Source organism: Bacillus sp. GW823-FHT06A10 (assembly GCF_058795375.1).
The window spans coordinates 1,246,692-1,362,034 of record NZ_JBXAHT010000001.1; the positions used below are offsets into that span (position 1 = coordinate 1,246,692).

The following is a 115,343-nucleotide window of genomic DNA, read 5'->3' on the forward strand; positions in this document are numbered from 1 at the left end:
TACAGTCGCATCTGAAATTATGGCTGTATTCTGCCTTGCAACAGATATTCAAGACTTAAAAGCGCGTCTATCTCGCATCGTAGTTGCTTATAACTTTGCAAATCAACCTGTAACGGTTAAAGATTTAGGTGTAGAAGGTGCGTTAACGCTATTATTAAAAGACGCATTAAAACCAAACTTAGTACAAACATTAGAAAATACACCAGCTATCATTCATGGCGGACCATTTGCGAATATCGCTCACGGTTGTAACAGTGTTATCGCTACAACAATGGCAGCAAAATTAGGTGATTATGTTATTACAGAAGCTGGATTCGGTGCTGATTTAGGCGCTGAGAAGTTTTTAGATATTAAAGCTCGTGCAGCTGGTATCAAACCAGAAGCAGTTGTTATTGTTGCGACTATTCGTGCACTTAAAATGCATGGCGGCGTAGCAAAAGATCAATTAAAAGAAGAAAATGTAGATGCATTAGCAAAAGGTATGGAAAACTTACAGAAGCATGTTGAAACAATTCAAAGCTTCGGTGTGCCTTTCGTAATTGCAATTAATAAATTCATTACAGATACAGATGCAGAAGTTACATACTTACAAGAGTGGTGTAATGAGCGTGGCTATGCAGTATCCTTAACAGAAGTTTGGGAGAAGGGTGGCCAAGGCGGAGTTGACCTTGCTGAAAAAGTACTAAAAGAAATCGAAAAAGGTGAGAACAACTACGCACCACTTTATGAATTAGAATTACCATTAGAAGAAAAAATTCGTACAATTGCTCAAAAAGTATATGGCGCAAAAGATATTGAATTTGCCCCGAAAGCACGTAAGCAATTAGCTCAATATGAAGGAGAAGGTTGGAGTAACCTACCAGTTTGTATGGCGAAAACACAATACTCTCTTTCTGACGATGCAACGAAATTAGGTCGTCCATCCGACTTTATCGTTACAATTCGTGAGCTAAAACCATCTATCGGTGCAGGTTTTATCGTTGCGTTAACAGGTACAATGTTAACAATGCCAGGTCTTCCAAAACAACCAGCAGCACTTCAAATGGATGTAAATGAAGATGGAAAAGCAGTAGGTTTATTCTAAAAGGTTGTAATTCATCTCGTTTATCTGTAAACTATATATACATCAAGTGGCGCCTTTCCATCGAAAGGCGCCTGTTTTTTGGAGGAAATTATGTTTGATCCAACTGCTTTTGACAATTTAAAAGTAATCGTAGAAGGTGCTGTGTATGATTTTGATCTACATGGAGATATTCTTGTAACAGATCGAAAAGATATGATGGACCTTGCCTCATTAAGTCGTATATATCATATCTCATTTCAATTAACAGAACCGTTCGAACCATTAGTAGAAGCAACATTTTCATTATCTGTGGATGCAAAGAACTTGTCTGGTGAAATACTAGAAGTGCCTCAGTTTACACCAGGTTGTGAAATGAAGCTAGCATTTTCATTCCCGTTAGAACAACCAGAAGTAGGATGCGAAGAAATTGAAACTTTAATGCGTTCTATATGGGGAAAAGAAAGAATGATTATGCAGAAAGTTTCATACGAATATAATAAGCAAGCGATTTCATATCATAATAAGGTAGAGGTTCTATTTCAAAAAGCGATTACAGAAGACCATGTTGATGATTTAATAGCTGTTATTTCACACATGATAGAAACGGTGCGAACAATACAGCATTTTCTTCAAAAATAGAGATAAAGGAGAAAAACAAATGATAAAAGATATGCAACCATTTTTACAACAAGCTTGGGAGAAGGCTGGTTTTAAAGAATTAACTGAAATTCAAAAACAAGCGATTCCAACTATTTTAGAAGGACAAGACGTTATAGCTGAATCTCCAACTGGAACAGGAAAAACGTTAGCGTACTTATTACCCCTTTTACATAAAATTAATCCTGAAGTAAAACAGCCACAAGTTGTTGTTTTAGCGCCAACACGTGAACTTGTAATGCAAATTCATGAAGAGGTTCAAAAGTTTACAGCAGGAACTGAAATTTCAGGTGCATCTTTAATTGGTGGTGCAGATATTAAGCGCCAAGTTGAAAAATTAAAGAAACATCCGAGAGTAATTGTCGGTTCACCAGGACGTATTTTAGAATTAATTCGTATGAAAAAGCTAAAAATGCATGAAGTGAAAACAATTGTATTTGATGAGTTTGATCAAATTGTAAAACAAAAAATGATGGGCGCAGTACAAGATGTAATTAAATCAACGATGCGCGACCGTCAATTAGTATTCTTCTCAGCGACAATTACCAAAGCGGCAGAAGACGCGGCACGTGATTTGGCAGTTGAACCACAAGTGGTACGTGTAACACGTGCAGAGTCAAAAAGCTTAGTTGAGCATACGTACATCATTTGTGAGCGACGCGAAAAAAATGATTATGTAAGAAGAATTATGCATATGGGCGATGTAAAAGCAGTTGCTTTCTTAAACGACCCATTCCGTTTAGATGAAATTACTCAGAAATTGCAGTTCCGTAAAATGAAAGCAGCAGCTCTTCATGCAGAAGCAGGTAAGCAAGAGCGTGAAGCAACGATGCGTGCATTCCGCGGCGGAAAATTAGAAATTCTACTTGCTACTGATATTGCAGCACGCGGTATTGATATTGATGATTTAACACATGTAATTCACTTAGAATTACCGGACACAGTAGACCAATATATTCACCGCTCAGGACGTACAGGACGTATGGGTAAAGAAGGAACTGTCGTATCTCTTGTAACTCCACAAGAAGAGCGCAAATTACTACAATTTGCGAAAAAACTAGGCATCGTATTTACGAAGCAAGAAATGTTCAAAGGAACATTTGTAGAATCGAAGCCACCAGCACCTAAGAAAAAGAAACCAGCATTTACTGGGAAGAAAAAGCCTAGATAAATAATGGGGAAGGCGTAACTATTTATAGTTACGTCTTTTTGTTTGTAATTGAATAACAAAGGGAATTTAAATGTATCTATCTTATAAGAAATATCGATAAGGGTGAATCATTTCTCATTTAGTTTGTACAAGGAAGTAATATAAAAAAGTCGAATATTAAACTGATGCGAAATAATAAAAAGAAGGTACATATATGGATAGGAAATTAGGAATGTTTTTGAATACGAAACATATTGAAGTAAACGAAGGAATACAAAAAGCAAGGGAATGGGATTTAGAATATACTCAATTATATGCTATGAATAAAAACTTCAACTTAGCTAATATTCCAGAGGTAAAATGGACTGCTTTAAAGAAAAGCTTATCTTTTAATGGGATAAAGATTCCATCATTAGCAATTAGTTTTGGAGAAAATGGAATTACAGGAACAGAAGCTGACAGTGCAATAAATCAGATTAAATATATTACTGACAGAGGTTTGGAGCTGGGAGCAAAGATAATAACAGCTCATATTGGGAAAGTTCCAGATGATGAAAAAAGTGAGAGCTATGATAAAATGGTGCGGGTTTGTTATGAGATAGGGGAATTAGCATTCAAATTTGGGGGAGTCTTTGCTATTGAGACAGGATCTGAAAAAGCAATAGTATTAAAACGATTTTTAGAAAATGCAAACTCGAAAGGACTAGCTGTTAACTTTTACCCAGCAAATTTAATAAGTGATGTAAATGAAAATCCGTTAGAAGGTTTATTACTATTAAAAGATTATATAGTACAAACTCATATTAAAGATTGTAAAGAAGTGAAAAGTAATAGTTCAAGTAAGTATATAGAAGTAGGGGTAGGAAATGGTGAAGTGGATTTCGATATATTCTTCAAAGTATTAGATGAAATTGGATTCGACGGATATAACATGATTGAAAGAAACAATTATTTTGACGAACTGGATGGGATGAGTCAGTCGATAAATTTTGCAAAGAAGTACATACCAACTCAAAAGGAATAACGATACCAGCTGTAGAAAGCTACATAGAATGTAAAAAAACAATAGGAGGAATACAAATGATTCATAAAGTAGGACAAATTATGTTATATGTAAATAATCAAGATGAGGCAGTAAATTTTTGGACGGAAAAGGTAGGGTTTCATGTAGTTGCGGAGGAAGATAACAAGCAAGGAATGAGATGGATTGAAATTGCTCCAACTAATGGTGCTGAAACGAGCATTATATTACATAATAAAGAAGTTATTTCGAAAATGAGCCCAGAATTAAATCTTGGTACACCGTCCTTAATGTTCTTCTCAGAAAATCTGGATCAATTATATGCAGGTTTAAAAAATAAAAATGTTACTGTTGGAGAAATGGTAACTATGCCTTCTGGTAAAGTGTTTAACTTTGCTGATAGTGAAGGGAATTATTTTGCGGTTATGGAGAAGAATCAATAATAATATTGCTATGTGAAAATCCCCCTCAAATATATTGAGGGGGATTAAATCTTTGAAGTGGATTTTTCATGAGAGAGTTGTTTAATAAAAAATGCACCTTTTTCAATAGCGGTTTCAATGTAACCGACAATTTGATTAAACGTAAACACCTGTAAGTCTTCATGCAAATGTTGCTCGGGATACAACATATCTTCAAAAAGATACTTTCGAAAAGCTAAAACGTTTTCTTTAGAAACCTCTTCAATATCCACAATGTGAGCCTCTTGATTGAGAAGAGAGAAGAGCTGTTGTTCTTTATCGTAATGATGAAGCAACTTTGCATTTAACAATTTAAAATCGTTATAGTACAGGGGTGCGATAGTTTCGTCATTTTCTATTCTATTTTTTAGCCATGGTAGAAAAAAGCCACTTAGCCAATTATCATCGGCAATGAGGTGGGTGTAATAGCCTAAAATAAAGGGGGAATCTATATGTGCTTCGTATTTATGAAAAAATGAATCATAATCTATTCTTCTCGTATAGTTCTTCGTTGTACCAGCATAAAAATGTGAGGTTCCTTTTTCTTTTTTTGAATGAACAGCATCAGGGGCTACAGCTCCAAGTAAGAAAGAAGTTTTATCTTGAATAGATAGTTTCTCAGCAATACCGTTAGCGATAATAATATGCATAATTCGTGATCCCATGAATGCCACCTCTGTTTCAAGTATTCATTTCAGGAAGAAGACTGAACAGTTAGTATTACTTTCCCTGTACTTTTTCTACTTTCGACCCATTCATGTGCTTTCCCTGCATCTTGAAGGGGAAAAGATTTTGTAGCTTTCATTTGCAAACTTCCGTCACGCAAATAACGGAAAACTTCATTTGCCGTTTCTTGGAGTAGTTCAGGACGTTTTTTCCGTGTAGTGCCAAAGCTAAAGCCTAGTATAGAGCGGCAACTTGCGTGTAAATCTTTCGTTTTGAAATTGCCAATTTTACCGCTTGCATTACCGAAATGAACGAGGCGACCGTAATAAGCTAGGCAGTTTAAACTTCTTTCAGAGACAGTTCCAGAAATAGAGTCCAAAATTATATTCACTCCTTCTCCGTTTGTCAGCTCATTGACTTTCTCTACAAAATCTTCATCTTGATGACAAATAACATAATCAGCTCCAGCATCTAAAGCGATTTCTTTTTTCGTTTCACTTCCGACAGTACCGATAACTGTTCCAGCCCCTAATCGTTTTGCAAGTTGAATCGCGGTAGTACCAATTCCGCCAGCAGCTGCATGAATCAGCACGGATTCATTTTGTTGAAGCCTTGCAACATTCACGAGTAAATTATAGCTTGTGAAAGATACGATCGGACAAGCAGCTGCAGTTTGAAAGTCGACTTCATGGGGTAAAACGAAAGTGAGATTTTCATTTGAAACAACGTACTCTGCGTAAGATCCATTTTGAGGAAAAGCAATGACACGCTGTCCAGGTTGAATATTTTTCACATGAGAACCGACGCGTTCTACAATACCAGTTGCATCTATTCCTGGAATAAAAGGTAGTGCTTTATTTCCTTTTTTGCCATAACGTGATTTAATATCAGCGAAATTTACACTAGTAGCAACAACGCGAATTAAAACTTGATCTTCTGAAATAGCCGGTATATCCAAATCTGTATATTTCATCACTTCAGGACCACCGAACGACGTTACAACGATAGCTTTCATCATATATCCTCCTAAATTTGACTATATAAATCATTTTAAATCTTTATCAGAAATTGGAAAATTATATAATAGTTATGCGTGGTTATAAGTGAAGCTTATGAACTCATCGGATCATAATATTAATTTATATAAAAAATTTTTTCGGAAAAATCGAACGAAATATGAATTACTTGTCAATATATAGTGTAAGGCAAAGGAGGGCTGGAATATGAAGGCTGAAATAGATTACGCACATTTAATTCGATTAACTTTATCAGGAAATAAAGAAGCGTATAGCGAATTGTATGATGTAACGATTCAAGAAGTATATAAAACAGCACATTTTTTAATTGAAGATAAAACGGATGTAGATGATGTCGTTCAAGAAGTATACATACAGCTATATGAATCGCTTCGTAAATATGATAGCGAGAAGCCATTTCGCCCTTGGCTAATTGGGCTTGCGATTAAACAAATTCATTCTTATAGAAGAAAGAGGTGGATGCGACTACGAATTATGAAAAAAGCAGAAGAGCAAAGAAAGCCAGTGCAAATTGATTTTTCTAACGATGTTGTAAGTAAAATATCAAACCAAAAACTAATCAAACTCATTCATAAATTACCGTATAAATTGAAACAAGTTATTATCTTAAGATACTTATACGAATATTCACAAGAAGAAGTAGCACAAATATTACATATTCCAATTGGTACAGTGAAGTCTAGAATTCATGCGGCATTAAAGAAACTACGTCAAAAAGAGCAAGTAGAAGAAATCCTTTTAGGAGAGGTAGGGAATGTGAAATGAGTTTAGATTGTAGAGTTAGAGAATCTATACGAGAAGAAGCGAAGGGGATTGTTGCCCCGCCGGAGTTAAAAGAAAAAGTAATTGTTCAAATCAAAATGAATCGCGGGGGAAGTAAGGTGAAGAAACGTCTTATCGCCGGAGTGCTTGCAGCAGCATTTTTAATCCCTACGACCGGTTTTGCATATCAATCTATTATGGTGGATGGTATATACGGATCTTTTGAGAATTTAAAAAAACACGCCGGAGCGATGACATTAGAGACGTATATGCGTTTTAATGCAAAATTATCAGAAGCGAAAGATGAAATGAGTTCGAAGGAATATGAAGAGTTTACAAAAGAACTGAAAAAATTAACTAATGCAAAGCTTGCGTACGGGGATTCGAACGGTAATATAGATTATGATCAATTATCACCAGCTAAAAAAGAGGAATTGAAAAAGGTAGTAATGGAGCTTCATCCGTATTTTGATAAATTAAATGGCCATAAATCTAGTAAAGAAGTATTAACGCAAGAAGAGTTTGATCATCGCTATATGGAAGCTTTAATGACACATGAAATAGTACGAGTGAAGACAAAATCAACTGGTGCAATAAAAATAGAAGAAGTACCTGAGGCGTACAAAGAAAGATTTATTAAAGCGGAGCAGTTTATGGAGTATGTAGATGAAAAGGTGAGATAAGTAAAAAAGCTCAAAGCTTTAGTTTTGAGCTTTCTTTATTAAAAGAAAATAGAGCATTCAATTATATTTTTTCATCGTTGCATTGTCCTTTTGTATAAAACAATCTAAAAGGGAATAACCAGCTATTAAACTAATAATCGTAACAAAAGTTGTATTTATTAGAATAATATTAACTAAATAAGGTAGGTATTCGGCAAGTGGTGAAAAGAGTAGTGCTGGGGAAAAGGAAATAAATAGTGTAGGCACTGTAATAGCAATAAATTTATCCGGTTGAAAGCTCCAGTTTTGTTTACTCGTTTCGCGATTAATAGATTGAAGGAATCGTAATAAAATGCCAACTATAAGAGGGAAGAGTGTAAAGTAGAATAATCTTGGATAAACGTTAAAGTTCACTTGTGCATCTGTATCTAAATAAAATTGAATTTTTACTCCTACAAATAATAATAAGACGATAAATAATGTGAAGCAGAGGTATAGCATCACTTTTTGCATTATATTCCACCATCCTTTACTCAAAATATATTCGAAAAAAGAAGAGATATACAATAACTACTGTTGTATATCTCTTCTTTTACTGTTAGTTAATAGTGGAGTTTGCTTTTTCTTGCTTCGTGAAATAATCAATAATGCCCATTGCGCTAATTTCTATATCTAGATGTAAAATATTATAAACGGAATGATCTGATGGAACGTTTAACTTTGTAAGATGAGAAGAGATTTTATCCATTAACAAAGTTTGTAAAGCTTTAGTTGCTTCATCGAAATCATTATACTTTTCAAAGACTTCCTTACCAGTATGAATGAAAATAGGTAGCCAATATTCCAGTTGATTATATACTTCTGTAACATGAGAGGATGCACCGTAATGACCGAAATAAATAGTATCTACATTCATACTTTGAATGTGATTTTTAGAAGTAATCATCGCATCTGGTTGGAATTGTGAAGGGGACGTTGATGGTAGATATAACTCTACATCAACGTCTGCGAGTTCTCTATAATAAATTCCAATTGTATCGCCAGTAAAAATCCCGTTTGTTAATGAATCGTGAATGCTAATATGGTGCTTCGCATGTCCTGGTGTATCATAAAATGTAAGGGTACGGTTTTTTGCAATTTTTAACGTATCACTATGTTGTACAATATGAACACGTTCTTCTTCAATTGGAAGAATTGGATCAAAGAGTTTATCGAAATCTTCTTTGTAGACAGCTTTTGCACCCAAAATAAGTTTTGTTGGATCAATCATATGACGAGCACCACGAGAATGCACATATAACGTAGCATTTGGGCACTTTTCCATCATTAAACCAGCTGCGCCAGCGTGATCTAAATGCACATGTGTAACGATAATGTTTTTAACATCGTTTAAATCAATATGTAATTGTTGTAAGCCGTCTAAAATATACGGAAGAGAAGGGGCTGCACAAGTTTCAATTAAAGTAATATCGTCACCTAATAAAACGTACGTACCTGTTCGTTCATTATGCTGTAAATCGAAATCATCAATAAGATATAGGTGAGAAGATAATTGCTCTACTTTTTTCATAGTTATCACTCCTTATATACTGCATGTTTTTATTATACGCTAAAATAGAAAAAAGGCAGAAAACGAAGCTCGTCTTCTGCCTTTTTGTAATATTATTATTTCGTTTGTTGTTTATTAATAGACATAATGAACAGTCCAACAATCCCGCCTGCTAATGGAAGCATAATCTCTCCTGCTAAATTAAAGTAGGAGCTTAAGAATAAACCATTTACATCGATTACCCAGCCAGTAACATACAATAACATCATATATAGTACGAAATAAAACTCGCGATTTGAAATCGTTTCATGTTGTGCAGTTTTCATAATGAACACCATCCTTTTCTTTTATAATGGAATATAAACTGTCACATTTTGTTCACATTTCAATTGTAAAACTTTCCATCATAAAAGTCTAGTAGTTTGTGTCGAATTTTCGAACGGAAATAAAGCGCTATCATTACAACTTATAAGTACGTAATAAGAGCTGTATATTCACGAATGTAGTATAGTATAAACATAGAATGATAGTGAAGAGAGGGGCAAAGACAATGACAGTTTATGATTTTTCAGCTAAAACAATTACAGGTGAAGAAAAATTGTTAAAAGATTACGAAGGAAAAGCACTTCTTATTGTCAATGTAGCTAGCAAATGTGGTTTCACACCACAATATAAAGGATTACAAGAGGTATATGATAAATATAAAGACCAAGGACTCGAAATACTCGGATTTCCTTGTAACCAATTCGGGGGACAAGAACCAGGTACAGAAGCGGACATTACTAGTTTTTGTGAATTAAACTACGGTGTAAACTTCCCGATGTTTGCAAAGGTTGATGTGAAAGGTGATAAGGCTCACCCTCTATATACATACATGACAGAACAAGCACCAGGTTTACTTGGTATGAAAGCAGTGAAATGGAATTTTACGAAGTTTTTAATCGGAAAAGACGGGAAAGTAGTAGGGCGTTTTGCTCCGCAGACGAAGCCGGTAGATTTAGAGGTTGAGATTGAGAAGGTGCTTGGGGAATAAGTAGGAGTTTCACTTTATTAAAAAACGTCTCAAAGAACAATGTAGTTCTTTGAGACGTTTTCTTTAAACTCAAATTTTCAAGATTAAATAACTGTATCAAAGCCATCTGATTTAGGTAGAGAAGCTGCTTTTTTCATAAGCACTTCCCATAAGTGTACGGATTTCTTCCATTCTACCGTAGCCTGCCCCTGTTGATACATAGCGTTCTCATAACTGGCAGTAAGTTGTTGCATATCGGCCGAGTTGTAAAGTGTATCGATATGGAGAGCGTATTCTCGGAATGTTTGACTTTCACCCCGTGGTATGCCAATTCTCGCAAATTGTTTTAAAAGTGCACCGTAAGCTTTTTGATAAACAGCATCATCTTTTCGGTATTTATAGAAATGAATAATAAGAAATGTCATCCATTTCATTCTAGTGGTGAAGAGAATGTATCCTATAATACTAATTAGTATCGTAGAGAGGAATACGTACCACCAAGAAAAACTAGTTTTAGAATTTGTGACCTTTTTAGTAGAAGCTTCTTCTGTATTTTCAATTAAACTTTTAAGTTTTGCTTCATTATTTCGTTGTTGTATTTGCTCGTTATTAGAATTATTTGCTTCGCTATTTTGTGAAATAGGAGCAGGCGTATTATTTATAAAATTATAGGGATTAGTAAATCCTTTTGTCGGTTCGAATGGAATCCATCCGTATTCTGGGAAATATACTTCGACCCAAGAGTGTGCGTTATCGTTCGTGATTGTATAAACATCCTCACCTTCTGCAGAGGCAAGTGTATTGTCAAGAGTTCCTTCTGTATAGCCTTTCACCCAGCGAGCTGGAATCCCGGCAGAACGAAGTAGTACAATCATAGACGTCGAAAAATTATTACAGTAGCCGCTTTTTGTATCGAAAAGGAATTGATCTACATAATCTTGGCTTTTGGCAGGGAATGAGACATTCGTTGATTCGTATGTAAAAGAGTTGTCTGTGAAGTAATTTTCAATAGCTAATACTTTATCATATCGGTTGTCTTTATCATTTGTAAGATTGATAGCCAAGTCTTTTACGCGCTGTGGTAATGACTCGGGAAGTTGTGTGTACTTTGTCATAAAATAAGGATTTGTTTCTTGACCTTCATTTGTTTTTACAGCTTTCAAGTTTTTTATGGAAAACTCAGGGATCTCATATGTTACTTTATACGAATGTAAAGTAGTAGAAGAGTCTCCATTCATTGTATAAATTTTTTCTGAAAACGGGTCAACACTGTATGATACATCAGAAGAAGCTTCAACTGTTACTAATCCTGCTGGATAGGTAAGGTGAGGGTAACTTTTTTGCATGGTAATTGTTGCCTCAGTAGTTTCTGTTTTTGTATTTTGTTCGTACCAGCTTACGACGTCGTTTTTATTTTTAAAAGAAACCTTTTTCGGATTTTCAGAAACCTCCCAGCCTTTTCCGGTATAAAAATCTTTCGTTTCGACTCTCCAATATTGTTTGTTTTGCGTTCGTGCTGTGAAAACAATTGTAGGATCCGCCTTAAAAGGACCACCTAATCGTGAGTCATCTAAACCATACCCAATTGTAGAAACTTTTTTTTCTTTACTTGCTTCAGATGTGTTGAATTTTAAGAAATCCATTGGGTTTGGCCATTGAGGGCCAAATTTTGGAGCAAAGTATGCGATGGTTGCTAATAATACAATAAATATTGTAAGTGGTCTAAGTAATTTTGAGATTTCCCTAGCATAATTTTGTAAGTGTTCACGTTCTTTTATTCGTTCTACTTGAAGAAGACTAAGCATAAAAAAGCCGATGACAACAGTACGAATAATAGCGTAGTTTGCATTGTATAAATGTAAGTTATGAAAAGTTGCGATATAAATAATAGTCAATACAAGAAATAGAAACCCACGTTTTTTATGAATAATCCAAAATGAAGTGAAAGAACTCAAAAACCAAAATGAGAGAAAAAATAAAACCGTCGGAAAAACTGGAGAAATATCTAGTAAATTCCCTTGGAAAAACAGGGAGGAATTTCGAAACATATCAGAAAAGAATGCTGTTAGCCAAGATGGATTTATAAAAGCATTTTTATAATATAGGGAATGAATGATAAATAGGACTGTGACAATTTTTATTGGAATCTGCCACCTCGTTTGAAAAAAAGAGAGAGCGAAGCAAATTCCTATAAATGTTACGAAAATATCTAATCTACCTACATTTGTAATACCTATAAGAGGTCTTAGCCATTCTAGTAAAAGAAGAAATACACATGCATGCATAAAGAATCTGTTCGTATCCCACTTGTATTTTGTTTGTAATGTTATCATTTGCTCACCTCAAAAAACACGTTTGTATAACGGTTTTCATAAACCGTGTTTACAAATATTTGTCGTTTTTTTAGAGTTTCTATTATACTGATTTCTCGGTGTGAAAGTTGATTCGCTTTTTCTTTCACGACAAAAACCATACATTTTCTATTTCTTATAGCAGCACAATCAGCCGCCTTTTGAATATCGGGAGAAAGATTACTGGTCACGAGTATAACCGTGACGGGCTCATAAATTTTTCTTAGTTCCATGTCTACACTCTGGGAGAGCGGGAATACACTGTCTGCTTGCACTTTTGCTAAATGACAAAGGATTTGTTGTAACTGCGTATCTCCATTGTCTAAAGGGAAAATAGTTTGTTCTTTTCCGATAGACACGAATGATGCTGGTGAATTTTGTTTCAAGACAGTCCTTACGATAGAGGCAGTAAATGTGACGACTGATTCGAATAGAGGAGACTCGGTTCTGTCTATGAATATCATGACATTATGGCTGCGCTGTTGTTCAAACTCTTTTGTCATAATAGTGTTTGTTCGTGCAGTTGCTTTCCAATCAATCCATGAAAAGCGATCACCAGGTTTATAGTCTCTGACACCGACAGAGATTGTAGAGTCTTTTGCTGAATTTATATTTGCTGAAAGCGCTCCTTGTTCGAAATGATTTTCCAATTGTCGATATGCTATATCTACATACTGGGGATAGACTAAAAATGTATCTGGAACTGAAAAAGTTACTTCTTTCTCTATCATGCCGAATAAATCGCCAGTTTTTACACGAACGCTTGAAAAAGTGTGCTCGCCTCTAGAGATTGTGTCAATAACATATTGAAACGAAATATTTTGTTTCAATCCTGGGAAGAGTACTACCTTATTCATCTTTGTTTGTTTACAACTTATAAATTGTGGTGGCAGTTCATCTTCTATAACTAAATAAAGTAAGGGAAAAGGAAATTTTCTTTTTATTGTAATCGTGCTTATAAATTGTTCTCCTACTACATATCCATTTTGGTTTGTTATTCGTCTTACTTCAGCGTCCCGAAAAGCGTAAAAGGGGAGTAGTAGTGAATAAAGAGCAATGGGAATTGTGCTGTAAAACAAAAACCAACTTACAAACCCTCCTTGAAACATAGCGTACACAAATGTTAAGACTAGACATAAAGGGAGTAGCAATAACTTCGTAACGTGATATAGCGCTCGCAGTATTCGTTTCATCAAGGGTTCATCGTCCTTTGAGTCGGCACAGTAGTTCGTGCAACGATTTTTGCGATAACTTGTTCTCCAGTTATTCCTTCAAATTTTGCTTCCATTTTTAAAATGAGTCTATGTGCTAAAACGTAAGGAGCTAAAAATTTAACATCGTCTGGAATAACATAATTTCTGCCATGGATAAATGCATAAGCTTGTGAAGCTTTCATTAAAGCAATTGAGCCACGTGGACTTGCACCTAGCTGTATAGAACTGTACGTACGAGTCTGATTAACAAGTTTTACAATGTAATGCTTAATTGCTTTGTCCATACTTACTACCCGTACGCTTTGTTGTAAATAAATTAATTCTTCTATTGTAGTAATGGTCTGTAATTGAGAGAGTGGATTTGTTTTTTCCATCCGGTTTAAAATTTCAAATTCTTCTTCTGGTGTAGGATATCCCATTTTTAGTTTCAATAAGAAACGATCGAGCTGAGCTTCTGGTAGAGAATATGTTCCTTCATATTCGACCGGATTTTGTGTAGCCATGACAAAGAACGGCTTTGGTAAAGGCCTTGTAATGCCATCGATTGTAATATTGCCTTCTTCCATACATTCAAGTAAAGCAGATTGTGTCTTTGGAGATGTACGATTAATTTCATCAGCAAGTACAAAATTCCCCATAATTGGTCCAGGCTTGAACTCAAATTGGAGCTCTTTCGGATTATAAATAGAAACTCCTGTTACATCTGACGGCAATAAATCAGGTGTAAATTGAATTCGCTTATAATCAGCATCAATGGATTTAGAAAGAGCACGTACTAGCATTGTTTTCCCGACACCAGGAACATCTTCTAATAGCACATGACCGTCAGCTAAGAGAGCTGTCAAAGCTAAGATCGTTTCTTTTCGTTTTCCGACCATTATTTTTTCAATATTATTGATTATTTTTTCTACAGTGGGATGTAATGAATCAAGCTGGGGCATCGTAATCCTCCTAATGTTATTATCGTTTTCTAATCTATTTAGTGGACATATTTCTAATTCTATTTGTAGATAGTAAAACTTCTACCTTAAATTCTGAGAATATTCAGATTATTTATTTCGATTACATCTAGTATAATTGTTTCCGTAACTAAGGGCAATACAGTAAATAATGATTTGTAGTTTTATGTAAAATCAGACTCGATATAAAATAATAACATTGGGAAAAATTTTTTTACATACAATTTATACTCTTTTCCTTATGGCAGTTTTGAAATAATATCAAAACTCTTTTTCTTTTGCAAAATAGTCGATACCTCAAAATACCATTCTCCTAATAATTAAGATTAACCATAATCTTCACAACGGAACACAAGATTTTCTCACAAACTTATTTTCTACTGAATTTTTGACAATCTCTTGAACTGTGCGAAATGTCACATCTGTATTTTACAACCTCTCTTATAGTAAGGGTATGTAAGAGAGACGTATTAAAGGAGTGAACAGTATGAAGAAAAAAACTTCAGCACTAATGAGACGTTTAAAATATTTTTCACCAATAGATCGTTATAACGATAATCATACACAAGAAACATATGAAGATCGCGAATGGGAAAATGTGTACAGAAAGCGTTGGCAGCATGATAAAGTAATTCGTTCTACACACGGCGTGAACTGTACTGGTTCATGTAGCTGGAATATATATGTGAAAGATGGAATTGTGACGTGGGAAGGGCAGGAGCTTAACTATCCAACGACAGGTCCTGATATGCCAGATTTTGAACCGCGAGGATGCCCACGTGGAGCAAGTTTTTCTTGGTACATTTATAGTCCACTTCGTGTGAAATATCCGTATGTACGTGGTGTTCTTTGGAGTATGTGGCAAGAGGAACTACAAAATAACGAGTCACCACTAGATGCTTGGAAAAGTATTGTGGAAAACCCTGAAAAAGCACGTAAGTATAAGCAGGCGCGTGGTAAAGGTGGATTTATTCGTGCGAATTGGGATGAAGTATTACAACTCGTTTCAGCTTCTCTACTTTATACAGTAATTAAATACGGGCCAGATCGAAATGTTGGCTTTTCACCAATTCCAGCTATGTCGATGTTAAGTCATGCTGCTGGTAGTCGTTTTATGCAACTTATGGGTGGGCCGATGCTTAGTTTCTATGATTGGTACGCAGATTTACCACCAGCTTCTCCGCAAATTTGGGGCGATCAAACAGATGTACCAGAAAGTAGTGACTGGTATAACTCTGGTTACATTATGACATGGGGTTCAAATGTACCGATGACGAGAACACCAGATGCTCACTTTTTAGCAGAGGTTCGATATAAAGGAACGAAAGTCGTTTCTGTCAGTCCTGACTTCGCTGAATCTACAAAGTTTGCGGATGATTGGATTAGTGTGAAACAAGGTACAGATGGTGCACTTGCGATGGCAATGGGGCATGTGATCTTACAAGAATTTTACGTAGATAATCAAGTGGAATATTTCACAAAGTATGCGAAGCAATATACTGATTTTCCTTTCTTTGTCAAATTGAAACAAAAAGGAGATCAATTCGTTGCTGATCGTTTCTTAAACGCTGCTGATATTGGACGCGAAACGAAGTTAGGAGAATGGAAACCTGTTCTTTGGAACGAGAACACGAATGATTTTGCAACACCTCAAGGCACAATGGGCTCACGTTGGGATAACGAAAAGAAATGGAACTTGCGTTTAGAAGATGAAGAAACAGGTGAAAAGATTGATCCACGTCTTTCTTTACTTGGAATGGAAGAAACGATTGGAACGGTACAAATTCCGTACTTCTCTGATGATGGAAACAAAGTATTAGAACGTACAATTCCAGTGAAAAAGGTTATGACAGAAGAAGGCGAAGTGTTCGTTACAACTGTATACGACTTAACGTTAGCAAATTACGGAGTGAACCGAGGGTTTGGCGGACAAGAGCCGAAAGACTTCAATGATGATGTACCGTTTACACCTGCATGGCAAGAGAAAATGACAGGAGTGAAACGAGAACTAATTATTCAAATCGCTCGTGAGTTCGCACAAAATGCCGCTGATACAAATGGTCGCTCGATGATTATTGTTGGAGCTGGTATTAACCATTGGTTTAATTCTGATACGATTTATCGCGCAGTTTTAAATCTTGTTCTTCTAGTTGGGGCACAAGGAGTAAACGGCGGGGGATGGGCGCATTATGTTGGTCAAGAAAAGTTACGACCTGCAGAAGGATGGCAAACAATCGCGATGGCAAAAGATTGGCAAGGGCCACCAAAATTACAAAATGGTACGTCTTTCTTCTATTTCGTAACAGATCAATGGCGCTATGAAGATACACCTGTTGGACATTTAGCATCACCAATTGAAGGTAACTCACGTTATCAACATCACGGTGATTACAATGTATTAGCAGCACGACTCGGCTGGTTACCTTCTTATCCAACATTCGAGAAAAATGGAATTGAATTATATAAAGAAGCTGTTGCTGCTGGTGCAACAACGCAAGAAGAAATCGGAAAATATGTTGCACAAAAATTAAAAGAAAAAAAACTGAAATTTGCGATTGAAGATCCTGATAATAAAAACAACTTCCCGCGCAACTTATTCGTTTGGCGTGCGAATTTAATTTCAAGTTCTGGTAAAGGGCATGAATATTTCTTAAAACATTTATTAGGTACAACAAACGGATTAATGAATGACGATAGTGATTCATTACGACCAGAAGAAATTAAGTGGCATGAAGAAGCACCAGAAGGGAAGCTTGATTTACTCATTAATTTAGATTTCCGTATGGCTGGAACAGCGCTGTATTCTGATATCGTTTTACCTGCTTCAACTTGGTACGAAAAACATGATTTAAGTAGTACAGATATGCATCCATTTGTGCATCCATTTAATCCAGCAATCGGTTCACCGTGGGAAGCACGCTCTGACTGGGATATTTTCACTTCACTTTCTAAAGCTGTGTCAGATTTAGCGAAGAAAATAGATCTTGAACCAATGAAAGAAGTTGTTGCAACACCACTTCTTCATGATACACCGCAAGAATTAGCGCAACCACTTGGCAAGATTAAAGATTGGAGTAAAGGTGAATGTGAACCAATCCCAGGTAAAACGATGCCACAAATTCATGTTGTTGAAAGGGATTATAAAACGATTTATGACAAAATGACAGCACTTGGACCAAATGCCGGAAAACAACCGATTGGTATGAAAGGGATCTCTTGGTCAGCTGAAAAAGAGTATGAGCAATTAAAGAGCAAATTAGGAGTTGTTCGAACGGATACTATTGCGAAAGGTTGCCCAGACATAAAAGAAGCAATCAATGCTGCTGAAGCGGTATTAACGCTTTCTTCTACAACAAACGGTCATATGGCAGTAAAAGCATGGGAAGCACTTGAAAAACAAACAGATCTAAAATTACGTGATTTAGCAGAAGAACGTGAAGAAGAATGCTTTACATTCGAACAAATTACAGCACAACCGAAAACAGTAATTACTTCTCCGGCCTTTACAGGTTCAGAAAAAGGTGGACGACGTTACTCACCGTTTACAACAAATGTGGAACGTCTTATTCCTTGGAGAACGATAACTGGTCGACAATCTTTCTACTTAGACCATGACATGATGAAAGAATTTGGTGAAACGATGGCAACATTTAAACCAATTCTGCAACATAAACCGTTCCGTAAGTCACGCCCTGAAGTAGAAGGGAAAGAGATTACACTAAACTATTTAACACCGCATAATAAGTGGTCGATTCATAGTATGTATTTCGATTCATTACCGATGTTAACGCTGTTTAGAGGTGGTCCAACTGTTTGGATGAATAAAGAGGACGCTGCAGAAGCTGGCGTTGCTGATAATGATTGGATCGAGTGCTTTAACCGTAACGGTGTTGTCGTAGCGCGTGCTGTTGTAACGCACCGTATACCGAGGGGAATGGCATTTATGCACCATGCGCAAGATCGCCACATTAACGTGCCTGGTACGAAATTAACAAGCACCCGTGGGGGAACGCATAATAGTCCAACCCGTATCCATGTTAAACCAACACATATGATTGGTGGATATGGCCAATTAAGCTATGGATTTAACTATTATGGTCCGACTGGGAACCAGCGTGATTTAAATGTTGTAATCCGTAAACTGAAGGAGGTAGATTGGCTTGAAGATTAAAGCGCAAGTCGGAATGGTAATGAACCTAGATAAATGCATCGGCTGTCATACTTGTAGCGTAACGTGCAAAAACACCTGGACAAATCGTCCAGGTGCGGAATATATGTACTTCAATAACGTAGAAACGAAGCCTGGAATTGGTTATCCGAAACAATGGGAAGATCAGGAGAAATATAAAGGCGGCTGGGAATTGAAAAATGGTGAAATTCAGCTGAAATCTGGTTCGAAAATGAAACGTCTTATGAACATTTTCCACAATCCAGATCAACCAACAATTGATGATTACTTCGAACCTTGGAATTATGATTATGAAACATTAACAAATAGCCCGCAGCGTAAGCATCAACCAGTTGCTCGTCCGAAATCAGCAATTACAGGCGAATTTATCGACAAAATTGAATGGGGTCCGAACTGGGAAGATGATTTAGCTGGTGGACATATAACAGGATTACAAGATCCGAACGTAAAGAAAATGGAAGAAGAAATTAAAACAGATTTTGAAAACGTCTTTATGATGTATTTACCACGCATATGTGAACATTGTATGAATCCGTCTTGCGTATCATCTTGTCCATCTGGTGCGATGTATAAACGTGAAGAAGACGGCATTGTTCTTGTAGATCAAAATGCATGTCGTGCTTGGAGGTTCTGCGTATCATCTTGTCCATATAAAAAAGTGTATTTTAACTGGCAAACGAATAAAGCTGAAAAATGTACAATGTGTTTCCCACGTATTGAGGCTGGTATGCCAACAATTTGTTCAGAAACATGTGTGGGACGTATCAGGTATATTGGGGTAATGCTATATGACGCTGACAAAGTAAAAGAAGCAGCTTCTGTTGAAGACGAAAAAGATTTATATGAATCTCAGCTTACTGTTTTCCTAAATCCAAATGATCCAGAAGTAGCAGCTGAAGCGAAAAAACAAGGCATTCCTGAAGAATGGATTAAAGCAGCACAAGAGTCACCAATCTATAAAATGATTATCGATTGGAAAATTGCTCTGCCTCTTCATCCAGAGTACCGTACAATGCCGATGGTTTGGTATATTCCGCCGCTTAGCCCAATTATGAATATGGTGGAAGGGAAAGGCAGTAACTGGCAAGCAGAAGAGATTTTCCCTGCTATCGATAATATGCGTATTCCAATTCAATATTTAGCGAATTTACTCACTGCAGGAGATGAATCACACATTCGTCTTACATTGAAGAAAATGGCTGTTATGCGAACGCATATGAGAGCGCTGCAAATTAATAAAGAGCCAAATGAAGCTGTATTAAAAGAACTTGGTTTAACGAAACAGGATGTAGAAGATATGTATCGTCTTCTTGCTATTGCGAAATATAAAGATCGCTTCGTCATTCCGGGCACTCACCGTGAACAAGTGGTAGATTTATATAGCGAACAAGGAAGCTGTGGTTTAGCATTCGCAGGTGGTCCAGGCTCTTGTATGACAATTTCTTAAATAAAGGGGGCAGAAAATGATGAAACAAAGTTTACAAACTGCTTTTTCTTGTTCTTCTTTTCTTCTCTCCTATCCTGAACTAGGGTGGAGAGAAGCTGTAACTGAATTGCAAGAAGAGATTGAAACGATAGAAAAGGAAGAAGTTAAAGCATCACTTACAGCCTTTATAAAGCAAGCGCTAGATAAAACGAATGATCAGCTCATTGATAGTTACGTATATACATTCGATTTTGGTAAGAAAACAAATATGTATCTTACTTATATGAACACTGGTGAACAAAGAGAAAGAGGTATTGAATTATTAGAGTTAAAGCAGCATTATAAAAAATCTGGTTTTGAAGTAACGGATAAAGAACTACCTGATTATTTACCACTTTTTCTTGAGTTTTTTGCAAATGCAAATGAGCAAGACAGTGAACCAATTATGAATAAATACAAGGAGAATATACAAGCATTACACGTTCAGTTAAAAGAAGCAGGTAGTATGTATGAACCAATTCTTGCGGCTGTTCTACTCGCTATCGAAGCATGGGATGTACAGACAAATTAGAAAGGAGAGTTGTTAAAATGATGAATCAATTTCTATGGGTATTGTTTCCCTATATCATTTTTGCAATCTTTATCGGTGGACATATTTTTAGATACAACTATGATCAATTTGGATGGACATCAAAATCTAGTGAACTATTAGAAAAGAAAATGCTCCGAATCGGAAGTCTATTATTCCACTTTGGGATTATGTTCGTAATTGGCGGTCATGTTATGGGGATATTAATTCCAGAAGCTGTATACCGTTCGATAGGTATTTCTGAGCATACGTATCACATAATGGCAATTAGTTTCGGGCTTCCGGCAGGTGTTGCTTCTATCATCGGTTTAATTATATTAACGTACCGCCGCGTAACTGTAAAACGTATCATTGCAACGAGCACAAAGGGAGATTATATTGCGCTTATTTTATTACTTATCGTAATGTTAGCAGGACTTTCTTCAACATTTTTAAATATCGATTCAAAAGGATTTGATTATCGTACAACAATTGGCCCTTGGTTCCGAAGTCTCTTTATTTTCCAACCGAAAGTTGAATATATGACGGAAGTACCAGTATGGTTTAAAATTCATATTCTTGCAGGGATGGGTTTATTCGCAGTGTGGCCATTTACAAGACTAGTACATGTATTTAGTGCCCCAATTAAATATGTAAGCCGTAGTTATGTAATTTACAGAAGACGTATTCCTAATGAGTTGAAAAAATAATACTGCTGTAAACGGATAGGAGTTAGCAGCTAAAACGAAACGAGGTCTCATATGGCAGGCCTCGTTTTTGTTTACATAGGAAATAATCGTTAATAAGTAGTTTAAATTGAAAAAAGATTAGCATCTAAATAAGATGCTAATCAATGCTACAAACAGAAGCAGAGCAATCTTCACAAGCAATTTCACATTTTAAAAATTGTAAATCGTGGATTGTAATCTTTCCTTTATGAATCGAAATTGTACCTTGCTTTTTTAATTCATTTAACATTCGATTTACACTTTCACGTGAAGTTGCACAGAAATTAGCAAGTTCTTGATTTGTTAATGGTAAATCGATGAGAATCCCATTTTCTTTTAATACACCGTAACTATTTGTCATTCGTATAAGAGTAGAGTACAGGGCACCTTTTTTGCCGTGTAATACTAAATCTCGGAACTTCGTTTGCATTCTTCTTAAATGTTCACTAATCCATTTCATAAATTCAAATACAAGTGCTGGTTTTTGGAGTAATGCTTTTTCTAACGCTTCACGCTTTATAACTCCTACTTCAACATCTTCAAGGCATTTTGAATTTAATAAGTATTTCGCATTGTCCGTGAATAATGTTAGTTCTCCAATAATGTCATATTCCGAACAAATTCGAAGTGTCAATTCTTGTCCGTCAGCACTTAATTTACTAATTTGTACTTTTCCTGAGTGGATGATATAGAGCTCTGTTGCCTCCATACCTTCTTGAAAAATAAAACTACCTTTTTTAATTTGCATTTTATATTCAACAGATGCAAGTAATTCTTTTAAATCTTGAGATAATGTCATACTGTTTGCCACAGTGATCACCTTTCTTCTTATAAGCAATACATTTCCTATTTTGAGTGTAAGTATGATGAAAATGCAAGAGCTATTTTAAAAATAAATTGAAATTTCAATGACCGTAAGGGGAAGAAATCTTCAGTTTTTAGTTTGAAAAATTCAATAGACAAAGTGGATGAGATTAAAGATGTGAACAAAATTCGAACGGATTTGTGAAGAATTTTTGAATGGGGAAAGTAATGTGAGAAAAGTCACATTGAATATGTAGCTTCTTTTTTATAATGAAGGCAAATAAAAAAATTGAAAGCTTACTAAGGATTGCAGCAGAAAAGAAGGGATATAGATGCATGAGAACATGAAAGATTCTTTAGAACGGCCACTTCAAGATTTACGTATTTCAGTTATTGATCGTTGTAATTTTAGGTGTACATACTGTATGCCTGCTGAAGTGTTCGGACCTGATTACGCTTTTTTAAAGGAAGAGCTTTTATTAACGTTCGATGAAATAGAAAGATTAGCGAGATTATTTATAAGTATGGGAGTCAATAAAATTAGGCTTACTGGCGGTGAACCTTTATTGCGTAAAGACTTACCGACGTTAATTGCAAGACTTGCAAAGCTAGAAGGCTTAAAAGATATTGGACTCACAACAAACGGTATTCATTTAGCAAAACAAGCAAAGGCGTTAAAAGAAGCGGGATTAAAACGTGTAAATATTAGTTTAGATGCGATAGAGGATTATGTCTTCAAAAAAATTAATGGACGAAATGTAAGCACAAAACCTGTATTAAAAGGAATTGAAGAAGCGAAGAACGCAGGGTTAGAAGTAAAGGTAAATATGGTCGTAAAAAAAGGAATGAATGATAGTCAAATTCTTCATATGGCTCGTTACTTTAAAGAACAAGAAATTCAGCTCCGTTTTATAGAGTTTATGGATGTGGGCAGTACAAACGGCTGGAACTTTGAACAAGTTATTACGAAGGAACAATTAATAGGGAAGATTAATCGTGTATATCCGATTGATCCTGTTAAACCTCGTTACTTTGGAGAGGTTGCGAAAATGTATCGATATGTAGGGAGCGATGCAGAAGTTGGATTTATTACTTCTGTTTCTGAGTCATTTTGTTCTTCTTGTACGAGAGCCCGTATTTCGGCAGACGGTAAGTTTTTTACATGTTTATTTGGAACAAAAGGAACGGATTTGCGAAAGCTTCTTCGAGAAAATATTTCTGACGCCTCATTATTAAAAATTTTACAACATACATGGCGATATAGAACAGATCGATATTCAGATGAAAGAACAGTTGAAAGTACAAGTAAACGTCCAAAAGTTGAAATGTCTTACATTGGTGGATAGTGAAAGGCGGAGTTCTTATGCAAGAGCGTTATGCAAGACAAGTATTGTTTTCTAGAATTGGTGAAATGGGACAAAGAAAAATAAGAGAAAAGCATGTGCTCCTAATCGGTGCGGGTGCACTAGGAGCTGCAAATGCAGAAGCTCTTGTTAGAATGGGAATTGGGAAATTGACAATTGCTGACCGTGACTACGTCGAATGGAGTAATTTACAACGGCAACAGTTATATACAGAAGAAGATGCACAGCAGTGCAAACCGAAAGCAATTGCAGCGGCAGAGCATTTAAGAAAGATTAATTCTGAAGTGGAAATTGTATCAGTTGTATCGGATGTCACACTGCAAGAAATAAAAGAGTTAACAAAAGAAGTGGATCTCATATTAGATGCGACTGACAATTTTGATACGCGCCTACTTATAAATGACATTTCACAAAAAGAAAATATACCTTGGATATACGGTGGATGTATTGGAAGTTACGGTGTAACGTATACAATTCTTCCAGGGAAAACACCATGTTTTCGCTGCTTAATGGATCATCCTATGGGCGGTGCAACATGCGATACAGCAGGAATCATTCAACCAGCTGTACAAATGGTCGTTACTCATCAAGTAACAGAGGCGATGAAAATATTGGTGGATGATTTCGAGGCGCTAAGAGGAACAATGTTATCATTTGATATTTGGAACAATCAATATCTCTCATTAAAAGTAAATAGACAGAAGAAAAATACATGTCCATCTTGTGGAAATACACGCACGTACCCAAGTTTAACATTTGAAGCACAGATGAAAATGGAAGTGCTATGCGGACGGAATACGGTTCAAATCCGTTCAGGAGTAAAACGTGTTCTTCATTTAGAGGAAGTTCAAAAACGATTACAAAAAAGTGTACTTGTCCAAAAAACGCCTTACTTACTATCATTTCTAATTGATGAATATCGTTTCGTTTTATTTACAGACGGTAGGGCATTTATTCATGGAACAAATGATGTGAAAATAGCAAAACGATTATACGCAAAATATATAGGATGAACAGAAAGAGAGTTGCCCCTTATTAAAACGAGGTGAAAAAGAATGTTAGAAAAACGTATACCAATTCCAGTGGCAGAAGCAGTTGCACGTGTAATGGAATATGCTTACCAAGGTGAAATAGAAAAGGTTTCTCTTATAGAAAGCTACGGTAGAACACTTGGAGAAGATGTTATTGCAGATCATGATGTCCCGCATTTCAATCGTTCTCCATACGACGGATTTGCGATTCGAGCAGAAGATACAAAAGAAGCAAGTAGCAGTAATCCCATTCTGTTTGAAGTGATTGGTGAAATTGGAGCAGGTTTTGTTTTTACAGAAGATGTGAAAGCATTTCAAGCTGTCCGTATTATGACAGGTGCGGCAATTCCTGCGGGGTATAATGCAGTAGTTATGTTAGAGCTAACGGAAGGATTTGAAGAAAACGAAAAGACTTATATGAAATTGAAACGCTCCTTTGTTGCTGGGGATAACATTTCTTTTAAAGGAGAAGATGTAAAACAAAATAGCATTCTGGTGAAAAAAGGGACTGTTATTAATCCTGGAGTTGCAGCACTTCTTGCTACGTTTGGTTATAGTACGGTATATGTTGTAAAACAGCCAGTCATTGGAATTGTAACGACAGGAAGTGAACTGCTCGAAGTACATGAACAATTAAAGCCAGGGAAGATTCGAAATAGTAACTCTTATATGGTAGCTGCTCAAATTGAACGAGCAGGTGGAATTGTACAGTATTATGGGCAATTCGCTGACAATTTTGAGACGTGTTATAACACTGTAAAAAAAGCGATAAAAGAAGTTGATATATTAATTACAACTGGTGGCGTTTCAGTAGGAGACTATGATTATTTACCGGCTATTTATGAGAGATTACAAGCTAATGTACTTTTTAACAAAATAGCGATGCGACCAGGAAGTGTGACAACTGTAGCTGAGTTAGAGGGAAAACTATTATTTGGTCTATCTGGTAATCCTTCTGCTTGTTATGTCGGATGTGAATTGTATGTTCGACCTGTCATTGGAACATACTTGCATAGGAAAGATCCGCACATATATCGTGCAGAGGCAATTTTACAGAAAGACATTTCGAAAGCAAATCCGTTTACTCGTTTTGTAAGAGGGAGAGTAGAAATTGTAGATGGGCAATTGCAAGTTACACCAGTCGGTTTAGATAAATCTAGCGCAATTTCTTCAATTGCAGAAGCGAATGCATTTATCGTTCTGCCGGGAGGAACAAGAGGATTTGAAACAGGAATAACCGTTTCGGTACTGTTATTAGAATCGAACGTCGGAAGTGAGTGGCCGTGGGAAGAGCCGCTTCGATCATACAAGTAATAGAAAAAGAGATTGCTAACTTATATAAGGATCAGAGGTGCAAGATGACACATACGTATTATGAAGTAATTGATACACCTATTTCAATTGAAGAAGTTACAAACAAAGTAATTCGTCGTGAGTGTGGTGCGGTTACTACTTTTATTGGTACTGTTAGAGAATTTACGAAAGGTCGACGTACACTTTGTTTAGAGTATGTAGCTTATAAGACAATGGCGGAGAAACAACTTGAGAGAATTGGCACTGAAGTAGGAGAGAAGTGGCCGGGGACATATGTCGCTATTACACATCGTATTGGTACATTACAAATTTCTGATCTTGCTGTTGTTGTCGCTGTTTCTACACCACACCGGAAAGCTGCATATGAGGCGAACGAATATATTATGGAGCGTATTAAACAAATTGTTCCAATTTGGAAGAAAGAGTTTTGGGAAGATGGTGAGTCATGGATAGGTGATCAGTTAGAGAAGGTAACATATGCAAATGGTGAGCCTGGAAAGGAGAGGAGTATATGATTGAAGTACTATTATTTGCACATTTACAAGAAGAAGTAAGTAAGCCAGCATTACACATAGATTGTGAAAATATTACAGTTGCGAAGTTGAAGGAAGTTCTGATTAAGGAATATAATGTAGCAATTTCAAACGAGATTATGGTCGCGATAAATGAAGAGTATGCAAATGAGGATGACATCATTCAAGTTGGCGATGTCGTAGCAATGATTCCGCCAGTAAGTGGTGGTTGATTCTTCTCAGCCTAATCATGTTAGGACGTGATTAGGCTGGAGAGAATAAATATAACTATGCATACATAGGAGGGAACAAGATGAAAAGTCCTAATTTTCAATTAATTTTACAAACTTCTAATCTAGTTATCGGTTTTATGGTATGGGTCATTTTATCATCATTAATGCCTTATATTAAAGCGGATATTCCATTAACTGCGGGACAAATTTCTATGGTAACAGCAGTACCGGTTATTTTAGGTTCTGTTCTTCGCATTCCAATTGGTTATTGGACAAATCGTTTCGGAGCAAGAAAATTATTCTTTATTAGTTTTATTTTATTATTATTTCCTGTCTTTTATATTAGTGTTGCCAATTCTATGATGGATTTAATTATTGGTGGATTATTTGTCGGAATCGGTGGTGCTGTATTCTCTGTAGGGGTAACTTCTTTACCAAAATACTTTCCGAAAGAGAGTCACGGTTTTGTAAATGGTATTTACGGTGTAGGTAATGCCGGAACAGCAATTACTTCATTTTTAGCGCCTGTTATCGCAACTTCAGTTGGCTGGAGAGCGACAGTACAATGTTATTTGGTTTTACTTGCAGCATTTGCACTTATGAATTTTTTATTAGGCGATCGTAAAGAGAAAAAGGTGAATACACCATTAATGGAACAAATAAAAGGTGTATATAAAAATGAAAAACTTTGGTTTTTATGTATCTTTTACTTTTTAACATTCGGATCATTTGTCGCATTTACCGTATACTTACCAAACTTTTTAGTATCTCACTTCGGATTAGAGAAAGTAGATGCAGGTATGCGGACAGCTGGATTCATCGTACTCGCAACAATTATGCGCCCAATTGGTGGTTGGCTCGGTGATAAGTTTAATCCATTTAAAATATTAATCTTTGTATTTATCGGTTTAACACTTTCAGGTATTATTTTATCATTTATGCCTAGCATGAACGTGTATACATTTGGTTGCCTACTAGTCGCATTTTGTGCAGGTATAGGTAATGGTACAATCTTTAAACTCGTTCCAATGTATTTCTCAGAACAAGCTGGTATTGTAAATGGTCTCGTATCAGCTTTAGGTGGACTAGGAGGATTCTTCCCACCGCTAATTTTAACGTTACTATTCCAATTAACAGGTCATTATGCAATTGGATTTATGGCGTTATCAGAAGTCGCACTTGCTTGTTTAATCATTACAGTATGGATGTATAGCCAAGAGAAATTGTTAGTGATGTTAAAGAATCATTAATAAGGAAAAAGAACTGTCCCAAAGTATTTTGGGATGGTTCTTTTTGTAATAGGCTTCAACATGTTTTTATTGCTATCTCAACAAACGCTCGTTTTCTAAAAGAATGTGTTTTTAAAATGAAAAACAGAAGGTTTATGGAATTTTATTTTAAAATATAGAAGTCAAAAGTTATTCAATTAAAGGGTAGATTAGTGAAGGAAATCTTAAATCTATTCTAAAGATCGAACTCATTTTTAGAATGCAAATATTTAATTGAATCGGGATGTTTAGATGAAAAAAATATAAGTCTACTCAAGATAAACAAGTATCAGGTATGTTAGGTGTTTTAAGCGACAAGTATGGAATTGATGTAAGTATTCTTCGCATAGTAACTGCAGTATCAGATTTTTCTAGGGCCAGATTTTTTGGTAAGGCTAATGGATATTGTGAAAAAGAATACTTAAAATAAAAAATACCGTTTAGGTTGATAAGATAAAATTATGAATTTGTATAAACAATCCATAATTTTCTTTATGAGTTATATTTGATATGTTAAAGAAAAGAGAGGGGAGGGAAATGAAATAAGAATTTTTGATGAGCATTTTCATATTATTGATTTAAGTTTTCTGGTTATTAAGAACTGAGGGTGTTTTCAGACTAATTAAATGTGGTCCATATTTAGTAAAGAGTTTAATCCAACTATAATATATTTGGAATGAGGTTTTACATGTTTGTTTTTATTATATTAGACGTGATATTACCAATATTAATATTGATGCTAATTGGTGCAATCTTACAAAGAAAGTTTCAATTTAACTTAAAGCAGCTATCTACACTTATTACTTATTGCTTGATGCCAGCGGCTGTATTTGTGAATATATATGATATTCGTATAGAAACAGGTTTGTTGCTCCAGATAATATACTATTTAATGCTTTATAGTCTGAGTCTGATCATAGTAAGTCATTTCATTTCAAAAATATTAAAGTTAGAAAAAGGAGAAAGTGCAGCTCTAAAAAATAGCATTTCGTTAATGAATTCCGGTAATTATGGGTTACCAGTAAGTCAATTGATTTTCAGTCACAATCCAGTGGGGGTTTCCATTCAAATTTTTATTGTTATTTTCCAGAATCTTTTAACTTATTCATATGGGATATATAACTTACTATCAGCAACAAAAACAATCGGAGGTATTATTCAATCATTTCTAAGACTGCCTGTATTTCATGCACTCGTATTAGGGGTTTTCTTTCAATCTTTTACAATTCAAATACCTAATTCTATCTTTATTCCTCTTAATCAGCTTGCGAATGGTTTTGTTGCAATAGCACTCATATTGCTAGGGGCACAATTATCCAACATTAAGCTTAATTTTTTCCATCGAGTCATAACATGGGCTTTAATTGGAAGGTTACTGATGGGACCATTATTAGCACTTGCTATGATATATCTACTAAACATGGATGGTATTGTTGCACAATCATTATTTATTGCAAGTTCTTTTCCTACGTCAAGAAATACATCAACCATTGCTATGGAGTATCAAATAGAACCTGAATTACATGCACAAATCGTTTTATTTTCAACACTTTTCAGCATTATTACAGTAACTGTCGTTATTTATTTGTCATATATTTTGTTTTGAATGTACGTGCAAAAAACGAATAGATTTGAGGTGGTAAATGATGGACGGAAATCCCATCGATATGAGAAGAAAACAGTCTTAAATATATTGAGTGTCGTTTACAATTGTACTATGTCTGATAATCAAGTGGCTTAATTCAAAAAAAGGAAACTCATTAGGGGTTATTTCGTATGTAAATCTTTAAAGCATCTACATATAGATTTGCGAAAAAAGACATAATCTCGCTTATAATTGACGTTACAAGAGCTTAGGTTGATAGTGATGGGGGAGCGTCAAGTAAGAATTTTATCTTTATTGATTCCATGTAGTTTTTCCGTATTATTGTAAATAAGGGGGATGATTCCAGGTTGAGTAAACAGAATATCAGCACAACAGTTTCAGGAGATATAATTGTTACCCATCTAGTTGGTAATATAAAAACAGATGATGTGTATGAATGGTTTAATGGTTTCGAGCAGGTTTGTCAGCAATTCATTTCCGAAGGGCGGAAATACAAATTGTTGGTGGATAGAAAAGGATACACGCCAAATCATTTTTCTGTTCAAAAAGTATGGAAAGAGAAGTTTTTCAATGAAACCATTTTGAATCACAGTAAGGCAATTGCATTTCTCCTTGAAGAGGGGGAGATAATGGATTATTTACAACAATCTAATACGAAAGAATCTGTGAGATTTTTTGATGATTATGAACAAGCGCTAATTTGGTTGAATGAATATCCAATATAAAACCTATATTGAAGCAGTTGCTCTCAAGCAACTGTTTTTTATGTCCGTAATTGTTGACGTTGTTTCCAGGCTTCCAACACCGTTATTTTTCTTCACAGATTCTTGTCCAATTGCTTGTCTGAGCCTAAAAAACGAAACTAAAGCAAAAAGAACAAACGCCTCTAAAAACGTTTGTTCAAAGTTAATTACTATTTTAGCTGAGTGATAGATTACAATTTGCGAGTATGAGAAAGTTTTTTTATAAGTTTAGGAAGTATAGATGTTAATTCTTGCTTCATGCGCTTCGTAAACGATGGGTCCTTACCTGAAGTTGAAATAGTGACAACATATTCATCATTTCGAATGACACCAGGTGTGTGAAAAGATGATGCTGTACTACCACTTACAACGTTAACCCACTGGAAATCATGAGCGGCCTGTTTGACCATCATATTTACAGCATGTTGATTTGTAGCTGCATAAATAAGATGAGCATCTTTAATATCATCATTACTAAAAGTTTTTTGCTTCCAAGTAATATAAGAAAGTTCCTTCATTTCCTCGCAAATTTCTGGGCTGACAACAGTGACGAAAGCACCTGTATTTTTTAATCCAGACGCTTTTCGATATGCAATTTTACCTCCACCAATGATAACGACCACTTTATTTTGTAGATTAAACATAAGAGGGTACATGTTATACATATATGCATTCCTCCATTCGTTCTAATAATGTTAACTTCATGTATGTATCAAACTGAAGACAGTTACAAGTCGTAACGTGATCATATTTTTTTGTATGCAATTTAATTTTTTGAAGTAATAATCCGGTAAAGAGAAGATACGGCATGACATATACATGGGACGCAGTCGATGTTATAGCCTTGAGCTCAGCAGCAAAAGAGGGAGTTCCTTTCGTTAAAAAGGAACAGGATACTGGCATACCAAGTTTTCGTTCGACAGCTGCTCTGATTTGTTGTAATTCATGTATCGGTTGTGGATCACTACTGCCTCGTCCTACGAGTAAAATACTACTATTTTGCATTGACATAGCTTCACGTATTCTTTTCACTACAAGTTCCACCATATGTGGATGTGTACTAAAAGGAGGTACAACTGAAAATGTTATTTGTGGATATTTCTTTTGTAGTTGCTCTATTTCAAAAGGAATATCACGTTTATAGTGAGCTGCTGCAAATAATAAAACAGGTACAATCATTATTTCAGTTACTCCCTCTATTATCGTTTCTGTAACTGCATCCGAAATAGTAGGTGTCGTTAGTTCTAGAAAAGCTATTTTTTGAATTCTTTCGTTTCGCTCTTTCATAACAGATTGAATAAATTGAATGAATTGTTCATTACCTTCTTGTAGCCGGCTCCCATGTCCAACATATACAATTCCTTTCATTGTCTCACCATGTCTTTCTTCATAAGAGTTTCTTGTAATTGATGATCTACGTTATGAAACCCAACTTTATTTGCATAGTGTAAAGTTGGAACGTCGGTATACGAGAATGGGAGAGTAAGAATATTGATAAAGCCAAGGCGTTTTATTTCTGCTAGAAACGTATCAATAGAAGCACGACCTTCAAATACAATGCTATCCCATGAGAATTCAGAAAGAATACGTGAATGAATTTCATCGAAGCGATGATCAATTGTGTACTCATGAGTCATCATATAGGTACCAGCACCAATTTTTTCTTGAATAACAGCAATTCGGTTAATGTTTCGTCCTAAATAAATCGTTGAATTCGAAGAAAATTGCGCAGGTTTACTGAACAATCCATATTGCATGAGCTTTTCTTGAATAGAAAGGTTCATATACTGAAGTTCTGCCTGTAAGGAACGAATATCTTTATGATATTTACTGCATGATTGCATTAAGATGTCTACACTGTCAGCGGAACAAAATACAAGACGATCAACGTTAAAAATCTTATTGATTTGTTCAGAGGTTAATGTATATTCTTTCTTTTTGAAAGTTGGAATTTGATATATTTCTGCACCGGACTCTTGTAACATTTGCTTTATTGCGCTTTTTTTATTTGTTGCAGATACAAATAAAACTTTCTTGCTGTGCAATGGCTTGCGTTCTTTCCAAGAGATTTGATTACGTAAGGAAACGACATCACCAACAATTGTCATAGAAGGATTAGAAATATTTTCGTTTTTGACAATAGAAACAATGGTAGACAGTGTCCCTGTGACAACGCGCTGTTTACCAGTTGTACCCCATTCAATGACTGCTACTGGCGTATCTTCTTTTTTTCCTGCTTGTAGTAAGTTTTCACAAATTGTAGGTAAGTTTTTTATACCCATGTAGTAGGCAATCGTGTCGCTATTGTAAGATGAATTATATTTTCCATGATCGCTTAAAGGACCTTTTGCATGTCCGGTTAATAAAGTGACACTATTACTGTAGTCACGGTGGGTGAGGGGAATACCTGCATAGATACTAGCGGCGATGCTAGATGTAATACCTGGTACAATTTCATATGGAATATTTGCTGATGCTAAAGTTTCTGCTTCTTCACCAACACGGCCAAAAATAGATGGATCTCCGCCTTTTAAGCGGACTACGATTTTTCCTTCTTTCGCAAATTGAAGGAGGTGTGAGTTAATCATTTCTTGACGCATAGTATGATTCTGTGGCATTTTTCCGCAATAAATAAGTTCACATGTTTCTTTTGTATAATTAAGAAAGGAAGGGTTTAATAAGCGGTCATATAAGACGATATCTGCACGATTTAAGCACTCTATCGCTTTTTTTGTAATAAGCCCTTCATCACCTGGTCCTGCACCAACTAAATATACATATCCGTTCATATTCGCACCTCGTCTATTTTTATTTAAAAGGAAGCCAGGGGAGGCTTCCTTTTGTAAATTACATGTATATATAAATATCTCCGTCAATAACTTCTACTGCATACGTTTGAATACAACCGTCATCAGGTTTTTGAACTTCACCTGTTAGTAGTGAAATTTTCCAATCATGTAGTGGACAAAAGACGAATTCTCCAGATACAATACCTTCCGCTAATGGCCCGTTTTTATGAGGACAACGATTTTCTACAGCTCGAATATCGCCATTTGAAAGGCGGAATAGGGCGAAAGACATACCTTTCATTTGCACCTCTTTACCGATTTGAATAGGAAGGTCTTCTGCACGCATAACTTTTATTTTTTCTTTCGTTTGTATCATATAGGTCACAGCTCCTTATTTCACAGTTTCTACTTCATACATCGCTTTTAATGATTTCGTTTCTAGTGCTTGTCCCCATGCTTCTTTATATGTGCCACGAGCTTTTTGGAAACGTTCATTTAACGTAGTAACCATATTTGCATCTTGCAGTATTTCTTTTATGTGATCGAAGCCTAAACGTTCTGTCCAGTAGGCAGTACGCTCTCCGTAAATACCAGTTTCACGATAATATTGCATGTAAGCTGTAGCGATACGAAGGACATCATCTTCAGTAGGGACAATCATTACAAAATCAGCTTCACGTACTTCTGTACCACCATTTCCGCCAATATAAAGTTGATATCCATTTTCGACACAAACAACGCCAAAATCTTTCGTCAGTACTTCCGCACAGTTACGCGGACAACCAGTTACACCCATTTTCATTTTATGAGGTGTATCTACCATTTCTAATGATTGTTCAAGCAACATACCAAGTCCTAATGAATCTTTCGTACCGAAACGGCAAAAACGAGAGCCAACACATGATTTTACATTACGAAGAGATTTTGAATACGCATATCCAGAAGTCATATTTAAGTCAGCCCATACGTTAGGTAAATCTTGTTTCTTGACACCGTATAAGCCAATTCGGCTTGCACCGGTAATTTTCACAAGTGGAACATCATACTTCTTCGCAACTTCAGCAATTTTCATTAAATCGTCTGCTGTTGTAACGCCTCCGTACATACGTGGAATAACAGAGAATGTACCATCGTGCTGGATGTTACCATTCATTCTTTCATTAACGAAACGGGACGATTTATCATCTTCATATTCTTCTGGAATCGCCATACGTAAATAGTAGTTTAAAGCAGGGCGGCATTTCGAGCAGCCGTCTTCATGTGCAAAACCAAGAACATTTCGTACTTCTTTTGGAGATTTTAAGCCTTTCTCGTGAATGGCCGCTACGACTTCATCACGGGATAAAGGTGTACATCCACACATACCGGCAGATTGCGCTGAGGCATCAAAAGCATCTCCAAGTGTATGAGATAAAACTTGTTCCACAAGCGGACGACATTTACCACAAGACCCTGCGGCTTTCGTACAGTCTTTAACTTCTTCAAAAGTCGTTAACTCTTGTTCTAAAATGGCGTGAACGATTGTACCTTTCGTAACACCATTACATCCGCAAATCGTGTCATCAGTACTCATAGTAGCAACGTTAAGTTCACTTTCTTCACCAGCTTTGTGAAGAAGAGAAGCGGCTGTATATTCTTGTATATCTTCTTCTTTCTTTAACATGCTAAAGAGGCGTGTTCCGTCAGCTGTGTCACCATATAAAACGATACCGATGACTTTATTGTCACGAATTAATACTTTTTTATAGGAACGTTTACATTCATCAAAGATTGATATTGCTTTCGTTTGAGCATCTTCATAAATTTGACCAGCAGAGAATAAATCACAACCTGCAACTTTTAATTGCGTACCGACAATACTGCCCGAATATCCATCAGTTTGTAAATTTGTTATATGTTTTGCTAATATCGCACCTTGTTCATAAAGAGGAGCAACAAGTCCATATGCGATACCGTCATGCTCTGCACATTCTCCAACTGCATAAATGGACTCATCATTTGTTAGCATATAGTCATTGACTACAATACCGCGATTTACAATTAAACCAGCATCTTTTGCTATTTGCGTATTTGGGCGTATTCCGACAGCCATTACGACTAAATCACAATCTACAACTTCACCATCTTCAAATTGAATGCCCTCAACATGGTCTGTACCAAGAATTTTTGCAGTTTTCTTTTCCATTAGAAATTTCATGCCTTGCGCTTCCAAATCTTCGCGTAATAGAGAAGCTGCTTTCGTATCTAGTTGCTGCTCCATTAAGTTTGGCATTAAATGAACAACATGTACGTCCATCCCTAAGTCAATAAGACCTCTTGCGGCTTCTAAACCAAGTAACCCACCACCAATAACAACGGCCTTTTTCTTTTCTTTAGCGGTGTCTATCATAAATTGTGTATCTTCAATTGTTCGAAATCCTGTTACACCAGGAAGAGTAGAACCTTCAACAGGTAAAATAAAAGCACTAGAACCTGTTGCGATAATGAGTTTGTCATATGTAAGAGTACGATTTTTTTCTGTGATAATGATTTTTGCTTCTCGGTTAATAATTTGAACTCTTTCGTTTGTATATAAAGTTATTTCGTTTTCTTCATACCAACTGTATTCATTCATAATGATATCTTGCATATTTGTTTTGCCTTGTAAAACGTGAGAGAGCATAATGCGATTGTAGTTTGGATGCGGTTCATCTCCCAAAATAGTAATCTCATATGAATCACTATTATGTTTTAATATTTCTTCCATACAGCGTATTCCAGCCATACCATTTCCGATCATAACTAAACGTTTTTTCATTTTCGTTCCCCCTTTTTCTGTGAAATGTTGAACAAAGGATTATATTTCTATTATAGAAAATCCAAAAAAGGGGAGATGTGATATTTATCACATTTTTATAATGATTCACAAATTGTTAAAATTCGGATTTATTCGAGAGGGATGTGTATATTCTTTACCAAATGAAAAAACAGGACATAAGTATGTATACTCATGTCCTGCACTTGATTTATACTCTCGTAATTGCACGTGGAAATAAAATGTTATTTTCTAAATGAATATGCTCAAATAAATCAGACTCTAGTGCTTCAAGGCGTTGGTAAACAAGTCGATAAGTGCCGCAAGCTCCTTCTGGAGGAGTAAAGTCATTTGTAACTTTACGAAGCTCTTTAATAATGTTGCCTGCGTGGTTATGTTCATTTTCCAACTTATCTACTACTTTACGTAAATTCACATAGTTTTCTTCAATTGGATTTTGTTCAAATTCTAAAATTAATGGAAAATCTTCTGTTTCTTCTTTAATTAAATGTTGTTCTAATTCCATCTTTAATTCGTGAAATAGCTTATGAATTTGAGCTAAGTGAGGCTGACTTGCTCCGTGGACGCGTAATACTTTCGTCACATACGGACTTAACTGTGGTAATTCTTCATTTAAATAGCGATGATGCTTATTTATAACATAATCAATCAATTCACGATAAGAAGCATTTTTCCAATCAATTTCAGATTCATTTAATCGTTTCGTATTATTATAAAGTGTATTTAATTCTGTAAGTACTTCTGTTGCTGATAAATTTCTTTCATGAATTGCATCAATAAGTGGTTTATTGCCACCACAACAAAAGTCTATTCTATATGATTTAAAAAGATCACTAGCTTTCGGGAATTGTGTAACGATCTCACCGACAATAGAAGTTTCAGTAAATGCATGTTTCATATGAACGCCTCCATAAAGTTTGAATGTAATAACTAAATTAAGAATAGCGATAAATGAAAATCAATGTGGTGATTGAAATCACTTATTATGTGTCAGTTTTAAGGATAATAAAATGAATTTTATAAAAGGAAGTGGGAGGGGAATTCGTCGTAATAGTTTTTTATTACTATTTTTCGCATGCAACTCCATCGCCATCACGATCAAGATGTGAGTCATAACCTGGTTGTCCTTTAAGTAAAGGGGCTTTCCCAGCCGCTCTAACTGCAGCACAATTTTTGTAGTATGCACTACTAGTATTTCCTGAAGCGGGTTGTGTTTGAGTTTGCTGTGCTTTTTGCTCTTCTTGTTGTTGTTTACGAGCCTGTTCGTCAGCCTGACGTTTTTGTTCTCCTTGTTGTTTACGAGCTTGTTCATCAGCTTGTCGTTTTTGTTCTTCTTGTTGCTTACGAGCCTGTTCATCAGCTAGACGTTTTTGTTCTTCTTGTTGTTTACGAGCTTGTTCCTCAGCCTGACGTTTTTCATCTTCTTGCTTACGAGCTTGTTCCTCGGCTTGACGCTTCTCATCTTCTTGCTTTTGAGTTTTTTCGTCCGCCTCTTTCTTTTCTAGCTCTTTTTTCTGTTCACTATCTTTTTGTTCTTCATTGTTAGATGCCACTTTTGTACTAGTTGCTGTCGTTTTTTCAGAAGAAGGAGCTGAAATACCTGATAGCGCAACAAAAATGACAAATAATAAGGCTGTAATAATAAATTGTTTTTTCGCTACACCTGTTTTCTTAATTACAGATAAGATTGCTATAACAAGGAAGAATATAAATAGAATGAAACTTAAAGTAGAAAAAAACTCGACGACGGGGTGTTCCGATTTTGTTGTACCGGTCGTTATTAATATAATAGAAATCATAAAAAGAATAACGGTAGGACGTCCATATTGTTTTGCTTTTTCATTTTTCTTAAAGAATGAAATGATACATAAGATTAAAAGAATAAAAGCAATAGAAAATAAAGCTGCACCAATATTACTCAAAATCGCCATTTTCATACCTCCATTTGTAAGATTTTTCTTATTGATTATATAGGAACTTATTGGATATTACACGTTTTATATAAATTTAGAAAATTAATATTTTTACTAGACTTATAAACGATTATTTTATATATAGGGAAAAATAGATATATTTCCTATTACTTTTTGAAAGATATTTCATAAATTATAGTATATCGATTGAAAGGAGGAGATTTGAATGGAATTTCAATTGTTGGTAACTTGTATATTACAAGAAGGTAATGCTTACTTTTTAGTAACGAAGGTAGACGATGTTATTACGTTAAAAGTACCGATTACTGCGGGAGTAGCAGGTTTATTTTTAGCTTTAGGTGTACCAAGATGTTCTTAATTTAAATCTCTATAGTAGAAGGGGAAGGGACATGCCTTCCTTTTCTACTATTACATAATATAATTATGTAAACTTAAATGTCATATTTGTGATAGCACGTTTGAAATAGACATGCATATACTATAATGTTTCATTGGATGTTAGCGGTGAAAGGTAGTTTTAATAAGTACATCCAGTGATATTTTTAAGCTATGAAAATAAAAGAGGTGCTATTATATATGAAAAGAAAAACATTGGATATTCCAGTTACATTGCGAAGAGAGTGGTTTTTAATAGAGTTAGCTCATTTAACGAAAAAATATGGAATTGAAATTGCAACTAGCAAAATGGATGCTGCACCGTTTTTAAGAGATCAAGTTACAGAATCAAAGATAGGGAAAGGGTTACAATACGATAAATATGATGATGAATATATAATTGAAAATTAAAGGGTAACAACAAAATTAAATTAATTTATAACAAAATATAAAATAAAGCAGATTCTAAATATAGAATCTGCTTTATTATGAAATACTTGTAGTCAACTAACCTCTTTCTAGTGTTTTTCCTACATATTTCTCTTGCGTTATTCCAAAAGATTCACGAAGAATGCGAGCATAATCTTTAGATTCTATTGGTCGTTTATTTTTAGTGCCTTTAAAGGTTTCTGTATAATTTTTATTTGTTAATGATATGTGACCATAAGTAGTTAATTTACAAGTGATAGCCCCTTTATTAAAAGGAGATTCTTTATGCTCTACAATCACTTTTTGAATGTTATTCACTTTTTTCTCATCTATTGGATCTACAGTGAAAGCATAGCCTATTTTCCATTCAGTTGAAGGTTCAGATTGTAAGAAACTTGTAGATTCTCCGTTAGCTCCTTTTCTCATTTCTAAAATATGCGTACCTTTTCGAGTATTTCGCTTACGAATTCGATATTCTCCTGTTTGAGAGGATATGACTTCTCCGTTAAAAGGTACTGGATGTAAAGGGAGATGAGATGCAAAACCTGCATCCACAACATAATCTTTATCCTCATGAATTAATATGATAATGACATGACCATCATCGGGTTTCCATTTATTATCGTACAGATCATAAACAGTACCAGCTACTTTGTATACTTGAAACCCACAATCAATTAAGAAATAATACAATAAGGAGTTTAATTCATAACAAAGTCCACCTCGTTTTTGAATAAGTAACTTTTCTATTAAGTTATCTTTTGAGATATTTTTAATAGTACCAGCCATAATATCAAGATTTTCATAGGGGAGAATCATTCCCATTTTTAAGAGAATTTCATCTAAATCATCAAATGTTATTTCTTTTGCAGGAATTTTTAAGCGTTTAAAAAACTCCTTTTGTAATTTGGTCATCATAAAGTATTCTCCTTTCTTTTTACAGAATTTTCTTCTGCTCACCGATAGGTTAGTACTTCTAAAAAGTTAATTCAAGTGTACCGAAATTATCATAATATATGTTTCTGGAAATATAACTATCTATTCGGAAATTTCAGTTTAATTTTTAATCGTAGGAAAGTCTTATAATATAAGCTCCTTTAAAATTAGTTTGTATTTAATGAAAAGAAAGTACATATCTTTATTATATTTTTAAATAACTAACTAGTAATAAAATGTTTTTTTACTAAAATTTTTTCAAGATTTGTATGCTTTATATAAACAATAATGATTAAAAAATATCTGGGTGTACCGAAGTTAACAATTATTGAGAAACTTTTTTGTCGTATTCTATCAAAAGGAAGAGGTAGAAACAAAGAGAATAACGAGAGTTAAGGAAGAGGGTATACAACTAGTAACCTTCTAAAAATAGGGCTAACATCTTTTTAAAATAAAAGATTAGCTATTATTAAGGAAGGGAAAATATAAAATATTATAAAGAACACCTTCTTTCAAAAAAATAGGGGGAGTAATATGCGACTGATGAGAAGATGTGTGGCCTTACTAATTGTATTTTTTATCATGGCTCCAACGATTAGCACAAATGTACAGGCAGAAGTTGTAAAAGAGCTTGGAAAGGGGTTTCCTGATACAGAAGTATTCACACCTGGAGAATGGTTTTTAGGCCAAAAACCTGCTAATTATGATGAGAATAAACCGCCAATTCTCTTTGTACAAGGAAGAAATGGTAATGCTGATAGTTGGTATGGAAAGACAGTATATCATGATATAAATGATATGTATGATTATGCTTTAAAAGCAGGCTATCAAACAGTGTTTATACAATTGTATGATGCTGCGGGGAAAGGTTCCGCTAGTCAGTGGGATAACGGAAAATTGTTAGCACAAAAACTGGAAGAAATATATAATCATTTCGGTAAAAAAGTTAATATTGTAGCGCATAGTAAAGGTGGTATTGATACACAAGCCGCATTAGTTGAATATGGTGCGAATCGATTTGTTGGAAATGTTATTACACTTGCTACACCGCATCACGGCTCAAATTTAGCAGATTTGTCATATAGTTGGTGGGCAGGGTGGCTTGCTTCTATATTAGGTCAAAAAGATGATGGTACGTATTCGTTACAAATAGGTGAAATGGCAAAGTTTCGTTCAACAATAGACAACAACCCAGCAGCTAAATTAAACCGTTACTATACGGCTACTGGGACTAGCTGGGGGCCAACATTTTCTGCATTATCTATGGGCGGGTTATATTTATCGTCGTACGGTTCAAATGATGGACTAGTAAATGAATGGAGTGCGAAGCTATTGTACGGTACACATTTATTTACAGATTCCAGATTTGATCATGACAATATAAGAAAAGGATCAGCTGTTTTTGCACGAATTGAACCATATTTACGTACGACAAATGTGGGATTACCAGCTTTAGTAGCATCCAGCACTAGTTCAAATGAAAATCTAGAACAATTAAATACAACTTCAAATCAAAATATTTTAGGAGGCGAATTACCACAAAATCAGTGGATAGAGCAAAGTATTTCTGTTGATAAAAAGGCTGAAGGAATAGTTTCTGTACTAACTGCTTCTTCTGATGTAGAAGTACAAATGGTATCTCCAAAAGGAAAAATCTATGCAAACAAAGATAGCGCTATAACTACTGGTGAAGGCGAATCTTTCTTTAATGGGGCGACAATTAGAACATTCAAGTTTGATAAATTGGAAGTAGGCGAATGGAAAATCAAAATGATGGCGAAGCAGTCGAAAGATGCATATTTAGTTGTAAGCGATTACAAGAATGACGCGCCATTTGTTCTTCAAATGCCTACAAAGGTTAAAGTAAATAAACCTGAGTATAAACTGAAAAAATCACCAGTGGCACCTGAAATGAAAGGGGATCTTTCCATAACAGTAAGAGTCGTTAATAAAGAAGGTAAGTTAGTCTCTGAATTTAATGAATTACAAAATGTTAATACGAATACATTTACAGGTGCTTTGAAAGATATAAAACAACCGGGAGTATATAACGTTACGATGGATATAAAAGGGATGAATAAAGAAGGAAAACCATATAATCGTACGATTGTTAAGTCGGTTTATGTAGAGAAATAAGGAAGAATAAATAAGCATAATATAAAAGTGCAGAAATCTTGTGTTAGAAAGAATTCTGCACTTTTTTTGCGTGATGAGAGATAATAAAAGTCGAAGAAAACTGTTATTCAATAAAAAAAGATGCTGAAATAGCATCTGAATGTGAAGAAATAATATTAACTTAGTTTTGTAACTGTTAATTCAACTGAATTTATACCATTGTCACAAGTTACAATACTTTGACGATTAAAGCCACTATTATTTCTAAGTTGAAGAGTTGAATTAGCTGGCACTGTAACAATCGTTTCGCCAACGAGTTGAAGACATTCGTTATTTGATGAAGTATTCATTTGAATAGCGAAGTCACCTTGACTATTAGCAAGTGGATTGTTATTTAAAAATATAGTTATGACTGGGATATGTGGAAATACAGGATTTAAAGTAGTATTAATACTGGAAATGAACGAAACTCTATAATCACCAGCTTGTCTAAATTGTATAGTAGTAGGGTTTAGTAAGGAAACGCCTCCTGCTAAAGGTCCAACGTGATTAAATGGAAAAGGGTTGCCAAAAGGAACAGTTATAAATTCAGTTTGCCAAAAAGTTCCGTATGCAGGACAGCTTCGTTTATGTGAATGGTCACATGAACATTTTTTATTTGAACTGGAAGAAGATTTGCATGAGCATTTTTTATACGAGTTTGAAGAATGATAGTATGAACCCAATATATTACCTCCTATTCTTAATAAATGTAAAACACATAATAGTTTATGAAAATGAATCACAATTGGCGTGTATGCTTGTACTATAAAAGGAGATAGATTTGGAATATAAAGTGCTCAAATGATGAAATATAGTATTGGGGTATTACCTGTAACACTTTTTGAAGATGATAAGGTTCATAATTTGATAGAAAAATGAATGGGATTTCTAAATGGATTGAAGTAACGAGGAAACGTTTATCCCGCTATTTTCCGGGCAGTAAGACCCCCATCTCAAAGTTTAGCGAAAGCAAAGAAGTTAGGTGGGGATGAACAAAACCCCCACTCATTAAAGTTTCACTTTACTATATTAATTTCGTCTGACAAACAGCAATATTATCTTTTGCTGAATGGATGTTATCGTTTGGTGAAGTTATGATATTTAATCGTATGTATATTAGATTATTTAGTTTATTTTTTTATTTTATTTGTGTAGCTGGGCAGGAAGAAGTCAGAAAATATAGAATAAATGTACATATGAAGCATCGTTTGTTTTTTGTGTGAATAGTAATTAAAGATACGCTAAAATATTTAAAATTGTAACGAAAGAGAGATTAAATAATAGAGGGAGCAACTTACATGGAAAATATATTAAAGGTATCTTCAAAATCAAGCCCAAATTCAGTCGCGGGTGCAATAGCGGGTGTACTAAGAACAAGTGGTAATGTGGAAATTCAAGCGATTGGGGCTGGAGCTATAAATCAAGCGATTAAAGCAATTGCGATTGCAAGAGGGTTCGTCGCTCCAAGTGGTATTGACTTAGCCTTTGTTCCAGCATTTCAAGAGATTTCTATCAATAATGAAGAAAGAACAGCGATTAAATTAATTGTAGGCCCTAGAAAGAAAAGGTCTTAGTAGAAGAGAGTGTTACTATAAGGGGAAAAGACCAATAGACTTCCCATGTTAGATACGTTATTTTATGTAACCGATCCTTGGGTGTGGACATGGCATTATGCCGGACGCATGTCTGTTAAGTTCTCCTTAAACTTAGCGAGTGTTCTAGATACTTAAAAATGCCAAATCCTTTGTGATATAAGGGATTTGGCATTTTTGATGTTTTAAAAATAAACACCCTTAAAACTGCTCATTCTTCTCCCAAGATTCAACGATATAATGTGCAATCGTCGGATTGAAGCCTTTACCAACTAAAAACATAATCGCAGCAACTTCTGTTAATGCGTGTTCGTGTGATGTATGTTTTGCTTCATTTAAACCGTAATCTACCCATGGTTTTACGAAATCTAGTACGGGTTTCTTGAAAGGTAAAAACTGTGTACCGACAACTTGTTGAATTTGTTGTTGTGTTGGTTCAGTAATTGGTCCAGGTGGTAAGATTTGTGGTTGTGTAATGTCTAATGTTGGTCCAGGCGGTAAAATTTGTGGCTGCGTTGGATCTATTGTTGGTGGTTTAGGTGGTGAGACACGTGCGTCGTAGTTTGGTTGATACATTTGTTGTTGGTATTGCGGTTGTTGTGGTTGAGTTGTGTATGGGTTTTGTGGTGCTGCATATGGATTTTGTTGATATGGTTGTTCTTGGTTTTGTGGTGCTACATATGGATTTTGTTGATATGGTTGTTCTTGGTTTTGTGGTGCTGCATATGGATTTTGTTGATATGGTTGTTCTTGGTTTTGTGGTACCGCATATGGATTTTGAGGATATTCATAATTTGGACGTGTTTCATATGGATTTTGTTGAAATTCAGTTTCTTGATTTTGCGTTGTTGCATATGGGTTTTCGTCATATTGTTGTTCTTGCTGTTGTAACTCTTGTTCTTCGTATTGTTCTGTGTATCTTTGTTCTTGTTGTTGAGGGTAAAATGGTTGCCTTGGATAAGGCGGTTGATTATTATAGAACATATTTATTCCTCCTTCATGATGATGCTTACCACTCAGTGTATGGGCGGACAAGAAAATATGTGATGAAAAAATGCGGGCGTGTTACAATAAGTAACTGGGTGAAGATAAAATGACAAAACAAGAAAAGATTCAAAAAACAATTACTTTTGTAAAACATATTTTAGAAAAAGATGCGAGTGGGCATGATTGGTATCATATTGAACGCGTACATAAACTGGCGATTTCTTTATCCGAGCAAGAAGGGGGAAATCGTTTTATAATTGAAATGGCAGCATTACTTCACGATGTGGCAGATGAGAAGTTAAATGAAAGTGAAGAAGAAGGAATGAAAAAAGTTTCTGATTGGTTAGAAGAGTTACATGTGGAAGAAGAGGAAAGTAAACATGTTCTTCATATCATCGCCAATATGTCTTATAAAGGTGGTCATGGCGGTAAAGTGGATTCACTTGAAGGGAAGCTTGTTCAAGATGCGGATCGCTTAGACGCGCTTGGAGCAATTGGAATAGCTCGCACATTTGCGTATGGTGGAGCGAAAGGGAGATTAATGTATGATCCAACTATTCCTCCGCGTGAAGTGATGACGAAAGATGAATATAGAAAAAATAACGATCCATCTTTAAATCATTTTTATGAAAAACTTTTGAAATTAAAAGACTTAATGAACACGAACGCAGCAAAACAAGAGGCGGAAGTTCGTCATCGTTATATGGAACAGTTTATTGAACAATTTATGAAAGAGTGGAATGCACAAATATGAAAATGTTAACTGTGGAAAACTTATCAAAATCATATGGAGAAAAACCGTTATTTGATGGATTATCATTTAGTATTGCAGAAGGACACCGTGCCGGAATTATCGGTGTAAACGGAACTGGTAAATCGACGTTATTAAAAATTATTGCAGGGGCAGAAATTCCTGATACAGGTGATATGACTCATTCTCGTGGGTATACAATTAGTTATTTATCACAGCAACCAGAGTTTGATGAACAACTAACAGTGCTAGAGCAAGTCTTCCATGGTGATACTCCTTTAATTCGTCTTCTTCGTGAGTATGAAAAGGCGCTATTACATATCGAAAAAGATCCAAGTAATGAAAAAGTACAGGAACAATTATTTGCAGTGCAGCAACGTATGGATGCAATGAGTGCATGGGAAGCAAATGCAAATGCGAAATCTCTTTTAACGAAATTAGGAATTACGGACTTCACTGCAACTGTTGGAAATTTATCTGGTGGACAGAAAAAACGTATTGCGATGGCGCAATGTTTTATTGAAACACCGGATCTATTAATTTTAGATGAGCCTACGAACCATCTTGATCATGAGACAGTGGAATGGTTAGAGGAATATTTAGCTCGATATAATGGTGCAGTATTACTTGTAACCCATGATCGTTATTTCTTAGATCGTGTGACGAATCGTATTTTCGAATTAGATAATGGAAAACTGTATAGTTATGAAGGGAATTACAGTACGTTTTTAGAAGCGAAAGCACTTCGTGAAGAACAAGAAATTGCGCAAGAATCAAAACGTCAAAACTTATATCGCCGCGAACTAGCATGGATCCGCCGCGGTGCAAAAGCCCGTTCAACAAAGCAAAAGGCACGTATTCAACGATTTGATGAGCTAAAGGGTCAAGAAGGGCCAGCTGCAAAACAGTCAGTTGATATTGCACTTAGCGGTAGCCGTCTTGGGAAAAAAGTACTTGAGTTAAAAGATGTGACGAAAAAATTTGGTGATAAAACGGTATTAAACAACTTTAATCATATCGTGAAACCAGGCGATCGCATCGGAATTATTGGAGCGAATGGAAGCGGGAAATCTTCGCTATTAAATATGCTTGCAGGTAAGTTATCTCCTGATAGTGGTGAAATTGAAGTTGGGCAAACTGTAAAAGTTGCTTATTATACGCAAGAAAATGAAGAGATGAATTTAAATCAGCGTATGATTGAATACATTAAAGAGATTGCAGAAGTTATTCATACAACAGATGGAAAAGTAATTGGTGCATCTCAAATGTTAGAACGTTTCTTATTCCCGACTCATTCACATGGTACACCGCTTGGTAAACTATCTGGTGGTGAAAGAAGACGTTTATATTTATTACGTATTTTAATGAGAGAACCAAACGTACTTTTACTTGATGAACCTACGAATGATCTAGATACACAAACATTAACAGTACTAGAAGATTATTTAGAAGATTTCCCAGGTGTCGTTTTAACTGTATCGCATGACCGTTACTTCTTAGATAAAGTAGTAGATGAACTGTTCATCTTTACTGGCGGAGGCGAAGTGCGTGAGTTCCTAGGTAGTTATACAGATTATTTAGAAATGGAAAAAACGAGAGAACTTATGGAGAAAGCGGAAGTTCAAAAAGAGAAAAAAGTAGTAGAAGAAGCTCCAAAACAACAACGTAAACGTAAACTTTCATACAATGAGCAGCGTGAATGGGAAACGATTGAAGATACAATTGCCGAACTTGAAGAAAAAATTGAGTCAATTGGAGAAGAACTTGCGAAAGTTGGATCTGACTTCACAAAGGCACAAGAATTATCTGAAGCACAGCAGAAAACAGAAGAAGAGCTAGAAAAAAAGATGGAAAGATGGAGTGAACTATCAGACATCGTTGAAGGATTAAAATAAAAACAAGCTGCATATATTGAAAAGTAAAGAGAAAAACTTTACACTATTGGTAGAACCTATTTTAGGAGGGAAAAAATGAGAACATCTAATCCAATGTTGAAAAAAGAGGCATTCCGTAAAGAGGGAGCAAGCGCTTCTGCGATGACAATTGGCGGAACAGTAGGCAAAACGTTCATTATGCTTATCTTGCTACTTGCAACGTCTGTCTATTCATACATACAGATGATGCAGGGGACGATGAAGATGCCAGTATTAATTGGTGCTTTAATCGTTGCAGCAATCATCGCATTTGCGTCTATGTTCTTCCCGCGTATTTCACCTTTTGGTGCACCAATCTATGCGGCGGTAGAAGGGGTTGTGTTAGGAAGTATTTCAGCAGTTTATACAATGAAATTTGGCGATTCTATCGTTTTAAATGCTGTATTACTAACAATCTCAATTCTATTTGCAATGTTAGTGTTATATGCAACACGCGTAGTAAAAGTAACGGATAAATTCCGTACAGGCGTTATGGCAGCAACACTTGGAATTATGGTTATGTATTTAGTCGTATTCCTACTAAATATGTTTGGTGTAACTGTTCCATACATTCACCAAGGTGGTACAATCGGTATTATTATTAGTGCAGTTGTTATTGTAGTTGCTGCATTAAACTTATTACTAGATTTCGATTTAATCGAAAATGGTGTACGTAGTCAAGCTCCGAAATATATGGAGTGGTACACTGCAATGGGACTAATGCTTACATTAGTTTGGTTATACTTAGAAATTCTTCGTTTCGTTTCTTACTTTACGAAAAATGACTAATAAAAAAAACCTGCATGAAAAATGCAGGTTTTTTTTATTTTCAAAGATATATTGAACGTATGGTATAATGTGGATATTGTCAACTTGAATTTAAGGAGATGGAATATGATGAAAGAGAAGAAGGGGATTATGAAAAAACTATTTTCTAAAAGTTTTTTCATAGAACTAGATGAAGCTTTAACGTATCCATCATCAGAAGTTATTACTTCAGCGATTGAAGGATATGCAACTGAATGCAATGAAAGACTAAAATTTGAGAGTAAAGTTAAACCGATTACTTTTTACTTAGAAAATGTAATGTACCGTGCTGAAATAAAGATGGCTCGCGGAGGATATTACATATCTTGTACTGAAGTGTAATAAATTTTGAAACCATACATGTTTGAACTATGTATGGTTTCTTTTTTTGTTTTGTAAGGTCTAAAATAATACTTTTTACTTACGGATATATCATTTTGTGCTTTTTACTATTCAAATACTTCTCCTTACAATGAAGAAAAATATGTGAGGTGGTATAACTTATGATGAATCGAGTTGTATTAATCGGTAGATTGACAAAGGAGCCAGAATTATACTACACAAAACAAGGCGTTGCTTATGCAAGAATATGTATTGCGGTGAATAGAGGATTTCGAAATAGTTTAGGTGAACAACAAGTCGATTTTATTAATTGTGTCGTTTGGCGAAAATCGGCTGAGAATGTAACTGAATATTGTAAGAAGGGATCACTTATTGGGATTACAGGGCGTATTCAGACGAGTAATTACGATGATGAACAAGGCAAGAGAATATATAGAACTGAAGTTGTGATTGAGAGTATTACCTTTTTGGAGAGAAGGCGGGAGGGGGCATCGTAATAAAAGGTGATTTTAAGTAATAGCTACGGAAAAAATTGTGGAAAGTATTTTAATAAACTTAAAGAAGGAGTACCGCCAGCTTTTTTTTTGGAAAACAAGTAAAGAGTATACAAAATTTTATTACGTTTTTCGGCTAATCCAGTAACAATCGAGAACCGTAAAACCCATCACAGTATAGGAATGTATAAAAAGATGAATCGAGTGATAGAAAATAAAAAAGGGATTCCTTCTGAGAGTAAGGAATCCTCCTTTTTATTGTTTCTTGCAAGTGAATTATTTAAATTCTTGTCTATATAATTTAAATGAATAAATAGCTCCAACGAAGAATACAAAGGCTTCAAATAATATAAAGATTTGACGGAAATTCTCAATATCTTTACCAACTAAAGAAATGAATATGCAATTCATTAGAATTTGAGTAGTAAACATACAAGAAATAATTTTAAAATAAATAGGAGTTGTTCTTTCATCTGGTTTACCAATTTTTTTGTAAATAATAATAAGTGCAATTACTGAGCCCAAAAATAGAAGTGCTGTAAGTCCTACAACGATATTGAAATTTCCTGTACTTTCTAACATCCATTTATTTAATAAATCAATCATTATTATCTTCCTTTCCTACATAAGAGAATATTTCGTTCTTCTTTTTCACTATAATAAAAAAAGAAAAAGGAAAACATCGAACTTTCTTACAAATACTCGTGTATTCTTACAGTTTTGTCATTTTGCAAATGTATTCATCGCCTTTTCTTGCACTATTTTCTTTGGAAAACATAGTGAATTACGAGAAAGAGCGCTACAAGATCAACTTCCGAGAACGAAAAATATGTAAATAAGCTGTCTATATGGACAGCTTATTATATTTTTTTGCTTAGCGTGTTTTTTTCAAAAATAATGGCGATGCCTCAAGAAATGGATAAAAAATAAAAATCATCGGAAACGAAAGCTTTTAAAATCCCATCCCTAATTTGAAATGTAAAAAGAATGAAATAGTATGGTAGCGGGAAGAAAGTAGTAAAATTAAGCACCTGAGTAGGAGTATATAGTGATAACATGTTACAATACAGCTAAGAACACGCAATAAAGGAGAGTTTTTTACGTGAAGATTAAAGCAATTGAACCGACGCCAAGTCCAAATACAATGAAAGTTATTTTGAATGAAGTATTACCATCAGGAGCGCGTAATAATTATACAAATGAAAATAAAGAACAAGCACCAATGCAAGTGCAAGAAATTTTGAAAATTGAAGGCATTAAAGGTGTGTATCATGTAGCTGACTTTTTAGCAGTCGAGCGAAATGCAAAGTATGACTGGAAAGTATTATTACAACAAGTTCGTGCTGTTTTTGGCGAAGAAGTAGTGGAAGAAAGTGAAGAACAACAACTGTCTCATTTTGGAGAAGTGAAAGTGTTTGTTCAAATGTTCTTTACAATTCCAATGCAAGTAAAGTTAACAGATGGAACATCGGAAGAACGCGTTGGCTTACCAGAACGTTTCAAAGAATCAATTATGAAAGTACAAATGTCTGCACCAAACGTTGTAAAAGAGCGTAAATGGGTAGAACAAAGTACACGTTACGGTAGTTTTGAAGAAATCGGGAAAGAAGTAGTAGAAGAGATTGTTGCTGCTTATTCAGAAGAACGTGTAAATGAAACGGTTAAAGAATTATTAAATCAAGCAGGTGCTGTTGAAGTAACGATTCAAAAGCGTGAACCATATAAAGTAACAGAAGAGATGATGAAAGATTCTGACTGGAAAAACCGTTTTGCAGCATTAGAACAAATGGATCCTACTGAAGAAGATATTCCAGTGTTGAAGATGGCGTTAGATGATGAAAAAGTTTCAATACGCCGTTTAGCAACAGCGTATTTAGGTATGGTAAAAGGTGATGAAGTATTACCGTTATTATATAAAGCGTTGTTAGATCGCTCTGTAAGTGTTCGTCGTACTGCAGGAGATTGTTTATCAGATGTAGGTGATCCGGCAGCGATGTTCGTTATGATTAAATCTCTGAAAGATCCAAGTAAATTAGTACGCTGGCGTGCAGCGATGTTCTTATTTGAACTTGGAGATGAAAGTGCGATTCCAGCATTAAAAGCAGCGCAAGATGATTCAGAGTTTGAAGTAGCGATGCAAGCACGTCTAGCATTAGAGCGTATTGAAGGCGGAGAAGAAGCAAAAGGTTCTGTATGGAAACAAATGACGGAGTCTCGTAAAGGGGAATAATGTATGATTGTTTTCTATGATAGTTGGTGTCCGATGTGTACGGCCGTTGCAGAACGTACGAAAAAATTAGATAAAAAGGGTAAGATGAAATTTGTTTCATTTCGAAATGAAGATGTAGTTGAGAAATATAAGCTTTCTCAAGAACTACAAAGTAAAATGGAACAAAGACTGTATATTTTTAAAAATAATAAGTGGTATGACGGCATTCAGAGCATAGATGTATTAGCAAAGGCCGTTCCATCTTATTGGTTTGCAGTTCCTTTTATAAAGCTATCTATCGTACTTGGTTTTGGAAGTAAAGTATACGATTATATCGCTAATAATAGAAAACTTGTTCCAGTGGGACATTGCCGCGGTGGGGTTTGTGAAATCCCTACAAAAAAATGAAATCATCGTTATCTTTCTTTTGCACCTATTAATAGAGCGTGATATGATGAATTTGGAATGAAAGTTGAAGGAGAGATTACAAGATGTCAAATGCTTATGAAGAATACATGCGCCAAATGGTAATCCCAATGCGCCAAGAGTTAGTGCGTTCTGGGTTTGAAGAGTTAACTACAGAAGAAGCTGTAACAGAATTTATGGAAAATAAATCAGGTACAACTTTAGTAGTTGTAAACTCTGTTTGTGGTTGTGCAGCTGGTTTAGCACGTCCATCAGCAGGTCAAGCGGTTGTTCGTGCTGAAAAACAACCTGATCATCTTGTAACTGTATTCGCAGGTCAAGATAAAGATGCTACTGCAAAAATGCGTGAATACTTCGGAGAAATTCCTCCATCTTCACCATCTATGGCATTATTAAAAGGAAAAGAAGTTGTTCACTTCATTCACCGTCATGAAATTGAAGGTGCAACTATGGACGAAATTATTACGAACTTAGAGCAAGCTTTCGAAAAGAATTGCTAAAGAAGGGGGAGAGTAAATCTCCCTCTTTTCTTTATATAGAGGTGAAACAATGATCGTAACAACAGCTGGAAGAACAAACAAAGAAATGACAGATTATGCAAACAAGGTAGCAGCAGAATTAAATGCTTCTTTCGTTAAACGTAATGACATACCAGTACATAAGCTGCATGAGCAGTATGAACAAGATGTGCTTGTCGTAGGGAAGAACCGATTAGCTATTTATCCAAAAGGTACGGAAGAACCGTTTTTCTTTCATCCGAACTCAGCGATGTTTCGTGTGAAAAGGTTAATGCGTGGAGAACACGATCCGTTTGTACAAGCCACGCAATTAGAGAGAGGAATGACAGTGTTAGATTGTACGCTCGGGATGGCATCAGATAGTATTGTAGCTAGTTATGTTGTTGGTGAAAGCGGAAAAGTAACAGGACTTGAAGGCAATGAGTATATGGCTTATATTATGGAAAATGGTTTGAAAACATGGTCTTCATCCGTTTCTGAAATTGATGAAGCAATGCAAAGAATCCAAGTAAAGCAAACGGAGCATTTTTCATTTTTAGCGCAATGTGAAGACAATAGTTATGATGTCGTTTACCTTGATCCGATGTTTGAAGAAACTGTCATAGAATCCGATGGAATTAAAGGATTAAAACACTTCGCTTTGTATCATGATATTACTGACGAAACAATTGCGGAGGCAAAACGAGTGGCGAGAAAACGTGTCGTTTTAAAAGATCATTTCCGTAGTTCTAGATTTGAAAAACACAATTTTTATGTATACAAAAGAAAAAGTGCTAAGTTTCACTTTGGTGTAATTGACCCTTGCTAATTGTTTGAAAAGATGTATAATAAGCAATAATTAATTAAATATACTGTCTGTGATGAAGAGAGTAGTCTTTTTTAGAAGGAAAGCGAGCTAGGGATGGTGTGAGCCTAGTACGGAAGAAAAAGATGAAGCGCACTTCGGAGATGCTTCTTGAACGAATAGTAGAGAAAGCCGAGGCCCCCTGTCCTCGTTATAAACGGGAAAGTGGTTCGTAACGAACAACAAGGGTGGTACCACGGGTTCAAACTCGTCTCTTTTTTAGAGACGAGTTTTTTGTGTTAAAAAAAATAAGGAGGTTGTATCATGGATTATAAAATGCAGTTTGCGGAAAGTTTATCTAATATTTTCACGAATGAATTAACGCAAAAACAAATTTTAGATTTAATCGAAACACCGAAACAAGATGAATTTGGAGATGCAGCGTTCCCATGTTTTTCATTAGCGAAGCAATATAAAAAAGCACCAGCTATTATCGCAAAGGAAGTGGCGGAGAAGTTAAATGATCCGTTCTTTACAAAAGTAGAAGCCGTTGGTCCTTATGTAAATGTATTTTATAATCGTGAAACTGTAAGTGATGAAGTATTAAAGAAAATTTTAGCTGAGAAAGAAGAGTACGGTCAAAATCACTTTGGATGTGAAAAAACAGTAGTTATCGATTATTCTTCTCCTAATATCGCGAAACCTTTTTCAATGGGGCATTTACGTTCTACAATGATTGGAAATTCATTGAAGCATATCGCAGAAAAATGTGGATATGAAGTTGTAGGAATCAATTATATTGGTGATTGGGGAACACAGTTTGGAAAGTTAATTACCGCATATAGAAAATGGGGAAATGAAGAAGTAGTGAAAGAGGATCCAATACGTGAGTTATTTAAGTTATATGTTCAGTTTCATGTAGAAGTAAAAGAGAATGAAGAATTAGAAGAAGAAGGACGTGCTTGGTTTAAAAAGCTAGAAGAAGGCGATGAAGAAGCTGTTGAACTTTGGAATTGGTTCCGTTACGAATCATTAAAAGAATTTTCTCGTATTTATGAACTTCTCGGTGTGGAATTTACTAATTTTCAAGGCGAAGCTTTCTATAATGATAAAATGGAAGACTTTATTGGGATTTTAGAAGAGCACGACTTACTGGAAGAATCAGAAGGCGCATTAGTCGTTAATTTAGAAGAAGAAGGTATGCCGCCATGTTTAATTAGAAAGTCAGATGGTGCGACGATTTATGCAACGCGTGACTTAACGGCTGCTTTATATCGTCAAAATACTTATGGGTTTGATAAAGCGCTATATGTTGTTGGTCCAGAACAAAGCTTACATTTCAATCAATTTTTCACTGTATTAAAAAAACTTGGCTACACTTGGGTTGATGGTATGGAACACGTACCGTTTGGCTTCATTTTAAAAGATGGTAAGAAAATGTCGACACGTAAAGGAAGAGTTATTTTACTTGAAGAAGTACTGGAAGAAGCAATCGAACTTGCAAAACAAAATATTGAAGAGAAAAATCCAAACTTAAAACAGAAAGAAGAAGTAGCAAAGCAAGTCGGTGTTGGTGCAGTCATCTTCCACGATTTAAAAAATGAGCGTATGCATAATATCGAATTCTCATTAGAAAATATGCTGAAATTTGAAGGAGAAACAGGACCTTACGTACAGTACACACATGCACGTGCTTGTTCTATTTTAAGAAAAGAAAGTGTAGAATTTGAAACATGTACATTTGCTTTAAAAGACGATCATAGCTGGAGTGTCGTAAAATTACTTAATAAATTCCCTCAAGTAATTGAAGCAGCTTTCAATAAAAATGAGCCATCGATTATTTCAAAATATGTATTAGATGTAGCACAATCGTTCAATAAATATTACGGTAATGTTCGTATATTAGAAGAGAGTGAAGAAAAAGACAGCAGACTCGCATTGGTTTATGCTGTGACGGTTGTATTAAAAGAAGGATTACGTTTACTTGGGGTGGAGGCTCCTGAGGAGATGTAGCATAGAAGGTGTATGTATCATTACAGATATGTATGCCTTTTTATTTGGTATAGGAGTCATGTAAGCAGTAATCTCACCTTATTAAAACCAATTTCTGGGGGGATTATTAAAAATGTAGGAATGTTTTTGTTAAATGGAGAATTGTAAGGGGTGTATATAAAAGGAGGCGTTAGAGGTTGGAAACATACGATTGGAACAGTAAACTAGCGTATTTAAAAAATACGAGAGATTTATATTACAATAGCGATTATGTAAGTTTTCTAGTGAATTCAGTTTGGAAGATTTCTGAGCCAGTCCATGTTGTTGATTATGGTTGTGGATATGGTTATTTAGGCTTATTATTAATGCCTTTACTTCCAGAAGGATCAAAGTATACAGGCATTGATAGTGGAGAAACATTATTAGCCGAAGCGAGAGAGTTGTTTCGTTTACTTCCGTACGAGTCAGAATTTCTGGAGGGAGATGCTATAGAAATTGAATTGAACGATACATATGATATAGCAATTTGTCATGCCTTCTTATTACATATGAGTTCACCAAAAACGATGCTACAAAAAATGATTCATTCAGTTAAAAGTGGCGGGAAAATAATCTGTGTTGAACCACATTGGATATCAAATATGTCTTCATACACTTTGGATGGAGAGAACCAATCGGAAATTATCCAGCTAGGCATTTTGCAGAATTTATTTGAAAATGATACGCAAAGAAATGGTAAAGATGGCAATATAGGCATGAAAATACCGATATATTTAAGTGAATTAGGTGTGAAAAATATTGAATGTAGAGTAAGCGATAAAGTGAACTTTTTAGATTCAAATATGCATCACAATGATAAAAACGATTTGTATCAATCATTAAAAGAAGAGGGGATTGCAGGTGATCCGGGTGATAAGCAACAATTTGTAGAACGTTTAATGGCTAAAGGATTAACATATGATGATGCGCTAGCTCAATATGAAGCTGAACTACGATTTTTTAAAATATTTCATGTGCATTCTTCTTTAGTATACGCTCCGAATATGAAAATTACATTTGGTGACATAGTATGTTAAAAGTCATGATATATAAGGATTGTCGTTTAATGTCGATATATTTGAATTATCGCTGATATAATTTTATGTACTGATTTCAGCTTCTACAAGATAAAAAACCGCATGTTACGTTATTCCATATAATCAAACAAAATACAGAGAAAAACAATCATTTTTACTATATTTTGTTATAAATTTGAATAATATTAATTAATACCATCCATTATAAGAGATTTTAGTTGAATACATACTATATGGTGTGTAAAATCTAAGCAAGTAGCAGTATAAATATAAATTCGAGGTGAATGCATGCTAGATTTTAAGCAGTTAGAAACTTGTTTAAAAGACAAGAGATTTGTAGATGGATTACAGGAAATAAATAATGAAATTGCATATATAAAAGAAACGAATACTTTATCCTATGTGAAGAATTGGCTTGCCAATATTACTTCGCATAAGGAGTTCGATATATTAATTCGCCTTACTGATGAAGGGCTTATGCACCAATACAGTTCATTCCTCATTCGTTACGCTTATAAAAAATTCCCAAATATGAGAACGCTCTCTTTATATTGTGATGAGTTAATTGATGAGCGGAAAATTCTTGAAGCAGAGCAGTTGTTAAAATCTTCTTTAGAAGAGTTAAGTAAAGAAGAAATAGATGCAGATTTTTTAGCGAAAACATATTTTACATTAGTACGATGTCTTTTAGAAATGAAAAGAAATGAAGAAGCGCTAATGTATATGCAAAAAGCAGAGGAGTACAGTACGCGCGTAGTGTTTGATAAATGGGGCTACGTTTATATGCATACAGGCGAATGGGAGAAAGCGGAAGAACAACTTATTGCTGGCATGCAGCATGAAGATTGTGAAGAGTTATCTACCTATTTATTATCACAATTGTATGCAAATAAAGGAGAACAAAAACGTGCGATACAGTTAATTAATGATGCGATTGTAAAGTTCCCACAAGTACCATATTTTCATTTTGAGAAGGTAAAGTATTTATTAGATTTAGAGCAATATGAAGAGATGTTAGCGGTAATAGATAACATAAATACTCAGCTGCCATATCATGCTTATAACACTTACTTTGTACATTTACGTGCAGAAGCGCTGTACAAAATGAATAAATTTGCAGATTTACAAAAGCTATTAAAAGAAGAAAAGAGTTTAAAAGAATCTTTATATCATAATTTAGAAAAAAATCCGGATGGAAAAAAGGTTCACTTGCCGATAGTTCCTATTGTACAAAAGGATAATTATTGTGTTCCGACAAGTTTAGAGATGATGTTGCGTATATGGGGAGAGACACGTACACAAGATGAAATAGCAGAGTTTATTTTTAATATGACAGGATCGAAGTTTTCAGATACTGTTTCTTATTTAGAAGAATTAGGTTATGAATATCGTTATTTTAAAGGGAATGAAGAGAATTATAAGAGACTAATTGATGAAGGAATTCCTGTTTTATTAAGTATAGATATTGAGCATGCTTCACACGTACAAGTTCTATTTGGATATGATGATACATTGCAAGCTTTCTATGTTCAAGATCCAAACTTTATAGAACCAGTTCTTGTAGAATATAGTAAATTACAAGAAAAATATCGTTATACAGGCTGTTTAGCAATCACGTTTGTTCCGAAAGAAAAGAAGGCGCAACTAGCGTTTCTAAGTGAGGAAGAAAATCGTTATTTTAAATCTATTTTTTCTCTTACGGATCATTTAGATGAACATGACAAAGAGGGAATTAGTAACTTAGTACAATTTTTAAAAGAAACGAGCGATAATCCAAATACGTGGCTATATACGATAAAGCACTTAGATGTTGAAGTAGATAAAGAATTTATTTTATATTGTATCGATAAGTTAATGGAAAAGTTTCCGAACTCGGACTTTGTTAAATTGCATGGTGCACAGTGTTTTATTCGTCTTCAGGAAGTAGAGAAAGCGGAGCAAATGCTGACAAGCGTTGAGAAGAAAAATAATCGTGCATTATATCATTTGATAAATGGAAGATATGCTTTTGAGCAGGAAAGTTATATAGAAGCGATTTCAAGCTTTCGTTCATCGTTACAATTAGACGCAGATCAGCCTATTGCTTGGAGTTTTCTCGCTTTATCCTATATGTATATTGATCAATCTGAAAAAGCATTGCAATACTCTCAAGTTGCGTTAGAGCGCAGTCCTGAAAGGTTCACTTTAACGAATCACGGTTTAATATTAATAGATTTAGAAAGATATGAAGAAGCATATGAAATCTTTAATGACTTGTTAAAAGAGTATAAATATGAAGCACATGTATGGTATGAACGAGCGAGATGTGCACATCAACTAGGAAAATTATATTTAGCAATAAAAGGGCTTAAAGTAGCGATTCTTTTGGATAGTAATGCACCTTACATTTATACGAAACTTTCGGAAATATACGAATCTGATTTGAAGGATGAGGAAAGTACGAAAGAAATTTTATTAAACGGTATTGAGAATTGTGATGATAAAGCACCTCTTTACGTAAAATTAGGTGACTATCATTTTCAAAATGATAGCTTGGAAGAAGCAGAAGTATTGTATAAGCGTGCTTTAGAAGAAAATGATGAGGATGTTTATTCTCACTTCGGACTTACACAAGTGTATATGGCAAGAGAACAATATAAGGAAGCAAAAGAATATATTCTTGGTCTTGAGAAGCAAATTGAAAAGAGCCAAGATTTCCTCATGAATGCAGGAATGGTTTTATGGGATGCTGAAATTGAACTTGGTGGAAATGAAGAAGGATTTAAAGTAGCGCTATCTAAGTTAGAAAATGGTATAAAGAAAAGTGATTATAATGTAGCAAGTGCGTTAGATGAATATGTGAATCGAATTAAAGGAACGGAATTTGTACAACGAGGTATAGCGTTTTTAAGAACGTTACACAAAGAAAGAAATGAAGTAAGTGAGTACGGTTGTTATGCAGGTATTTTATATGAATCTATTGGACAGTATGGCCAAGCGATGAAAAGATATAATAAGGCGATAGAACAAAAGGACACGGCATTACCGTATTACCGAATTGGTGAAACACTTATGGCATTAGGGCAATTGACGGAAGCAAAACAAGCGTATGAAACATGTTTAGAGCTTGATGGGAATTTCGTAGGTGTACATTTACAGCTTGCGGAAATATACGAAAAAGAAGAAAACCGTTCTAAAGAACAAAGTCATATGGTTCAGGCGATGAAGGAAGAGCCATTGCATATTAATATGGAATATTTGGCACAGCTTTCAGTAGATATGAATCTTCAGGAAGAATTGCTGACGGAACTAGAACAATTAGCGGACGAAGTACCTGAAATATGGCGTTTAGATGCGATTGCATATGTGTACGGAGCGATGAATGAAATAGATAAAGAACAAGAACAGATTGAATACGCGCTACAATTAGATGGTGAGCATATAGAAGTTCTATATCATTATGCAAAAGTATTAGTGAAAAAAAGAAATGTAAAAGCAATTGAAGTTGCAATGAAAGTAATACAAAAAGATTTTGATAATGAACGTATATTTGATGTTTATGTAAAAGCAGTAGAGCAACATAAAAAATTGTCTAACATACGAGATTTTCTTCATACGTTAAAGGTGAAAAAAGCAGAAAGAAGTACAGCATTCATGTATGCTGCAGCTGCGGTTACGGAAATATGGATTGAACGGCAGCTGCATGAACAGCCAAAACGATCTATCATTACGAGAGCTTTTTATCGTATGAAAAATCGTGCGAAAGAAATTTCAATGGTTACTATGATAATTGATTTATATGAAATCTCTTTAAAGTTAAATCCGAAAAATAGTATGGCAGCACAGCGATTTGCGCTATTTTATGAGAATGTAGAGATGAATAAAGAAGCAATAGAGATTCTTCACACGTCACTAGAAAATAGATGGGATTATGAAGTAGCGAAGCAACTTGTAAATCTTTTCATTGAGTGCGAGGAAGAAGATATGTTAAGAGATGCTTTGGAATTAACGAAGCAAATGGTTCGAGAACTACCAGATGATTATGATACTCTTCTTCTGCAAGCACAAGTATTCTTTAAAGAAGGGGAAGAAAGAAAAGCAGAAAAGATTACCTTACAATTAACGGAGCAAACACCATTCGTAAGTAGAGCATTTCTTGCTTTAGGAGAAATGTATCAAAGTCAAGAAAGGTTTGAAGAGGCAATTCATGTATTAGAAAATGCTTCTATAAATCATCCAAATGAAACAGCAATTCTCCTTTCTTTAGCGTCTTCATATCATGGTGCCGGCCAAACACTAAAGGCAGAAAAAATAGCAAATGAAGTATTAACAATGGATGCAAATGATTTGTTAGCAAGATATGATCGTGCTTGTTATTTAGCACAGTTAAATAGAAATGAAGAGGCGAAGGAAGAGCTTGAAATTGTCCTTCGTGAGGATGAATCGGGATTCTTTGCTGAACTTATTGAGGATGATGAAAATTTAGCAGCATTGCGAGAATTTGAAAAGTAATTGTATAAGAATAGGGGAAAAGATAAGGATATATTTTGAATTAGTTGACAATTAGTTATCAAATGGCATAAAATAACTTTTAACAAAGTATACAAATCTGAAGACGAGAAAGAGTAAAATAGTGAACTGTTCTCCAGAGAGCCGGTATATTGCTGAAAGCCGGTGGGCAGACGTTATTTGAAAATCATCTCCGAGGAGCCGAGGCTGAAAGTGAGTAAGCCCGGACGGATGTCTACCGTTACAAAGAACACGTATGATAGTACGTTGCTAAGCGCTATTAGTGAAAAAGCTAATAGAATTAGGGTGGTAACGCGGGTAAACCCGTCCCTACTTCATAGGGACGGGTTTTTTGTGTGCTTTTAAAACATTCAAAGGAGTGATTGTAGATGAAGAAAGTAGATGTAAAAGAGTCAGCTGTAGGGAGAGAAACACGTATTCGTAAGCAGTGGAACGAACAAAGCATTTTTGAACAATCAATTCAGAATCGAGAAGGCGCGCAATCGTTTGTGTTTTATGAAGGACCACCAACGGCGAACGGTTTACCACACGTCGGCCATGCACTTGGTCGGGCAATTAAAGATTTAGTAGCAAGATATAAAACGATGGCTGGTTATAAAGTAGTAAGAAAAGCAGGATGGGATACACATGGTTTACCTGTAGAACTAGGTGTTGAGAAGCAACTTGGTATTTCTGGTAAACATGAGATCGAAGAATATGGCATTGAACCATTTATTCAAAAGTGTAAAGAGAGTGTTTTCACATATGAAAAGCAGTGGCGTGAATTCACTGAAAGTATTGGTTATTGGGTAGATATGGATGATCCATATGTAACTTTAAAGAATCCATATATCGAAAGTGTATGGCATATTTTGGGGACAATCCATGAAAAAGGATTGTTATATAAAGGACATAGAGTTTCACCATACTGTCCAAGCTGCCAAACCTCATTGAGCTCACATGAGGTTGCACAAGGGTATAAAACAGTAAAAGATTTAAGTGCAACTGTGAAGTTTAAAGTGAAAGATAGTGAAAATGAGTATTTCTTAGGTTGGACAACAACGCCTTGGACACTTCCAGCAAACGTAGCGCTTGCTGTACATCCAAATATGGAATATGTTAAAGCAAAACAAGAAAGTCATGTATACATTGTTGCGAAAGAACGTGTACAAGAAGTATTAAAAGAAAACTATGAAGTATTATCTGTTCATAAAGGCGAAGAATTATTAAACACATCTTATACAGCGCCATTTCCGATGAAAGAAGTTACAAATGGTTATCGCGTTATCGCAGCAGATTTTGTAACGGCAGATAGTGGTACAGGACTTGTTCATATTGCTCCAGCATATGGAGAGGACGATTATAGAGTTGTTCAAAGTGAAGGATTGTCATTCTTGCACGTTGTAGATGAAAAAGGTGAGTATACAGAAGCGGTACCATTTTTGAAAGGTAAATTTGTAAAAGATTGTGACGTTGACATTGTTCGTTATTTAGCGAAAGAAGGTTTGCTATATCATAAAGAAAAATATGAACATAGCTACCCACATTGCTGGCGTTGTGATTCACCACTACTTTATTATGCAGGAGAAAGTTGGTTAATCCGAACAACTGCAATTAAAGATACATTTTTACAAAATAATGATTCAGTTACTTGGTATCCGGATCATATGAAACATGGACGATTTGGTAAGTTTTTAGAAAATATGGTGGACTGGAATATTAGCCGAAATAGATATTGGGGAACGCCATTAAACGTGTGGGAATGTGAAAGTTGTGATCATCAGTTTGCGCCGAAAAGCATTGCCGAATTAAGAAAGCATAGTACGAAAGAAACACCGGAAGATTTAGAATTGCATAAGCCTTATGTAGATGAAGTTCAAGTCCGCTGCGAAAAATGCGGAGGCACAATGAATCGTACACCAGAAGTGATTGATGTTTGGTTTGATAGTGGTTCTATGCCATTTGCACAATATCATTACCCATTTGAAAATAAAGAGTTATTTGAAGAGCAGTTTCCAGCGGATGTTATTGCAGAAGGAATTGATCAAACACGCGGCTGGTTTTATAGTTTATTAGCAGTATCAGCACTATATACAGGAAAAGTACCGTATAAACGAGTGTTATCACTAGGGCATGTTTTAGATGAAGAAGGGCAGAAAATGTCTAAAAGCAAAGGAAATGCACTAGATCCAGTTGATTTAGTAGATAAGTTTGGTGCAGATGCGCTAAGATGGGCTTTACTTGTTGATAGTGCCCCGTGGAATGCGAAGCGTTTTTCTGAAAGAACAGTACTGGAAGCGAAATCTAAATTTGTAGATACATTAGTCAATGTGTATAGCTTCTACGTTTTATATGCAAATTTAGATGAGTATAACCCGAAAGAAACGTATGATGTAAGGCGTACGAAATTAGACGAATGGGTATTATCAAGATTGCATAGTACAACGAAAAAAGTGAGAACAGCACTTGATGATTATCAATTTACGAATGCAGCTCGTGAAATTGCAGCACTTGTAGATGAAGTGAGTAACTGGTATGTAAGACGCTCACGTAATCGTTTCTGGGAATCTGGTATGAACGCTGAAAAAGCTGCTGCGTATGAGACACTTCATGAAGTACTTGTAACAATTAGTAAATTAATTGCACCATTCACACCGTTTGTCGCGGAAGACATTCATCTTAATTTAGAAGGAAGTAGCGTTCATTTAGCTGATTATCCAGTTGTAAATGAATCACTACTTCAGCCGAAATTAGAAGCGGAAATGGATGCTGTTTTACAAGTTGTTGAACTTGGAAGAAGTAACCGTAATCAGCATTCTTTAAAAGTAAAACAGCCGCTAGCAGAACTTGTATTACTTGAGCATAACGAGAATGATATGGATTGGGAATCTTATCGTGATATCGTTATGGATGAGTTAAATGTAAAAGCGTTCCATGTTGAACTCGATGAAACAAAATACACATCATATCAATTGAAGCTCAATTTTAAAACAGCGGGGCCGAAATTCGGTAAAAATGTGAATGCAGTGAATGGTTGGCTAAAACAATTATCACAAGAAGAAGTACAAAACTTTGTATCAACAGAAAGAGCAGTTTACGAAGCAACACCAGGAGAAGAAGTAGTTGTAACTGCTGAAGATGTGTTAGTTGAGAAAGTTGCAAAATCAGGATTCTCTAACACGACTAACGGACAATATACGGTTATGTTAGATACGAATGTAACAGAAGAATTGTTACAAGAAGGAGTAGCGCGTGAATTCATTCGTGCGGTTCAAGAATATCGTAAACAGTTGAATTTACCAGTTAATTTACGAGTCGATGTTATTCTCGATACAGAAGAAGAACTACAACGAACGTTAACGAACCATAAAGATTTATTGGAAGAAAACTTACTCGTTAAACAATTTACATTTGGTCACTTAACGAACGAAGACGATGAACTTTCTTTAGGTGAAACAAAATTTAGAATTAAATTAAGTGCAGCTAATTAAAGAAAAAAGGAAGTTGGAATGATTCCAACTTCCTTTTTCGTATGGAGGTAAATTAACTAGCTAATTTCCTCATAATCCATTCGATAGGTCCTCTAGAAAATTTCTTTCTCCATAATACGCTAAACAAAATACTGAAAATGAAAAATACAGTAGTAAATAATAAAACGAAAAGTAGTGTTTGATGTTCCATTCTATTGAATAGAATTAATGTCCCGATCCCGATAAATACATGACTTACATAATGAGTTAATGTTAATTGACCTGTTTGTATAATGGAAGTAACAAACCAATTATTTTCATATTTTTCAGTGATATAGAGGCAAAGTATCAATATAGCAATAGCAGATCCTGTTGCAGATAAAATGTACAATACATTTGGTAAAATGGGTCCTGTATTAAACAAAAATGTAGCAGCTGCTTTGCCAATGTGTGGAATGAAGTAGTACGTGAGCCCTTTTGATAAAAGTTCTATCAGTATGGTGAATGTAATACCGAGCAAGAGCAACCTATCTCTAATCTTTTTATTATGAAGATCTAATCTGCCAATTATCATACCGATTAAGAAGAATGAAAACCATGGGAAAAAAGGGTGATAACCATTAAAGAATAAATTGCGAAGAAAACCGTTAACTGTCCAGAAGTCTACATAGTTTATAAATGGAGTAGGGCCTCCCCAACCTTCGAAAGCATTGAAAGTAAGCTGAAGAGATTGTGCCAAGAGTAGGATAATAATAGATAAGAAGAGTAATGCTTTTTTTCGGACTGTAATGAGTAAGGCAGCAACGAAAAGGTAAACACCATAGTAGTGTAATATATCCCCAGTCCACTCCATTACGTATAAAAGTAATCCTAAAATAAATAAGAATAGTGCCCGTTTCCATATGATCTTTCGGCTATTAGAAATTTTTATTTTTTCATTTCTAGCAACAGAGGATCTAGTCATTAAAGATATTCCAATTCCAGCAAGTATAACAAACAAGGCAGAAGCTCTACCTTCAAAAAGTGACATGAAGGTTATTAAAAATGGGGGACCATTTCCTTCTGCACCTGTTATCACCATAAAATTAACAAGCAGCATACCAAACATCGCCAAGGCCCTAGCAAAGTCTAAGCCGATAATTCGTTTTTTAGTATTCAATTCAATCCCTTCTTTCAAAAATACTGTTTACAGCTTCCATCCATATTTGTCTATAATCTATATCCACATGTAACATCATAAAATTCCCGACATTATCAAGCACTAATGCTAACATATGAGCTTTTGAAACTAGATTTTTATTTTCAATTAATTGCAGCTCATTTGCTTTTGTAAGGAGTGATTCAAACCCTTGTAAATATTCTGTTTGCACAGTTAGTAATCGATCTTTGTACATATCATTTCTTGAAGATAGTAATACATATTCTTGCAACACACGATTAAAATAAGGATCGTTCTGCTGTTCATCAATTATTTTGAATCCAATTTCAATGCATTTCTCAATAAAATTTTCTTTCGTAAACTCTTCTGTATGGAAGAAGGAAGAAAACTGCATCGCAGCACATAATTCTGTGAAAATACATTCGATTAATGCATCTTTAGATTTAAAGTAATAATAAATGGACGGTTTAGCAATTCCGACTTCTTCAGCAATCATTGAATAAGTCGTTTTGGTAATACCATGTCCGGCAAACAGTCGATAGCTTGCTTCCATAATTGAAGAGAGTGTTTCTGCACTTTTGCTCATAATAAAGCCTCCTAAAAAAGGTTATATAAATCGTATCATTCATTAATATTTTTTTCAACCTACCGTTAGGTAAAAAAGTGGCCTGTTTTTTACAAAGTCATTTAAAAAGTTTAAGAGTTAAGGAATTGCTTTAGAAATATATTTCTAAAATATTGTGTTCACTTTACACATAAATATTGAGAAAATTTCACTTACCCTAAATGGAAAGGTAATAGAAGTGTCCATAGAGAATTACTCGTAGATTCAATTTTTATCCCCCCATTTTGTGGGGAATGATTGCCGAGTGGTAATGGGATAAGGTTGAGCTACTTTATTAGGGGGAGTGGTTCTATGTTTAATAAAAAAATGGTGGCAATGGCAATGACTGTACCGTTAGTAATGGGGACGATTTCTACGGTTTCGGCATTGGAAAAACAACAGCAAGTAAAGTTAGAAGCTTATTCGCCACAGAAAAAAGCAACTGAATATTTAAAAGAAAATGCTGCGCAGTATGGATTGAAAACAGACCTTTCAGACTTGCAATATATTTCTACAACAGAAACGTCAGTAGCTTCATATGTTAGGTTCCAACAAGTTGTTAATGGTGCACCTGTATTTTCAAAACAAATAACAGTTACGCTTAACGGAGAGGGAAAGGGAGTACTCGCTGTTTCTGATTATCAGCCTGTTACAGGTGTGAAGGAAGTAACGACAAAAATTAGTGAAAAAGATGCAATACAAAAATCAATGGCGTATGTTGGAGAAGCAAGTGAGCAAAATTTATGGGCTCCTACAGATAAAGAGTTCGGATATATTGTTGAAGAAGGAATTGCTCGTCCAGTATATAAAGTTGTAGTCCATTCTAATAGTCCATTTGGTGCATGGGAAACATTTATTGATGCAGAAAATGGAAAGTTAATTAAAAAGGTTGATATAAACCGAAAAGCTGAAGGATCAGGAAAAGTATTTTTACCTAACCCAGTCGTATCTAGCGGTAGTAAAGTAGGCTTAAAAGATAATAACGATGCAGATTCAACAGCTCTAACGAACCAACTGAAAACTGTTACGTTAAAAGGTTTAGATGGAACAGGATTTTTAATTGGAGAATATGTAACGATTTCTTCAAAAGCGAAAACAAAATCTATGAATTTACAATTTAACTATACACGCGCAAATGATAGCTTTGAAGATGTTATGTCGTACTATCATATCGACACATTGCAACGTTACATTCAAAGTCTAGGTTTTAAAAATATTAATAACCGTTCGATAAAAGTGAATGTTAATGGTACAACTGATGATAACTCATTCTATTCTCCATCAACAAAAGCTTTAACTTTCGGTACTGGCGGTGTTGATGATGCAGAAGATGCTGGTATTATCGCACATGAATATGGGCATTCGATTCAAGATAACCAAGTTCCTGGCTTTGGTAGTTCAGCAGAAGGTGGAGCGATGGGAGAAGGATTTGGCGACTTCTTAGGTGCTACATATGAAGATGCAGTATCGACTACTGGATATGGTAAAGCATGTGTTGGAGAATGGGATGCGACAGCTTATTCTAGTTCAGATCCAACATGCTTACGCCGATTAGATACGAATAAAGTATATCCGAAAGATATAACGAATGAAGTGCATGATGATGGTGAAATTTGGGCTCAAGGTCAATACGAAATGGCACAAGCTTTTGGCCGTGATGTAGCAACAAAAATCATTTTACAATCACACTGGTCATTAACACCAAACTCTAAATTCAGTGATGGAGCGAAAGCGATTAAGCAAGCAGATGCTCTTTTATATGGCGGACAACATGCTGCTGATATCGATCGCATTTGGGCAGCGAGAGGCATTAGTACGAATTAATATAAAAAGTCGTGGCATTTATAAGCCACGACTTTTTAATTTGCTTACGAACTGGTACTAGTAAATAAAGCTATATCAATGATAGTGTGAATATATCCGGATCCCATTTACTTTTTAGCTTCTTTAAAAACAAAATGCTCTTTAAATTTTCTAGATTCAACTTTTTGACCATTTCGCATCGATCGGAATGGGTGCTCTTGCCATGTAATAATAACATCAACTTCATCTGCTTTTGTAGCAACAGGTAAATTAGCGTGTTCAAATCCAGTTTTTCCACTTGCTAAACGACTTTCCTTTAGGGAAAAGAGTTCATATTTCGTTTTCTTATTTGGTTCGTTGCGGAATACTTCGACGTTTACGTTATATACCTCACTATTCCCAACATTCTTTACTGAAAAATGATATGTTTGAAATTCATCTTTTTTAGCTTGAAGCATATTCTTGTTTGTTTTTTTCGGTTTATCAATATTCACTTGCCATTGATCAGAGTTTTGAGAGATTGGTAAAGATTTTGGTGAATAGGCGTATGTTTCGTTTACTACAATTAGGCAAAACAATAGGAGAAAGAAACTAATTGCTTTTTGCATATACACACCTCGCTATAAAATTTTTTATTAATATGCGTAAATGAATTGGGTTTTATGTAAAAAATGGAAAAATGTTAGAGGTGTAATTTCGAATTTGATACATAAGAATATGTATTACAAAATTAACTTTTCACACTTTAGAAGAATTTAGGAGTTAGAAAATCAGAATGTTTCAAAAAAGGCTTGCATTTTATAAAGCAAGGAGTTAGAATACTCTGTAAATATAAAAAGTGATGATTAGGAAAAGTACATGGTGCAAAGGTCTACAGAGAGCAGCCGGTTGCTGGGAAGGTTGCGATACCGCATGATGGAAAGACACCTGTGAGTGTTGCTTTGAACGTGATTATTAGTAAAAGCAAACGGTACCTACCGTTATCAGGGCTAAGATGGTCAGTATGACAATTTGGGTGGTACCGCGGAAAAAAATCCGTCCCTATTTATAGGGGCGGATTTTTGTATTCTTTGAAAGGGGGTGAGTGACCGTGGATGATGACGATGACAACAATAACGTAAATAAATATAAAATTACTGGAGGGAAAAATAATGGATTCAATAATGAAGCGTTCACTCACAAAAGAATGTACAAAGCAAAGTGGAAAGGTTGTATTACTTCAAGGATGGGTAAAAAAAATTCGGCACCTTGGAAATGTTAGTTTTTTATTATTACGGGACAGAACAGGAGTAATTCAATGTGTATTAGAAAATGAATTGGCCGGATATAAAGTTGATGTAGAAAGTGTTGTTCATGTAATTGGTGAAATAGTCGAGACGTCGAAAACAGAATTGGGTGTTGAAGTACTTGCTCATGAAGTGAAAGTAATAAACGGTGCAGAACCACTTCCATTTGAAATAAATAAAAAGAAGTTACAAGTTGGCTTAGATCAACTACTTAATGAGCGGGTACTCTCATTAAGACATGAGCGAACCGCAGCGATTTTTAAAGTGAAATCTACACTCGTTCAGAGCTTTAGTGAATTTCTTATAGAGAACGATTTCATACGTATATTTACTCCGAAAATTGTTTCGCAAGGGGCAGAAGGAGGAGCAAATGTTTTTAAGCTTCCATACTTCCAAAAAGAAGCTTATTTAGCACAATCACCACAGTTCTATAAGCAAATGATGGTGGCTGGGGGACTAGAACGTGTTTTTGAAATTGCACCTGTATATAGAGCGGAACATCATAATTCTTCCCGTCATTTGAATGAATATATATCGTTAGACGTAGAACTTGGTTTTATTCATGATTTTTATGAAGTGATGCAACTAGAAACGGATGTTTTACAATATATGTTTCAACAAGTAGCAAAAAAATGTGAACTAGAACTACAACTATTACAAATAGAAGTACCTGTTATTACTGAAATACCTAAAATTACATTGTTAGAAGCACAAGAAATTTTGAAAAGTAAGTATCGTAAAGAATCTCCTGTAGGGGATTTAGATACAGAAGGTGAAAAGTTACTAGGGAAATATGTAAAGGAAACATATAATAGTGAATTTGTTTTCATTACACATTATCCGAAAGAAGCGAGACCGATGTATACGATGCAAAATAAAGAGAATCCAGCTATTACTGATTCATTCGACTTATTATATAAAGGGTTAGAAATAACGTCAGGGGCACAGCGAATTCATAATTATGAAATGTTACTCGCTTCGTTTAAAGAAAAAGGATTACACCCAGAGAAATTTCAATCTTATTTAAATACATTCCGATACGGTTGTCCTCCGCATGGAGGTTTCGGAATTGGGTTAGAAAGGATTGTATATAAACTATTAGAATTAACAAATGTACGAGAGGCGAGTGCTTTTCCGAGAGATTGTACTCGTCTTATACCATAATATTAAAACCCTTCTATGAATATAGAAGGGTTTTGTATATTTAAACATAAGTTAAAGAGAAGAAAAATGTCATTTTGTGTGAAAATATGTAAATTATATCGAGAACATTTTATAATAAATTGAGAAAAAGAAAATTCATAAGTTATAATGAAATGTGAATATAAAAAAAGTTCATATAATAATGTATGGAAGGGTATGAAACATGTTATATCAAACTCAAGCAACACAACAAACACCAGCTTATATAATCTATCTTCTTGATGTAAGCGCATCAATGAATCAAATGATGGATGTAGAGGGAGAAGAAAAAAGGAGAATTGACATTGTAACGGATGCTCTTTCTTTAGCGATTCGCCAAATGGTATTTCGTTCGACAAAAGGTAGTCGATTGCTTCCAAGATATAAGTTATCTATTTTAGCTTATAGCGATCAAGTTTTTGATCTTTTGGGTGGGGTGAAAACAATAGATGAGGTAGCAAGACTACGTCCACTAGAAAAAATTCAAACGCATCGCTTAACTGATACAGCAAAGGCTTTCTCTGTAGTGGAGAAGTTATTGCAAAAGGAATTACCGAATTTACAAGACGGGCCAGCTCCTGTTGTTTGTCATATGACAGATGGTGCTTCAACTGGCGAAGATCCAGAATCAATTGTGCGAAGAATTATGAATATGTCTGTACCTGATGGAAATGTACTAATTGAAAATATCTTTATTTCGGATGAAATTATGCAAGAACAAATTACTAGTATAAAGAAGTGGGAAGGGATTATGCCACATACAGAAATTACGGATGAATATGGTGCAAAGTTGCAACGACTTTCCTCTCCTATCCCTCAAAGTTATCGTGAGATGATGACTGAGTATGGTTTTCATATTGGGGATGGTGCAGTGATGATGTTTCCAGGTACAAATGCAGATTTAGTATCACTTGGATTTCAAATGTCTGCTGCAACGCCGGTTCGATAGGAGGGAGAAAAATAGTGAAGTATATCCTGTCGCAAGAAAAAGAAACAGTATTACAAGAGAAGAAAGGTGAACATTTTACATATCGATATAGTTACGTAAGAGCTAAAGAAACGCAAGACTTAAATGAGAGTGGACAAGATTTTCTTATATTTCAAGATAATGGGACTAGTATTACCTTTGCATTATGTGATGGTGTAGGAATGTCTTTTCATGGTGAAATCGCTGCGAAATTTCTTGGTATGAAATTATTAAATTTATTTGAAACATTGAAGGAAAAGAATATTTCTATTCTATTAAATGAAGAGTTGGAAAAGTGGAAAGAAGAAGCAGCAGAGGAAGTGAGGGTATTTCAATTGCCAGAAGAAACACCATGGTTACTTCTCGATGTTTTGGAAGAAAAGAGGAGAAAAGGTAGTGAAGCTATGTTCATTGCTGGGAAAATAGAGCTCATTCCAAATCAAGACGAAGTAGATGTAACGATAGTTACACATGGCGATTCTTTTGTACAATTGTTCCAAAATCAGAAAAAGTGCTTAAATGAATTGAATTTTGAGAGAAGTGTAGGGAAAAGATGGTCTACACATCATGGTATTATTGGTGGTGAATTGGATGTTTTTTCAAAGAAGTTATCTAGAGAAGAAGTAAATAGAATTGTAATTCATTCAGATGGACTTATGTCGCTTATGCAGTATAACTTTGAGGAAGTCTTACAAAAAATCGAGAGGGCACAGTGCTCACCGACGAGCGATGATATTTCGTTTTTAGATATTTCTTGGTAAGAATACAACGGAAAGGTGAATATACGTGGAAGAGATTATTGTGACGTACATAAAACAATCAAATGAAGAAATAGATATTGCGATCCCAAATGATGTGAAAGTAATACAAATTATTGAAGCAATTTTACATCACGAAAAAATAGATGAAACATTAAGTGAAATTTACGAAATTAGAGTGACAAAGGATAAAGAAGAGTGGCATTCTATTCGAAATGACGAGACTTTGAGAGATAATGATGTTTGGGATGGACAATATGTAATGCTAAATAAAAAAGGGGCGATTATCCCTTCTTTTGAAATGTTACCGGCAGAAGAAGTTAATAATGAACCTGTTAAACAAGGTATATCTTCTAGTGAAGAAGATTATGTATGGGAAATCATTGAGTAATAGTTTTGAATGGGGAAGGAGAAATGCTTTGTGCAAAAATCACCATATTTTCAGCGCTCTCCGCGTGTGAAAGTAGATATACCAACAGGGGATGTTATTATTCATGATCCGCCAAATATACCAGAAGAACCTAAATTTTCTATTGAAACAATGTTATTACCAGCGATGATGACAATTTTAACATTGATATTGTATTTTGTGATGATGAAATTTATGAAGATGAATGCAAGTTATATGCCACTTATGATGGTTTCGAGTATTCCAATGTTAGGATCGTATGCAATTACAACGATGGGGCATTTCCGTAAAAAGAAAGAACATAGGCAAATGGTGGAGCAGTTACAACAAAGATATTTGGAGCAAATTCAAAAGCATCGAGTGGAGTTAGATACGTTAAAGGTTGAACAAGCGAAATATTTAATAACACAAAATCCAAGTCCACTAAAGAGTGTACAAAGAATTGAAAATCGAGAAAGTAATTTATGGGAGCGAACACCTGAAAGCCCAGACTTTTTAGATATCCGTATTGGAACAGGTGAGAGACCATTTTATGTTGAATTGAAAGTGCCTGAACAGCAAGGTTATGAGGAAAATCCATTAATCACAGAAGCACAAAATGTGAAAAGAGATTTTAATACAATCCCTAATGGGCATATTTCAATATCATTGAAAAAAAATGATGTAATTGGTGTGGTTGGCAATAAAGAAGATCGATTGAACTTCACTCGAATTGTAACGACGCAAATTATGACACATCACGCTCCAAATGAAGTGAAAATAGCAGCCTTCTATCATGAGAAGGAGAAGAAAGAATGGGATTGGATGAGGTGGATTCCTCATGTGTGGGATGAGCAGAGAAGCATGCGTTTTTTATCTGAGAATCAACAAGAAGCGCAGAAATTAGCTGAAGCGTTGTTCACACCACTTAATATGCGTAGAATTTATAATTCCTCTGCACAGGTAGATGCGAAAATACCTTTAATCCCAATGTATGTTTTTTTCTTATCCGCGAGAGAATTTTTAGAAGATGATCCTATACTTCCAATGTTACTTAGAGAAGGGGAAAGTGTCGGAGCATCTACATTTATATTTGCAGAACAGAGAGAACGATTGCCGATGGAATGTGATCTTGTTATTAGCTTAAACGGAGAAAATGGTGAGTTAGTAGAAACATTTTCAAGCTCAGCTGAAAATAGCGGGACAACGCGTGCTAGTTTTAAAGTAGATCGACTTTCATTTGAACGATGCGAATCAGGTGCGCGAAGTATTGCTCCTATTCGAATGAAAAGTTCTACAGCGGCTAACATACCGAAAGTATTAACTTTTTTAGATTTGTTCCAAGTGAAAAAAATGGAAGAGTTACAGGTGCTAGAGAGATGGAATAAAAATCGATATCCGACTTCATTGCCGGTTCCAATAGGTGTAAGAGAAGGAAGTAAACCTGTGTTTCTAAATATTCACGATAAAATTGAGAAGAAAGGACATGGTCCGCATGGTTTAATGGCTGGTACAACAGGTTCAGGGAAAAGTGAAGTGATCCAGTCTATTATAGCAGCGTTAGCGGCTACCTATCATCCTCATGAGATGGCATTTATGCTTATCGATTATAAGGGTGGCGGAATGTCAAACACGTTTGCAGGATTACCACATATTATCGCATCTATTACAAACTTAGAAGATCCGAACTTAATCGAGCGTGCAAGAATATCATTAAAGGCGGAATTAGAGAGAAGACAAAAATTGTTTATTCAGGCTGGAAATGTTCAACATTTAGATGAATATTATGAAACAAGCTGGCGTGAAAAAGAACCTTTGCCACATTTATTTATTGTCATTGATGAGTTTGCTCAAATGAAAAAGGAACAACCAGAATTTATGGACGAACTAATTAGTGTTGCTGCAATAGGAAGGACATTAGGAGTTCACTTATTATTAGCTACACAAAAACCTTCAGGGGTTGTAAATGATAAGATTTGGAGTAACTCACGTTTTCGAATTTGTTTACGTGTACAAGATGACGCCGATAGTCGTGAAATGTTAAAAATTCCAGATGCCTCTAAAATTAATGTACCGGGAAGAGGTTATTTACAGGTTGGAAGTAATGAAATATTGGAATTGTTCCAATCTGCATGGAGTGGAGCACCTTATAATCCAGATGAAGAGAAAGTTCTTGCTGTTGTTGATTTTACAGAAGTTAAGCTTTCGGGTGAAAGAATAAAAGTGAAAAAGCGCCCAAAACCAATGACAAATAGTCCAAAGCAATTACAAGCGTTTATTCACTATATACAGAACGTATCGGAGAAAGAAAATATTAAAGCATTGCCAGGGCCGTGGTTGGCACCTTTACCAGAAAAATTATTATTAAAAGAGTTTTATGAAATGGAAAATTGGACTGCTGATGTATGGAATAAGGAGAAAGAAAATTTACAAATTACGGTTGGATTAATTGATGATGTCGGAAATCAAGCGCAGTATCCTTTAAAGCTCGATTTACAAGAAGGCCATTTAAATATATATGGTATGCCAGGAACAGGAAAAACAACGATGTTACAAACGATCATTATGTCCCTAGCAGTATCTCATACACCAGCTGAAGTGAATTTTTATATTATTGATTTTGGACGTATGTTTTTAGATTTTAGAGATTTACCTCATGTAGGCGGGATTGTACAAGAGGACGAATATGAAAAAATGAAACGTTTATTTGGTTTTTTGAAGAAAGAAATTACAGAAAGAAAAGAGAGTTTTTCTAACATCGGCGCAAAGTCATTTTCTATGTATAATCGAATGGTCGGAAAGAAAGTTCCTGCTATTGTTGTAATGGTAGATGGTTATATAAGATTTAAAAATGAATTCGAAAAAGAGAATGAAATATTGGAAATGTTATTACGAGAATCAAGCACATACGGCGTGTACTTTTATTTCTCGCTTAATCAAACAATTGATATGTTTGATCGTGTTCGTAATAATATACCGATGGCAATTACATTTGAATTGCAAGATAGAACTGAATATCATAGTTTAGTTGGTAGACCTAATTTCCCATTAATCGAAGTTCCTGCTGGTCGTGGGTTAATGAAAGGACAACCGCCTGAATTGTTCCAAGCAGCATTGCCGTTTATTGGTGAAAGTGAATTAGAATATTCACAGCAGTTAAAAACGATTATTCAAACAATGAGCAGTGAATGGAATGGTGAAAAAGCAAGAGAGATTCCAATGGTTCCTAAAGAAATATTTGTAGAAGATTTAGTTGAGCGATTAAAACCAGCTCAAATTTCTGCAGGAGTTGAAACAGACGATATTCGTTTACAAAGTTTTTCATTGGACGAAATGAATCATATATTTATCGGTGGAAGAATAGAAGGTGGGAAAACATCATTATTACAAACACTTCTGTTCTCTACTGCTTATCAATATTCTCCGGATGAAGTCGAATTATACTTAGTAGATTTTGGTGAAAGACCTACAGGTATTTTAGCTCTTGGAGATTTGCCTCATGTAGAGAAGAGGTTTACAGATGGTATACAATTAAAAGAAATGTTAGATGATTTGCTAGAAGTAATAAATAATAGAAAAGTAGTTATGCCATCTTTAGATTCAAAAGAAGAAGTGGAAATGCCATATAAGAAAATAATTATTGCAATTGATGATATTGATCAAATGTTAGCGATATTATCTAACGACTTTGATTCGAAAAATAAAATGGAACAAATAGTTCAAAATTGTAAAAATAAAGGGATTCATTTTGTTGTGGCCGCTACAACGTCTAGTGTAAATAGCTATTCTCATGAAAAATGGTTTACAGAAATTAGAAAGAGAAGTTTTGGTTATTTATTAGGTACGACTCAAAATAGTGATGTCTATTTCTTTAATATAAAGCTTCCACATACTGAGATGGATCGAGAATTATCTAGTGGGGATGGATATTGTATACGTAGAAAGCCAATGAAAATAAAATGTGCATATACACCACCACATTTACTTTACAAAATGACAAATAAAATTATTGTGAAATGGTCAGAATTAAAGGTTAAATAATATTAAAAAAGGGTTAAATTACAAGAAAATAGAATTTTTTTGTAATTTACCCCTTTTAAAATTGTTCGAATATAGTTTATAATCTAATTGTTGTATCATTTAAGAATTGAAAGGGGAAATATATACAATGGCAGAAATTAAAATTACACCAGAAGAACTTGAGCGAATTGCTAGTAACTTTACAAACGCAGCTGGGGAAGCTCAAAACCAAATTAATAGACTTGAAGGCGACATTAATAGTTTAGAAGGACAATGGGCTGGGGCAACACAAGCGAAGTTCCGAGGCGAATTTGCTCAATCTAAACAAGCGATGCAACAATACATTCCAATTTTAGAAGGTATTTCATCAGAATTAAAACGTATTTCTGATAAATTCCGTAACACAGATAACGCATATTAATAATAGAACAATTGCAAAAGACCAGGAGCTGTTGTTCCTGGTCTTTTCTTTAAAAATTGTCATATGAGAGTAAGGGGATAAAATGGGATTCCGACCAGAAGTAGGAGAAAAAATTATTTTTAATAAAGATGTTTATCGTTTTGAGAAACATCCAGCAGTTATTGGGATTGAAATGCCATATGGGCAAGAGGGAAGACAAGGAACAGTTTATCAATTACAACATGAAAATGGTGTGGAACGAATTGCGTTAAAAGTTTTTAAAGAGCGCTATCGTGATGAAAAACATCAACTAGCATTTTTAAAGCCACTTTCATCCTTAGCTGGTCTTAAAGTATGCTCACGCTATATCGTTACTACAGAAGAACATACATCTGCTATCGAAAAATCAGAAGATCTTGCTAATAGTATTGTAATGCCTTGGATTGAAGGGCCAACTTGGGCTGATATTTTACAAGAACAACGAGTGTTATCAAAAGAACAATGTTTCTTTATTGCAGAAGCATTTCTTACAACACTTAAAATGATGGAGGAAAATGAGGTTGCTCATAATGATCTATCATCCAGTAATGTACTCATACCTTTTTTAAGTGAAAATCCAATTGAAGGCCAACATTATATTGAACTTGTTGATGTTGAGCAAATGTATGGACCAAAAAGTAAAAGACCTTCATTATTGCCAGCAGGTTCAGCGGGTTATGCACCAGTGTATTTGGAAAATGGGATATGGCAAAAAGAAGCCGACCGTTTTGCTGGCGCCATTTTATTAGGTGAAGTATTAAGTTGGTGTAGTGAGGAAATTCGAAATAACAAATGGACGGATGCCAGTTACTTTAAAACGGAAGAAATGCAGACGGAATGTGAAAGATATACGTTACTTCAGCAAGAATTGCATAATCAATGGAATGGGGAAATCGCACAGTTATTTAATCAAGCATGGAATAGTAACACTTTCGCAGAATGTCCAAGCTTTGCACAATGGTACGATGTATTTCATAGTGCAAGAGAAATAGTAAAAATTGATGCAAAAAGGCAGTCAGAAGAAGAACACTCTCTTTTTGTATCGAAATGTTTGGAAATTGCAAGATTATTAGAAGAGAGAGGATTTAAACAAGCGGCATTATATGAATATAAAACAATTTTTAATTCACTCAATCCATCAACAGCTCTAAAACAAGAACTCGCATATATTATTCAACTACTAGATAATCAAGAATCTGAAATAAATCAAAAAAAAGTGCTGCAAAGTTATGTGGAACTAGCTACTGAATTGGAGCGAGAAAATAATAAAGAATATGCTTGTTTCGTCTATTCACGAATCGTACAATTTCCAAACATTGATCATGCGTTAAAAAAGGAAATTGAAAGCATTATTAAAGAGATAAAAGAAGAAAAAGAGCCACCAATGCCAGAAATAGCAGCTACAATCACAGTTCCAAATAGCATTTTACAGAGCCGTAAACAAACAAAAAAACAAGTTGAATATGATATAGATGATGAAATTTTAAATGCAAAAGCATCGAATCAACCTCTTACATTAACGCATGAACAAAAAGAACCGTCCGCCTTCTCAATATGGTGGAACAAGAATAAAAAACGGGTTTTGATTATTGGCTCAATTGTAGTAGTTGTTATAGGTGGTTCAACACTATTTTACTTTTATACAACAAATGCTAAATACCAAAAATTTATGGGACAAGCACGCCAAGCCTATCATGATAAAAAATATATAAAAGCAGAAGAAGCTGTTGGTCATGCGATCGCAGTGAAAGGAAAAGATGAAGCTCATCTTCAGCTAGCAACGATTTACATTGCTGAAGGGAAAAATAAAATTGCAATCGACTACCTTACAAAATTAATAAAAGATAGAGAAATAGATAAAGAAAATAATGAAGCAGCATATCTATTAGCTTCAGCGAATTTCCGTATAGGAAAATATCAAGAAGCAGTTCCGAATTTCGAACAAGCATTAGCGAATAATGCAAAAGGAATTGAACCATATAAAAAAGATGCGATGCGAGATTTAGCTGTAAGTCATATGAAAATGAAAGAATTTGAAAAAGCAGAAGATGTTATTGTCAAAATGAGTACGAAAACAAATGAAGATAAGGCAATTGTTTCATATTTAAAAGGACAACTAGCAACTGCAATTGTGCAATTAGATAAAGCAGAATCTTTCTTTAAGGAAGCCATTATGGAAGATTCAAAGAATGCTATATATGCAATTGAACTTTCGAATTTATATGTACTTTGGAATAAAACAAATTTAATTGATAGTGCAAAAAAAGAAGTGAATTATCAACAAGCATCGCAAGTATTACAAGCTGCAATTCAAAAAGATACGAAAAATATAGAGTTACTAAATCAATTAGGAATTGTATATTATGAAGCTGGTCAATTTTATGAAACACGAGATGGCGGAAAAAGTAATGCGGCGTATCAACAAGCGTTAGAGGCTTACAATAGAGTTGTTAACAACGGGACTCGTGACACAAATACGCTTGTGAATATAGGGATTTTATACGACAAAGTGGGACAAGGAAATGAAGCAGAGAAATTTTTCACGGAAGCATATTCACAAAATGATGAAGATCCGCATGTGAATTTTGCATTCGGGATGTTTAAAATTAAACAAAAAAAATATGAAGAAGCGAGTCGTTTCTTAAGAAAAACGGTACAAGCAAATGAAAATGAAACTGAAGTAAGAGCAGCACAAGAAAAACTAACAGAGATGAAAACAAACGGCTGGATTCAATAAAGATGTGAAAAGGGGAAGAAACATGGAAGAAAACAACAACAATCTAGGAAAAAAAGTTGCTATATCAGTAATGTCGGTGGCTTTATTTGGAACGTCAGGATATCTTGTTTATGACAAAGGCTTTAGTACAGCAGGAAGAGAAACGGTAAAACTAGCAAGTAATACAGAAGAGAAAAAAGATGACCGTATTACAGGAGGTAATTTACAGTCTATGTTCCCAAATTTAGTTGCTGATCCTGCAAAAAAAGATGACAAACCTGGAGAAAAACCAAACATTAATTTAGCAGACTTAATCGGAAATAATAAATCACCGATTACACCAGTGACGTATAAGCCAGATGATGTGTCGGTGGAAAAGAAAGATCCACAGATTAAATTGTCAGACGCACCAATGCCACAAAAGCCGGAACTGCCAACTAATATGGGTGGTCCTGTGGTGGAGCCGAGTAAAAATTTGCCGGATAGTTTGGTGGATACGGGGAAAACACCGGGCGATGGAAAGACGCCAGGTGGCGATAAAGAACCAGAGAAACCAAAACCGGGTGATGATAAAGAACCAGAGAAGCCAAAACCAGGTGATGATAAAGAACCAGAGAAACCAAAACCGGGTGATGATAAAGAACCAGAGAAACCAAAACCGGGTGATGATAAAGAACCAGAGAAACCAAAACCAGGTGATGATAAAGAACCAGAGAAACCAAAACCAGGTGATGATAAAGAACCAGAGAAGCCAAAACCAGGTGATGATAAAGAACCAGAGAAGCCAAAACCAGGTGATGACAAAGAACCAGAAAAACCAAAACCGCCAGTTCCACACGATCAAATTACTGTATCCCCAATAACTGGAGATATTTTGGTGGAGTGGTATGCTGGGAATGGAGAAAGGTACTCGTCGGTATTTTTCAATGATTATTATGATAAAGGACAAAGTTCTGATACATTGAATAATAGGGCTGAATATTCCAAGGAAAATAAAGAGTTAACACTTATATCTCAATTGAATACATCTTCAAATGCAAAGACAATTGCTGATCATAGATTAACATTGGACAATTTGGGAGAAATTTTAGCTAATAAGGAGAATTATTCGAATCAAAGTGAATTATTTTATTTACGTAACCAAATGAATACACTTAAGAAAAAGGATAAAACACAACAAGAGTTACAAGCATATTTAAATGAAAATAAGAAAGAGTATATTCAATCTGTTGCAAAGTTAGTATACGATAAGGCTGTACAAGAGGAGAATATTTGGTTAAATAACCCAAATGATATAGTTTCTTTAGAACAATCTTTAAGTAAATATTACTTAGTTACTTCGGTGCTTGAAAGTGTGGATCCTAAATTAGTAGAGGCTGCAAATCAACGTGTAGAAAAGATTTTCTACAAACTATTACAAGAAGAATTAAAAAATATTAACATTGAAACACCAGTAGTGACATCTAAAAATGATGCAAAAGAAAACGTAAGTCCAGAAAAAGAAACTGTAACTAGCAGTAATGGAGGACAAGTGGTTGTTAAAGAAGATAATACGAATAAAACTGGGGTGTCAGAAATAGCTAGTGAGAAAGAGCAAAAAGATCAATTAATTGAAGCTAATAAAAACAACAAAGAAAATACGAAAGAAGTAAATCATAAAGAAACAAATAGCAATGATGCAGATGGTCAAATGAAACCAGAAAAACCAGAAAAACCAAATCCGATCAATCAAGCGATTGAGAAAATTGAAACATATTTAACCCCTGAAAGTCTAAACTATGAAAATGCTTTACTATTAGCAAATCAATGGATTGATGTCGCAAAAGACCAGCAAAAAGAAAAATTAAATCAGCAATTTAGTATAGCGGTAGATGGGCTTAGGGGACAGATGAAAGACCCTGAACTTTCAGTGGAAGATGCCTTAAAGAAAGCAAACCTATTAGCAAGTACGGCAAGGGTAGAACAATCTGTTCGAGATGAAGCAAATAAAATGTTAATGCCACTTATGTTTGAAAGAAAAGCAAATGAGGCTGCAAATAAAGGAGAATATTATACAGCTGTATTGAATATTGCCAATGCAATTCGCACAAACCATCCATTGGAGCGCTCCAGAGAAGAAATGGTGAATTATGCAAATAAACTATGGGAAAAAACAGAAGTCGAATGGGAGCAAATCAATGGAACACCAGATTGGCAAGAAAAGGCTGAGAAAACTGTACTTCCATCGTATACATTATTGGCACAGTTGAAAGATATCGATAAAACAATTGAAAAAATCGTTGGTATGAGTGTTATTGACAATGCGTCGAAAAAGATGGAGGGAATCCAACTAATAGAAGTAGCAAATACAAAAGCGAATCAGAACGGAAAGCTTTACGAAGCTTTACACTATTATGGACAAGCTTCCTATCGTGGGGTTAATGATAAAAAAGGATTTTCGGATGTCGCAAATCGCGTATTAAAAGAAGGGGAAAAAATTGAAAAGAGTAATTACCTATCAGCTTTAGAAATCTATCAAATTCTTTATAAAACACCGGGGATTGAAATGACTGGAGTGAAAGATAAAGCAAAAGTTGCCATTGAATATTTAAGTACATTTGATGCTGCTAATAAAAAGGCTACTCGTATAAACACTATTGAAGATTTAGCATCAGTAGTTGAGCTAACTCATCAAGCGATGAACTTAGGATATCAGCAGGCACCTGCAAAAGAATTTATGAAAGTTGTCTCTGAAAAAATGTTACAAACAGGTAAAGGGTATTTAGACAAAAATGACAACAATAATGCATATAAATGTTTTGAGTTTTTAACTCGACCACAATATGCAACAACGATTGATGGAGAATTGCGCCAAAAAGCAATGGAGAATTTAGAAAAAGTAAAAGCTATGGATGCTCAAAAATAAGTAGATAATAAGTTCGCCATCTTATCTCAAGTAAGATGGCGAACTTTATTCCAAATAAGGAGTGAAAGTTAATGAGTTTACTAGAAATTAGTCCATTAGATGAGGCATTAGTGGAAGCGTTGCAAAATGAAGAAAAAAGAGGCTATTTTTATGAAATATTACAGAAATCAAATTTATTCGTTGTTGCTTCTGTCGAAGGGAATACAAGTGTAGATGAAGAAGGAAATTTGATTTCTACTAATAATACACAATTACAAATTCATTATTTTGAAATAGAAGAAGGATTAATGTTACCACTGTATTCGGATTTAAAGCATCTAGAAATGGTTATTCCAGAAGAATGTCCGTATGTCTCTATGAATGCAGTTGAATTATTAAAAACAATAGATTTAGAGGCAAATGTCATATTGAACCCAGGAACAAAATTTCAAAAATTATTTGTAAAGGAAGAAATTGAAGCGATTTGTGATAACAGTATTTTTGATGTTTTCTCTAAAGAGAATAAGTAAAAATTAATGCAGTTCTATTTCTTTTTGGTATAAAATAGAGGAAGGTGGGAGAAGGTTTGGAGATTAAAGTCAAACCTGAACAACTCGAACAAATTGCCAAAAACATATCAGAGATGCAAACACACAGCCAGAATATACAACAAAATCTCAATCAATCCATGTTTAGTATTCAAATGCAATGGCAAGGGTCGACAAGTCAGCGTTTTTACGGGGAATTTATGAGATCGACGAAACTTATGGAAGCATACATACGTAATTTACAAGTTACAGAAAAAGAATTACGGCGCATTGCTCAAAAGTTTCGTCAAGCAGATGAGGAATATCAAAAGAAACAAACCGGAAAATTGAAAGAAACTCCTAAAAAAGAGGAGAAACATGAAAAATCATGGTGGCAAAAGGGATTAGAAGGAGCAGCTGAATTCATAGGAATTAATGATGCAATTCGAGCGGTTACTGGTAAAGACCCTATCACAGGCGAAGAATTATCAACAAAAGAAAGACTCATCGCCGCAGGGTGGACCCTTTTAAACTTTATTCCCGTCGGGAAAGTTGCGAGCCTTGCTGGAAAAGGAATAAAGTATGTCGCTTCTAGCTTCGGGAAGACAATTGTAAAAGCAGGAAAAGGGCTAGGCGAAGGCGTAACAATGGTAGCCGGAAAAGCTGGAAAAGCAGCTGTCGATGGCATAAAAACAGCCAGCCACAAAGTAAAAGAGGGTGTAAACTTTGTAGCCTCCACAGCCAAAGGCTTTGCCGACAAAATCGGAAGCTTATGGAACAAAGGCGCCACAACCGTAAAAACAACCTTCTTGCAGGGGAATGAAAAGATCCAGCACGCAGTAAAAACATTACTGGAGTACAAATGGATCCCAGGTTTGGGAAAAGCCTATGTCATGCCTGGAGTAGGAATGGTCCGAGAGATGGGACAGCATTCTCTGAAAGATGCTTATCAGTATATGGAGAGTAAGGTTGTTAAGGGTACGGGTGAAGGTAGTAAGAAAATCTCTGATGTTCCTCATGTAAAAGAAGCAAGAGATATTATAGCAGAGAGAACAAAAGGATTAGATTTAAATCAGCATCCAACTACGACAAAGCAAATGAGTTCTAAGAAAATGAAAGCATTAAGAGATAAGATTGATAATAGAACTATTACAAAACAAGAGTATGCAGACTACATCTGGAATAAGAAATTTGCTAAAAGACGGGATAAAGGAGTTAAAGAATTTTGGTACCAAGAACAACAAAGAATATTAAATAATGAACCGCTTACTCGAGAGTGGTCTCAAGAACAGTTAAAAGATATTCTTGCTGGTAAAACTCCTAAATTTGATGGTAAACCAATTGTAGGGCATCATAGTTATAGTGCTGCAAAATATCCGCATCTCGCTGATAAGGGAGAAATAATCTATCCAGCAACTTTTCGTGAGCATTTTTACGGATGGCATGGAAGAAAGTGGAGGAATAGTATTCCAGGTGAGCCTATAATACCAATTAAAGACTTTTAAGGAGGTAAGAATTTATGGTGAAGATGAGACTCAAAATTGATGATGATTCAAATAAATTAAAGTATGTATCGATTATCAGACAGAATAATGGAGCAAGTATTCAAGATATTAAAAGAAATATAGAAGATAATAATGTGGTACTAGAATGTGATTATTTTGATACAGATGAATTAAAAGACTTCAAAAAAACAATGGAGGCTTTAATAAGTAAGGGGGCTACTGTACATTTGTTTCAAGATAATCGAGAGGTTCAAATTGATTATATAAGTAACCTTATTAGTTCATATGAACAAATTGCTGAAGACAGAGAAAAGCTAGATGATAGAATTTTAGGTGATGATTAAGATAGATTAGGGTATTGAAATATACATTATCAACTTTATGTATTGAATAGTGAAGAAAATAATAGCAATTATGGTGTTGAAGATAAACATGCATAAACGTATATGTAGATGAATAAAGATAAAGTATATTTGTAGTGGAAAGAAAAAGAATAAGTGGTTTAAAAGTGCATACTCCATGATGGTTGTACCATCATGGAGTACTATGTGCAATTCTAGAATAGAAAGCAAAGTACGAGCTTAGGCGAGATGACATTTTACATGGCTATGAATATAAACACATGGAATGTATATTAAACTAACGAGTTCGTACAAACTCGTTAGTTTTAACGTAGTAGTTGTCATGACATATAAAAAGTGTCATACTGTTACTATAAAACTTACAAATTTATGCTACTTAAAAACATATGAACTTAAAGCACTTGATTGTCAATTAAAGGCAACAAGTGCTTTTTTCGTCTCAGTATAAAAATGATAAATAATAAAGAGAAAGTTCATATTATATTAGATTAAAATTATAAAAACTGAAAAATAGGCACTAAAAAGTATCCGTCGATGGTATAAAAACAGCCAGCCACAAAGTAAAAAAGGTTGTAAACTTTGTAGCCTCGACAGCAAAAGGCTTTGCCGATAAAATCGGAAGTTTATGGAACAAAGGTACCACAACCGTAAAAACAACCTTCTTGCAGGGGAATGAAAAAATCCAGCACGCAGTAAAAACATTACTGGAGTACAAATGGATCCCAGGCGAGGGAAAAGGCTTCGCCATAGCTGGAGTAGGAAAGGTCTCAGGAGGACAGTATTCTCTGAAAGAGGCTTATCAGTATATGGAGAGTAAGGTTGTTAAGGGGAAAGTTGGAAAAGGGAATTCTGATTTACTTGATAATATCGGTAGGTTTAAAGATGCTGAGTTGCAAACGAAGTATGATGTATATTGTGAAAGGAAATATAAGAATGGTGAATCGCCTAAAGAGCCACTGGAGTGGAAAGAAGCAAGTGAAAAATGGGCATCACTTAAAGAGCAGGGGCAAGAATTTTCTGATGAAAGTTTTAATCTATTTTCACAGCAGTATGAAAATGCTCAACGAGAAATAACCATTGTTACGCATGAAGGGACCAAGGTGAGAGTTGACGCAATTGCCTCTGATGAATATGGGAATGTTATTATACAAGAATATAAAAGTTCCGCTACTGCTCCATATACTACTAATCAAGAAAAGGGATTCCCTGAATTGAAGAATTCTGGTGGGGCAGTCGTAGGTGAAGGAAAGGGAGATTTTTCAGGGGGATACGAAGTGCCTAGTGGAACACGACCGCAAATTGTTCGTCCTGAGGGGACAACTTATTTTGATGAATAAATGAGGTGAGAGACAAGTGTCGATATTAGACAAAAATAAGATAGATGGAATTGGCAAGAGTATGGGTGAAAATAAGTTAGCATTAATGATTGCAGATCATTTAGACTGGGAAAATGAACTTCAGCACTTAGCATTGTTACAAGATAAAATTAATGCCTATGTATCTTTTATTGAAAGTGGGCAAATCTATAGTGTATATCCGGATGCTAAGTTAGTAGATGGCTTTATATTTGATTTAAGATTTAAATATAAACCGACTGAAAATTGTAATAAATTATTAGAGGTTTTTAGGAAGAATACTCAAGATTTGAGGATTGAGTTTAAAACATATGAATCTTAGGTAGTTTGAATTGGAGATGTAAAATGAAAGCGAATAAAGCATTTGAGCGCGTATGTAATCTAATATCTGAAAAGTATTTAGATAATGGTTGGAAATATTCTAAGTCGGGTCATTGGATGAGTAAAAAAGATAAAAATTTCATTTATAAGGTATTCTTTTATACAAGTTGGAATAATATATCTGATAAAAATGTAGTATTTTATGGTGAATGCGCAATTCTTCCTTTAAAATCTAAAGATAAAATATTTCATATTAATACACGTCAGTGCAATGTACCAAGCAATCAGTTATATTGGAACATAGCAAATGAGGAAGAGTGGGAGCGGACAGTTAACGAATTCACCAATTGGTTAAATAGTGTATTTATGCCAATTGTAGAAAGGTGCACGAATGATTTGAACAACTTTGTAAAAGAGGTTGTTGAAAGGGGTTTTTATCCTCAAAAGGGTTATATGGTAGATATTAATTTTATATTAAAGCACGGGTCACGTGAATTGGCAGAGGAAGCTATCGAAAGATACTATGACAGTTTGGAAGAGTCAATAAAAAAAGAATTTAAAGATAACTATGAAAGTATGGTGTATGGTAATGAAGCAGTTAGTGCATATGGTAATAACATGATGAGAAATTACACCAATTTTAGAACTATCATAGATAATAAAATACGTGTTACTTTATAGTACATCAAATGGTTTGACTTAGTAAGCGATAATTGGTAATCCAATTATCGCTTTTGGTTTTAAATAAGGGTACGGGAAAAGTGTATCCAACGAGACAAATAGATTCAGTAACAGAAGCGCATATAATTGATAGAGTGAAAGAACTAAGAGGGAATTTAACAAGTAGGTATAAGAAATCTGGTAATTTTGCTGTTGCAGAAGTGGATGTCAGTGGGATAAGTAAATCTGAATTTTATGCTCAAAGTAGCATAAATGAACTCAAAGGAAATCTTGAGCATAAGGTGCCTGATATTTCTTTACAACCTGAAAATCCAATGTTTAAAGCTACAGAAGCAGTTGGTAAAGAGGGAGAGAGTTATTTAAGGAATACAGATACGGAGTATAAAATACTAAATGATATTGCTTCTAGGCTTGGAGAGAATACACAAGCTACTGGGAAAATTAAGTTATTTACAGAATTGGATACTTGCGACAATTGCAGTAAAGTCATAGCAGAGTTTGCTGCTAAATATAAAAATATTGAATTAGAAGTCATACACAACAATGGTAATAGAATTATTCCTTAAACTTAATTTTTTTGGAGGGGAAGACTAATGAAAGACTGGGAGTATAATGAATTATTTGATGCGATTCAGGAGACATACGAAGAGTTGTTAGATGAAGACAGGGGATATAGGTATGCTATAGCAAAACTAGCGGATGAATTTGATAACTTAGGTAAGATAGAAGATGTTATTGTTGATACTGCTATTGGAGAAATTGCAATCGGCCATGAGAAAGTTTTTGTTGGGCGCATTGAAGGTATAACAAAGAGATTAAGCATGTTTAATCCACAAGAAGCAGGAGATGAATTAACATTAGAAGAAATAAAAGACTTATCGAGAAGAATAAATAAAGTAATAGAAGGACTAAAAAATGTAGAGGTTGATTATAATCCTTCAGCAGAATAAAGATTAGTGTTTTAGAAAAAGAAATAAGTGTTTGAAAGTAAGTACTTCATGATGGTTGTACCATCATAGAGTATTATGTGCAATGATAGAATAGGAAAAGAAGTACGAGCTTAGGCGAGATGACATTTTATTGGGCGATGAATATAAACAAATGGAATGTATATTAAACTAACGAACTCGTACAAACTCGTAAGTTTTAATATAGTATTTGTTATGAAGTATAAAAAGTGTCATATTGTTACTACAAAACTTACAAATTTATGCTGCTTAAAAACATATGAACTTAAAGCACTTGATTGTTAATTAAAGGCAACAAGTGCTTTTTTGCGTTTTAGCGTAGAAATTTAAAAGAGCATTATAATTTTATAAGTGCATTAAGTGTTAAATTTTTATTGTTGTTTTATAGGCTGTAGTGGCTATGTACAGTATACGACGATAGTAGAGGGAAAAATAAAAGGTTGTGTTATTTTTTGAAGTCATCGTAAAGTACGTTTTAACGGGTGATGTAAGAATGCATATAATAAAAGGTGAAGTCACGTTAAAATATTATTAAGCAAAAAGAGTCTTCGCAACAACAAGATGACAATAATCAAGAAGATGATACTAATAATCACGGTGATGATAATGATGATGGATAATGAAAAATAAAAAAGCTTTCTTAACAAATTTTAATAGATACCTTGACAGTTACAAATATAACCGATATACTTCATATTAATTTCAAAAGAAAATATATTCTAAATATTAAAATGTGTTGAATAGGAGTAGTAAGGTCATGTATTTGTACAGAGAGCTATGGGTTGGTGCGACATAGTCAAATGACATCCTGAACTCGCCTAGGAGCAGTAAGGTGGAACGGAATCACATTCTTAGTAAATCTTAACGGTTAACCTTCGATATTAGGTTTGTAATCAAACGATTACTACTAAGGTGGATTCATGATGGAATCAATAAGGGTGGTACCGCGTTAAGTAAATGGCTTAGCGTCTCTTTATATAGAGATGCTAGGCCATTTTTTTATTATATGGAAAAAGAAATGGAGGGTTTATTTGGATAGGTTTATAAAATTTATTTATTTATATAAAAAGATTTAATTAGGAGGAAAATGAGATGAAACAGACGGAGCAATGGACTTCGAAATTAGGTTTTATAATGGCAGCAGCCGGATCAGCAATTGGACTTGGTGCGATATGGAAGTTTCCTTATATCGCTGGGAAGAGTGGGGGAGGAGCGTTCTTTTTAATCTTTATATTATTTACTGTTTTAATTGGACTACCGCTACTTATAGCTGAATTTATGATTGGACGCAGTACGCAGAAACAAGCAGTTGGAGCATTTAAAAGCATCGCACCAAATACAGGATGGCACTGGATCGGACGCCTTGGCGTTGGAACGTGTTTTATACTACTTTCGTTTTATAGTGTTGTAGGTGGATGGGTATTAATTTATTTATTCAGAGGAATAACTGGACAACTGATTACTCCAGGACAAAATTACGGTGCGTTATTTACTGAAACAATTGGGAATCCCACTTGGGCTATTATGGGACATTTCGCTTTTATGTTCATTACGATATGGGTTGTATCAAAGGGTGTACAAAACGGAATTGAAAAAGCAAGTAAATATATGTTGCCAGCATTGTTCGTTTTATTTGTCGCTCTTATTATTCGTTCGTTAACACTTGATGATGCAATGAAAGGTGTGAAGTTTTTCTTACAACCAGATTTCTCAAAGATTACTTCGGAAAGTATTTTGTTCGCAATGGGGCAATCATTCTTTGCGATTAGTATCGGGATTTCAATTATGGTTACCTATAGTTCCTATTTAAATAAAAAAGAAAGTTTACCAAAATCAGCAATAACAATTGTTGGATTGAATTTATTTGTTTCTTTATTTGCGGGTCTTGCTATTTTTCCGGCTGTATTTTCATTAGGAATGGAGCCAACAGAAGGACCTGGATTACTATTTATCGTATTACCATCTGTATTTAGTCAAATTCCATTCGGTGGATTTTTCTTAACAGTATTTCTTGCACTATTTACATTTGCGACATTAACATCGGCATTTTCTCTGCTAGAGACAGTTGTTTCAGCATTAGCAAATGGTGAACAAGAAAGAAGAACGAAATTATCATGGATTATCGGTTTCTGTATTTTCTTAGTAGGTATACCATCTGCGTTATCATTTGGAGTATGGAGTGATATTACGATTTTTGGAAAGAATATTTTTGATGCAGTAGACTTTTTATCTAGTAATATATTAATGCCGCTTGGTGCACTATTTATTAGTATTTTCGTTTCATTCAAAATGGAGAAGAAGGTACTAGAAGCAGAGTTTTTTGTAGGTGGAAATTATGGAAAGAAAGTATTTACTTGTTGGGCATTTTTACTTCGATTTGTAGCACCACTTGCAATAATTATCGTCTTCTTAAATGTAATAGGTATTATTTAACATTAAATGTTATAATATTCAGTAAAAAAAGAAGATGGTGATGTTTATGGCGAATTTGATAGAAACAGGAGAGTATATGAATATTAGAGGGAAAAAGCTATACGTTGAAACACATGGAAATCCTAAAAATAAGCCAGTCTTATACTTGCATGGTGGTCCAGGAGAGAGTTGTTATGATTTTTCATTTCACCAAGCGGAACGTTTAAAAGATTCTTTATATGTAATTATGATAGATCAAAGAGGTGTTTGTCGTTCAGAAAAAATTACTGAAGACGAAGCTTTTGGATTAAATGATTTGATTGAAGACTGTGAGGAATTAAAAAAAGTATTACAAATTGAGAAGTGGTCTATAATTGGACATTCTTTCGGTGGATATGTAGCATTGCTTTATGCGTCGATATATCCAAGTTCAATAGAGAAAATAATATTTGAAGGACCAACTTTTGATTTTGCATTAACAAGTAGAGCTTTGTTGCAAAAGACAGGGCATTTATTAAAAAAATATGGAAAAGAAGAAGTAGCAGAAGAGTCTCTTGCTTATTCATCTAGCAATGCTAGTTCAAAAGAGTTGTTAGAAGCTTATATAAGACTAAGCAATGAATTAGAAGAAAAAAGAATGGAGATTTACAATAATAAGGAAGATAGGACAGATGAGAGTTTATACAGTGATGAAGAGTGGGAAATATTTTCAAATCGCTCTCAAATTCATTTTGATAGATTAAAATTAGAGGGCTCATGTCATACGTCATTATTATATAAAATAAAAGAAGTACAGAATCAAATGTTATTAATTGTAGGAAAACATGATGTAGTAACGTGTGAAGAACAAATTAAAACATTTAATAAAGATGCCCGAAACGGCAAGTATATCGTATTTGAAGAGAGCGGTCATTCACCTCATTATGAGGAAGCAGATAGGTTTGCAGAAACAGTCATACATTTTTTGAAATGAAGAAAATGGTGCTTCTATAAATGAGAAGCACTCTTTCTATATTTCTGGATATGTGATTGTGATGTTAGGCCACTTACTTTGCCAATTCTTTTTTATAACTCTGTTTTTGTACATATGTAATCGTTCTTTCGATTCAAGAAAATGAGCTGTTGGTCTCACTTGTAAGGAAAGGACATCTTCAATACCACATGGAGATGTTAATATAATATTGTTTTGGTCATCTAATGTAACTCCTAAAGCCGTTGCTGTTTCAGGAAATTTAGAAATAGCATCAACAGAAGAAGAATATGGCGGCATGTTATTCATTATATGCATACGAGCTTGATTTTTTACTGACCAAGGGATAGTGGCATCCATATTCATTAATTTCGTTTCTAATGATTTTTCATATGTCTCATCTTTATGTAAACGATCATAATAAATAACATCGACATCGGGCGTAGCCGTTCTGACATTATAGTCATGTAAAGTATCCCAAATTTTAGAACGAACAAATCCGGCACAAATCCACCAATCAGGTAGCTCTAGTGATTTTGCCATTTGTAATACATTCATCATCCATTCGTCGTTTTCTATTAAGCGAATTATATCATTCTCTGTTTTGATCTTCATTGATAAATTCACCTTTCTAGTAAATTAATGCATCAGTTCAATAATCCATAAAATCCAGTAAGCACCTGGTACAAATAGTAGTTGTGCTAATAATGTGCCGAGAAGTCTAGAAATCATTAGCCAACCATACATTTTACTCATAGATTCAGCACCGCTTTCTGATTGTAAAGCACGTTCTGTTAAAAGAGCAATGCGTGGATCGAGTAATACAGTTAATAAAATAGTGGCGAAACCATTTACAAGGCCAGAAGCTGTACTTGCATTTGTTGCATAATCTGGATTTAAAAAAGAAGCGTAAAGGGCAGAAAGTACCCCAGCTGTATAAATAGCAGTAGCAAACATGTTAATAAGCATAATACGCTTTGGAATACCACCGATACGCAGTCTATGAATCATTTCTAACTGTGGAAAGCGGACATATTTTTTTGTGTACTTTAATTTTTGAATGTTATTCGTTTTCATCATTCGAATGAAAGAACCGTCTGTTTCAAAGTTTTGAATGACATACCCAAATAATTTTGTCAAAGTTGGATAAAGAATGATCGCGATTAATGTACCAATAGAAGCCGATAATAGTACGAGTCGTATAATATGCTCTAAATTAATAGAAGAATCTAGTTTTGCCTCATCGACAATACCACCGATTAAAAAGGCTTGTAGTAAGTTTGATGTTCTTGAAATAAGTAACACCATTCCTACGACAGACAAGGCAACTGCAATCTTCTTTAAACGTACTCCAGCTAATCGAATACTATAAGAGCTTGTTTCAACTGCGTGTATTACAATTGTGAAAGCCATTATAAAAATTAACGTAATTGACATTTGTTTCACCAGTTTCTATTAAAATAATTGTAACTTTTTTACTTTATCATATCTATCGTATTTTGTAACTGAAAGTATGTGACATATGGAAATTGATTTTTCGAAAAAATAGATAATGATAGTATAATAGGGAGAAGTGTAAGAGATATTAGCAATCATTTATACCGTAAATTAAGTGGAGGAATGAAACATGTATACAACATTTCTATTTGATTTAGATGGAACTTTAACGGATCCGAAAGAAGGAATTGTAAACTCGATTTTATATGCATTAAAAAAAGTAGGAATTGAAGAAGTACATATAAGTGAGTTAGATTCATTTATAGGTCCTCCTATTCAGCAATCATTCATAGAGAGATATAATATGAGTGAAGGAGAGGTTGAACGTGCTGTTTTTTACTTCCGTGAGTATTTAAAGCAGCGTGGATTGTTTGAAAATAATGTATACGAGGGGATTCTGAAGCTCTTGCAACAATTAAAAAGTTCAGGAAATCGCATATTTGTAGCTACTTCAAAGCCCACTGTATTTGCGAAACAAGTTATAGAGCATTTTCAATTAACGAATTATTTCGAAGATATCATTGGAAGTAATTTAGATGGTACGAGAATAAAAAAAGAAGAAATAATTGCTCATATTTTACAAACAAATGAAGAACTAAATAAAGAAGAAATGATAATGATCGGTGATAGAAAGCACGATATAATAGGTGCGAATCAAAATGGAATTGCTTCAATTGGTGTTTTATATGGCTATGGCTGTGAGAAAGAACTGACTGAAGTTAGTGCGACTTACATAGTGAAAGATGTTGAAGAACTGTATCATTTTTGTGTAGAAAAAAGTTTAATAAATTAGTAAATATAGATGCTAGCAATCCCTTTATAACGTATGATGAGGAATTCGTTTCTGTTTAAAGGGATTTTTCATATGTAATCGAATATTTATAATTAGACATTTTTAGCATGAAAAAATTGTATGAATAAGAGGAGGGATGTCAGAATTAAAAGATTAGTAGAAGTTTATCGATAAATTTTAGAATATTCTGTTTAATGGAGGGGTAAAATTGGAGTTAGTTATTATATTATTAGCACTAAGTTTACTTATGTTCGTAGCATACAGAGGCTTTTCTGTTATTTTATTTGCACCGATATTTGCATTATTTGCAGTATTTTTGACAGAACCTAGTTATGTATTACCTTTCTTTTCTAATATCTTTATGGAGAAAATGGTTGGTTTTATAAAGTTATATTTTCCTGTGTTTTTATTAGGAGCAATATTTGGAAAAGTAGTGGAAATGTCAGGAATTGCAGATTCTATCGCAAAAACGATTATAGAGTTAGTTGGTGAAAAACGTACTATATTAGCGATTGTATTAATGGGGGCTATTTTAACGTATAGTGGTGTTAGTGTGTATGTAGTAGTGTTTGCTGTTTATCCGTTCGCAGCTAAGTTGTTTCGACAAGCTAATATTCCAAAACGTTTAATCCCTGGAACGATTGTTCTTGGAGCAGTAACGTTTACAATGGATGCGCTACCTGGATCACCACAAATTCAAAATGTAATACCTACAACATTTTTTAAAACGGATATTTATGCTGCACCGATACTTGGGATTGTAGGAGCAATTTTTGTTCTTACATTAGGTTTACTATATTTAGAGAGTAGACGTAAGAAGGCAAAAGCAGCAGGTGAAGGGTATTTTGGTTTTAATAATGGAAATACTGAAATGGCAGCATCTTTGCAATTAGAACAAAAAAATATGCCATTAATTAATAACATTGAAATCACAAGAGCACAACAACTTATTGCATTTATACCACTTATTTTAGTAGGTGTAATGAATAAAGTGTTTACTATTATGATCCCGAAGTGGTATCCAAGCGGTTTTGATTTTTCTGCAATTGGTATGAAAGCATTTGGAAAAGTAGAATTAAGTGCAGTAGTAGGAATTTGGTCTGTAGAATTGGCACTTATTATAGGGATCTTAACAACGTTATTATTATATTGGAAGCGAGTAGTAACAGGTTTCCAAGCTGGATTGAATACAAGTATTGGTGGAGCGCTACTTGCAACGATGAATACAGGAGCTGAGTTTGGATTCGGTGGTGTCATTGCAGCACTTCCAGGCTTCGCAATTATGAGAGATGGTATCTCTGCTACTTTCACAAATCCGTTAGTGAATGGTGCAGTAACGACGAATATTTTAGCTGGAATTACAGGCTCTGCATCAGGAGGTATGGGAATAGTATTAAGTGCAATGGGAGATAAATTTATTGCAGCGGCCAATCAATTTGATATTCCATTAGAAGTTATGCACCGTATCGTATCAATGGCATCAGGAGGAATGGATACACTACCGCATAACGGGGCTATTATTACTATTCTTACAGTAACAGGATTAACACATAAACAGTCCTATAAAGATATATTTGCTATTACAATTTTGAAAACGGTTGCTGTATTTTTAGTTATCGCGTTCTATACTTTAACAGGACTCTATTAAAAATTCGAATCGTAAAGATTCATCAAATCGATAATTTATATCATAAAATATTAATTAGGATAAGAAGGGGTGGAGTACTTGCAAGAAGTTTCTGAGTTTCGTATGCCAAAGTCGGTATTATATGGAAGGAATTCGCTTGAAAAACTGGGGGAACAATCAAAAAAGTTAGGGAAAAGAGCTTTTATAGTTACTGATACAATTATGGAGAAATTAGGATATGTTGAAAAGTGTATAAAACAACTAAATAAGAAAAGTATTACTGTTAGTACATATAATAAAGTAGATGCTGAGCCTACAAATATACACGTGTTAGAAGCGTTATCTCTTTGTAAAGAGGAAAAGTGTGATTTTATTATCGGTATTGGTGGTGGAAGTTGTATTGATGCTGCGAAAGCAGTAGCGGTTTTATATACAAATGGTGGAGAAGTTGAGGATTATGTCCAAAAGGATATTGAAATAGAAAACAACCCACTACCACTTATTGCAATTCCGACAACTTCTGGTACTGGATCGGAAGTTACAAGTGTAGCAGTAATTACGAATAAAAAAACAGATGTAAAAATGATGATGAAGCATCCTAGTTTTATACCGAAAGTAGCAATTATAGATCCAGTTTTGACAAGTTCATTACCACCACAAATTACGGCAGCAACAGGAATAGATGCGTTATGTCATGCAATTGAAGCGTATATTTCTAAAGTTTCACAACCACTTACAGATGTACTTGCTCTTTCAGCTATTGAAAGTATTATGAAATATTTACGTATAGCATATGAAGATGGACGTAATATGGAGGCAAGAGAAGCGATGATGATTGCTTCCTTACAAGCTGGAATTGCATTTTCTAATGCATCAGTTACATTAGTTCATGGAATGTCAAGGCCAGTGGGAGCATTATTTCATGTACCGCATGGAATATCAAATGCCATACTATTACCTACAGTGTTAGAGTTTACAAAAACAAGTGCAATGAAAAGGTTAGCAAAAATTGGACGTAGTTTAAATAAGGATTTGTATTCGAATTCTGATGAGGAAGTAGCAGATTACACACTTGGTGAAATAAAAAAACTTTGCTTTGATCTTCGTATTCCAAATTTAAAAGAATACGGAATCGATGAAATTGAATTTGAAAATGCTATTTCTAAAATGGCATCAGATGCAATTGAAAGTGGTAGCCCAGCTAATAACCCACGTGTTCCATCATATGATGAAATCAAAGAGCTGTATCGAGAGTGTTTTAATTATAAGTATAAAGAATTCATAAAAAAATCAGATTACTAATTTCAGAATATTCTATAAAAATTTCCTTGGAAATGAAAGTAGAATTATTCTTTATTATTTCCGTATTTCCGTTAAAACAAGACTTTATATTCCAAACTTAAAGTCTTGTTTTATTATGTATAATATACATAATAAAACATTGCTATTAGTTTTATAAAAATAGTTTAGGTAGGTGTTTGTATGAAAACGATAGGTCTTATAGGTGGTATGAGTTGGGAATCAACTTCTGAATATTATCGAATTATTAATGAAGAAATAAAAGAGAGATTAGGAGGGCTACATTCAGCAAAATGTTTGATTAATAGTGTGGACTTTGAAGAGATTGAAAGATTCCAGTCTAGAGGAGATTGGAATGGAGCAGGTGAAGTTTTAGCGAATGCGGCGTATTCATTACAGAAGGGAGGAGCGGACTTTATAATCATTTGTACAAATACAATGCATAAGGTAGTTGGAAAAATAAAGGAGAAAATTGATATTCCAGTCTTACATATTGCCGATGCAACTGCAAAAGAAATTAAAAGAAAAGACATTCAAAAGGTTGGTCTGCTTGGAACTAAATATACAATGGAGCAAGATTTCTATAAGTCACGTATAGAAGAAAATAATATAAAAGTAATAGTACCATCAGAAAAAAATAGAAAAGAAATAAATAAAGTAATATATACAGAATTATGTTTAGGAAAAATAGTATCTCAATCTAGAGAATATTATAAAAGAGTCATGGAAGAGTTAGTGCAAAAAGGAGCACAGGGAATCATATTAGGTTGTACAGAAATAGGGTTATTAATAAAGCAAGAAAACGTATCTGTCCCGATATTTGATACGACTCATATACATGCAATTGAAGCAGTCAAGGTAGCTCTAGATAGATTATAATTATATTATGTAAACTTAATTCATATATCTGGAAAACATTCAGAAAATATTTTATAATGTAAGTGGTTACATTTAAGGGGGAATGCGTATGTTTTCAGTTCAACCAATCGCATTTGTACATAATGAAAGAAAGGAAATAAAAGATGATGAGTGGGGAGAAGTAAGATCCCGTATAACTTTAACTGAAATGTATGCAGAAGAAAGTATACAAGGGATTGAAGATTTTTCCCATATTGAAGTTGTTTTTTATTTTCATAAAGTAACTGACGAGCAAATTCAGTATTTTGCTAGACATCCTAGAAATAATAAAGATTATCCTGAAGTAGGTATTTTTGCACAGCGCGGAAAAAATCGCCCGAATCGCATAGGTGTAACAATTGTAAAGGTGATCAAAAGAGAAGGTAAATCAATTATTGTTGAGGGATTAGATGCTATTAATGGTACTCCTATATTGGATATAAAACCAATAATGAAAGAGTTTATACCGAAAGAAGAAATACACCAGCCTAAATGGGCAACGGATATAATGAGACAGTATTGGAAGGGGAATGGAGTAAAATGAGAATATATGAGGCAACAATTGCAGATTTAGATGGACTAGCATCAGTTTTTAATAACTATCGCATGTTTTATAGGCAGGATTCTGATTTAGAAGGTGCAAAAGTATTTTTACGAAATCGAATTGAGAAAAAAGAGTCCGTTATTTTCGTAGCAGTTGAAGACGGCGAATATATTGGGTTCACACAACTATATCCATCATTTTCTTCCATTTCAATGAAAGAATTATGGATTTTAAATGATTTATTTGTACAAGCGGCGAAGCGTGGAGCCGGAACAGGTAAAAAATTATTAGAAGCTGCTAAAGAATACGCATTAGAGAATGGAGCAAAAGGTGTAAAATTGCAAACAGAGATTGATAATTTATCAGCACAACGATTATATGCTGAAAATGGTTATTTGAGAGATAATCGTTATTTCCATTACGAATTAACGTTTTAAAAAATTAAGTTGAAAGAGACATTTTCAAGAAAAAGAATTTCTTTGTAATGAGAAATTCTTTTTTATTTTTGCCTAAATTAAACATGGTAAAAACGATATTTATTTATTGTTAAACAATAAATGATATGATAAAATTATGTTATCATTAAATAAATGAGGTATTGTAAATGAATCTTAAACGTAGTTCAACAACGTTCTTAAAAGTAATTATTTTTCTTGTTGGAATTGCAGTACTTGCTTTATGCATATTTTTAGTGCCGGAAATGGCGAATTTCGCAGCGAATTTGTATCCTAATATTACTCTGATAAAATATCTTGCTTTCATTGTGATGTATGGAGCAGCTGTGCCTTTTTACGTTGCTCTTTATCAGGCTTTCAATCTTTTACAGTACATTGATGAGAACACAGCGTTTTCGGAATTATCTGTAAAGTCGTTAAAGAATATAAAGCGCTGTGCAGTTACAATCAGTGGTTTGTATGTATTAGGTTTACCACTTTTTCATTTTATAGCGAAAAAAATGGACCCTCCTATTGGGTTAGTGGGACTTATTATCGTTTTTGCTTCGCTCGTTATCGCTGTTTTTGCTGCTATTCTTCAACGCCTTCTACAAGAAGCAATTAACATAAAGTCAGAAAATGATTTGACGGTCTGAGGTGGCGGATATGACAATTATTATTAATATTGACGTCATGTTAGCAAAACGAAAGATGAGTGTAACGGAACTTTCGGAGAAGGTTGGAATTACGATGGCGAATCTTTCTATTTTGAAAAATGGGAAAGCAAAAGCGGTTCGTTTTTCAACATTAGAAGCGATATGTAAAGCTTTGGAGTGTCAGCCAGGGGATATTTTGGAGTATAAAAACGATGAGAATACTCAATAAAAAAAGATAACAAATGTAAATAATAGAAGTCAATAAAGAAGGGATAGCCACTAAGCTATTCCTTCTTTACGTTAATTGCTGTTACTAATAAAAAATAAAATTTGAATTGCAATGTTTGCTTATCAAAAGGGAACTTGCTACCTTTTGAGGTAATCCGTTTTGTGGAAGACAATTATTTGCCAAAAAGGCTATTTTAACTATGTTTTAAATTATTTTGAGTGCATCAAAATCTTCATTTGTATTATAGTTGATTTAAAACCCAGTTTGTTGCATCTTCAAAGTTATCTGCAATGTAGTTTGGTTCAATATGTGCCCATTTGTCTCGGTACGTATGCAAAGCATCATACCCAGCGCCTGTTCGGACTAGAATCGTTGTCGCATTTACTTTTGCTCCTGCAACAATATCAGTCCAGCGATCACCAACTACAGCACATTGTATTAAATCAAGCCCATGTTTTTTTGCTGCTTTAAGCAGCATGCCTGTACTTGGTTTACGGCATTCACAACCATCACCGTGTTTATGAGGACATACATAAATATCATCAAAACCGAAGCCTTCTAATTCTTGTACAAAATCGGCTACAGTTGCTATTCCATCTGCGATACCAGGTTGATTTGTGAAAGAGAAAATTTTTATATTTTTAGCTTTTAGTTTTTGCAAGGATGTTTTTGTGAATGGAAATAATGTAAAAGATCCTGGATAATGTATTGTAGTGTCACCACCAATTGTACCGTCACGATCAATGAAAATTGCTTTAATGTTTGTCATAGTTATAGTCCCTTCAATTATAAGTAGTTTAAAAATGTTTTACAAATCGGTAGCCATTTACTTCATATCCTAATTTTTTGTAAAAAGGATGAGCTTCTACTCTTTTTGTTCCACTAACTAGCCATGTGCCAATGCAATTATGTTTCTTTGCTAATTGCTCTGCATAATCCATCAATACTTGTCCAATGCCTTTCCGTCGTATGTTAGAATCGACGCTAATAATTGAAATCTCTCCATAACGTGTTACATCTTCTAAATTTTCACGTATACGAAATCCAAGTAATCCAAATATGGCTTCTTCTTCCTCGTAAACATATAAAAAATCAAACGGACTCATTTGTACGAATTGTAATCGATTGTTCATATCTTCATAGGAAATAGAGGAACCTTTTAATTCTTTCGTTAAAGAACAAAGTGCGTCTATATCATCTATCGTTGCTTCACGAATTTGAAAAGACATATTATTCACCCCAATAAAATGTAATCAAACATTTAATATTCTGTTAAAAAATGTTTTTTTCCTGCTATGAAAATAAATATTTTATAATGATATACAGATAGTTATATGTTATTCTTTTCCTTGATTGTATTGGAAATGGAAAGAGGGGAAATGCATGTTAGAAGTAAATATCCGCTCAGCCGGATATGAAATAGGCGAAAAAACAATTCATGATATAGCTTTTTCTATCGAAAAAGGTGAACTAGTTGCTCTTATTGGAGCAAATGGTGCTGGGAAGAGTACGACGATAAAAACGATGCTCGGATTACTTGTAAATATGGACGGTGAAATATCATTCGGTGAAAAGAAAAATCCGTATGCATACGTGCCAGAACATCCAACATACTATGATTACTTGACGCTCTGGGAACATATTGAATTATTAATGGCTGCTCGTGGAAGTGAAATGGGAAGCTGGGAAGAACGAGCGGAACAATTATTACATACTTTTCGAATGGATAAGCATAAACATGAGTATTTATCAAAGTTTTCAAAAGGTATGAAACAAAAATCGATGCTAATATTGGCGTTTTTAACTGAGCCAGATTTTTATATCATTGATGAACCCTTTATCGGTTTAGATCCAGTAGCTACGAAAGAGTTTTTAAGTTATTTATATAAAGAAAAAGAGCGCGGAGCAGGAATTTTACTTTGTACGCACGTATTGGATACTGCTGAAAAAATTTGTGAAAGATTTTTACTCATTTCACAAGGTACATTAGTCGCAGATGGACATTTAGAATCTATTCAAATGTTAGCGGAAATGCCGGGTAGCTCATTACTAGACTGCTTTGATGTAATCGTAAGGCGTGAACAACATGATTAAACAACAATTTTATAAAAGATTACGCCATGAGCTTCAGCGGAAGTGGAAGTCTATACGTTCGGTAACAGATTGGACAGTCGCATTATATATTATTATACCAGCACTTATATTTATGGGAATCTATTATAGGTCACTATGGATAAATGAATTATCAACGGAAGAGACGATTTATTTCGGATTAGGATTACTCGCATTTTATCTAGTAACATATCCGAGAGGAGTTCGTTCATTTTTTGAGCAAGCGGATAGTTTATTTTTAATTTCGTATGCAACACATATGCAAAAATTAGTCCAGTATGGCATGATGTACACATTTGTTCGAATAGCGATAACGAATATAATATTAGTCGTTATTATGTTACCGGTGTTGATGAAAAGTATCGGAGTAACAGAGATACAAGTCCTATTATTTTGGGTATTCTTTACTATATTTCGATTTATGATGTCGTTGTTAACGAGATTTATTCATGTACACGCGGAGAAACGATGGGTTTTATGGATTGTAAAAAATGTAGTATTTTCTATGAGCGTGTCCTTTTTTGGAATTAGTTTATTTTTTATTTATAAAAATCCATTTTATTCAATTCTATTTATCGGTTTAGTAATTTTCTTAAGTAGTGTATTAGTAAAAGCGAAAATGAATTATAAAAAGTTCTTTTTTAAAGAAATTGAGAAAGAAAAGGAGGAAAGCATGCGCTGGACGAGCGGAATTATGCAAGTTGGTGGTCATGCGGCTAAACCGAGTAGTTCGAATAAAAAACCGTGGATGTTTCCGTACTCTAAAAGACTTTTAGGAAAAAAAGCTGATTCTCGTATTGTCGAATCTTTTTTGAAAGAATTTTTCCGTACAAGTACTGCACGAATATTTTATATTCAAATTGTATGTATCAGTACTGCAAGTATAATTATGACTCCTAGGTGGATTGCAGCTATTGTTCTCGTATTTGCTGTAGTTGCAATTTCTCGCTATGCACGTGATTATTGGAATGAATTTACGAATAAGATGTTTCTTCATTTATATTGTGATGAAGGGAACTTACTTTTGTTAAGATGGAAGGCAAATCGTTATTTACTACTACCAGCAATACTTTTGTATGGAATAGTTATACTTGCCCAGTTTTATTTATTGCCAGCTGTGATTGGTGGCATTATTTTTATTTTATTAATTGTATGGATTGTATTTTTACCATTAAAAAAGAGCCATTGACGGCTCTTTTTCTAGTCTGTAACACATTGATAAATAAAATATACTAAAACGAGTATGCTTGCGGCGGAATACATGACATCTAAAGTCATCTGATCGCCTCCTTATTATTGTTGTATTTTTATTGTATGAAACCTTACAATTTCATATTCAAGTGAAAAATATGTGAACGTTAACAAAATTGTAAAGTGCAAAAATTACAATCATTTTGTATAATAGAAGAAACCACCGTTATATAAAAAAATAATGAGTGAAAGGGGAGGGAACATAAATGCCAAATTGGTTTAGAAAAACCTTAGTCGCATTAATTACCGTATTTACATTTGGTTTAGTGACGCCTCCTTCCATATTACTTGATAATGCCAAAGCTGCGGACAAGCCTACGAGCACAGCTGGGCAACAAAGTTTGGAGAGCACGTCCTATACATATGAAGAAACGAATGACAGGTTAACCACCGATACTTTTATTACTTATGCAATGCAAGAAGCAGAAAAGCAGTCGATGCAAAAGTTTGGTACTAAAATTGGTCCAGTAATTGAAGATGAGTTTAAAGATGTAATATTACCGAAAATTGAAGAGGCAATTGCTGAGCTTGCTAGTGATGTACCAGAAGATTCACTACAATCATTAGCGATTTCTCAAAAACCAGCTGGTGGAAATAATGAAAAGATTTTTCACGTCTACGATACGAAATCAGGAAATGATTTATTGCGTTTCCATGTAAGAAGAGATCATCCGCCGCAAGATGGTTATTATTTTAATTTCCATTATCACCGTTTTGATGATGGATACTCTGGACATCATGAGTTAGGAAATATTTATTGGAATACGAATGTACCGCCGAAATGGTTGTCTTAAAAAGAACAAGAGAAAATCTTGTTCTTTTTTATTTTTATAGAAGGGACAGACAACTATGTTGTTGAATAACATAGGTTTAGAAAAAAGAAGCAAAAGGAGTATGGAGATGCAAAAATATATTGTTTTTGACTTTGATGGCACATTAGTAGATTCACAAAATATATTTGTACCGATTTATAATCAACTTGCTGAAAAACATGGGTATAAAGCAGTAAAGGAAGACGAAATTGAACATTTACGTAAATTAACGATGACAGAGAGATGTAAACAACTCGATGTACCACTGTATAAATTACCGATATTAGCTTTGGAATTTTATAAATTGTATCAGCCTGCTATAAAAAATCTTGTTTTATTTCATGGGATGAAGGATGTATTAGATGAACTACATAAAACAGGATACGGTATTGCGGTCATATCATCTAACTCAGAAGAGCATATTCGGGCGTTTTTGCACAATAATGGTATCGAAAATATTCAAGAAGTGTATTGTTCTAAAAATTTGTTTGGTAAAGATAAAATGATAAAAAGATTTTTAAAATCGAAAAAGATAACAGAGCAAGATATGTTATACATTGGTGATGAACAGCGAGATGTAGCAGCTTGTAAAAAGGCTGGGGTGAATGTAATTTGGGTATCTTGGGGATATGATGTTATTGAAACAGTGAAAAAAGACGCACCCGATTATATGGTTCATAAGCCGATGGAAATTGTGCAAGTAGTACAAGGAGTGTATTCATCATATTGAATTTTGAGTAGCAAATTTAGAGGAATCCATTTCTTATTATGATAAGTTGTTTCCGATAATTGGATGGAGAAAGTTAAATGAAGTAGCATATAGCACGGGAGAAAGTGAAATATACTTTAAAGAAGTAGATGAGGAAATCGTAAGGACGTTAGGTCCTAGACATATTTGTTATCAAGCTATTCATAGAGAAGTAGTTGATGAAGTAGCAGATTTTCTTTCTAGTACGAAAGTGAAGGTAATACGTGGTCCAATTGAAATGAATCATTATTCAAAAAGGTACTATACGATTGATTTTTACGATTCGAATGGATTTATTGTAGAAGTAGCCTATACACCAAATGCAGAAATGTAAGGGGAATAGATATGAAGATAATTACAGCACGGCAAAACAATATACAAATTGTAAAAGATGCAGCGAATATTGAAGAAATTTCTAAAGGTTTCTCTCCAGATAAGAAATATGTAATTACGAATGCAAATAATGAAAAATATTTATTTCGGACAGGAGATATAAAAGAGTATGAAAGAAAGAAAATAGAGTTTCAAATTTTAAATGAAATGGTAAAACGTAACGTACAGGCACAAAGGCCAATTGAAATAGGTATATTGGAAGAAGAAGGTGTATGCTATAGTATTTTTTCATATTTAGAAGGGGAAGATGCGAAGAAGCTATTGCCTACGTATTCACCAAAAGAACAATATGATATTGGCATAGAGGCAGGAAAAGATTTAGCAAAAATGCATACATATGAAGCTCCTAATGATATACTTCCATGGCATGAAAGAGCAATGAAAAAACATAGTAAATATTTAGAAGCATACAAAACATGCGGAATAAAAATAAAAAATGATGATAAGATTATTAAGTTTATAGATGAAAATGAAATGTATGTAAAGGATCGCCCAAATCGATTTCAACACGATGATTTTCATTTAGAAAATATAATTGTACGGGATGGGAAATATGTAGGTGTAGTTGATTTTAATGGTTATGACTGGGGCGATCCACTGCATGATTTCGTGAAAATTGCACTATTTGCAAGGGACATTAGTATTCCGTATTCAATCGGACAAATAGAAGGATACTTTAATAGGAGAATACCAGAGGAGTTCTGGAAATTATATGCGGTGTACGTTGGCATGACAGTTTTCTCATCAGTTGTCTGGACATTAAGAGCAGCACCACATATGTTGGATGATACGTTAGAGCGTCTTACTATTGTATTGGAAGATCATAAAAACTTTGAGTTATCAAAACCAAGTTGGTTTCAACCAGATAAGATTGATATGAAATAGAAAAGGTAGGTGTGATTTGCACCTACCTTTATTTTTTACCATCAAAATAATTATTTAATTTTCTTAAATGTAAGCGGCTGTGTACTTAACATAGCAGGTACATGTAACTGAAGGGATGGGAATTCACCACGTACATTCATTTCATAAGCGAATAATAAGCTCATTTTCATTTGGAATAAGTCAACTTTTGTAGAGAAGATGTCGTAATGATGATGCCCTAATTGAATATCCATTTCCATAAATTGTACATATAACGAATCATCTCGTTTGTATACTTGTAATGTTCCGTATGCAGGATGTTCAAAAGTACCAGTATAATCCTCTAACTTGTGCGAAGGTGTAGTCCCTTTAATTTGTTCAGGGAGGGATTCAGTTGCTTCTTTCATCATTTCCTTCATTTTTTTAGTATCTTCTACAGCACGTTTATGCCAATCAATGGATTCTAATTCAAGTAGTTCGTCATAAATTTGATTAGCGAGATAAGTAGGAAGTAATGTTCCTCCAGCATTCGTTAAAATGACAAGGCCTATGTTTTCTGTTGGTATAAATGAAACAAGCGCTGAAAATCCATCGATATTACCGCCATGATGAATCACTTTTTTACCACGATAAGCGCTAATAAACCAACCAAGACCGTAACTATTTAATGGAGATTCAGGGAGTGATAAAACCGGTTGGTCTGGAATTGAATTGTGTGGTGTATACATTTGTTGTAATAATTCAGAGGAGATTAATTCATGATCTCCAAATTTTCCTTCATTTAAGTGGAGAAGTACCCAATTTGCCATATCTTCAATTGTGGAATTAATACACCCAGCAGCGCCAACTGTATCGATGTTACGGAATGGAACTGCTTTTATTTCACCGTCATTTTCAATGTAAGGTAAAGCATAATCATCTGTAGTTTGTGAATCGTTAACAGAGAAGTTTGTATGTCTCATATTTAAAGGTTCTAAAATATGTTCTGTAGTGTATTGCTCCCACGTTTGATTTGTAATGTTTTCAACAATGTAGCTAATTGTTGCATACATTAAGTTGTTATATAGAAATGCAGTCCGGAACGGTGCATCAAGTGGTAAATGTTTTATTTTTTCAACGAGATCTTTTCGAGATAAGGAAGAACTATACCAAAGAGCCTCATGACGACTTACTCCAGTTCGATGAGAAGCTAAATCCCGTCCTGTAACTTGTGAGCTAGCAAGTAGTTCAGATAAAGTAAAGTTAGGTATATAAGACTGGATAGGGGTATCCCAATTAAACTTTTTTTGCTGTGCTAACAAGCTTAATGAAAGTGTGCCAAATGCTTTCGTTGAGGAACCGATTGCGAATCGAGTATTCGGTGTAACAGCCTCTTTTGTTTCTATATTACGATAGCCGAAACCTTCTGAAATAATAACTTCACCGTCTTTTATAACAGCGACAGCAGCACCAGGAACATTTAAATCCTTCATCATTTTTTCAACCGCTGTTTGTAAAGAAGTCATAACAGGCGTTTCAATTTTAGACATACTTCTAACCTCCAAATATAAATTTTGTTCTACCGCACTATACTTTCGGTAATAGAAAATGAAAACCTTTTTAAATTTGGAAAGTTAATAATTTTGTAAGAATTAGCGGAAGAAATTTTATTAATTAGGATTATTAAATTTACCATTTTTCATGTTATGATAAATTGCATATACGATTGAAAGAAGGTTTTCCTACATATGAAACATGCTGAAAATGAATACTTAAATTTATGCCGCCATGTAATGGAACATGGTACGAAGAAAGAAGATCGTACAGGGACAGGAACTGTATCTGTATTTGGATATCAAATGCGTTTTGATTTGAGTAAAGGATTTCCTTTATTAACGACAAAAAGAGTACCATTTCGCCTTGTAGCAAGTGAACTACTTTGGTTTATGAAAGGTGATACAAATATTCGCTATTTATTGCAGCATAATAATAATATTTGGAATGAATGGGCGTTTAAGAGCTGGGTAGAAAGTGATGAGTATACTGGTCCTGACATGACGGATTTTGGTCTTCGCTCACAACAAGATGAAGAATTTAAAGTACAGTACGATGAGCAGATGGAATTGTTTAAAAAGAACGTTTTAGAAGATGATGATTTCTCAAATAAATATGGTTATTTAGGAGACGTTTACGGTAAACAGTGGCGAGCTTGGAAAACGACAGCTGGTGAGACACTTGATCAATTAAAAGATGTAATTGAAATGATTAAAAAAACACCAGACTCACGTCGTTTAATCGTTTCTGCTTGGAATCCTGAAGACGTACCAAGTATGGCATTACCCCCTTGTCATACATTATTCCAGTTTTATGTAGCGGACGGAAAGCTTTCTTGTCAGCTATATCAAAGAAGTGGTGACATATTCCTTGGAATACCATTTAACATCGCAAGTTATTCACTACTAACACATTTAATTGCACACGAATGTGGTCTTGAAGTAGGGGAATTTGTTCATACAATTGGTGATGCACACATTTATACAAATCATTTTGAACAAGTAGAAAAGCAATTGGCACGTGAACCACGTCCGTTCCCGAAACTTACATTAAATCCAGATGTGAAATCTGTTTTCGATTTTGAAATGGAAGATTTAACGATTGAAGGATACGATCCGCATCCAGCAATTAAAGCACCGGTTGCAGTATAATTGTAGAGGAGATGAAAAAATGATTGTTTCATTTATGGTCGCAATGGACGAAAATAGAGTAATTGGTAAAGATAATAATTTACCTTGGCGTTTACCGAGTGAATTACAATACGTGAAGAAAACAACGATGGGTCACCCGCTTATTATGGGAAGAAAGAACTATGAAGCGATTGGTAGACCGCTGCCTGGAAGACGTAATATTATTGTAACTCGTAATGAAGGATATCACGTTGAAGGATGTGAAGTTGTTCATTCTGTAGAAGAAGTATTCGAACTATGTAAAAATGAAGAAGAGATTTTTATTTTTGGCGGAGCGCAAATTTACGATCTCTTTTTACCATACGTAGACAAGTTGTATATAACAAAAATTCATTATGCATTTGAAGGAGATACATTCTTCCCAGAAATGGATATGACAAATTGGAAAGAGATTTTTGTAGAAAAAGGTTTAACAGATGAAAAAAACCCGTATACGTATTATTACCACGTATATGAGAAACAACAATAATAAAGAAGATTGATGTGAGAATTCGCATCAATCTTTTTATTTATATTCACCAATATAAGTTTATAGATGAGATTCGATAGTGCTATAATGATAGGTAGCATGTAAAAATGCTAAAATTTTCAAAAGTACTAATATAGAAAGAGGAGGAGAATCGATTGAGAAAGATATGGGGGATTCTTTTTCTTTGCTTAACATTCATGTTAGTTGGATGTGGTAAAGAAGAAAAACCACAAGAAGCGTTTGATACATATGTAAAAGCGTGGAATAAACAAAAATTTGCAGATATGTATGATCAACTATCAAAAAATGCAAAAAAAGATATTTCAAAGAAAGAGTTTACTGAGAAATATGAAAAAATTTATTCTGGTATCGAAGTGAAAGACTTAAAGGTAGAAACAGGGGAAATAAAAGAAGATAAAAAAGATGAAGGCCCTGTTCCTTTTAAAGTAAGCATGGATACAGTTGGTGGTAAAATTACTTTTGGCCATGAAGCAAAAATGGTGAAAGAAAAAGATGGAGATAAAGAATCTTGGAAAATAGATTGGACTCCTGATTTTATTTTCCCTGGCATGACGAAAGATAGTAAAGTACGTATGCAGACAACACAGCCAAAACGTGGTGAAATATACGATCGTAATGGAAAAGGTCTTGCAACGAATGGGAAAGCTTCTGAAATCGGATTGATTCCTGAAAAGTTAGGCGATACTGCTCCGCAAACGAAAGAAACAGTAGCGAAGTTATTAAATATGTCTGTAGAAGAAATTGATCAAAAATTAGCTGCTAAATGGGTAAAACCAGGGTATCTCGTACCAATTGGAATTTTGCCTGAAGGGGCAACGCAAAATACGTACATTGATTTACCAGGTGTTTCAACAAAACCTGTAAATGTTCGTACATATCCGTTAGGGGAAGCGGCAGCTCATCTGACTGGTTATATTGGAAAGGTAAATGCTGAAGATTTAAAAACGCTACAAAAGAAAGGCTATCAAGCTGATGACCCAGTTGGTAAAGCTGGTTTAGAGCAAGTATTAGAGGAAAAGCTACGCGGTAAAAAAGGTGGCCGTGTCTTTGTAGAAGATGCGCAAGGAAAAGAAATTAAAAACTTGGCAAAAACAGATGCTGTTGATGGAGAAAATGTAACTTTAACTATTGATAGTGCTGTTCAAGAAAAAACGTATAATGAAATGAAGGGCGAAGCTGGTTCAAGTGCAGCAATCAATCCGAAAAGTGGAGAAACAATTGCACTAGTAAGTAGTCCAGCATATGATCCTAATTTAATTGCACGAGGAACATCGAAAGCGCAACGCGAAGCTTGGAATAATGATCCGAAAAAACCGATGACGAATCGCTTTACACAATTATCGGTACCGGGTTCTGTATTTAAACCAATTACAGCTGCAATTGGTCTTGAAACGAAAACAATCGATCCAAAAGAAGAGTTGAAAATTGAAGGATTAAAATGGACAAAAGATTCTTCTTGGGGTAATTATTATGTAACGCGTGTGAAAGATGCAAATCCGATTGATTTTGATAAGGCGATGAAATACTCGGATAATATTTACTTCGCACAAGAAGCTTTGAAAATCGGAAAAGACAAGTTTATGAGTGAAGCGAAAAAATTCGGATTCGATGAGAAACTACCAATTGAATATGGATTCCCTGCTTCTAAAATTGCAAATGACGGCATTAAAAATGATATTCAAATGGCTGATACAGGATATGGACAAGGTCAAGTATTAATGACTCCTCTTCATTTAGCTTTAACGTATGCGCCAATTGTAAATGATGGAACGATTCCATCACCGTATATTATTAAAACAGATAAACAACCAAAAGCTTGGAAAGAAAATGTAATTTCTAAAGGAAATCAGGATATATTAAAAACTGCTATGACGAAAGTAATTAATGATCCGGATGGTACAGGGAAAATTGCTAAAATTGATGGAATGACTCTTGCTGGAAAAACAGGTACAGCGGAATTAAAAGTATCAAAAGAGGCCGAAGGAAAAGAACTAGGCTGGTTCGCTGCATTTGATTTGAATGCGCCAGATATGGTCATTACAATGATGATTGAAGATGTAAAAGGTAGAGGTGGAAGTAACATTCCAGCTGAAAAAGTAAAACATGTTTTTCAAAAATAATATGTAATAAAAGGCTATCTCTATAATTTATAGAGGTAGCCTTTTTGTATGAGAAGTCTTAATATCTGTATACTAAATTTTAGAGAAACAAAATAAATCATTAACTTACGAAAAAAAAGTAGCTATTTTTTATTGACATTGAATAAAACTTTTTGTATTATACTTACATAAGGTAAGTTATTAACTTTTAAAAAACAAATCTTGAATTGAAGATAAAGAGAAAAAAGGGAGAGAATACAATGACAAAAGTACTATTTATCACAGCAAATCCAAATTCAGCAGAAGGTTCTTTCGGAATGGCAGTAGGGGAAGCTTTCATCGAGGCTTATAAAAACGAGCATCCACAAGACGAAGTTGTAACAATTGATCTATTCAATACTACTGTGCCAGCAATCGATGCAGATGTATTTGCCGCTTGGGGTAAATTTGCAGCAGGTGAAGGCTTTGAAACTTTAACGGAAGCTCAACAACAAAAAGTAGCAGCAATGAACACAAACTTAGAAACATTTATGCATGCAGATCGTTATGTATTCGTAACTCCAATGTGGAACTTTAGCTATCCACCAGTAGTAAAAGCATACTTAGATAACGTAGCAATCGCAGGTAAAACATTCAAATATACTGAAAATGGTCCAGTCGGCTTATTAGAAGGTAAAAAAGCACTTCACATTCAAGCAACAGGTGGCGTATATTCTGAAGGAGCATACGCAGCTGTAGACTTCGGACGCAATCATTTAAAAACTGTATTAGGATTTGTCGGTGTAAATGATACTGATTATATTGCAGTTGAGGGTATGAATGCAAACCCTGAAAAAGCACAAGAAATTAAAGAAGCGGCAATTGCTAATGCTCGTGAATTAGCAAAACGTTTCTAATATAGAATGCTTAAAAAGTCCAAACACTTGCTGTTTGGACTTTTTTTCTTCTTTTTCCTTCGTTTGTCTAGTATAATGAAGGTCGGAATGATAATAGGTGGGGGTTCTGTATGATTCAAACGTTTTTTAAAATCTTTTATTTAATTTTAATTGTAATTGCGATTACACCGAGAATGTGGCGTCTTAAAAGACAAGTAAATACGATGGCGCCAAAAGAAAAAGATAATGCTGTGTATAAAACGACAAATTGGTTTGGTAAGAAAATGGTACGTGTAGCTGGAGGGACAGTAGAAGTGAAAGGGCTTGAAAATGTTCCGAAAGACAAGCCGGTACTAGTTGTAAGTAATCACCAAAGTAATATGGATATCCCTGTTTTACTAGGTTACTTAAATAAACCAATTGGATTCGTGTCAAAGGCAGAGATTAAAAAGTTCCCAGTTGTACCAACTTGGATGGAACTTATGAATTGTGTATTTATGGATCGTAGCGATCGTCGTCAATCTCTTAAAGCAATTAAAGATGGAATCGAACTATTAAAGAATGGACATTCTATCGTAATTTTCCCAGAAGGAACGAGAAGTAAAGGTGGCGAAGTTGGAGAGTTTAAGGCTGGTAGTTTCCATCTTGCAGTAAAATCAGGTGTAGCAATTTTACCTGTAACGTTAGATGGTACATATAAGATGTTTGAAGCGAATGGAAATCGTATGAAGTCAGCTCATGCAACAGTAACAATTTCTAAGCCGATTACACCTGAAGAGTATGCGAATATGGATATTAAAGAATTAACGAAGCATACACAGGAAGTTATCGCATTACAATTACATAAGTAATAAAAAAGGTTTCAGCTTATAGTAAGCTGAAACCTTTTTTATTATGCTGTAGGTAAGACATAAAAGAGTACACAGAAGAACATCATCGTACTACCACCTAAAACGAACAGGTGCCATATGGCATGGTTGAAAGGTAGCTTTTCCCAAAGGAAGAATATAGCTCCGACAGAATATAAAATTCCACCTGCTAAAAGTAGTGAAAAACCATGTCCAGTTAGATTTTCATAAAGTGGTTTAATGGCAACGATTATGAGCCAGCCCATAATGATGTAACATAAAGTTGATGCCTTTATAAAGCGACGTACAAAGAAGATTTTGAAGACGATACCTCCGATTGCAAGTGTCCAAATTATAGCAAGCAACGTCCATCCTAATGGGCCACGAAGTGTAATAAGTAGAAAAGGAGTATACGTGCCAGCAATCAATAAATAAATGGCTGAATGATCTAAAATAGTAAATATTTTTTCTACTTTAGGATGATGAATGCTATGTAGCAATGTTGAAAACAAGTACAGTAAGAACATGCTTACACCATAAACAGTAAATGCGACTACAGCTGATGCGGTACCGTGCTTAGAAGCATGAATAATCAATATGATTAAGGCAGGGATGCTTAAAATGGCACCGATACCATGTGTAATTGCATTTGCAATTTCTTCTTTTACAAATTGGGTCATTCGTGTCATTTTTTCAGTCATAATGCAAATCCTTTCTACTATCATAAAATAATATGTCATTTTCCTTACCATATCATACACAAGAGCAATAGAAAATGAAATTTGTATAATTGATTATATTTTTGAATTTTTTTGACAAAAGGCAATGGATTTGTTGACGTTTTCAAACTTTTTTGACAAAATAAAATTATGTAATAGTAGGACAAGGAAACTACTAATAAAGGGGATGGGGAAATGTTTTCAAATATTGGCTTTCCAGGGTTAATTTTAATTTTAGTAGCAGTACTCATTTTATTTGGACCTAAAAAATTGCCGGAAATCGGGAAGGCTTTAGGGGAAACGTTAAAAGAGTTTAAAAAATCAACGAAAGAATTGACAGATGACGCATTTCAAGAAAAGGAAAAGAAAGAAAAACTGTAATGTATTTTCCTTGTAATGGATAAATAAAGTGTGGTGAACGAGATGGAAGATCGGGAAATGAGCGTAGTAGAACATATTGTTGAACTTCGAAAAAGAGTAATATATACGGTGTTATCCTTTGTACTATTTTTAATTATTGGATTTACTTTTACAAAGGATATTTATTTTTGGCTTGTAAAAGATTTACCAATGAAATTAACTGTTCTCGGTCCAAGTGATGTATTGTGGATTTTTTTCTCGATTGCTACAGTATTTGCTATCGTTTGTACAATTCCTTTTGCTGCTATACAAATTTGGTTATTTGTAAAACCGGGTTTACATCCAAATGAACAAAAGATGACAATAATGTATATACCGGTATTGTCTATATTATTTATCGCAGGTTTATGTTTTGGATACTTTATTGTAATGCCGTTTCTATTTCACTTTTTAACTACGATAGGTAATGAAATGTTTAATACGATGTTTACGACAGAAAAGTATTTTCATTTTGTACTTAATTTAACAGTTCCATTTGCGGTGATTTTTGAATTGCCAGTTGTTGTAATGTTTTTAACTAGTATTGGAATACTTACGGCGGAATTTTTAATAAAAATAAGAAGGTACGCTTACGTAGCATTGATTATCATTGCATCTTGTATATCACCGCCTGACTTTTTATCTCATAGTTTAGTTGCGGTGCCGCTTATTTGTATTTATGAAGTAAGTATTGCTTTATCAAAGGTTGTAAGTAAGAGGAAAAAGAAAAGAGAAGAAATGCAGTCGAAAAGTGCCTCGTTATAAAGGCACTTTTTTATTTATTTGTTATACTATAGCTATAAACGTATACAATATATAGAAGAAAAAAATTATAGAATCTCCAAAATTTAGACAAACTTTGCGCTTTTATAAGCTTATACTAAATGTATTAAACAATTGATGGGTAATGAGGTTCCCGTCTCAGGGATATTTAGGACGGGAAGATGGATTAGGTGGAGATGAATAGAGTATAAATCTTCTAGCCATAAGGACTACAGAAATCATATAAGTCTGATTTTACTCCACTTTAAACAACGTCTTACAGCGCAAAGTAGAGGAAGTTCAAAAATCCAATGAAAAAGAGGATTGATATTGTGATTACGAAAAGTTTTTATTTCACTCATTCAACAGGGGATTGTATTAAAATATTCGAAATCCCTGTCCTACAGGCACAGCATCCATTATCGTTTCTAATTCAGTCTCGTCTTCAATTATTTATTGCAAAAATTCAAAAACAAAAACATCCAAGATTTTCATATTCTTTCCGTGAATATTTACAAAATTGTTTGAAGTGGAATGATTATTTAAATGTATATAAAACAAATACTCTTGAAAAAAATGCATGATATAGAGTAGAGACAGGGTTAGGAGCTCTGTCTTTTTCATTTTAGATATAAAAATATAATTAATTTGATGAAATTTCGTTCCAAATTGTTGAAAGCAGTGGGAATACTAGTATAATAACAAGGAGAGCGTATTGGAAAGGGAAGAATATAATATGCAAAAAATTAAAATTGTAACAGATTCAACGGCAGATTTATCACAAGAGGTAATCGAGAAGTATGACATTCATGTTCTACCATTATCAATCTCTGTAAATGGACAAACATATTTAGATCGCGTTGATCTACAACCAGATGAATTTATTGAAGAAATGATTAAATCAGAGGAACTACCAAAAACATCACAACCTGCAATGGGTACATTTGTAGAAATGTACGACAAGTTAGGTGAAGATGGAAGTGAAGTACTTTCCATTCATATGACAAGTGGAATGAGTGGTACTGTAGCAACTGCAAATAGTGCTGCATCAATGACTGATACAAAAGTAACAGTTGTTGATTCTCAATTTATTACACATGCTTTAGCATATCAAGTGATTGAAGCTGCAAAAATGGCAAATGAAGGACGCTCACTAGAAGAAATTTTAAAACGTGTAGATGAAGTAAGAAAGAATACTCGTTTATATGTAGTAGTAGATACATTAGAAAACTTAGTGAAGGGTGGACGTATCGGTAAAGGAAAGGCGTTTATCGGTTCGCTGCTTAATATAAAGCCAATTGCTAGTCTTGAAGATGGTGTTTATAATCCTG

Annotated in this window: 107 protein-coding genes, 2 pseudogenes and 4 other annotated features (2 of these 113 cut by a window edge); of the genes and pseudogenes, 80 read left to right on the forward strand and 29 right to left on the reverse strand. The window is 34.6% G+C overall.

Annotated features, from left to right (window positions below; translation table 11 throughout):
- The 5 genes from AC1Q8M_RS06515 to AC1Q8M_RS06535 form a co-directional block, all read left to right on the forward strand.
- Positions 1 to 1,084, forward strand: the 3' portion of a protein-coding gene (locus tag AC1Q8M_RS06515) for a formate--tetrahydrofolate ligase (protein WP_492334159.1). It extends 614 nt beyond the left edge of the window; the window shows 1,084 of its 1,698 coding nt (coding positions 615-1,698); its start codon lies beyond the left edge, outside the window; it ends in the stop codon at positions 1,082 to 1,084.
- A 90-nt stretch (positions 1,085 to 1,174) separates the two neighbouring features.
- Entirely contained in the window at positions 1,175 to 1,702 is a 528-nt protein-coding gene (locus AC1Q8M_RS06520; protein WP_000460216.1) for a hypothetical protein, read from the forward strand.
- A 19-nt stretch (positions 1,703 to 1,721) separates the two neighbouring features.
- Positions 1,722 to 2,891 (forward strand): DEAD/DEAH box helicase, encoded by a 1,170-nt coding sequence (locus AC1Q8M_RS06525; RefSeq protein WP_000588611.1) that lies wholly within the window; start codon positions 1,722 to 1,724, stop codon positions 2,889 to 2,891.
- A 193-nt stretch (positions 2,892 to 3,084) separates the two neighbouring features.
- Positions 3,085 to 3,894, forward strand: coding sequence for a sugar phosphate isomerase/epimerase family protein (locus tag AC1Q8M_RS06530; RefSeq protein WP_492334125.1), 810 nt, complete (start codon positions 3,085 to 3,087; stop codon positions 3,892 to 3,894).
- Between the two features lie 56 nt (positions 3,895 to 3,950).
- Positions 3,951 to 4,334, forward strand: a complete 384-nt coding sequence (locus tag AC1Q8M_RS06535; RefSeq protein WP_000581475.1) for a VOC family protein — start codon at positions 3,951 to 3,953, stop codon at positions 4,332 to 4,334.
- A 44-nt stretch (positions 4,335 to 4,378) separates the two neighbouring features.
- Here AC1Q8M_RS06535 and AC1Q8M_RS06540 read toward each other — a convergent pair whose 3' ends face one another.
- Positions 4,379 to 5,017 (reverse strand): zinc dependent phospholipase C family protein, encoded by a 639-nt coding sequence (locus AC1Q8M_RS06540; protein ID WP_098360815.1) that lies wholly within the window; start codon positions 5,015 to 5,017, stop codon positions 4,379 to 4,381.
- Between the two features lie 29 nt (positions 5,018 to 5,046).
- Positions 5,047 to 6,033: a quinone oxidoreductase family protein gene (locus AC1Q8M_RS06545; protein WP_000644636.1), complete on the reverse strand. Its 987-nt coding sequence runs from the start codon at positions 6,031 to 6,033 to the stop codon at positions 5,047 to 5,049.
- A gap of 208 nt (positions 6,034 to 6,241) precedes the next feature.
- Here AC1Q8M_RS06545 and AC1Q8M_RS06550 point away from each other — a divergent pair, with 208 nt between their 5' ends.
- Entirely contained in the window at positions 6,242 to 6,820 is a 579-nt protein-coding gene (locus AC1Q8M_RS06550; RefSeq protein ID WP_000642665.1) for a sigma-70 family RNA polymerase sigma factor, read from the forward strand.
- Positions 6,817 to 7,500, forward strand: a complete 684-nt coding sequence (locus tag AC1Q8M_RS06555) for a DUF3600 domain-containing protein (RefSeq protein ID WP_098855560.1) — start codon at positions 6,817 to 6,819, stop codon at positions 7,498 to 7,500. The genes AC1Q8M_RS06550 and AC1Q8M_RS06555 overlap by 4 nt, the downstream gene beginning before the upstream one ends.
- Before the next feature lie 57 nt (positions 7,501 to 7,557).
- Here the strand turns inward: AC1Q8M_RS06555 and AC1Q8M_RS06560 are convergent, their stop codons facing one another.
- The 3 genes from AC1Q8M_RS06560 to AC1Q8M_RS06570 all read right to left on the reverse strand — a co-directional run bounded on the left by AC1Q8M_RS06560 (position 7,558) and on the right by AC1Q8M_RS06570 (position 9,354).
- Positions 7,558 to 7,992, reverse strand: a complete 435-nt coding sequence (locus AC1Q8M_RS06560; protein ID WP_001174535.1) for a hypothetical protein — start codon at positions 7,990 to 7,992, stop codon at positions 7,558 to 7,560.
- Between the two features lie 85 nt (positions 7,993 to 8,077).
- Complete coding sequence (locus tag AC1Q8M_RS06565; protein WP_098360816.1) at positions 8,078 to 9,049, reverse strand: MBL fold metallo-hydrolase; 972 nt, start codon at positions 9,047 to 9,049, stop codon at positions 8,078 to 8,080.
- A gap of 95 nt (positions 9,050 to 9,144) precedes the next feature.
- Entirely contained in the window at positions 9,145 to 9,354 is a 210-nt protein-coding gene (locus AC1Q8M_RS06570; protein ID WP_000844983.1) for a DUF3925 domain-containing protein, read from the reverse strand.
- Positions 9,355 to 9,578: 224 nt separating this feature from the next.
- On the opposite strand from AC1Q8M_RS06570, the gene bsaA reads away from it, so the two are divergent.
- The gene (gene bsaA / locus AC1Q8M_RS06575; protein ID WP_098360817.1) at positions 9,579 to 10,061 is read left to right on the forward strand and encodes a glutathione peroxidase; all 483 of its coding nucleotides are present in this window, start codon (positions 9,579 to 9,581) and stop codon (positions 10,059 to 10,061) included.
- A gap of 83 nt (positions 10,062 to 10,144) precedes the next feature.
- Here the strand turns inward: bsaA and AC1Q8M_RS06580 are convergent, their stop codons facing one another.
- From AC1Q8M_RS06580 to AC1Q8M_RS06590, 3 genes are read right to left on the reverse strand one after another with little or no spacing between them, the layout of a single operon-like run.
- Positions 10,145 to 12,373, reverse strand: coding sequence for a transglutaminase TgpA family protein (locus tag AC1Q8M_RS06580; RefSeq protein WP_061661188.1), 2,229 nt, complete (start codon positions 12,371 to 12,373; stop codon positions 10,145 to 10,147).
- Positions 12,370 to 13,584 carry a DUF58 domain-containing protein gene (locus AC1Q8M_RS06585; protein WP_098855559.1) on the reverse strand — a complete coding sequence of 405 codons (1,215 nt, stop codon included), beginning with the start codon at positions 13,582 to 13,584 and terminating at the stop codon, positions 12,370 to 12,372. The genes AC1Q8M_RS06580 and AC1Q8M_RS06585 overlap by 4 nt, the downstream gene beginning before the upstream one ends.
- A complete protein-coding gene (locus tag AC1Q8M_RS06590) occupies positions 13,584 to 14,546 on the reverse strand; it encodes an AAA family ATPase (RefSeq protein WP_001135799.1) in 963 nt (320 codons plus the stop codon). Before AC1Q8M_RS06590 ends, AC1Q8M_RS06585 begins: the two co-directional genes overlap by 1 nt.
- Positions 14,547 to 15,051: 505 nt before the next feature.
- Between AC1Q8M_RS06590 and AC1Q8M_RS06595 the strand changes: the two genes are divergently transcribed.
- From AC1Q8M_RS06595 to narI, 4 genes are read left to right on the forward strand one after another with little or no spacing between them, the layout of a single operon-like run.
- Positions 15,052 to 18,735: a nitrate reductase subunit alpha gene (locus AC1Q8M_RS06595; RefSeq protein ID WP_098360820.1), complete on the forward strand. Its 3,684-nt coding sequence runs from the start codon at positions 15,052 to 15,054 to the stop codon at positions 18,733 to 18,735.
- Complete coding sequence (gene narH, locus AC1Q8M_RS06600; RefSeq protein ID WP_098360821.1) at positions 18,725 to 20,200, forward strand: nitrate reductase subunit beta; 1,476 nt, start codon at positions 18,725 to 18,727, stop codon at positions 20,198 to 20,200. The genes AC1Q8M_RS06595 and narH overlap by 11 nt, the downstream gene beginning before the upstream one ends.
- Positions 20,201 to 20,219: 19 nt before the next feature.
- Entirely contained in the window at positions 20,220 to 20,750 is a 531-nt protein-coding gene (gene narJ, locus AC1Q8M_RS06605) for a nitrate reductase molybdenum cofactor assembly chaperone (protein ID WP_016512951.1), read from the forward strand.
- Between the two features lie 17 nt (positions 20,751 to 20,767).
- The gene (narI, locus tag AC1Q8M_RS06610) at positions 20,768 to 21,457 is read left to right on the forward strand and encodes a respiratory nitrate reductase subunit gamma (protein WP_000981851.1); all 690 of its coding nucleotides are present in this window, start codon (positions 20,768 to 20,770) and stop codon (positions 21,455 to 21,457) included.
- A gap of 136 nt (positions 21,458 to 21,593) precedes the next feature.
- On the opposite strand, the gene AC1Q8M_RS06615 is transcribed toward narI, so the two are convergent.
- On the reverse strand, positions 21,594 to 22,286 hold the full coding sequence (locus tag AC1Q8M_RS06615; RefSeq protein WP_000013866.1) for a Crp/Fnr family transcriptional regulator: 693 nt from the start codon (positions 22,284 to 22,286) through the stop codon (positions 21,594 to 21,596).
- Positions 22,287 to 22,611: 325 nt separating this feature from the next.
- On the opposite strand from AC1Q8M_RS06615, the gene moaA reads away from it, so the two are divergent.
- The 8 genes from moaA (at position 22,612) to AC1Q8M_RS06655 (ending at position 30,332) form a co-directional block, all read left to right on the forward strand.
- Positions 22,612 to 23,625: a GTP 3',8-cyclase MoaA gene (moaA, locus tag AC1Q8M_RS06620; RefSeq protein ID WP_016512950.1), complete on the forward strand. Its 1,014-nt coding sequence runs from the start codon at positions 22,612 to 22,614 to the stop codon at positions 23,623 to 23,625.
- Positions 23,626 to 23,642: 17 nt separating this feature from the next.
- A complete protein-coding gene (locus AC1Q8M_RS06625; RefSeq protein ID WP_001158065.1) occupies positions 23,643 to 24,656 on the forward strand; it encodes a molybdopterin-synthase adenylyltransferase MoeB in 1,014 nt (337 codons plus the stop codon).
- 42 nt (positions 24,657 to 24,698) lie between these two features.
- Entirely contained in the window at positions 24,699 to 25,988 is a 1,290-nt protein-coding gene (locus tag AC1Q8M_RS06630) for a molybdopterin molybdotransferase MoeA (RefSeq protein ID WP_016512949.1), read from the forward strand.
- 44 nt (positions 25,989 to 26,032) lie between these two features.
- Entirely contained in the window at positions 26,033 to 26,503 is a 471-nt protein-coding gene (gene moaE, locus AC1Q8M_RS06635) for a molybdopterin synthase catalytic subunit MoaE (RefSeq protein ID WP_016512948.1), read from the forward strand.
- Positions 26,500 to 26,733, forward strand: coding sequence for a molybdopterin converting factor subunit 1 (moaD, locus tag AC1Q8M_RS06640; protein ID WP_000573676.1), 234 nt, complete (start codon positions 26,500 to 26,502; stop codon positions 26,731 to 26,733). The genes moaE and moaD overlap by 4 nt, the downstream gene beginning before the upstream one ends.
- Before the next feature lie 80 nt (positions 26,734 to 26,813).
- Complete coding sequence (narK, locus tag AC1Q8M_RS06645) at positions 26,814 to 27,983, forward strand: nitrate transporter NarK (RefSeq protein ID WP_000841839.1); 1,170 nt, start codon at positions 26,814 to 26,816, stop codon at positions 27,981 to 27,983.
- 706 nt (positions 27,984 to 28,689) lie between these two features.
- Positions 28,690 to 29,607, forward strand: a complete 918-nt coding sequence (locus AC1Q8M_RS06650; RefSeq protein WP_000497496.1) for an AEC family transporter — start codon at positions 28,690 to 28,692, stop codon at positions 29,605 to 29,607.
- 317 nt (positions 29,608 to 29,924) lie between these two features.
- Positions 29,925 to 30,332 (forward strand): STAS/SEC14 domain-containing protein, encoded by a 408-nt coding sequence (locus tag AC1Q8M_RS06655; RefSeq protein WP_229190111.1) that lies wholly within the window; start codon positions 29,925 to 29,927, stop codon positions 30,330 to 30,332.
- 209 nt (positions 30,333 to 30,541) lie between these two features.
- Here the strand turns inward: AC1Q8M_RS06655 and AC1Q8M_RS06660 are convergent, their stop codons facing one another.
- The 7 genes from AC1Q8M_RS06660 to AC1Q8M_RS06690 all read right to left on the reverse strand — a co-directional run bounded on the left by AC1Q8M_RS06660 (position 30,542) and on the right by AC1Q8M_RS06690 (position 37,885).
- On the reverse strand, positions 30,542 to 31,015 hold the full coding sequence (locus AC1Q8M_RS06660) for a precorrin-2 dehydrogenase (protein WP_000282601.1): 474 nt from the start codon (positions 31,013 to 31,015) through the stop codon (positions 30,542 to 30,544).
- A complete protein-coding gene (locus tag AC1Q8M_RS06665; RefSeq protein ID WP_000676477.1) occupies positions 31,008 to 31,718 on the reverse strand; it encodes a sirohydrochlorin chelatase in 711 nt (236 codons plus the stop codon). Before AC1Q8M_RS06665 ends, AC1Q8M_RS06660 begins: the two co-directional genes overlap by 8 nt.
- Positions 31,715 to 33,139 carry a uroporphyrin-III C-methyltransferase gene (locus AC1Q8M_RS06670; RefSeq protein WP_098855558.1) on the reverse strand — a complete coding sequence of 475 codons (1,425 nt, stop codon included), beginning with the start codon at positions 33,137 to 33,139 and terminating at the stop codon, positions 31,715 to 31,717. Before AC1Q8M_RS06670 ends, AC1Q8M_RS06665 begins: the two co-directional genes overlap by 4 nt.
- Before the next feature lie 58 nt (positions 33,140 to 33,197).
- Positions 33,198 to 33,515, reverse strand: a complete 318-nt coding sequence (gene nirD, locus AC1Q8M_RS06675) for a nitrite reductase small subunit NirD (RefSeq protein ID WP_016512946.1) — start codon at positions 33,513 to 33,515, stop codon at positions 33,198 to 33,200.
- A gap of 15 nt (positions 33,516 to 33,530) precedes the next feature.
- The gene (nirB, locus tag AC1Q8M_RS06680) at positions 33,531 to 35,936 is read right to left on the reverse strand and encodes an NADPH-nitrite reductase large subunit (RefSeq protein WP_016512945.1); all 2,406 of its coding nucleotides are present in this window, start codon (positions 35,934 to 35,936) and stop codon (positions 33,531 to 33,533) included.
- A gap of 208 nt (positions 35,937 to 36,144) precedes the next feature.
- A complete protein-coding gene (gene ric, locus AC1Q8M_RS06685) occupies positions 36,145 to 36,852 on the reverse strand; it encodes an iron-sulfur cluster repair di-iron protein (RefSeq protein WP_000679631.1) in 708 nt (235 codons plus the stop codon).
- Positions 36,853 to 37,018: 166 nt separating this feature from the next.
- Positions 37,019 to 37,885, reverse strand: coding sequence for an excalibur calcium-binding domain-containing protein (locus AC1Q8M_RS06690; protein ID WP_098512053.1), 867 nt, complete (start codon positions 37,883 to 37,885; stop codon positions 37,019 to 37,021).
- Positions 37,886 to 38,093: 208 nt separating this feature from the next.
- On the opposite strand from AC1Q8M_RS06690, the gene exsG reads away from it, so the two are divergent.
- Both exsG and AC1Q8M_RS06700 read left to right on the forward strand, forming a co-directional pair.
- Positions 38,094 to 38,246 (forward strand): exosporium protein ExsG, encoded by a 153-nt coding sequence (exsG, locus tag AC1Q8M_RS06695; protein ID WP_000395679.1) that lies wholly within the window; start codon positions 38,094 to 38,096, stop codon positions 38,244 to 38,246.
- Positions 38,247 to 38,464: 218 nt separating this feature from the next.
- Positions 38,465 to 38,674, forward strand: a complete 210-nt coding sequence (locus tag AC1Q8M_RS06700) for a hypothetical protein (RefSeq protein WP_000824207.1) — start codon at positions 38,465 to 38,467, stop codon at positions 38,672 to 38,674.
- Between the two features lie 96 nt (positions 38,675 to 38,770).
- Here AC1Q8M_RS06700 and AC1Q8M_RS06705 read toward each other — a convergent pair whose 3' ends face one another.
- On the reverse strand, positions 38,771 to 39,610 hold the full coding sequence (locus tag AC1Q8M_RS06705) for an arylamine N-acetyltransferase family protein (RefSeq protein WP_016512942.1): 840 nt from the start codon (positions 39,608 to 39,610) through the stop codon (positions 38,771 to 38,773).
- Positions 39,611 to 40,162: 552 nt separating this feature from the next.
- Here AC1Q8M_RS06705 and AC1Q8M_RS06710 point away from each other — a divergent pair.
- Complete coding sequence (locus AC1Q8M_RS06710) at positions 40,163 to 41,764, forward strand: esterase/lipase family protein (protein WP_098365919.1); 1,602 nt, start codon at positions 40,163 to 40,165, stop codon at positions 41,762 to 41,764.
- Between the two features lie 155 nt (positions 41,765 to 41,919).
- Here the strand turns inward: AC1Q8M_RS06710 and AC1Q8M_RS06715 are convergent, their stop codons facing one another.
- Complete coding sequence (locus AC1Q8M_RS06715; protein WP_000536156.1) at positions 41,920 to 42,468, reverse strand: hypothetical protein; 549 nt, start codon at positions 42,466 to 42,468, stop codon at positions 41,920 to 41,922.
- A gap of 615 nt (positions 42,469 to 43,083) precedes the next feature.
- On the opposite strand from AC1Q8M_RS06715, the gene AC1Q8M_RS06720 reads away from it, so the two are divergent.
- On the forward strand, positions 43,084 to 43,359 hold the full coding sequence (locus tag AC1Q8M_RS06720; protein WP_000427801.1) for a stage V sporulation protein S: 276 nt from the start codon (positions 43,084 to 43,086) through the stop codon (positions 43,357 to 43,359).
- Between the two features lie 219 nt (positions 43,360 to 43,578).
- On the opposite strand, the gene AC1Q8M_RS06725 is transcribed toward AC1Q8M_RS06720, so the two are convergent.
- Positions 43,579 to 44,361 (reverse strand): hypothetical protein, encoded by a 783-nt coding sequence (locus AC1Q8M_RS06725; protein WP_016512889.1) that lies wholly within the window; start codon positions 44,359 to 44,361, stop codon positions 43,579 to 43,581.
- A 109-nt stretch (positions 44,362 to 44,470) separates the two neighbouring features.
- On the opposite strand from AC1Q8M_RS06725, the gene AC1Q8M_RS06730 reads away from it, so the two are divergent.
- From AC1Q8M_RS06730 to AC1Q8M_RS06750, 5 genes are all read left to right on the forward strand, one after another.
- A complete protein-coding gene (locus tag AC1Q8M_RS06730) occupies positions 44,471 to 45,118 on the forward strand; it encodes an HD domain-containing protein (protein WP_000165961.1) in 648 nt (215 codons plus the stop codon).
- On the forward strand, positions 45,115 to 47,010 hold the full coding sequence (locus AC1Q8M_RS06735; protein ID WP_098855557.1) for an ABC-F family ATP-binding cassette domain-containing protein: 1,896 nt from the start codon (positions 45,115 to 45,117) through the stop codon (positions 47,008 to 47,010). The genes AC1Q8M_RS06730 and AC1Q8M_RS06735 overlap by 4 nt, the downstream gene beginning before the upstream one ends.
- Positions 47,011 to 47,085: 75 nt before the next feature.
- On the forward strand, positions 47,086 to 47,817 hold the full coding sequence (locus AC1Q8M_RS06740; RefSeq protein WP_001260655.1) for a Bax inhibitor-1/YccA family protein: 732 nt from the start codon (positions 47,086 to 47,088) through the stop codon (positions 47,815 to 47,817).
- 105 nt (positions 47,818 to 47,922) lie between these two features.
- Complete coding sequence (locus AC1Q8M_RS06745) at positions 47,923 to 48,177, forward strand: DUF4318 domain-containing protein (RefSeq protein ID WP_000975133.1); 255 nt, start codon at positions 47,923 to 47,925, stop codon at positions 48,175 to 48,177.
- 161 nt (positions 48,178 to 48,338) lie between these two features.
- The gene (locus AC1Q8M_RS06750) at positions 48,339 to 48,674 is read left to right on the forward strand and encodes a single-stranded DNA-binding protein (RefSeq protein ID WP_000982012.1); all 336 of its coding nucleotides are present in this window, start codon (positions 48,339 to 48,341) and stop codon (positions 48,672 to 48,674) included.
- A gap of 273 nt (positions 48,675 to 48,947) precedes the next feature.
- Here AC1Q8M_RS06750 and AC1Q8M_RS06755 read toward each other — a convergent pair whose 3' ends face one another.
- The gene (locus AC1Q8M_RS06755) at positions 48,948 to 49,277 is read right to left on the reverse strand and encodes a hypothetical protein (RefSeq protein ID WP_000566285.1); all 330 of its coding nucleotides are present in this window, start codon (positions 49,275 to 49,277) and stop codon (positions 48,948 to 48,950) included.
- Between the two features lie 496 nt (positions 49,278 to 49,773).
- Between AC1Q8M_RS06755 and AC1Q8M_RS06760 the strand changes: the two genes are divergently transcribed.
- From AC1Q8M_RS06760 to ileS, 8 genes are all read left to right on the forward strand, one after another.
- Positions 49,774 to 50,901, forward strand: coding sequence for a conserved virulence factor C family protein (locus AC1Q8M_RS06760; RefSeq protein WP_000692589.1), 1,128 nt, complete (start codon positions 49,774 to 49,776; stop codon positions 50,899 to 50,901).
- Between the two features lie 3 nt (positions 50,902 to 50,904).
- Positions 50,905 to 51,288 (forward strand): thiol-disulfide oxidoreductase DCC family protein, encoded by a 384-nt coding sequence (locus AC1Q8M_RS06765; protein WP_000634891.1) that lies wholly within the window; start codon positions 50,905 to 50,907, stop codon positions 51,286 to 51,288.
- Positions 51,289 to 51,371: 83 nt separating this feature from the next.
- Positions 51,372 to 51,806 (forward strand): BrxA/BrxB family bacilliredoxin, encoded by a 435-nt coding sequence (locus AC1Q8M_RS06770; protein WP_098360827.1) that lies wholly within the window; start codon positions 51,372 to 51,374, stop codon positions 51,804 to 51,806.
- 49 nt (positions 51,807 to 51,855) lie between these two features.
- A complete protein-coding gene (locus tag AC1Q8M_RS06775; protein ID WP_098360828.1) occupies positions 51,856 to 52,632 on the forward strand; it encodes a class I SAM-dependent methyltransferase in 777 nt (258 codons plus the stop codon).
- 40 nt (positions 52,633 to 52,672) lie between these two features.
- Positions 52,673 to 52,887 (forward strand) — a binding site (T-box leader).
- Positions 52,888 to 52,932: 45 nt separating this feature from the next.
- Entirely contained in the window at positions 52,933 to 54,621 is a 1,689-nt protein-coding gene (gene argS / locus AC1Q8M_RS06780; RefSeq protein ID WP_098360829.1) for an arginine--tRNA ligase, read from the forward strand.
- Between the two features lie 176 nt (positions 54,622 to 54,797).
- The gene (locus AC1Q8M_RS06785) at positions 54,798 to 55,676 is read left to right on the forward strand and encodes a class I SAM-dependent methyltransferase (protein WP_098360830.1); all 879 of its coding nucleotides are present in this window, start codon (positions 54,798 to 54,800) and stop codon (positions 55,674 to 55,676) included.
- A 288-nt stretch (positions 55,677 to 55,964) separates the two neighbouring features.
- A complete protein-coding gene (locus tag AC1Q8M_RS06790; protein WP_098365936.1) occupies positions 55,965 to 60,167 on the forward strand; it encodes a bacteriocin-processing peptidase family protein in 4,203 nt (1,400 codons plus the stop codon).
- 91 nt (positions 60,168 to 60,258) lie between these two features.
- Positions 60,259 to 60,499, forward strand: a binding site (T-box leader).
- A 54-nt stretch (positions 60,500 to 60,553) separates the two neighbouring features.
- A complete protein-coding gene (gene ileS, locus AC1Q8M_RS06795) occupies positions 60,554 to 63,655 on the forward strand; it encodes an isoleucine--tRNA ligase (protein WP_098360832.1) in 3,102 nt (1,033 codons plus the stop codon).
- Between the two features lie 52 nt (positions 63,656 to 63,707).
- On the opposite strand, the gene AC1Q8M_RS06800 is transcribed toward ileS, so the two are convergent.
- Both AC1Q8M_RS06800 and AC1Q8M_RS06805 read right to left on the reverse strand, forming a co-directional pair.
- Positions 63,708 to 64,793, reverse strand: a complete 1,086-nt coding sequence (locus AC1Q8M_RS06800; RefSeq protein WP_141505484.1) for a DUF418 domain-containing protein — start codon at positions 64,791 to 64,793, stop codon at positions 63,708 to 63,710.
- Position 64,794: 1 nt separating this feature from the next.
- On the reverse strand, positions 64,795 to 65,379 hold the full coding sequence (locus AC1Q8M_RS06805; protein WP_016512885.1) for a TetR/AcrR family transcriptional regulator: 585 nt from the start codon (positions 65,377 to 65,379) through the stop codon (positions 64,795 to 64,797).
- Positions 65,380 to 65,709: 330 nt separating this feature from the next.
- On the opposite strand from AC1Q8M_RS06805, the gene AC1Q8M_RS06810 reads away from it, so the two are divergent.
- Complete coding sequence (locus tag AC1Q8M_RS06810; protein ID WP_098360833.1) at positions 65,710 to 67,221, forward strand: M36 family metallopeptidase; 1,512 nt, start codon at positions 65,710 to 65,712, stop codon at positions 67,219 to 67,221.
- A gap of 107 nt (positions 67,222 to 67,328) precedes the next feature.
- On the opposite strand, the gene AC1Q8M_RS06815 is transcribed toward AC1Q8M_RS06810, so the two are convergent.
- Positions 67,329 to 67,808, reverse strand: coding sequence for a YozF family protein (locus tag AC1Q8M_RS06815; RefSeq protein WP_001167912.1), 480 nt, complete (start codon positions 67,806 to 67,808; stop codon positions 67,329 to 67,331).
- Positions 67,809 to 68,032: 224 nt separating this feature from the next.
- Positions 68,033 to 68,246, forward strand: a binding site (T-box leader).
- A gap of 105 nt (positions 68,247 to 68,351) precedes the next feature.
- Here AC1Q8M_RS06815 and aspS point away from each other — a divergent pair.
- The 19 genes and pseudogenes from aspS to AC1Q8M_RS06910 all read left to right on the forward strand — a co-directional run bounded on the left by aspS (position 68,352) and on the right by AC1Q8M_RS06910 (position 90,944).
- On the forward strand, positions 68,352 to 69,650 hold the full coding sequence (aspS, locus tag AC1Q8M_RS06820) for an aspartate--tRNA(Asn) ligase (RefSeq protein ID WP_000377348.1): 1,299 nt from the start codon (positions 68,352 to 68,354) through the stop codon (positions 69,648 to 69,650).
- Between the two features lie 202 nt (positions 69,651 to 69,852).
- Positions 69,853 to 70,617, forward strand: a complete 765-nt coding sequence (locus AC1Q8M_RS06825) for a vWA domain-containing protein (RefSeq protein WP_098855555.1) — start codon at positions 69,853 to 69,855, stop codon at positions 70,615 to 70,617.
- 11 nt (positions 70,618 to 70,628) lie between these two features.
- The gene (locus tag AC1Q8M_RS06830) at positions 70,629 to 71,396 is read left to right on the forward strand and encodes a hypothetical protein (RefSeq protein WP_098255407.1); all 768 of its coding nucleotides are present in this window, start codon (positions 70,629 to 70,631) and stop codon (positions 71,394 to 71,396) included.
- 25 nt (positions 71,397 to 71,421) lie between these two features.
- Positions 71,422 to 71,784, forward strand: coding sequence for a ubiquitin family protein (locus tag AC1Q8M_RS06835; RefSeq protein ID WP_098855554.1), 363 nt, complete (start codon positions 71,422 to 71,424; stop codon positions 71,782 to 71,784).
- 30 nt (positions 71,785 to 71,814) lie between these two features.
- Positions 71,815 to 75,822: a type VII secretion protein EssC gene (essC, locus tag AC1Q8M_RS06840; RefSeq protein ID WP_140155656.1), complete on the forward strand. Its 4,008-nt coding sequence runs from the start codon at positions 71,815 to 71,817 to the stop codon at positions 75,820 to 75,822.
- A gap of 127 nt (positions 75,823 to 75,949) precedes the next feature.
- A complete protein-coding gene (locus AC1Q8M_RS06845; RefSeq protein ID WP_053564631.1) occupies positions 75,950 to 76,222 on the forward strand; it encodes a WXG100 family type VII secretion target in 273 nt (90 codons plus the stop codon).
- An 82-nt stretch (positions 76,223 to 76,304) separates the two neighbouring features.
- Positions 76,305 to 78,977 carry a tetratricopeptide repeat protein gene (locus AC1Q8M_RS06850; protein WP_098855553.1) on the forward strand — a complete coding sequence of 891 codons (2,673 nt, stop codon included), beginning with the start codon at positions 76,305 to 76,307 and terminating at the stop codon, positions 78,975 to 78,977.
- Positions 78,978 to 78,999: 22 nt separating this feature from the next.
- Positions 79,000 to 81,861, forward strand: coding sequence for a hypothetical protein (locus AC1Q8M_RS06855; protein ID WP_492334126.1), 2,862 nt, complete (start codon positions 79,000 to 79,002; stop codon positions 81,859 to 81,861).
- Between the two features lie 71 nt (positions 81,862 to 81,932).
- Positions 81,933 to 82,370, forward strand: a complete 438-nt coding sequence (locus tag AC1Q8M_RS06860) for an SseB family protein (protein WP_098361432.1) — start codon at positions 81,933 to 81,935, stop codon at positions 82,368 to 82,370.
- 56 nt (positions 82,371 to 82,426) lie between these two features.
- Positions 82,427 to 83,872: a WXG100 family type VII secretion target gene (locus tag AC1Q8M_RS06865; protein WP_098361431.1), complete on the forward strand. Its 1,446-nt coding sequence runs from the start codon at positions 82,427 to 82,429 to the stop codon at positions 83,870 to 83,872.
- Between the two features lie 14 nt (positions 83,873 to 83,886).
- The gene (locus AC1Q8M_RS06870) at positions 83,887 to 84,216 is read left to right on the forward strand and encodes a hypothetical protein (RefSeq protein ID WP_002171737.1); all 330 of its coding nucleotides are present in this window, start codon (positions 83,887 to 83,889) and stop codon (positions 84,214 to 84,216) included.
- Positions 84,217 to 84,755: 539 nt separating this feature from the next.
- A pseudogene (locus AC1Q8M_RS06875) lies at positions 84,756 to 85,064 on the forward strand (hypothetical protein); the annotation flags it as partial.
- On the forward strand, positions 85,041 to 85,571 hold the full coding sequence (locus AC1Q8M_RS06880) for a toxin (protein WP_255289738.1): 531 nt from the start codon (positions 85,041 to 85,043) through the stop codon (positions 85,569 to 85,571). The pseudogene AC1Q8M_RS06875 and the gene AC1Q8M_RS06880, both read left to right, overlap by 24 nt.
- A gap of 16 nt (positions 85,572 to 85,587) precedes the next feature.
- On the forward strand, positions 85,588 to 85,911 hold the full coding sequence (locus tag AC1Q8M_RS06885; protein ID WP_000025254.1) for a DUF6572 domain-containing protein: 324 nt from the start codon (positions 85,588 to 85,590) through the stop codon (positions 85,909 to 85,911).
- 23 nt (positions 85,912 to 85,934) lie between these two features.
- The gene (locus AC1Q8M_RS06890) at positions 85,935 to 86,591 is read left to right on the forward strand and encodes a hypothetical protein (protein WP_097996672.1); all 657 of its coding nucleotides are present in this window, start codon (positions 85,935 to 85,937) and stop codon (positions 86,589 to 86,591) included.
- Positions 86,592 to 86,671: 80 nt separating this feature from the next.
- Complete coding sequence (locus tag AC1Q8M_RS06895; RefSeq protein WP_141526281.1) at positions 86,672 to 87,157, forward strand: deaminase domain-containing protein; 486 nt, start codon at positions 86,672 to 86,674, stop codon at positions 87,155 to 87,157.
- Positions 87,158 to 87,184: 27 nt separating this feature from the next.
- The gene (locus AC1Q8M_RS06900; protein WP_000656074.1) at positions 87,185 to 87,541 is read left to right on the forward strand and encodes an Imm3 family immunity protein; all 357 of its coding nucleotides are present in this window, start codon (positions 87,185 to 87,187) and stop codon (positions 87,539 to 87,541) included.
- 745 nt (positions 87,542 to 88,286) lie between these two features.
- Positions 88,287 to 88,535 (forward strand) — a binding site (T-box leader).
- Between the two features lie 116 nt (positions 88,536 to 88,651).
- On the forward strand, positions 88,652 to 89,992 hold the full coding sequence (locus tag AC1Q8M_RS06905; protein WP_023521821.1) for a sodium-dependent transporter: 1,341 nt from the start codon (positions 88,652 to 88,654) through the stop codon (positions 89,990 to 89,992).
- Positions 89,993 to 90,038: 46 nt separating this feature from the next.
- Positions 90,039 to 90,944 (forward strand): alpha/beta fold hydrolase, encoded by a 906-nt coding sequence (locus tag AC1Q8M_RS06910; RefSeq protein ID WP_098361429.1) that lies wholly within the window; start codon positions 90,039 to 90,041, stop codon positions 90,942 to 90,944.
- Between the two features lie 36 nt (positions 90,945 to 90,980).
- On the opposite strand, the gene AC1Q8M_RS06915 is transcribed toward AC1Q8M_RS06910, so the two are convergent.
- Together AC1Q8M_RS06915 and AC1Q8M_RS06920 are read right to left on the reverse strand one after the other, a co-directional pair.
- Positions 90,981 to 91,556 carry a nucleotidyltransferase family protein gene (locus AC1Q8M_RS06915; RefSeq protein WP_098361428.1) on the reverse strand — a complete coding sequence of 192 codons (576 nt, stop codon included), beginning with the start codon at positions 91,554 to 91,556 and terminating at the stop codon, positions 90,981 to 90,983.
- A 24-nt stretch (positions 91,557 to 91,580) separates the two neighbouring features.
- Positions 91,581 to 92,378: a lipid II flippase Amj family protein gene (locus AC1Q8M_RS06920; RefSeq protein WP_098361427.1), complete on the reverse strand. Its 798-nt coding sequence runs from the start codon at positions 92,376 to 92,378 to the stop codon at positions 91,581 to 91,583.
- 190 nt (positions 92,379 to 92,568) lie between these two features.
- On the opposite strand from AC1Q8M_RS06920, the gene AC1Q8M_RS06925 reads away from it, so the two are divergent.
- From AC1Q8M_RS06925 to AC1Q8M_RS06960, 8 genes are all read left to right on the forward strand, one after another.
- The gene (locus AC1Q8M_RS06925) at positions 92,569 to 93,231 is read left to right on the forward strand and encodes an HAD family hydrolase (RefSeq protein ID WP_098361426.1); all 663 of its coding nucleotides are present in this window, start codon (positions 92,569 to 92,571) and stop codon (positions 93,229 to 93,231) included.
- 208 nt (positions 93,232 to 93,439) lie between these two features.
- Complete coding sequence (locus tag AC1Q8M_RS06930; RefSeq protein WP_000424331.1) at positions 93,440 to 94,879, forward strand: GntP family permease; 1,440 nt, start codon at positions 93,440 to 93,442, stop codon at positions 94,877 to 94,879.
- 78 nt (positions 94,880 to 94,957) lie between these two features.
- Complete coding sequence (locus tag AC1Q8M_RS06935; RefSeq protein WP_001158665.1) at positions 94,958 to 96,160, forward strand: iron-containing alcohol dehydrogenase; 1,203 nt, start codon at positions 94,958 to 94,960, stop codon at positions 96,158 to 96,160.
- Between the two features lie 180 nt (positions 96,161 to 96,340).
- Complete coding sequence (locus tag AC1Q8M_RS06940) at positions 96,341 to 97,036, forward strand: aspartate/glutamate racemase family protein (RefSeq protein ID WP_000848578.1); 696 nt, start codon at positions 96,341 to 96,343, stop codon at positions 97,034 to 97,036.
- An 88-nt stretch (positions 97,037 to 97,124) separates the two neighbouring features.
- Positions 97,125 to 97,598: an SAM-dependent methyltransferase gene (locus AC1Q8M_RS06945; RefSeq protein ID WP_000493251.1), complete on the forward strand. Its 474-nt coding sequence runs from the start codon at positions 97,125 to 97,127 to the stop codon at positions 97,596 to 97,598.
- The gene (locus AC1Q8M_RS06950; RefSeq protein ID WP_001223866.1) at positions 97,595 to 98,035 is read left to right on the forward strand and encodes a GNAT family N-acetyltransferase; all 441 of its coding nucleotides are present in this window, start codon (positions 97,595 to 97,597) and stop codon (positions 98,033 to 98,035) included. The genes AC1Q8M_RS06945 and AC1Q8M_RS06950 overlap by 4 nt, the downstream gene beginning before the upstream one ends.
- Positions 98,036 to 98,202: 167 nt before the next feature.
- Positions 98,203 to 98,688 (forward strand): DUF2975 domain-containing protein, encoded by a 486-nt coding sequence (locus AC1Q8M_RS06955; RefSeq protein WP_098361424.1) that lies wholly within the window; start codon positions 98,203 to 98,205, stop codon positions 98,686 to 98,688.
- Between the two features lie 10 nt (positions 98,689 to 98,698).
- Entirely contained in the window at positions 98,699 to 98,917 is a 219-nt protein-coding gene (locus tag AC1Q8M_RS06960) for a helix-turn-helix domain-containing protein (protein WP_000152534.1), read from the forward strand.
- Between the two features lie 241 nt (positions 98,918 to 99,158).
- Here AC1Q8M_RS06960 and AC1Q8M_RS06965 read toward each other — a convergent pair whose 3' ends face one another.
- Together AC1Q8M_RS06965 and AC1Q8M_RS06970 are read right to left on the reverse strand one after the other, a co-directional pair.
- Positions 99,159 to 99,686 carry an HAD-IIIA family hydrolase gene (locus tag AC1Q8M_RS06965; protein WP_000181780.1) on the reverse strand — a complete coding sequence of 176 codons (528 nt, stop codon included), beginning with the start codon at positions 99,684 to 99,686 and terminating at the stop codon, positions 99,159 to 99,161.
- Positions 99,687 to 99,714: 28 nt separating this feature from the next.
- Positions 99,715 to 100,146 (reverse strand): GNAT family N-acetyltransferase, encoded by a 432-nt coding sequence (locus tag AC1Q8M_RS06970; protein ID WP_000009776.1) that lies wholly within the window; start codon positions 100,144 to 100,146, stop codon positions 99,715 to 99,717.
- A 154-nt stretch (positions 100,147 to 100,300) separates the two neighbouring features.
- Between AC1Q8M_RS06970 and AC1Q8M_RS06975 the strand changes: the two genes are divergently transcribed.
- The 6 genes and pseudogenes from AC1Q8M_RS06975 (at position 100,301) to AC1Q8M_RS07000 (ending at position 105,118) form a co-directional block, all read left to right on the forward strand.
- Positions 100,301 to 101,011, forward strand: a complete 711-nt coding sequence (locus AC1Q8M_RS06975; RefSeq protein ID WP_000895234.1) for an ABC transporter ATP-binding protein — start codon at positions 100,301 to 100,303, stop codon at positions 101,009 to 101,011.
- A complete protein-coding gene (locus AC1Q8M_RS06980) occupies positions 101,004 to 102,218 on the forward strand; it encodes an ABC transporter permease (RefSeq protein ID WP_000595455.1) in 1,215 nt (404 codons plus the stop codon). The genes AC1Q8M_RS06975 and AC1Q8M_RS06980 overlap by 8 nt, the downstream gene beginning before the upstream one ends.
- Before the next feature lie 268 nt (positions 102,219 to 102,486).
- Positions 102,487 to 103,074 carry a YpjP family protein gene (locus AC1Q8M_RS06985; RefSeq protein WP_001134421.1) on the forward strand — a complete coding sequence of 196 codons (588 nt, stop codon included), beginning with the start codon at positions 102,487 to 102,489 and terminating at the stop codon, positions 103,072 to 103,074.
- Positions 103,075 to 103,180: 106 nt separating this feature from the next.
- On the forward strand, positions 103,181 to 103,822 hold the full coding sequence (locus tag AC1Q8M_RS06990; protein ID WP_001174995.1) for an HAD family hydrolase: 642 nt from the start codon (positions 103,181 to 103,183) through the stop codon (positions 103,820 to 103,822).
- A pseudogene (locus AC1Q8M_RS06995) lies at positions 103,809 to 104,174 on the forward strand (VOC family protein). The gene AC1Q8M_RS06990 and the pseudogene AC1Q8M_RS06995 overlap by 14 nt, the downstream one beginning before the upstream one ends.
- Before the next feature lie 11 nt (positions 104,175 to 104,185).
- Positions 104,186 to 105,118, forward strand: coding sequence for an aminoglycoside phosphotransferase family protein (locus AC1Q8M_RS07000; protein WP_000692072.1), 933 nt, complete (start codon positions 104,186 to 104,188; stop codon positions 105,116 to 105,118).
- Positions 105,119 to 105,168: 50 nt separating this feature from the next.
- On the opposite strand, the gene AC1Q8M_RS07005 is transcribed toward AC1Q8M_RS07000, so the two are convergent.
- A complete protein-coding gene (locus AC1Q8M_RS07005; protein ID WP_000034318.1) occupies positions 105,169 to 106,626 on the reverse strand; it encodes a serine hydrolase in 1,458 nt (485 codons plus the stop codon).
- A gap of 198 nt (positions 106,627 to 106,824) precedes the next feature.
- On the opposite strand from AC1Q8M_RS07005, the gene AC1Q8M_RS07010 reads away from it, so the two are divergent.
- The 5 genes from AC1Q8M_RS07010 (at position 106,825) to AC1Q8M_RS07030 (ending at position 112,135) form a co-directional block, all read left to right on the forward strand.
- Positions 106,825 to 107,781, forward strand: coding sequence for a thymidylate synthase (locus tag AC1Q8M_RS07010; protein WP_000679600.1), 957 nt, complete (start codon positions 106,825 to 106,827; stop codon positions 107,779 to 107,781).
- A 19-nt stretch (positions 107,782 to 107,800) separates the two neighbouring features.
- A complete protein-coding gene (locus tag AC1Q8M_RS07015) occupies positions 107,801 to 108,289 on the forward strand; it encodes a dihydrofolate reductase (protein ID WP_000637207.1) in 489 nt (162 codons plus the stop codon).
- A gap of 155 nt (positions 108,290 to 108,444) precedes the next feature.
- A complete protein-coding gene (gene pbpC, locus AC1Q8M_RS07020) occupies positions 108,445 to 110,430 on the forward strand; it encodes a penicillin-binding protein 3 (RefSeq protein WP_001227231.1) in 1,986 nt (661 codons plus the stop codon).
- A gap of 239 nt (positions 110,431 to 110,669) precedes the next feature.
- Positions 110,670 to 111,305 carry an FMN-dependent NADH-azoreductase gene (locus tag AC1Q8M_RS07025; RefSeq protein ID WP_000170028.1) on the forward strand — a complete coding sequence of 212 codons (636 nt, stop codon included), beginning with the start codon at positions 110,670 to 110,672 and terminating at the stop codon, positions 111,303 to 111,305.
- A 110-nt stretch (positions 111,306 to 111,415) separates the two neighbouring features.
- Positions 111,416 to 112,135 (forward strand): lysophospholipid acyltransferase family protein, encoded by a 720-nt coding sequence (locus AC1Q8M_RS07030; protein ID WP_000616580.1) that lies wholly within the window; start codon positions 111,416 to 111,418, stop codon positions 112,133 to 112,135.
- A gap of 41 nt (positions 112,136 to 112,176) precedes the next feature.
- On the opposite strand, the gene trhA is transcribed toward AC1Q8M_RS07030, so the two are convergent.
- Positions 112,177 to 112,833 carry a PAQR family membrane homeostasis protein TrhA gene (gene trhA, locus AC1Q8M_RS07035; protein ID WP_000136890.1) on the reverse strand — a complete coding sequence of 219 codons (657 nt, stop codon included), beginning with the start codon at positions 112,831 to 112,833 and terminating at the stop codon, positions 112,177 to 112,179.
- A gap of 213 nt (positions 112,834 to 113,046) precedes the next feature.
- On the opposite strand from trhA, the gene AC1Q8M_RS07040 reads away from it, so the two are divergent.
- From AC1Q8M_RS07040 to AC1Q8M_RS07055, 4 genes are all read left to right on the forward strand, one after another.
- A complete protein-coding gene (locus AC1Q8M_RS07040) occupies positions 113,047 to 113,232 on the forward strand; it encodes a twin-arginine translocase TatA/TatE family subunit (protein WP_000492442.1) in 186 nt (61 codons plus the stop codon).
- Between the two features lie 42 nt (positions 113,233 to 113,274).
- Positions 113,275 to 114,015, forward strand: coding sequence for a twin-arginine translocase subunit TatC (gene tatC, locus AC1Q8M_RS07045; protein ID WP_000390119.1), 741 nt, complete (start codon positions 113,275 to 113,277; stop codon positions 114,013 to 114,015).
- A 329-nt stretch (positions 114,016 to 114,344) separates the two neighbouring features.
- Positions 114,345 to 114,596, forward strand: a complete 252-nt coding sequence (locus tag AC1Q8M_RS07050) for a DUF2535 family protein (protein ID WP_000629012.1) — start codon at positions 114,345 to 114,347, stop codon at positions 114,594 to 114,596.
- 152 nt (positions 114,597 to 114,748) lie between these two features.
- On the forward strand, positions 114,749 to 115,343 hold the 5' portion of the coding sequence (locus AC1Q8M_RS07055; protein WP_029948540.1) for a DegV family protein. The gene runs 248 nt beyond the window's last position; 595 of the gene's 843 nt are visible here — the first part of the coding sequence; its start codon is at positions 114,749 to 114,751; its stop codon lies beyond the right edge, outside the window.

Bases quoted from the DNA above. Each gene is read 5' to 3' on its own strand.
- AC1Q8M_RS06520 (WP_000460216.1), top strand. From the start codon at position 1,175: ATGTTTGATCCAACTGCTTTTGACAATTTAAAAGTAATCGTAGAAGGT.
- AC1Q8M_RS06525 (WP_000588611.1), top strand. From the start codon at position 1,722: ATGATAAAAGATATGCAACCATTTTTACAACAAGCTTGGGAGAAGGCT.
- AC1Q8M_RS06530 (WP_492334125.1), top strand. From the start codon at position 3,085: ATGGATAGGAAATTAGGAATGTTTTTGAATACGAAACATATTGAAGTA.
- AC1Q8M_RS06535 (WP_000581475.1), top strand. From the start codon at position 3,951: ATGATTCATAAAGTAGGACAAATTATGTTATATGTAAATAATCAAGAT.
- AC1Q8M_RS06540 (WP_098360815.1), bottom strand. From the start codon at position 5,017: ATGGGATCACGAATTATGCATATTATTATCGCTAACGGTATTGCTGAG.
- AC1Q8M_RS06545 (WP_000644636.1), bottom strand. From the start codon at position 6,033: ATGAAAGCTATCGTTGTAACGTCGTTCGGTGGTCCTGAAGTGATGAAA.
- AC1Q8M_RS06550 (WP_000642665.1), top strand. From the start codon at position 6,242: ATGAAGGCTGAAATAGATTACGCACATTTAATTCGATTAACTTTATCA.
- AC1Q8M_RS06555 (WP_098855560.1), top strand. From the start codon at position 6,817: ATGAGTTTAGATTGTAGAGTTAGAGAATCTATACGAGAAGAAGCGAAG.
- AC1Q8M_RS06560 (WP_001174535.1), bottom strand. From the start codon at position 7,992: ATGCAAAAAGTGATGCTATACCTCTGCTTCACATTATTTATCGTCTTA.
- AC1Q8M_RS06565 (WP_098360816.1), bottom strand. From the start codon at position 9,049: ATGAAAAAAGTAGAGCAATTATCTTCTCACCTATATCTTATTGATGAT.
- AC1Q8M_RS06570 (WP_000844983.1), bottom strand. From the start codon at position 9,354: ATGAAAACTGCACAACATGAAACGATTTCAAATCGCGAGTTTTATTTC.
- bsaA (WP_098360817.1), top strand. From the start codon at position 9,579: ATGACAGTTTATGATTTTTCAGCTAAAACAATTACAGGTGAAGAAAAA.
- AC1Q8M_RS06580 (WP_061661188.1), bottom strand. From the start codon at position 12,373: ATGATAACATTACAAACAAAATACAAGTGGGATACGAACAGATTCTTT.
- AC1Q8M_RS06585 (WP_098855559.1), bottom strand. From the start codon at position 13,584: ATGAAACGAATACTGCGAGCGCTATATCACGTTACGAAGTTATTGCTA.
- AC1Q8M_RS06590 (WP_001135799.1), bottom strand. From the start codon at position 14,546: ATGCCCCAGCTTGATTCATTACATCCCACTGTAGAAAAAATAATCAAT.
- AC1Q8M_RS06595 (WP_098360820.1), top strand. From the start codon at position 15,052: ATGAAGAAAAAAACTTCAGCACTAATGAGACGTTTAAAATATTTTTCA.
- narJ (WP_016512951.1), top strand. From the start codon at position 20,220: ATGAAACAAAGTTTACAAACTGCTTTTTCTTGTTCTTCTTTTCTTCTC.
- narI (WP_000981851.1), top strand. From the start codon at position 20,768: ATGATGAATCAATTTCTATGGGTATTGTTTCCCTATATCATTTTTGCA.
- moaA (WP_016512950.1), top strand. From the start codon at position 22,612: ATGCATGAGAACATGAAAGATTCTTTAGAACGGCCACTTCAAGATTTA.
- AC1Q8M_RS06625 (WP_001158065.1), top strand. From the start codon at position 23,643: ATGCAAGAGCGTTATGCAAGACAAGTATTGTTTTCTAGAATTGGTGAA.
- AC1Q8M_RS06630 (WP_016512949.1), top strand. From the start codon at position 24,699: ATGTTAGAAAAACGTATACCAATTCCAGTGGCAGAAGCAGTTGCACGT.
- moaE (WP_016512948.1), top strand. From the start codon at position 26,033: ATGACACATACGTATTATGAAGTAATTGATACACCTATTTCAATTGAA.
- moaD (WP_000573676.1), top strand. From the start codon at position 26,500: ATGATTGAAGTACTATTATTTGCACATTTACAAGAAGAAGTAAGTAAG.
- narK (WP_000841839.1), top strand. From the start codon at position 26,814: ATGAAAAGTCCTAATTTTCAATTAATTTTACAAACTTCTAATCTAGTT.
- AC1Q8M_RS06650 (WP_000497496.1), top strand. From the start codon at position 28,690: ATGTTTGTTTTTATTATATTAGACGTGATATTACCAATATTAATATTG.
- AC1Q8M_RS06660 (WP_000282601.1), bottom strand. From the start codon at position 31,015: ATGTATAACATGTACCCTCTTATGTTTAATCTACAAAATAAAGTGGTC.
- AC1Q8M_RS06665 (WP_000676477.1), bottom strand. From the start codon at position 31,718: ATGAAAGGAATTGTATATGTTGGACATGGGAGCCGGCTACAAGAAGGT.
- AC1Q8M_RS06670 (WP_098855558.1), bottom strand. From the start codon at position 33,139: ATGAACGGATATGTATATTTAGTTGGTGCAGGACCAGGTGATGAAGGG.
- nirD (WP_016512946.1), bottom strand. From the start codon at position 33,515: ATGATACAAACGAAAGAAAAAATAAAAGTTATGCGTGCAGAAGACCTT.
- nirB (WP_016512945.1), bottom strand. From the start codon at position 35,936: ATGAAAAAACGTTTAGTTATGATCGGAAATGGTATGGCTGGAATACGC.
- ric (WP_000679631.1), bottom strand. From the start codon at position 36,852: ATGAAACATGCATTTACTGAAACTTCTATTGTCGGTGAGATCGTTACA.
- AC1Q8M_RS06690 (WP_098512053.1), bottom strand. From the start codon at position 37,885: ATGGCGATTTTGAGTAATATTGGTGCAGCTTTATTTTCTATTGCTTTT.
- exsG (WP_000395679.1), top strand. From the start codon at position 38,094: ATGGAATTTCAATTGTTGGTAACTTGTATATTACAAGAAGGTAATGCT.
- AC1Q8M_RS06700 (WP_000824207.1), top strand. From the start codon at position 38,465: ATGAAAAGAAAAACATTGGATATTCCAGTTACATTGCGAAGAGAGTGG.
- AC1Q8M_RS06705 (WP_016512942.1), bottom strand. From the start codon at position 39,610: ATGATGACCAAATTACAAAAGGAGTTTTTTAAACGCTTAAAAATTCCT.
- AC1Q8M_RS06710 (WP_098365919.1), top strand. From the start codon at position 40,163: ATGCGACTGATGAGAAGATGTGTGGCCTTACTAATTGTATTTTTTATC.
- AC1Q8M_RS06720 (WP_000427801.1), top strand. From the start codon at position 43,084: ATGGAAAATATATTAAAGGTATCTTCAAAATCAAGCCCAAATTCAGTC.
- AC1Q8M_RS06725 (WP_016512889.1), bottom strand. From the start codon at position 44,361: ATGTTCTATAATAATCAACCGCCTTATCCAAGGCAACCATTTTACCCT.
- AC1Q8M_RS06730 (WP_000165961.1), top strand. From the start codon at position 44,471: ATGACAAAACAAGAAAAGATTCAAAAAACAATTACTTTTGTAAAACAT.
- AC1Q8M_RS06735 (WP_098855557.1), top strand. From the start codon at position 45,115: ATGAAAATGTTAACTGTGGAAAACTTATCAAAATCATATGGAGAAAAA.
- AC1Q8M_RS06740 (WP_001260655.1), top strand. From the start codon at position 47,086: ATGAGAACATCTAATCCAATGTTGAAAAAAGAGGCATTCCGTAAAGAG.
- AC1Q8M_RS06745 (WP_000975133.1), top strand. From the start codon at position 47,923: ATGATGAAAGAGAAGAAGGGGATTATGAAAAAACTATTTTCTAAAAGT.
- AC1Q8M_RS06750 (WP_000982012.1), top strand. From the start codon at position 48,339: ATGATGAATCGAGTTGTATTAATCGGTAGATTGACAAAGGAGCCAGAA.
- AC1Q8M_RS06755 (WP_000566285.1), bottom strand. From the start codon at position 49,277: ATGATTGATTTATTAAATAAATGGATGTTAGAAAGTACAGGAAATTTC.
- AC1Q8M_RS06765 (WP_000634891.1), top strand. From the start codon at position 50,905: ATGATTGTTTTCTATGATAGTTGGTGTCCGATGTGTACGGCCGTTGCA.
- AC1Q8M_RS06770 (WP_098360827.1), top strand. From the start codon at position 51,372: ATGTCAAATGCTTATGAAGAATACATGCGCCAAATGGTAATCCCAATG.
- AC1Q8M_RS06775 (WP_098360828.1), top strand. From the start codon at position 51,856: ATGATCGTAACAACAGCTGGAAGAACAAACAAAGAAATGACAGATTAT.
- argS (WP_098360829.1), top strand. From the start codon at position 52,933: ATGGATTATAAAATGCAGTTTGCGGAAAGTTTATCTAATATTTTCACG.
- AC1Q8M_RS06790 (WP_098365936.1), top strand. From the start codon at position 55,965: ATGCTAGATTTTAAGCAGTTAGAAACTTGTTTAAAAGACAAGAGATTT.
- ileS (WP_098360832.1), top strand. From the start codon at position 60,554: ATGAAGAAAGTAGATGTAAAAGAGTCAGCTGTAGGGAGAGAAACACGT.
- AC1Q8M_RS06805 (WP_016512885.1), bottom strand. From the start codon at position 65,379: ATGAGCAAAAGTGCAGAAACACTCTCTTCAATTATGGAAGCAAGCTAT.
- AC1Q8M_RS06810 (WP_098360833.1), top strand. From the start codon at position 65,710: ATGTTTAATAAAAAAATGGTGGCAATGGCAATGACTGTACCGTTAGTA.
- AC1Q8M_RS06815 (WP_001167912.1), bottom strand. From the start codon at position 67,808: ATGCAAAAAGCAATTAGTTTCTTTCTCCTATTGTTTTGCCTAATTGTA.
- aspS (WP_000377348.1), top strand. From the start codon at position 68,352: ATGGATTCAATAATGAAGCGTTCACTCACAAAAGAATGTACAAAGCAA.
- AC1Q8M_RS06825 (WP_098855555.1), top strand. From the start codon at position 69,853: ATGTTATATCAAACTCAAGCAACACAACAAACACCAGCTTATATAATC.
- AC1Q8M_RS06845 (WP_053564631.1), top strand. From the start codon at position 75,950: ATGGCAGAAATTAAAATTACACCAGAAGAACTTGAGCGAATTGCTAGT.
- AC1Q8M_RS06850 (WP_098855553.1), top strand. From the start codon at position 76,305: ATGGGATTCCGACCAGAAGTAGGAGAAAAAATTATTTTTAATAAAGAT.
- AC1Q8M_RS06855 (WP_492334126.1), top strand. From the start codon at position 79,000: ATGGAAGAAAACAACAACAATCTAGGAAAAAAAGTTGCTATATCAGTA.
- AC1Q8M_RS06860 (WP_098361432.1), top strand. From the start codon at position 81,933: ATGAGTTTACTAGAAATTAGTCCATTAGATGAGGCATTAGTGGAAGCG.
- AC1Q8M_RS06870 (WP_002171737.1), top strand. From the start codon at position 83,887: ATGGTGAAGATGAGACTCAAAATTGATGATGATTCAAATAAATTAAAG.
- AC1Q8M_RS06880 (WP_255289738.1), top strand. From the start codon at position 85,041: ATGGAGAGTAAGGTTGTTAAGGGGAAAGTTGGAAAAGGGAATTCTGAT.
- AC1Q8M_RS06890 (WP_097996672.1), top strand. From the start codon at position 85,935: ATGAAAGCGAATAAAGCATTTGAGCGCGTATGTAATCTAATATCTGAA.
- AC1Q8M_RS06900 (WP_000656074.1), top strand. From the start codon at position 87,185: ATGAAAGACTGGGAGTATAATGAATTATTTGATGCGATTCAGGAGACA.
- AC1Q8M_RS06905 (WP_023521821.1), top strand. From the start codon at position 88,652: ATGAAACAGACGGAGCAATGGACTTCGAAATTAGGTTTTATAATGGCA.
- AC1Q8M_RS06910 (WP_098361429.1), top strand. From the start codon at position 90,039: ATGGCGAATTTGATAGAAACAGGAGAGTATATGAATATTAGAGGGAAA.
- AC1Q8M_RS06915 (WP_098361428.1), bottom strand. From the start codon at position 91,556: ATGAAGATCAAAACAGAGAATGATATAATTCGCTTAATAGAAAACGAC.
- AC1Q8M_RS06920 (WP_098361427.1), bottom strand. From the start codon at position 92,378: ATGTCAATTACGTTAATTTTTATAATGGCTTTCACAATTGTAATACAC.
- AC1Q8M_RS06925 (WP_098361426.1), top strand. From the start codon at position 92,569: ATGTATACAACATTTCTATTTGATTTAGATGGAACTTTAACGGATCCG.
- AC1Q8M_RS06940 (WP_000848578.1), top strand. From the start codon at position 96,341: ATGAAAACGATAGGTCTTATAGGTGGTATGAGTTGGGAATCAACTTCT.
- AC1Q8M_RS06945 (WP_000493251.1), top strand. From the start codon at position 97,125: ATGTTTTCAGTTCAACCAATCGCATTTGTACATAATGAAAGAAAGGAA.
- AC1Q8M_RS06950 (WP_001223866.1), top strand. From the start codon at position 97,595: ATGAGAATATATGAGGCAACAATTGCAGATTTAGATGGACTAGCATCA.
- AC1Q8M_RS06955 (WP_098361424.1), top strand. From the start codon at position 98,203: ATGAATCTTAAACGTAGTTCAACAACGTTCTTAAAAGTAATTATTTTT.
- AC1Q8M_RS06960 (WP_000152534.1), top strand. From the start codon at position 98,699: ATGACAATTATTATTAATATTGACGTCATGTTAGCAAAACGAAAGATG.
- AC1Q8M_RS06965 (WP_000181780.1), bottom strand. From the start codon at position 99,686: ATGACAAACATTAAAGCAATTTTCATTGATCGTGACGGTACAATTGGT.
- AC1Q8M_RS06970 (WP_000009776.1), bottom strand. From the start codon at position 100,146: ATGTCTTTTCAAATTCGTGAAGCAACGATAGATGATATAGACGCACTT.
- AC1Q8M_RS06975 (WP_000895234.1), top strand. From the start codon at position 100,301: ATGTTAGAAGTAAATATCCGCTCAGCCGGATATGAAATAGGCGAAAAA.
- AC1Q8M_RS06980 (WP_000595455.1), top strand. From the start codon at position 101,004: ATGATTAAACAACAATTTTATAAAAGATTACGCCATGAGCTTCAGCGG.
- AC1Q8M_RS06985 (WP_001134421.1), top strand. From the start codon at position 102,487: ATGCCAAATTGGTTTAGAAAAACCTTAGTCGCATTAATTACCGTATTT.
- AC1Q8M_RS06990 (WP_001174995.1), top strand. From the start codon at position 103,181: ATGCAAAAATATATTGTTTTTGACTTTGATGGCACATTAGTAGATTCA.
- AC1Q8M_RS07000 (WP_000692072.1), top strand. From the start codon at position 104,186: ATGAAGATAATTACAGCACGGCAAAACAATATACAAATTGTAAAAGAT.
- AC1Q8M_RS07005 (WP_000034318.1), bottom strand. From the start codon at position 106,626: ATGTCTAAAATTGAAACGCCTGTTATGACTTCTTTACAAACAGCGGTT.
- AC1Q8M_RS07010 (WP_000679600.1), top strand. From the start codon at position 106,825: ATGAAACATGCTGAAAATGAATACTTAAATTTATGCCGCCATGTAATG.
- AC1Q8M_RS07015 (WP_000637207.1), top strand. From the start codon at position 107,801: ATGATTGTTTCATTTATGGTCGCAATGGACGAAAATAGAGTAATTGGT.
- AC1Q8M_RS07025 (WP_000170028.1), top strand. From the start codon at position 110,670: ATGACAAAAGTACTATTTATCACAGCAAATCCAAATTCAGCAGAAGGT.
- AC1Q8M_RS07030 (WP_000616580.1), top strand. From the start codon at position 111,416: ATGATTCAAACGTTTTTTAAAATCTTTTATTTAATTTTAATTGTAATT.
- trhA (WP_000136890.1), bottom strand. From the start codon at position 112,833: ATGACTGAAAAAATGACACGAATGACCCAATTTGTAAAAGAAGAAATT.
- AC1Q8M_RS07040 (WP_000492442.1), top strand. From the start codon at position 113,047: ATGTTTTCAAATATTGGCTTTCCAGGGTTAATTTTAATTTTAGTAGCA.
- tatC (WP_000390119.1), top strand. From the start codon at position 113,275: ATGGAAGATCGGGAAATGAGCGTAGTAGAACATATTGTTGAACTTCGA.